This is a genomic window from Polynucleobacter nymphae (assembly GCF_018882155.1).
Taxonomy (GTDB): Bacteria; Pseudomonadota; Gammaproteobacteria; order Burkholderiales; family Burkholderiaceae; genus Polynucleobacter; species Polynucleobacter nymphae.
Map to the genome: position 1 here is coordinate 861,576 of NZ_JACVPA010000001.1, position 114,608 is coordinate 976,183.

A 114,608-nucleotide genomic window follows, 5' to 3' on the forward strand; every position below is an offset into this window, starting at 1 on the left:
TAGCCGTAGAGACCTTACCTACAATCGCTCCACATATTGCCTCTGGCAAGGTTCGCCCAATTGCTGTGATGACAGCAAAGAGAATTCCTCAACTACCAAATGTGCCTACAGTTGCTGAACTCGGTTATCCAGGCTTTGAGGGCCCAGGTTGGGGTGGCATTCTTGCCCCTAAAGGCACCCCAAAAGAAATTATTGAAAAACTCAGTAAAGATATCCGCGTAATCTTAGCTAACCCAGAAGTTCAAAAGAAAGTGAATGACCGTGGGGCGATTGTTGACAGTCGGGATTTTAAACAATGGGGTGAATTTGTAAATGCAGAAGTGGCTAAATGGGCTGAAATAGTCAAAATAGCCGGCATACAAGGGCAATAAATTCAGGCCAAGTTAGCTACTTAACTTGGGGTTGGTGGAGGAGTATCGGAGCAATTCCGTATCTCCTCCAGTAGCCATGTACGAAAATCTTTCGCTTGTTGACTTTCATTTTTACCCAGAGGCGTTAATAGGTAATAGGTGAAACTTTCGCGATTTAAGAATTGAGGGAAAGGACAAACTAACTTTCCATTTCTCAATTCAGATTCCACTAAGAAATATTGCGCCATTGCAATCCCATGGCCTTCAATTGCAGCCGAGTAGCACAAGGCTGAACTTTCATAACTTAAGCATGAAAAATCTTCGAGCTTGACATTCATTCCAATGGAGTTAAACCAAAGATTCCAATCGTCAGGACGACTGATAGTATCCAATAACTTATATCGACTAAAGTCCTGCGGGCTCACAATTGAACTACCTGCTAGCAGGGATGGGCTACAAACTGGAAGAATAATATTAGAGACCAATCTTGTGACATTTGCATCACTCCAAGCGCCACCACCTAATCGAATTGCACAATCCAGATCTTCTTGATCAAAATTAACTGGGTCCATCGAAGTGGTTAACACCACCTCCATTTTCGGATGTAAGGCTAAAAAACTAGAAAGTCGGGGAATAAGCCAACGTATGGAGAATGTTGTATAGCATCGCACCTTTAATTGATTCTGATTACGCCCAGAAAATAAACGCTTGGTTGATGACTGAATTTCAGAAAGGGATTTGCTGATATCTTCGTAGTACTCGCGCCCTTTCTCAGTCAGAATTAAATCTCGATGTTTACGAGAAAATAGCTGAGTTCCTAGAAATGCCTCCAAGGCAGCCAGTTGTCTGCTTACTGCGCCAGGAGTGACATTGAGCTCATTAGCTGCCCTTGAAATACTCAAGTGACGAGCAACTACCTCAAAAACTCTCAAGTTATTTAAAGGGGGTAGTTGTTCTCGCTTATTGGGCTGCATACTATCTTAAGTTTATGATAAAAATTGTCTCAATTGAATATAAATTACTCTTATAAACAAAATGGCAAGTATAAAAATATTATTTCTAGATTTTGACGGCGTTCTTCACCCCCTCAATAGCAAGAGGGAAAACCTATTTTGTAATGTTCACCATCTAGAGAAATCATTAGAAGGTGCTTCCTGCAAAATTGTCATCACGTCTAATTGGCGACTGACTCACAGCATTGATGCGATGCGAGAACTATTACCTCAAAAAATTGGCAAACTGATTATTGGTGCTACGGATATTGCTACTGGAGTGAATCATCAGAGATTTGTGGAGATTCAGAATTACTTAAATGCGCATATCGGCCCGAGCCTAGTAGACTGGCGCGCCATTGATGATACGCCTCAAGATTTTCCAAGCGAATGTGAGAATTTGATTTATTGTGACCCCCATTCAGGCATGGGTAGCGCAGAACAAATTCAGATTACGCAATGGTTAAAAAGCTAATGGCGCCTCTTCACGAAGATCTAGCAGTTGCTGATCCATCCAAAGATGAACGTCATAACTCCTAACGTGCTGTCTTAAAGAAATCATCCGGTTTTTTCTCTCAGCATCGCTCATCGATATAGTTTGATTGAAGGCATCAATGGCATCATTCTCGTTTAATGGATCGTAGATTACTGCATCGCATAACTCTTTTGCTGCTCCTGCATGCTTAGATAGTATTAACACTCCATCATCATCATCCCGAGAGGCAATAAATTCCTTACAAATCAGATTTTGACCATCCGCTAAGCTAGATACCCAAAGACAATTTACCGAACGATACAAGTAAGTCAGTTTCTCTTTAGTCAGAGTATGACGCTCCGAAATAATTGGCTGCCAATCATTCGAGCCATATTGATGATTGATTCTAGCTATCAACTCCGTTATTTGTGATTCATACTCTCTAGACTTCAGTACTAATGGTCTTGTTTGCACATAAACTTGTATGAATTGAATATTTTTTATTAAAGCTGGATTTAAATTCAATATTTTTTCAATTGCATGAAGGCGCTCAATAATTCCTTTTGAGCAGTCCACCCTATCTACACTTAAGTAAACGTAATTACTTGCTTGTAATTGATACTGTTTAGCAATGGCAGCCCGACTTTCAGCCATAGATCCTGGCTGTGAATTCTTTAATGCCGGCCACTCTATTGAGGCTGGATAAACCCCGAGATTCGTTGCCCCCTCGATATCAAGACCCTCTGGCATAGCACTTATAAAATGATCTCTATCTTGGTTCGTCTGAAAGCCAGCATTATCAGCGCCTAATATTCCATTGATCAACTCTGTGCGCCATGGACAAGCTGTTAGTCTGCCATATGCTGGCCATGGAATATGCCAATAAAATAAAATCTTTGCATGAGGTAGTGCAGACCTCAGTAGCTTTGGCAATAGTGCTAATTGATAATCATTGATAAAAATAATTGGCTCGGCGATATCCTCAGCGCAACGAATGACTTCGCTGGCGAATAACTGATTTACTGCAACATAGGAATTGAAATCACCCTCTCGAAATAAGGGCTCTACATTCTGATCATGGCAAAGCGTCCATAAGCCCCCATTACAAAAGTCATCGTAATAAGATTTGTATGCCTGTGGAGAGATGCTGACTTTTCTTAGCACCACCCCTTCATCTTCATGAGTGGGTTGATTTGTGATGCCATTGCTTGCTGAAATCCATGTTGCCTTAAACCGCTTAGCCAAAGGCTTTATCAAAGAGACGACGCCCCCGACTAATCTGTCTGGGCCACTATTCGATACAAAAATGACTGTTTTCTGATTCACTATCCTGTGTATTGTGTCGGTTTTGTGTTGGCGGCATCCATATTTCAAACAATGTACGCTCCAACTCATAATGATTGAGTATTTCTCAACAATCGATGATTTTTACTCGCTTGACTAATTTATCAATCTACTCAAGAATAAGGGTTATTTTTATAAAAATCTATTAAAAACATGGACATAACCCCACACTACTGGAGCCAGGGCTCATCCCCTAAGCCATTAGGTAGTATGCATAAAAAGTCAAAGGAAATCATTTTTCCCCCATTTGCAGAAGACTCTCCGCTCGCCAATGATTACCTGAGCCAAGAATTAAATCCCATTGGTACTTTATACAGCTACACCGTAATTCATCCCAGCCTGAAATCAGGCATTCAACCCTATGCAATTGGATTTGTGGACCTACCCGATTTTCCAGTAAGAATTTTCGGGCGACTCATTCAAGATGGAGGCCCTGCTATTGGCAATCAATATTTAATGAAGCCAGACACTGAATTTGGTCATATTTTCGAAAAAATAAATCATCCATGAATAAAAATATGATCTATATCGAAGGCGTAGCAATGACGCGCTTCGATAAGCAGCCAAATACTTTAGCGCCTGAACTTGCGCAAGGCGCGATTCTCAATGCCCTTCGGGATGCCAATTTAACATTGAACGATATCGAAGCAATCTATTGCGCAAACGTATTTGGGGGAATGATTCTTGGTCAACTGATTGTGCGTGATCTCCAATTACAAGGAATTCCGATCTACAACATTGAAAATGCCTGTGCAAGTGGGGCTACGGCCGTCCATCTAGCAAAGCATGCTTTATTGGCACAGCAATATAAAACTATTTTAGTAGTTGGGATCGAGCAACTCACCCAACTTGGTGGCGGCACAATTCCATTGCAATTAAATGACCATAAGACCCGGGTTTATTCAAACTCTGGATTAGTATTACCTTCAATTTATGCCATGAGAGCCACGCGCTATCTGTATGAGAGGAATGAAGATCCCAGTCTCTTAGCGCAGGTAGCTGTAAAAAATAGATTTAATGGCTCTCTCAATCCCTATGCGCAACAAAGAATGCCTACGACGATTGAAGCAGTCTTATCTTCTCGTATGATTGCTGAACCTTTAACACTCATGCAATGCTGTCCCTCACAAGTTGATGGTGCAGCAGCCCTCATTCTCAGCACCGAACATAACAATGGTCGAAAGCCAGTGAAATTGTTAGCGTCAATCGTTCAGTCTGGCATGCAAGAAAAATATACTGACGATATTTTGGATGCAGAAATTACTGCTAGGGCTGCAAGAATGGCCTATGAACAAGCAGGTATTGGACCAAGCGATATTAATGTCATTGAATTACATGACGCCTTTACCATTGCTGAATTAATTTATTACGAAGCGCTAGGCATTGCAAAGCCGGGAGAAGGTCCGCAATTATTACGCTCTGGAGAAACTGAGATTAGTGGAAAAATTCCGGTGAACCCCAGCGGTGGCTTGCTAGCAAAGGGTCATCCTCTCGGCGCCACCGGAGTAGCGCAAATGGTAGAGCTGACATGGCAACTTGAAGGCCGTGCCAAGGAACGCCAGGTTAATAAGCCCAAAATTGCCCTTGCGCAATGTACAGGCGGTGGCATTGCTGGTGTTGATCACGCTGCATCCTCCGTCCATATTCTAGGAACTTAATATGCCTTTGCCAGAAAAAAGAATTGCCATTGTTACAGGAGCAGCACAAGGTATTGGCTTTGGGATTGCCAAGAAATTAGCTGCTAATGGTATTGATGTTGCATTAATTGATTATGACCAAGCAAAACTGAGCGCAGCCATTGAGCAACTGAAGGAATTTGGTAGTAAAGTGATTGGGATATCTGCGAATGTCAGCAAAATTAATGAAGTGCAGTCTGCGATTACACAAGTGATGGCTTGGGGCGGACAAATTGATTACCTCGTTAATAATGCCGGCATTATTCGGGATAAAAGATTGCTCAATATGACTGAGGCAGATTGGGATGATGTGATTGACGTGAACCTCAAATCCCAATTTCTGTTTTGTCAGGCTGCAATCAAAGAAATGCTGCCACGTAATTTTGGCAGAATTGTTAATATTTCATCGCGCGCATGGCTTGGTGGCTTTGGCCAATCAAATTATTCGGCTGCTAAAGGTGGTGTCATTAGCCTGACTAGAAGTCTTGCTATTGAATTCGCCGCCAAAGGGATTACTGTCAATGCAATTGCTCCAGGAATTATTCAAACGCCATTATTTGATGGTTTTGATGCAGCGATTCAGAGCAAATTAAAAGAATCTGTACCTGTGAAGCGTATCGGTACTCCTGATGATGTTGCCTATGCCGTGATGACCTTTTTAAATCCAGATGCTTCTTACCTCACTGGACAAGTGCTGTATGTATGTGGCGGAAGAAGCCTCTCTTCCCCAAGTGTATAAGGAAACTCCATGATCACTTATGAAGCCAGTAATTCAACTGCAATATTGACCATCAATAGGCCGCTGAAAAAAAATGCTTTAGACCTTGCAACCTTAAAAGATCTTCGCGATAAATTAATGACTGCTAGGGACGATGAACAAGTAAAAGTCATCATTCTTACTGGCGCAGGAAATGATTCATTTTGTGCTGGCGCTGATTTAAAAGGCGCAGCCTCTTCTACTGCAAGTTATGCGGAAGCCTTCTTTAAAGAACCCAATAAGGCGTCTGAACAGGGTCTCTACATTCGAATGATGGATCTGAATGATCTTCATATTCATAAACCATTGATTGCTGCTATTAATGGCTATTGCTTGGGTGGCGGGTTGGAGTTAGCACTGCAATGCGACCTCAGAGTAGCCTCAGACAATGCTACATTTGGCCTACCTGAAGCCAAAGTGGCATCTATTCCTGCCGTCTTAGGGTTACACCGCCTGCTTAAGGCAATCTCTTCTGCCCATGCGATGAAGATAGCTCTAACAGGTGAGTCGATTAAAGCCGCCAAAGCATTAGACATTGGCTTAATTTCAGACATGTTTAGCGCCCAGGATCTGATGCCAGAGACTTTAAAAATTGCGCAACAAATTGCATCTAACGGCCCGCTAGCAACTCAGGCAATTAAAAAATTATCCAAAGTCACGGGGCACCTGAGTGATATCGATGCGCAGCAAATGACGGAACTCTATTGGGGGGTATTGCGAGATACCGAAGATCGAATTGAAGGCCGTCAAGCGTTTACTGACAAACGCGCCCCTATCTATAAAGGGAAATAATTTAATGGCCAATACTTCTCGGATTAGTCCGGGCCCCCTGAATGGCAAAAAATTAATTGAAGTCAGTCATATGCTGATGGGGCCTTATTGCGGCATGCTACTTGCCGACTTGGGTATGGAAGTAATTAAAATTGAACCACCTGATGGCGATATCGCTAGAACGCTTGGCCCACACAATATTGATGGGCACAATGCGTATTTCGTCAGCCTCAATCGCAATAAAAAAAGTATCGTTTTAGACTTGACAACAGATGAAGGTCGTACAAAGTTTCATGAATTGGTTAGGCACGCCGATGGGCTCATTACCAATCTTCGGCCAGGAGCAATAAACTCACTCGGGCTAACCTACGAGCATTTAAAACATATCAATCCTCAGATTGCTTGTGTCGCAATGACGGGCTTCGGTTTAGATAGCATTGAGTCAGAGCGGCCAGCGTATGACTACATTATCCAAGCGCTGGTAGGAATTATGGATCTGACTGGCGAGCCAGATGGCTACCCCACTAAAGCAGGCTATTCAGCTGTTGATAATTCAGCAGGAATTATGGGTGCTCTTGGCTTACTCGCCCGCATCATCGAGGGCAAAGGCGGTCAAGTGGATATTGCGATGCATGATGTCATGCTATCTCAGTTAAATTATCTAGCAGGCGCATGGCTCAATGCACAAGAAAAACCAGTACGGCAATCAATGTCTGCTCATCCCTACATTGTCCCAGCTCAAGTATTTGAATCGGCAGATGGCTGGCTGACTCTCTTCATTACACATGATAATTTTTGGATTAAATTCTGCGAAATCATCAATCAGCCAGAATGGATCAAGGATGAGCGCTTCTGCACAATGAAAAAACGTGGCGAGCATCGAGGCTCTCTGATCCCGCTATTGAATGAAGTGATGAAAACCAAAACTTCCAAGGAGTGGGAAGAGCTCCTCATACCGCTTGGAATTGTGATTGCTGGCATTAAGAACCTAAGTGATGCAATCAGTTCTCCGCTAACCGAAGATAGGGAGATGGTCATTAAACTCAAAGATGATGAAACTCATTTCCTCGCGATTGGTAACCCTATCAAAAATATCGGCTATCAAACCTCCTATAGCATCTCACCAAAACTAAACCAAGACCCAAACGCCCAATTTGAATCATGATCGAACAAGCCCCAGACCACCTCCTCCCTATTATCGAAAAAATTGAGACTTTTTATACTAAAGAAGTTGAGCCGCGAGAGCATCAACTTCGCCACAGACTCAGAAACAGTCTGGAATATATAGATCGAACTGGTAAATTACATCCAGAGATACAAGCAGCAAGACGAGAAATCATGCAAGCATCTGGAGAGGCGGGTTTATTTTCACTTCACCTGCCTCAATCGATTGGTGGTGGTGGGCTCTCAAGAACAGAAATGTTCTTCATCGAAGAAAAAGTATATTCCTATGGCATTGATTTAGCGCCAGGGATCTTATCGTGGACTGATGGATCAACCCCAAGGTTAATTTTTGTCGGAGAAGAATTGCATGATCAATTTGTAAAGCCGCTAATCCTAGGGCAAAAAACCAGTTGTCATGCTGTCACAGAGCCCGATGCTGGCTCTAATTTATTTGATATGAAAACAAATGCTGTCCAAAAAGGGGATCAGTGGATCCTCAATGGTCACAAAGCCTACATCACCAACCCATTTGAAGCGGATATTGTGAACGTACTAGCCATTACTGACCCAGGTAATGGTAAAAAAAGTTTTAGCTACTTTCAATTTGAGTCTAAAGACTATTTAGGTAAGGGCTTCAAGCATGGTCGGCTCAATCGAACCATGTTTGATGATGGCTTAACGGGTGAGTTACATTTTGAAAATCTGGAGCTCCCGCAGAGCGCAATGATTGGAAATCGTGGTCAAGGCTTTGAGATAGCACTGACATCGATCAACTGGACCAGAACGCGCCGTGGCGGAATGTGCTCTGCTTGGTCAAAACTGCTCATTGATAAAACTCTCGATCGCCTTAAACACAGAAAAGTGGGCGGAAAGCCTCTAGGTCGCAACCAAGGTCTACAGTGGATGGTCTCGGATATGTATTTAGACTGGTATAGCGCCCGAGCTACCTCATTGGCATGCTTAAGAGATATCGAGAAGTTTGGTCCATGGTGGGACACCAATCGCCCTCAAGAACAAATTCGGCTTTTTGCATTAATGAAAATCGCCAATGATGAAGCCTTTTATCGGGTTGCTGATAAGGCATTACAACTGCATGGTGCCACCGGGATCATGAAAGATACTGTAGTAAATAAACTATTCCAAATTGCACGCAATCTTCGCATTCCAGGTGGTACTGATGAATCTCAACGAAATACGATTGCGGAAACATTGGGATTAAACGCAAATATGTAATGAAAAAAATATTACTGATTCTTCTGGATGGTATTGGCGATCGTATTTACAAGGAGTTGGGAAATTTAACTCCACTAGAGTATGCCAACACTCCAAATTTAGATCGTATTGCCAAACTAGGGGCATCGGCATCGGTCTACCCAATTAACCCTGGCATGGTTCCCCCGTCTGAATTGGCTCACTTTCATTTATTTGGCTACGAGAAAGATTTTTATCCGGGTAGAGCAGTATTTGAAAGCATGGGCTTTGGTATTACGCCACCCTCTAATGTTGCTGTAGCACACTTAGGCTTACGTCATGTAAGCCCATCAAATGAAGGACTCATGATCACCCCATGGTGGCCAGCATCGGAAGCCCAAGATGCCCAACAATTGGTGGAGTCAATCAGTCAATTTGAATCGTGTGGTATTCAGTTTGAAGTGAAATATATTGGTAACTCTGACTCTTTACTGATCATGCATGGTGGCTGTGAGGATATTACAGATTCCGATCCATTTATGCATACAGGGCGACCAGTACTCGAAATTCAAGCGCTTGATTCTAGTAAAAACCATAGCGGCGCTCAGAATACAGCTAAAGCATTAAATCATTATTTAAGATGGACTCATGAGGTACTCTCAAGGCACCCCATTAATTCCCAAAGGGTGCTGGATGGTAAGTTACCTCTGAATATGACTGTTACTAAGTGGCCTGGTAAGCATCAAGAACTCATGAGCTTCTATCAAAAAACAGGTTTAACTGCTTCTTTAATTGCATCAGCGCCAATGTATAAAGGCATGGCCAGCGTATTGCAAATGAATTACATCGAGGTTGCTGAAGGCGATCCTAGCTGCGAAATGATTGATAAGTTAGTAGCAGCTAAGCATGCCTTTGATCATGGCTGTGATTTTGTGCATCTTCATACTAAGGCCGCTGATGAAGCTGCGCATAGTCATTCCCCACTAAACAAGGCCCAAGTCATTGAGGCTATTGATGTTGGCATTTCTGCTCTTTGGGATTGGGAAAAGCTACAGGAAGACTTCCTGATAGCGGTTACCGCAGATCACTGCACTCCAAGTCATGGTCCAATGCTCCACTCAGGTGAATCTGTACCCCTTTCTTTAATGGGTGAAGGAGTTCGGGTGGATTCAGTAAATCATTTTTCTGAAAGATTATCTGTCGGTGGTTCGCTGGGTCAACTATGCAGCCGTGATCTAATGCCCATACTCTTAAACGCATCAAACCGGTCTCATTTTTTGGGCGGCAAGCCAAATGCTTATGAGAGTTTTGGAATTACCTCATTTAAGGCGCTGTAAAAATGCAGTCGCATAAACCATTCAAATATGCTGTTGCTCATGGCCGCTTTCAGCCTTTTCATAACGAGCATTTAGCCTATTTAAGATGGGCTCATAGTTATGGAACTCATTTATTTATTGGCATTACCAACTTCGACCGCACTGCTATTCAAAAAGAGAGCACTAGCAACCATCGTCATACAGCATTTGCAAACCCTTTTACGTATTGGGAGCGCGCAGCAATGATTCAGGGTGCGCTATTAGAAGCTGGTGTTGATCCATCTCAATTTACTATCGTTGCCCTGCCGATCCATGCTCCAGAAAAATGGCCTGAGTTTGTGCCAACCTATCCCAATGAAAGCATTCATTTACTCCGCGTATTCTCCGAATGGGAGCAAGAAAAAGTTAGCCGCTTGCAGTCAGCAGGCTACAAAGTCATTACTGAAATAGGTTCACCAAAATTGATCAGCGCCTCCACCATCAGAGAAGCGATTCTGTTTGATAGAAATTATTCCGATCTCGTGCCACCAGCAGTAGCAGTGTGGCTAAAAAGAATGAATGCTAAATCAAGATTAGAAAGTTTGAATGCTTTAGAAAGCCAAGAGTAAGTATTAGAAAAAATTCCGAGGCTTACCTATTTTTGATAATCTTTAGAATATTTTTGAATTGGGGATGCTCTGAGGTTTTGAGCCACTCAAAGACGAGCATTTCAGCGCCTAGCATAGGCATTTTTTGCTGACGCATACGCTCCATAGCTAGCTGCTTATCTTCTACCCTTCTGCTACCGCAGGCCTCTGGTACTACTGCCACCTCATAGCCTAGCGCCTGCAATCCCAAGGCCGTTTGTATCAAGCAGACATGCGCCTCACAACCAGCCAGAACGACTTGAGTGATAGCAGGATTGATAGCCTTAATATCCTTTGCCAAGCCATCTGCAGCGCCATTAAAGGAATGCTTTACGAAGGTCTGATCACAAAACGCTTTAATACGCTCATCATTTGGCCCTAGCCCATCTGGATTTTGCTCAGTTCCTAGAATGGGGATTGCTAGAGCTTGCGCTACCTGAGCAAGAAAGAGCGCTGATGCAATCGCATTTTCACTCTCATGAATACTGGGCATCAAACGGGTTTGATAGTCAATCAGAATAAGGGCACTAGTGTCTTGGTTGATCATCATGAAGTCTTTATTTTTTAATGGGCAAGCGTAGTGCTAATTTATCTAGGTAGTGGGTGATTAATTCATCGGCGCCTTTACCAAACATCCGAATGCGGCCTGTATGGTTTAGTAATAGTACGCCAACAATATGCGCAAAAATAGCGGTTAACTCCGTATCTACATCTTTTTTACTACACCCTAACTTGATCAGCGCTGCCTCTTGGTGTTGCATCGCTGCTCTGAGGCGCGCATTTAACTCTGAGTCCCACTCGTTCGTGAGTCCTCTGGGCTTGAGTCCCTGGAAGAGATAAAACCCCAAATCCAAATCGCGCGGATTGTCTCGATAGAACTCATAAAAAGCTAAGGCACTTTTACGCAGCTCCTCAAGTGCGGTCTGCTGCTTCCGCTCAAGCGAAATATCCTCTGCAGCCAGATTTACGAAATCATTTAAACGCTCGAGCGATTCAGCCAGTAAAGCGCCATAGATTTCTTCTTTGCTCCCAAAGTAACTATAAATAGCACCAGCCGTATAACCCGCTCGTTTTGCAATTTCTCGCATGCTGACGGCCTCTAATCCCAACTCAATAAATACTGCTCTAGCAGCGCTCAAAATATGCTCACGCCGCGCATCAGCCAAAGCTTGTTGACGCACATCTCTTGGGGAGGCAATGGCCTGATTTATGGCTTGATTCATTGCTTAATTATACATATATCTTAATAATTGAACACTGTTCAATTTATGTGTATGATCGGGTAACTAACTGATTTAACTACCCATTAAGGCCCAATATGAGTCAAAGCACCTCCCAATTCATGACCAGCAAGGATTATCAAGAATCGCTGCGTAAATTAAAGCCGGTCGTCTATGTTGATGGACGCCTAGTTGAATCCGTAGCCGATGAAGCAATGTTGAGACCTGGAGTGCAAGCTTTGGGTGTGACTTATGACATGGTGCATGACCCTGCTTTAGCACCTCTCATGTTAGCAAGCTCTGATGGCAAAACCGTTCCAAGAATGTTGCATATCAATGAGTCCTCCGGTGATCTGCTGAATAAATTAGAAGCGGTGCGCGTCTTATGTCAAGAAACCGGTTGCGCGCAACGTTATCTAGCGCACGATGCCTTAAACGCGATTGGGCAAGTATCCGCTCGGATTGATGATGCCCATGGTAGCAATGATCATCGCGCTAAATTTGCAGAGTATCTTGCCCATGTACAGAAAAATGATTTGGCCTTAGGTATTGCAATGACCGATGCTAAAGGTGATCGCTCCCTTAAACCGCATGAACAAGCAAACCCAGATACCTACGTGCATATCGTTTCTCAAGATGCCAAAGGAGTAGTCATTTCTGGAACTAAAGCCATCGTTACTGGTGCGCCGTATATGCATGAGTTCTTAGTAATGCCAGGTCGCAATATGAGTAAGGAAGATGCCGCGTTTGCCATTTGTTGCGCTGTCCCAGTGGATGCTAAAGGTATTACTATCGTTGCCCGCCCTGCTGGGCGCCCAGGCGAAAAGGTTGAACATGGCAAGCCCCTCTTTTCTAGCAAGTATGGTCAATCAACTGGTGTAGTGATCTTTGATAAGGTATTTGTTCCTTGGGATCGCGTTTTCTACGCAGGTGAATGGGAGCACTCCAGTGTTTTAACGTATAGCTACGCTACTCATCACCGCCATAGTTGTATTGCTGCGAGAGCTGGCTTTGGTGACCTCTTGATTGGTGCTGGAGCATTGATGTGTGAAGCTAATGGCTTTGATCCAGAAACTAAATCCAATCTGCGTGACCCCATGGTTGATCTCATTAAGATCACTGAAGGATTTTATGCTTGTGGCGTTGCTGCCAGTGTGTATGGCACACAAGACCCTTACAGCAAATCTTTTATGCCTGAACCCGTGTTTTCAAATATCGGGAAACTCTTATTAGCTACCCAAATTTATGATATGCATCGTCTTGCTCATGAGGTATCAGGCGGGCTAATTGTGGCTCTGCCTGGACCAGACGAAGATCACAATCCAGCAACAGCTGCTACCTTAGCTGAAGTATTACGCGCTAATCCTGCAGTTCCTTACGATAAGCGTATTGAAGTCGCGCGCTTTATTGAAGATTTGACCGCCTCTTATCAAGGTGGCTGGTACTCCGTCATTAGCCTGCATGGCGGCGGCTCGCCAGCAGCCATGAGAAAAGAAATCTATCGTCAATATCCTATTGGCAACAAAGTAGAGTTGGTTGAAAGACTATTAGACCGTGGTGTTCTCACTAGCAATCAGGAGCGTGCTATTACCAAGAATAAGCAGCCGGGACGCTGCTGTGATCAAGGTTGTAGCGCTCCAGGTCAAGCAGTGATGGTGCCGCTACCTGAACCAGGCAGACGAACTTAATAGTTCAGTAGGCTTGATCGCTTTTTAATAAAATTTCTTGAGATCCATGCCAGCATACATGCTGGCTACTTGCTCAGCATAGCCATTGAACATCTGCGTTTTAATCTTTGGTGCAAAAGCCCCTTTAGCATCACCAATGCGACGCTCCATCGCTTGGCTCCAACGTGGATGATCCACCTGGGGATTTACATTGGAATAAAAACCATACTCGCGAGCGTCAAACTGGCTCCAGCTGGTTTTAGGCATTTCTTCAGTAAAGCGAATCTTCACAATAGACTTCGCACTCTTAAAGCCATACTTCCAGGGCACTACGATACGCACTGGAGCACCATTTTGTTTAGGCAAGACTTCACCATATAAACCAAAGGTGAGCAGAGTGAGTGGATTCATCGCCTCGTCCATTCGCAAGCCTTCGCGATAGGGCCATTCAATAATGTTACTTTTGATTCCTGGCATTTGTTTTTTATCTGCCAGAGAAATAAATTCTACGAACTTAGCAGAGCCTAGGGGCTCGACTTTATTAATTAATTTGGACAGAGAGTAACCATCCCAAGGAATTACCATTGACCAACCCTCAACACAGCGCATGCGATAGATACGCTCTTCTATCGGCGCTAGCTTTAATAAAGTATCAATATCTAAGCTCATCGGCTTTTTCACCAAACCTTCAATCGCAATAGTCCATGGGCGAGTTTGCAAGGTATGCGCATACTCAGCAGGATCTGCTTTATCGGTTCCAAACTCATAGAAGTTGTTATAGCTCGTGACATATTTATAGGGAGTGAGCTCATCTTTAGATGCATAAGCCTGATTGAGTACAGCGCTGAGCTTTTCTGGATTAGCGGCGAATGCCTGCCTTGAAAACCAAGGAACTAGTGCCATACCAAAGCTTCCTGCTGCGGCAGCCTTAATTAGATTGCGACGATTCTCAAAAACAGCTTGAGGAGTGATATCGCTCGGATGAATCGTCTTATCAATAAATGGCATGGGATACCCCCGATGAACGTAATGCGCTTATTTTGCTACTGATGTGAATTTATTGCTTGCCGATCTTCATGAACCCCCAAAGAAAAAGGCAAACCCGAAAGTTTGCCTTTTAATACCCAGCTTGATTAGCTCTAAGTGGCTCTGATTGATTAGACTCTAGCTGCCTTTAAAGCTGCATTGAAGGTGGCGCTAGGACGCATTACTGTCTTGCACTTCTCTGTATCAATCACAAAGTAGCCACCGATATCTGCTGGCTTGCCTTGCACTGCTTTGAACTCATCCACAATCTTCTGCTCGTTTGACTGTAGAGATTTAGCTAAAGGTGTGAAATACGCTTGCAATTCTTTATCTTCAGTTTGGGCGGCTAAAGCTTCTGCCCAATACATCGCCAAGTAGAACTGGCTACCACGGTTATCTAATTCACCGGTGCGTGGAGAAGGCGACTTATTGTTTAGCAATAATTTGCCAGTAGCCTCATCTAAGGTACGAGCCAAGATCTTCACTTTAGCATTGCCTGTCTTATCACCCACATCTTCCAGAGATACTGCCAAAGCTAAGTACTCACCCAGTGAATCCCAACGCAAGTGGTTTTCTTCCACCAACTGTTGTACGTGCTTCGGTGCAGAACCACCAGCACCAGTTTCAAAGAGGCCGCCGCCTGCCATCAAAGGCACGATGGACAACATCTTTGCACTAGTACCTAATTCCATAATTGGGAACAAGTCGGTGAGGTAATCACGCAAGATATTGCCAGTAACAGAGATGGTGTCTTTGCCACGAATCACACGCTCGAGTGTGTAACGCATTGCGCGAGTCTGGGACATGACCTGAATATCTACACCCTTAAGATCATGGTCTTTGAGGTAAGTATTGACCTTCTTAGTCAACTCAGCTTCGTGTGGACGATACTCGTCTAACCAAAATACTGCTGGAGTATTAGAGAGTCGCGCGCGGTTGACGGCCAACTTCACCCAGTCACGAATCGGAGCGTCTTTCAATTGACACATACGCCAGATATCGCCCTCTTCCACATGTTGCTCGAGCAATACAGTACCGTCATCAGCAACAATACGGGCTACGCCAGCTTCAGGAATTTCAAAAGTCTTGTCATGTGAACCATACTCTTCAGCTTGTTGAGCCATCAAACCCACGTTAGGTACGGTGCCCATGGTCGTGGGATCAAAGTTACCGTGCGTCTTACAGAAGTTGATCATTTCTTGATAGATACGCGCAAAGGTACTTTCTGGAATAACTGCTTTAGTGTCATGTAAGCGACCATCAGCTCCCCACATCTTGCCGCCAGCACGAATCATTGCTGGCATCGAAGCATCTACGATCACATCGCTTGGAGAATGTAAGTTCGTAATGCCTTTCGCAGAATCCACCATTGCTAATGCTGGGCGGTGTTCATGGCAAGCATGCACATCTTCAATAATTTCTTCGCGCTTTGACTCTGGCAGAGTCTTGATCTTTTCATATAGGCTACTCATGCCGTTATTGACATTGACGCCCAGCTCTTCAAACAGCTTGGCATGTTTCGCAAAAGCGTCTTTATAGAAAATCTTCACGGCGTGACCAAATACGATCGGATGAGAGATCTTCATCATGGTGGCCTTCACGTGCAAGGACCACATCATGCCAGTCTTGTAAGCATCTTCGATTTCTTTTTCGTAGAATTCGCACAATGCTTTTTTACTCATGAACATACTGTCGATGATTTCGCCAGCAATTAAAGAAACTTTGGGCTTAAGCACAATGGTCTTGCCGCTCTTGGTTACCAAGTCCATTTTCACATCGCATGCTTTAGTCATGGTCATGGACTTTTCGCCAGCGTAGAAATCACCGCCATGCATATGCGATACATGGGTACGGGAAGCTTGGCTCCACTCACCCATCGAGTGAGGATGTTGACGTGCAAACTGTTTCACTGCATTTGGTGCGCGACGATCAGAGTTGCCTTCACGTAAAACTGGATTGACTGCACTACCTAAGCATTTGGAATAACGAGTGCGAATGACTTTCTCTTCCTCACTCTTTGGATCATCTGGGAAATTGGGGATCTTATAGCCCTTCAATTGCAATTCTTTAATCGCTGCCAGTAATTGAGGTACGGAAGCGCTGATATTGGGCAACTTAATAATGTTGGTATCTGGCAATAAAGTCATCTTACCGAGCGCGGCCAAGTTATCAGGCACTTTTTGCTCAGCTGTCAGGCAATCTGAAAATTCAGCCAGGATGCGGGCAGCAATAGAAATGTCGCTCTTCACAATCTCAACGCCAACAGGTGCAGTAAAAGTACGAATAATCGGCAGAAATGCACAAGTTGCCAAGAGTGGCGCCTCATCTGTCAGGGTGTAAATAATCTTTGATTTCTCTGCAGCCATGAACGTTTCCTTAATATTGAAAAATTACAGGGCCAGGTTTTTACCCAGCCAGTCCCACATCCCCATTTTGCAAGCCGCTTTTAGCGCACCCATTGCCAATGAGGGGAGCCTTCCATTTTAAATCATTGGGCTTGGCAAAATTGGTAGATTTAGAGCCTAAATGCCTGAAAGGCGCACAATTTCAGGGAATCTAGTAAAACTGCTAAAGACGCTAGATTGCCCGTAAACTCTATCTAATGAGCAACAAGCACCCTTTACTCAATAAAAACCTCTTACTGCTCATTGTTTGCCAGGGTCTATTCCTGACTAATAACGTCACCTTTATTGCTATTAATGGTTTAGTTGGCTTTAGCCTTGCGCCTGTCGCCTGGATGGCTACATTGCCAGTGATGGGCTATGTTGTAGGGGGCGCCTTCTCCACCTCGATTGTTGCAAAATCCCAAAATTACTTTGGTCGGAAGATTTCTTTTCAGTTAGGGCTATTAGTAGCAGTGCTCTCGGCGCTCTTATGCGCTTACGCAGCGATCACTAAGAATTTCTGGCTCTTGGTAATGGGCACCTTCATTGCTGGCTACTATAGTGCTAACGGACAGCTCTACCGTTTTGCTGCTGCCGAACTGACTGAAGCTAGCCAACGAGATAAAGCAGTGTCATGGGTTTTAGCTGGGGGCATTCTCGGAGCAGTGATTGGACCCAACCTAGCCTCTTGGACGCGCGATCTTTTTGATACTGCATTTTTGGGCGCCTACCTGACTCTTTCAATAGCGGGACTGCTTGGGATCTTCGTCATGCAGTTGATTCACTTTCCAGAAGAATTCAAAACTCAGCACGCGCTATCAGACGGCAGGTCTCTAAAGACCATCCTACAGCAGCCCATCTTTATGGTGGCCGTCATTGGTGCCGCCCTTGGTTATGGTGTCATGAATTTGCTCATGGCAGCAACTCCACTGGCAATGCAAATCTGTGGATTGCCTTTCTCAGATACAGCCCTAGTATTGGAATGGCATGTGATTGGCATGTTTGCACCAGGATTTTTTACTGGGTCTCTGATTCAACGCTTTGGCACTCTGAAAATTATGGGGGTTGGTGTACTTCTTAACTTTATTTGTATCTTAATTGCATTAACCGGCACCGATCTTCATCAATTCCTCCTTGCACTATTTTTACTGGGGGTTGGTTGGAACTTTTTATTTACTGGGTCTACCTCCTTGGCGATGACTGCTTACAAACCCAATGAACGGGATAAGGCTCAGGCTGCAATTAACTTTTTTGTTTTTGCTACGATGGCATTTACTTCATTTGGATCTGGAGCTTTGATTACCTCACAAGGCTGGAGCTTCCTCAACCTAGGATCGCTCTTTCCTGTCGTGGTGACTGCAGCAGCTCTGTTATGGCTCGCTAGTCAAAACAAGAAACAGAAGACGCAGAAAAAACACCTGTCAGCTTAAGAAGTTTTTGCGAGCGGTAAATTAAATAAAAGGTTTTGGGGTTTGAGCTTGAGTTGCTTTTGCTCATTCATGGCGATCGCCATATAGACTGGCTTACCCGCCTGCGCTTTAGCTAGGGCTGCCTCATCAATAAAGTCTAGACGGAACAGGCAGATCACTTTCTCTAGCTCATCTGCTTCAACAGATTCCTTGTTATATAGCTTATTGAGTATCTCCGTTGCCACCGCATCTAAGCCTACATGCCATGACCACTTGGGGTCACTAATTTGTTGCATGGGTGTAATACGTACCTTAGCCCCCAGAAAATGCTCTACCCACTTTTCCAGGACGCGGCAAAAGTGATTAATTGGTTCATGTCCAAAGTTCAGCTGTACTGCGAAATCAAAATCCTCATTTCGAGCCCAGTACTCGGCAGCATTTTCTTCATACAAGACATCTAAGTCAGTTGACCTCATCGTCATAGATTTACCCTTCAGTAAGTCCATGATGTTCCCGGTATCACCTGCTTGGGCATTGCGGGCTACCACTTCTTCGTCCGCGCCCATGACAATCGCGTCTTCAAGCACAGTAATCTTTTGAGTTCTAAAGAATAATTCGCCCATACGCACTTCTAGAGGATGGGCTTGGTCGCCCAATATATGCCTTACAAAGATCTGGGCTAATTGGGCTACAAATAAAGGTGGCACATCCACTCCCTCACCCTTGAATAAGCTCATATAAAAACTCTCTAGGGAACTGGCTGCCAATAGCCGTGCGCGATAGCGCAACCAAACCCGGTAGTTTTCTTGTATATCCTCATCCGCCATAGTGGCAATTTCATGGTCGGTAATATCGGCACGGGGGTTTTGTAGCAAGCGCTGATGCAAGGATTGTTCGATGGCGCAGGACTCTGGAACCAAGCTCAGCTCAGGCCTGTACAAATAGGTTCGCAAAAAGTCATCTGTCACCAAGAGCTGATGATCTGGGCTTACTAAGAGGGTGTTATATGCGGAATTGGGCCAATAATTTGTCATGTCATGGAGCCAAATGAGGCTCACCATCAGAATCGATAAAGCTCAGAATATACTAGCCAGTCAATTTGTGTGAAATAGGAAAAATATCATGAGTGAACTTAAAAAAATCGATACCGTCGTAGGCGACGGCAAAGAAGCTGTAACTGGCAACCATGTTGACGTGCATTACACAGGCTGGCTCTATGATGAGAAAGCAACTGACCACAAAGGCCAGAAGTTTGATAGCTCATTAGACCGTGGCCAACTATTCAGCTTCCCATTGGGCGCTGGTCATGTGATTAAGGGTTGGGATGAAGGTGTTGCTGGTATGAAGATTGGCGGGAAACGCACACTCATCATTCCTTCTGACATGGGCTACGGTCCACGCGGTGCAGGTGGCGTGATCCCACCCAATGCCACTTTAGTTTTTGATGTGGAGTTGCATGGCGTCAATTGATCACCAAGTCATCTGCCCTATTTAGTTAGCGGAATGTAAAAAAGTCACCCTAGGGTGACTTTTTTCTATCTCATTGCTTCTACAAATTGAGGTGTTACTTATATTAAGAGCGGGCATCCTTGCCATTTAAGGTCAAACGATTAGTAGATCCGTTTTGGCAAAGGCTAATGAGACGATTTCTTTCAGCCATGACCTTGTCGGCATAGCCACCGTCATCTTCAGCATTAGCAGCGCCGACGTAGTACTTCAACCCATTGCGCAATGAACCTGCGGTAGCGATCAAGTACTTCAAAATATAGGCTCCCACCCGAATATTGACTTCAGGCTTCACTGCTTCGGTTGTGCCACCATACAAATCATATTTATCTTTATGCACTGAAGTCATGACTTGCATGAGACCTTCGGCACCAGCATGACTCTTAGTATTTGGGTTGAAGTTTGACTCAACCGAAATCACAGCCAACAACAGCACCGGATCAATATTGACTTCTTTGGCAATCAAAATAGTGTTCGATACATACTCTTCGATCTTGGCGCGATCAAGCTTATATTTCTTCTCAAAGAAATCGGCAACCGCACGTTGATTTTGAATCGAGCCCATCAAGTTGCTATCTAAGGCTTGAGGATCAATCCTAGAAGTCGGAATGCGATCAGCCAAATGAGAAATCGATTTGACCTGCATCTGGGCAACAGATGGCATCAACAAAGCCACTGTCTGCTGCTTGGCGCTGCTTAAGCCAGTTGAGAGGGGATTAGATTTGTTATAGATCACAGCAGCAATGCCAGAATCTGCCATCTGGGTAGTGCTGTCGTTTGCAGTCTTATATTCCTCGAGCATGCTAAAGCCATTGCTCCAAACAATATGACGGGCTTCATCTGGCACTAAGACGCGGGCTAAATCAAAAGCACCAGCATTGGTACCGTTACCAGAAAGCCAAAGACCCACCACCATGAACACAGCAACAACGAGTACGCCATTGATGACTCGGTAAACCGGAGCCATGGCATGCGCCAGTAGATCTTTAGCTACCAGGATTACTGGCTTGCGATCTTGCGCCCCACTCAAATTGTTCGTTAAACATTTACTCATCTATTTATTTGCGACACCCCTAAAACCCAGATACTGATTTATGTTGCATCGCAATACGTAAAAAACATGGGTCATCCTAAGAAGGTTCTTATATCAAGTCAAGAATAAAGAAAGTCATTTCGATAACTTTTTGATCTCGAAATACGGGATCTCCCGTATACGTCTTCTTATATTGATATTTATTCTATTAAAATCAAACACTTATAGAAGTTAGGGAACACTAATTTCATACTGTAAAAAAATCCTTAAATTATGACTTTTTTACGATTTAGCCTAAAAAATAGGCTCATAAAATCGTACATCTAGTGTTTTAGGATCAAATTATTTCTACCGGTAGTACCCCGTGCAGATTACCGCAAGGCATTATTTTCAAAGTCTTTCTTCATAGAAAAGAGGCGTTTACCCAAATCCAATCCCCTCTTTTGGCTAGATTCTGATTGGCTCCAGAGCTAGTGCGGATGAAAAGGGAAGAAAGATCTGGTGGCTCGTCCTACACTGAAATCCTATGAAAATCTTTCGCAAGTTTCTCGTCCTTGGCGCCCTTCTCAGCCTGCTCAGCCCCCTGAGCGCCTTTGCCTTATTTGAAGAATGCAAAGATCTGTTTCCAAAGCAGCAAATACCCAGCACCCAAGAAGTAGGGCGAGATCTCTGTTTTGATAGCTTTGCGATCTATTACTCACCTATCGATAAGAAACCTATCTATACAGTCGAGAAGCTGAGTAAAGAGCAGCTATCGGCTCCTCACCCTAAAAGAAGTAATCAGTTTTATGAGGAGGCTAGACTGCCTCTGGCAGAGCGCTCGCTGCTCTCAGACTATCGTGGTAGCGGCTATGACCGGGGTCACAATGCCCCAGCGGGAGATATGACTAATGAGCGGGCAATGGCCCAGTCCTTCTCATTGGCAAATATGATGCCTCAGGCCAGACAAAACAATCAGGGCATTTGGGCCAAGAATGTGGAGGAGCCGACCAGACTCTATGTCAAAAGAGTTGCTGGCGATATTTTTGTCTATACCGGATCGACTGGTAGTAGTGGCAGCATCGGCGGCAGTCGCGTGACCATTCCCAGTCATTTATATAAATTGGTATATGACCCAAATAAAAATATGGCATGGGCTTATTGGATTGAGAACACCAACGAAGCAACAATGAGTCCGCCTATCTCTTATCAAGACCTCGTTCAAAAAACAGGAATTGATTTTCAGTTACCGCTCAAATTAAAGCAATGACGATCTAGCTTTCAAGCCATGCGCCCGTTGAATCGGCGCCAATAGTCCACGCAAGCCATTGTGATCGAGCGTATGCATTAGCTCTAGCAACTGACCCAACTCTCCTTGAGGAAACCCCTCACGCGCAAACCAGGCTAAATAATTTCCTGGTAAGTCTGCCAAAGCACGCCCAGCATATTTGCCGAAGGGCATTTTCATTAAAACCAGTTTCTCGAGGGCTTCTGCATTCATTAAAGAGAAATCTTACAAGCAAAAATGAGAAGCCCTATAAATCTCGCCATTAATCAGGTCATGGTCATTTTTACAAATGAGAATGATTCTCATTTGATGATATATTGAAAATTATTCCTACTTAGATTTTTTCAACCACCAACCTGAGATGACTATGAAATTAACCATCAAAAGACTGATTGCCTTTAGCTTTATTCTCGCAACCGCCCTTCATTTCTCCTTTGCCCATGCAGGCGAAGGAGTATTTGGCTGGATCTACACACTAGACCTTCAACCCAAAGGTAAGCTCGAATTTGAACAACGTTTGCAATTGAACCAACAGCAGGCAGCTGGAACCTATGAAGCATGGACAGCGAGATCCGAGTTGGAATATGGCCTCACAAATGATCTGCAAATTGCTGGCTATATCAATTCGTATTACACCAACGCTAGTCAGAACTACACCAATCCTGAAGCATGTGGAGAAGAACCTACTTGCACAGGTGGTTATGCAGTACCTTCCTCACATGATCCTGCCACCCCTTATAGAAAGAGCGGTATTGAAGGTGGCTCACTCGAAGCCATTTATAGACTCACCAATCCAGTCACTTCACCTGTTGGCGTTGGTTTTTATCTAGAACCGACCTGGGGGAGAAATAAAGATGAACTCTCAGCAAGGCTTTTACTACAGTCCAACTTCATCGATGATCGTTTAATACTGGCCGGTAACGTCGTCGTAGCAAATGAACGCTTGAAGTTTATTGAGAATGGCGATGTGCCTGAATCGATGCTCGATTTTTTAGTGGGTGCTAGTTATCGCTTTGCTCCCAAGTGGTCTGCAGGAGTTGAAGCACGCTTTCATAATGATTACTCAGAACTCAATCTGCGCAACCAAGTGCAACGCGCTACCTTTATTGGCCCCAATATGCACTATGCCGCTAAAGACTGGTGGGTAACTGGTGCTTGGCGTTACCAACTGGCAGGGGGAAACTGCATGGGTGGTGGCGAAGCTGAATGCTCTGATGCTCGGGTATGGGATAGCCACACCGTCAATGAATTTATTGTCAAAGTTGGCTTTCCATTGAACTAGAGACAAAGAAATTGATGAACTGGAAACCCAACCCTGTTGCGATTGTTGGCCTAGCAATGGTAAGCGCACCTATCATTGCTCAGGCAAAAATTTATGTAAATGCAGAGCAAGTACAAAAAATATTCTTCCCCACTAAACAGCTTAGTCAAGCACCCCTCCTCATCAGTGAGGATTTACAAGAAAAGATGCGGGTAGCTTCTAGTATTCGGCACCCCTTTCAAGGGGATCGCATCTGGAAAACATCTGATGGTAGTTGGCTCATCATTGATGAGGTGGTCGGTAAGCACGAGATGATTACTTATGCTGTTGCGATTGCCCCCAACGGTAGTGTTTTAGGTATTGAGATTATGGAATATGTTGAATCGTATGGTTATGAAGTAGCAGAAGCCTGGTGGCGCGAACAATTTGTTGGCAAGACTGCAAAAGACCCCATCAAGCTTAATCAGGATATTCAGAATATTGGCGGCGCTACCCTGTCTTGCAAACACATTACTGATGGCGTGAAGCGAGTAGCCGTTTTATATGAGTTAGCCTTGAAAAAATAAATCATGCAGCGCTGCCAAGCCCTTTTAGGAACATATGTAGAGATCTCTTCTGATCAAGATGATAGCCAAGCGGTAGATAAAGCATTTGCTGCAGTAAAACAGGTTCAAGATTTAATGGGCTTTCATCATCCTTTTAGTGAACTGAGCCAAATCAACCGCTGGGCCCACCAAGTTTCGCTTGAGCTTCATCCCTGGACCGCACAAATTCTCAAACTTGCTCAAGAGATTCATCAGCAATCAAATGGTTTATTCAATTGCGGCATTGGCCACCGACTTGTAGCTGCTGGGCTCTTGCCGCGCCATATTGATTTATCTAGCCACAAACTCGGCGGCATCGAAGATATCCATTTTTTAGACTCACAGCTCATCACCTCTAGCAAGCCCATCTGTTTAGATCTTGGAGGTATTGCCAAGGGCTTTGCAGTCGACAAGGCAGTGGAGAGCTTGATCTCCAGTGGAGTCGAATCTGGGTGCGTAAATGCCGGAGGTGACTTGCGGGTCTTTGGTGATAAGCCAAAATCAATCCAAATCCGGAATCCAAGTCTACCGATGCAGTTAATCGACATTGGCTCATTACAAAATGGAGCCATCGCTACCAGTGGCTTGTACTTTACGAATAGAGATGAGCAGCAAAGCCATATGATCAATCCATTTGCGCAAGATGAATCTGAAGTGCATATCCATTTCTCTAGCTCTTATTCCGTTATAGCAAACGAATGTGTCTATGCAGATGCACTCACCAAGGTATTGGCTCTCTGTACAGCACATGATCACCCCTGCTTAAATTACTTCTCTGCAAAGGCCATCAGGATTACTGCATGAGTCGCCTAGGAAGAATGCCGAGCTGGCAAAGATTCTTTGTGATTGGTGGCATGCTTGCCTGCTCTATTAGCGGCACTCTATATCTCATTGGCCATGAATTTCAGATTCAACGAAGTACGTTTGGTAATCGTTATATATTGGCCGCTCACGGCATCTTTGCGATCTTAGCAACCCTAGCTCTAGGCTCAGTCCTGTCTTTTCATCTTAAGGCTGGAATTCAATCAAAAAAGAAATGGCTTAGTGGTTTTAGCCAGTTCAGTTTTTTGGCTACTCTAATAGCTACTGGAGCCTTGTTATATTACGGGCCTGCACAAATTCGAGATGGTGTTGTGACGACACATTGGGTGTCGGGGTTGATATTCTTTGCGATCTTTTTATTGCATGCAGTCAGAAAAAATACAGGTCTCAATCCTGTGAGCCCATCAAAAACCTATTTTTTTCTAAACCACCTTTGCAAGCTTGGCCAGAATAAGTTCACAACCAGGCCAGCAATCACTAGGCCAGCTGCTAAAATTTTCCACAAGGGTAGTGACTCGTTCAAGAAATAAGTAGATGCCCCCATCCCAAATATTGGCACTAATAATGGCGCTGGTGCTACTACTGCCGCTGGGTGTTTAGAGAGTAGCCAAGCCCAAGCAGCATAACCAAAGACGGTATTGCCCCAGGATTGCCAAAAGACACCGATCCAAGCCCACATTGATGCAGAGATTATTGAGGTACTCATCTGCTCCCAACCGCCCTCGAAAATCCAAGAAATCAGAAAGAGTGGTGGAAGTGAAAACGCGCTGGCCCACACTACATAAGAGAGCATATTAATAGAGCCCGCACGACGACTCACCGTGTTCCCCACTCCCCATGAAAGTCCTGCAAAAACTATCAAGGCCAATCCTATAAATGTCGTATCGGCATCCGTATGAAGTCCAATAATTGCGAGGCCAGCCATAGATACTGAGACAGCAACTGCTTGATAGAGCCTTAAACGCTCTTTTGCAAAAAACATTGCAAGGCCGATGGTGAAAAATACCTGCGTCTGTACGACTAATGAAGCTAACCCTGGAGAAATTCGTCCATCAAGCGCAAAAAACAAGATCCCAAATTGCCCAACCCCAATAGCCAAACCATATGCACAAAGATTACCCCAAGAAACCTTAGGCCTTGGTATAAAAAATGCCAAAGGCAAAAAGGCAAAGGTGAAGCGCAGCGCTGCAAATAGGAATGGCGGAAAGGCATCTAAAGAAAGTTTAATTACTACAAAGTTAGTGCCCCACACCGCGACAATTGCTAAGGCTAGTAAAAGATGGCTTAGGGGTAATTGATTGCTTTTATGGCTATTCACTAGTGAGCAACTCCGCAACACGCTCTGCAATCATCATTGTAGGAGCCGCGGTATTACCCGAAGTGATGGTGGGCATAGCAGAGGCGTCTACCACCCGTAGATGATGAATGCCCCTAACGCGTAATTGAGAGTCAAGCACTGCCATAGGATCATTAGCGCGCCCCATCTTGCAGGTGCCTACCGGATGAAAGATCGTAGTTCCAATATCACCCGCAGCCTTGACTAACTCTTCCTCAGTTTGATACTGCGCACCCGGTCTATATTCCTCTGGGGAGTATGGTTGAAGTGCGGGACTTTGCACAATCTGACGGGTGAGTCGCAATGACTCAGCTGCAATCTTGCGATCTTCTTCTGTCGCCAAATAATTTGGCGCAATGACTGGTGGCGCTTCAGGATTTACTGAATTGATATGCACACTGCCTCGCGATGTTGGCCGAATATTGCAAACACTGGCTGTAAAGGCATTAAAAGAATGTAAATCTTCACCAAACTTATCTAGCGATAAGGGTTGCACGTGGTATTCCACATTGGCACGCTTTTGTGTTGGCGAGCTATAAGCAAAAGCGCCCAACTGGGAAGGCGCCATCGACATCGGCCCAGAGCGCTTGAAGAGATATTCCAAGCCAATCATGATTTTACCAAACCAAGAATTGGCTTTGGTATTGAGCGTATTAATACCGTTGACTTTGTAAACCATACGCAGCTGCAAATGGTCTTGTAGATTTTCACCAACGCCCGGTAAATCCACAATGACTGGGATGCCTAATGAAGATAGATGGCTAGCTGCGCCAATACCGGAGCGCTCTAGTATTTGCACACTGCCAATCGAACCTGCACACAACAGCACTTCGCCACCCTGATCAATTGCGCACAGCGCCTCACTAACCATGCCATCCTTTGAGTACTCAAGGCCATAGCAATTTTTAGTGGTCGGATCAATTTTGAGCTTTGTGACTACTGCCTCAGTAATCACTGTGAGATTGCTACGCTTGGCAGCATCCTTTAAAAATGCCTTAGCAGTATTTAATCGAAATCCAGCGCGTTGGCTCACATCAAAGTAACCAACACCAAAGTTATCACCCCGGTTAAAGTCATCCGATGCCGGAATACCTGCCTCTACAGCGGCCTCTCTGAATCTATCCATAATGGGCCAGCGCAAGCGTTGCAGAGATACTGTCCACTCACCGCCTTTGCCATGCCATTGATTGGCGCCACCGTGATAATCCTCAAACTTTTTGTAGCGCTCTAGCGCGTTTTGCCAAGACCAAGCATCATCGCCAGTTGCTTCTACCCAAGAGTCGTAATCGCCTACTTGGCCACGCATGTAGATCATGCCGTTAATAGAGGAGCAGCCACCCAAGACCCTGCCACGAGGATAGAGTAATGAGCGGCCATTTAGGCCTTTTTCAGCAGCGGTCTTAAAACGCCAATCAGCTCTAGGGTTATCAATGCAGTACAGATAACCCACCGGAATATGAATCCAGATGTAGTGGTCACTCTTACCTGCCTCAATGAGTAATACCTTCTTGTTGGGATTCTCAGTCAAGCGCTTAGCCAACATACAGCCAGCACTGCCTGCCCCAATGATGATGTAGTCGTAGGTGTTTGCTTGAGTCATGTGTTTTACATCATATAGAGCGCTATTCGCTTTACTTCCTATTATTTACCAATACAAAAAATCAGGCATTTCTTGTCACTTTTGTTGATTTGATATAGAATCATATTTGATCTAATATTAGATCATGAGAACCACCTATAAAAAAGCTTTTGCCCAATTTGTAAAAAAGGCCTCCAAACCTTTGCAGTTAGCAATTGAAATCAGGGTCGCTGAAGTTTGCAATAACCCCAGGATAGGCCAACAAAAGCTGGGCGATCTCCAGGGGGTGTTTATTTATAAATTTCGCTTTAATAAGCAGGAGTATTTGATGGCATATCAATTTGATCATTTTGCAGGTGAATTAAAAATAACCTGGATTGAGTTTTGCCAAATCGGACCTCATGAAAATTTTTATACGCAATTAAAAAAATCCTTTCGACTCAAATGATAACTTCAAGCCACTTCAATACAGAAAGTGAGAGATATATATGACTCAATCAATGACTGCAGAGGCTCTGTTTGCTCAAGTGAAACAAATGCCCGCAAAAGAACGTATTAAATTTTTCTCTTTAATTGCAATAAATGCCTTCCAAGAGACTGACTACACACATGAACAAGTATTTGGACATCTAAGAAATGCGACCTTTTCAGCTGAGGAAGCAGCAGAATTTTTAGAGATCTCACTTCCCACCCTACGAAGACATGTTCAGACGGGTAGATTAAAACCCTCATCAATTATCGGAAGAAGTCAGCTATTCTCTAGCGCCGATCTAAGACTTTTAAAGCAGAAAATCAACAAAGAATAATTAAAGCTCAATACCCGTCTAAAATGAGACTATGCACATTAATGAGAAGAATCGCACTCCTAAAGTAGTTGAGGCCGATGAAGGCCCGAGCAAGTCTGAGCTCAAACGCCAGATGACTGAGCGCCAGAAATTGGCTGAAGTCTTGGCAGCCTTAAGTAGCGACGCCCTCAAAACCATCCCCATGGATGAGGCCATTAAAGTAGCGATTGCTGAAACCAATAAGATCAAAAGCTTTGAAGCGATTCGTCGCCATAAACAATACCTTGGCAAACTCATGCGCTTTTTGGATGCAGACGAACTAGATGCTATTCAAAAACGGTTAGATGCAATTCAGGGGGTTAGTAAAGCTGAGACTGCTAAGCTCCATTTTTTAGAGAGCTATCGTGACCGTCTGATAGCCAATGATGAAACCTTTTCTAAAATGATTGAGCAGTACCCTGATATGGATATTCAGAATATGCGTACCCTCATTCGCAATGCGCGCAAAGAAAAAGAGCAGAATAAGCCACCAAAAGCGTATCGCGAGATCTTTCGGGTCTTAAAGGATATGGGGCTCTAAACCCAATCTCTCGAATTAGATTTTCAGGCGCAGTGCTGGCATTTCAATCCAGCGATATAAATAGTTAGCAGCAATGATGCTACACCCCACTACCCCTAACATGAAGGCAATTGCCAATGCGCTACTTTTATGGGTATGCAGACTGCTTGCAACATAAAGTGTGTTCGCTAATAAGATCAACGCGAAGTGAGTCAAAAAAGCACAGTAGGAGCGCTGGCTTCCCCAAGCAATCGCATGAAGCGCTGCCTGAGATCCTGCTTTAGTAGGGTATGGTTTATCTCCCCAGTACAGTAATATCATTGCCACAAACCAGGCTAAGAAGTTTCTCAGCCAAATTTGCTCAAAAGATGAAATTGCGATGATGAGTCCAATGAGCAATAGCGCAATCTTGGCTAAGCGATTCACACTCTGATTATCAAAGTGCTTACCTAAGTAGGCTAATACACCTAAGCCATACGAGCCAATGAAATAAATAAAATAAGCCTCATAAAGTCCCGAGCGATTAAAGAATAAAAGTGAGCTCACTGCTAGAACGCTAATCACCCATATAGCAGCTTGATATCGCGGAAAAGAAATCAGCAAGATTGCCAAGACTGAGTAAAGCTGCCAATCAATCGCGATATACCAAGCGCCCGCTGAAATCGAATCGAGACCCAAGATACCCTGGATAAAAAAGAGATGGGCTAAAAATTGAGAAAGGGTTTCTGATTCACCTACAAATTCATCGCTCACCCAAAAGCGAGCGATATAGGCACAGGCAATCGTCAAGATCAAGGCGCTGGCATAGGGAGCAAAGAGGCGTAAATAACGATTGAGAATGACCTTCAATAATCGATGTACGCTAAATCTGTCATTGGCATAGCGACTTAAAGACTGAGCAGCCAGATAACCAGCCAACACCAAGAAGATTTGCACGGCATAACGACCATACTCGAAGAGCCAAGTCATGATGATGGGCAATGCCTGCCGCGCATCCTGTGCAATCTGTCCGTAACTGGATAAATGGTGAAGAATGATTAAGAGGGCCGCAAAGACCTTTAGAAAATCAATGAATAAAAAATGGGTTTTTGATTGCAATGAAGTTGTCTATTTAAAGGGTGGCTCATCAAACATTTGCTTAAATAACTTTAAGCGCAATGATTGAATGCTCTGATCAAAATCTTATTTTAATTGGGATAAGTACTGAGCGATAGCCTGAAGATCAGCATCATTCATACCGTACAAAGAGGCGGCCATAATCGTATCCCGCCCAGTTGCTTGATTATTTCGAAATTGGCGCATGGTATGCAATAAGTAATCCTCACGCTGCCCCGCCAGTCTAGGCATTTGCTCACGACCAACGTAATCGGGCAAATGGCATGTTCCACAGAGTGCCTGCTTAGAAAGAAGCTGGCCGCGCTCATAAAGAGCTTCATCACGCTGACCTGGTACAGGCTTTAGTACTTGAGCGGAATAAAACTTGGCCAGAGCAATAATTTGCGGATCACTCAGGCCATCTAATTGACCCCTCATGACAGGAATATTCCGCATGCCTTCACGAATCATAATGAGATTATTTTCGAGAAATACTTTAGGTTGACCTGCCAATGATGGCGAGCCTGCCATTGTCGAATTACCATCAGGTCCATGGCAGGCGCTGCAAACAGCCAATTTGGCACTCATATCCTGCGCATAAGAAAGCGGCGCAACCAGGAAGAAATAAATCCCCGAGATTAACGCCGCTATTTTTACCAATCTCACCAAAACGAATACTTATTTTTTGCTATAGCTAATTCTGTAGATTGCACCTAACTGCTCATCAGTCAGCAACATAGAGCCATCAGGAAGTTGTAGGAAGAATGTAGGACGACCCCAGAATGACTGATCAGCAGAGTTCATAAAGCCAGTAATGAAAGGAGTGATCTTGGCATTCTTACCATTCGCATCTGAAGTCACAGTGACAACGTCATAGCCTGATTTGGTATTCCGGTTCCAAGAACCCTTACGTGCGATAAAAGCTACATTTTTATATTCTGCTGGGAACATATTGCCGGTGTAGAACTTAATGCCCATCACTGCAGCATGTGCTCCCATTAAAGCGACTGGCTTAGTGACACCCTCACAAGCATTTGGTTTGATAATAGTGTCGTCAGGCATGTTGCCTTCGTGACAATAAGGGAAGCCAAAGTTTTCACCTTTTTTGGTGAGAATATTGAGCGTGTCATTTGGCTTGTCATCGCCCATCCAGTCGCGTCCATGATTGGTGAACCAGAGTTGCTTGGTAACGGGATGCCAATCAAAGCCTTGTGTATTTCTAACACCAGTTGCTAAGACTTCCATACCTGAGCCGTCTGCATTGTAGCTACGGATCTGTGCATATGCAGGCGATGGCAGTTCACAAATATTGCAAGGCGCTCCGAAAGGGACATACAGTTTGCCATCAGGTCCGAAGGCAAGATATTTCCAGTTATGGTGTTGCTCTGGTGGCAAATTGAATTTGGAAGTTAAATCCACCGGTGCCACATTGGGATTCTTACCGATACCATCGTAGCGCAAGACTTTATCAATCGCCATGACATAAAGCGAGCCGTTTTTATAAGCGACGCCAGAAGGTTGCACTAATTTATCAACCACTACGCGGCTAGTACGCTCTTTACCGTTATCGCTCACCTCATAAACGCGACCAATCGCACGGGTGCCGATATAAATTTTGCCGTTATCACCCATTGCCATTTCGCGGGCACCGGGGATACCAGCTGCATAGACTTCAATCTTAAAGCCAGGAGGTAACTTTAAGGTCTTCAGAGGAATTTCATTGGCTGGGGTGGCGGTCATCTTGCCAGCCAATGGAGCCAGCTTAGAGCTGGACATATCTGCGCCCATACCTTGTTTCCATGCTGGAGCTGGTGCTGGCTTAGGAGCCTCTGCAACAGGATTAGAGGTAGTAGAACATCCCTGCAAACCTATTAATGAGGATGCCAGTAAAACAGTAGCCAATGGGATGAGCTTATTCATCACCGGCCTATTAATTGCTTTCATTTAAAAATCTCCCATATTTTTAATATTTATTTAGACTTCGACACCTATTTGAGCACCATTTTACCTTTGGAGCCATCCTATTTTCCTAGGGTAATGCCCTATATGATCGACCCCTAGAAGGTCATTCGGGCCCCCACTGAAATTGCCTGTGGCATACCCGCTTGATAGGCAGATGCCTGTGAGGCAATATTAAAGGTGACATATTGGCGGTTAAACAAATTAACCACTGAAGCAAAAACTGAGGCTTGGGGTGTTACTTGGTAGTTCGCCTTTAGGCCTACTACCGCATATGCCGGTACCGGCAAAGAACCGGTTGCCATCCAAGAATTGCCGACATAACGCACTGTCGTTGTTAGGCTTGCTTGTGGCGTAGGGTAATAAGTTACGCCTGCATTGGCCATATTCATCGGCACACCGCCAACTTGGGTATTGATGGGATCAGTAGTTGCACTCCAGGTCAGTACGGTACGTGTATAGGAATAGCCACCATCTAAAGCCCAATGCGCACTGACATCATGGTGATACTGTAATTCAAGGCCGCGGCTTAATAGATTTTGTTGGTTAGTGTAGTAACTGACGTTGGTATAACCGCCCGTACTTGTAGTGCAACCCGAAATACCTGAAGCATTACATAGACTAGTAGCAAAAGCAGAATTCGCATTCGTGATTTTGTAGCTCGTAATGGCATTTTGAATATAGTTACTAAATCCAGTTAGTTGTGCAAAACCATTCTTCCAGCGATAGTCAGTACCTAACTCATAACCTGTCATGGTTTCTGGCGTTAAATTCGCATTTGATATGGAGTAACCCGTTGTGCTATTGCCATAACTACGCAAGGTATTGTTCATGCTGGGCGCATGAAAAGCCTGATAGGCAGCAGTTCTCAGATCCCAATTACTAGTGGCTTTATAGAGTAAACCCAGTGATGGACTAAATTGATTCTTGCTTTGATTGGGGATATTTTGATAAGTCGGATTAGCCCCGTTGGCACCGGCGTTATAAAGCGTTGGCGTTTGGCTATTCCAGACATCGACTCTTGCTCCTAGCGTTGCTTCTAGTGGAATAGCACTTGCGCTTGATTTGATTTGGCCAAGTAAGCCATAAAAGTTTTGCTGCCCTTTTGCATAATTCACACTTGTCACCGCGCCACTGCCAGTGGTGCTCAGATTGTTACTTAAGTTTGATGCCGAGATATTGCGCGCATCTACCCCAAGGATGTATTGATCAATCCCAGCAACTTTGAGGTCATGCGTATATTGGGTAGAAGCTCCAAGGGTTGTATAAGGATCCGTGTAATTAGCATTGATATAAGTACCGGCACTATTTGCAGTCTGCTTATAAAAATTCGTTGCCTGATAGTAGGCATTGACCTGCACCTTTTTATTGGTATCAAGCTTGGTAGTAGAGCCACCTGCCAAATCTGTCGTTTGTATAAAATTTCTTGCAATCGCAAAGTTATTGCTGAGGTCAGCCATGGTGCTGTGGCCCATTCTCAAGAAAGCATTGGTATCTTGCGTAGGCTTGAAATAATTTTGCAGACGAATGTTGGAATTTTGCGTCGCATTGGTGGTCATCCCCTTAGTGTTATTTACTGGTGCTGGCGAAATCGAGGCGTAGTTCTGAAAACCCTCGCTCGCAAAGTAATCTGCAGAAAAGCGCATTTGCATCGCATCAGAAACTATCAGATCTTTTGATGCAGCGACATTGCCAGTGCCAAAAGCGCCATAACTTGCAGAGACATCTTGGGAGCTATTCTTGGGCGTCTTAGTATTGATATTAATCACGCCACCCATGCCGTAGTTACCCCACAGACTAGAGACACCACCCCTTACAAACTCCACCGATTCAATTGAGGACATCGGAACCAGATTCCATTGCACGGTTCCGTAAAACGCATCATTGGCTGGCAATCCATCAATCAGTACCAAGGTGCGGCCATAGCCAAGACCGCGCACATTAATACTTTGCCCAGTAGGATCTTTTTGGTAATACGGCACATCATTTAAAAATACGCCTGGCACATTCTTAAGTACCTGATCAATCGTTTGATCGGGCGAAGACTCCAATACCTCTTTTGTCAGAATAGTAGTGTTGAGCGGAATTTGATTAAGCGGTGTCTCTGAACGGGTGGCATTGATCACTACATCACCAAGTTTTTGATCGTAATTGGGTGGTGGTGCAATTTGCGCAAAGGCCACCATTGGCAAGATCCATCCAAGGAATGCGATGCAATGACTTAATCTAAAACCCATGCCTATAGTTACCAATGGTCGCCAATAAAAACTACTTTGTTTTTTTCTTACCCATTAAAGAAGCCAGCAAAGGGTTTGCCTCTGCCAGCTCTTTTTTAGATTTAGCCTTATCTGCTGCAGTTAACTTAGGGGTCTTGGCTGCATTTTTCATCCGCTGCGCAGTGACCAAAGCTAAGTTTTTATACAGGTCGGTTTTTTTCATGCTCATCAAAAATACTTTCTACGCTACTTATCTATTGAGTTACTTTGTTCGTTATTTAGTCAGCGAGCGGGCTGCAAGGCCTAAGAACAGCAAAGACCAGCCTTGTAAGAGTAATTCAATTGCGATCAACAAACCGGGCAACCACAAGCTTGAGGCTGGGTAGCTATTCATAATGAGGACCCCCATCAAGATCGATAGCGCCGATGAAAGTACTAACCAGATCCATTCACTGAAATGGCGATGCTGAAATGCGGAAATTAAACGCAATACCCCGGTGACAAAAAAGATTGCTGCTAACCACAACGTAATTGCCTCAAGCGCAGGAATCGGAAAAGACCAAGTAAAGATCGCAGTAGCGATATAAAGAACAGCAAGCAGCAGTTGCACGCCCACACTCTTCCAGCCCTGTGATTTGAGAGCATGTAAGCCCTGCAAGACCCCACCAGCAAACAAAAAGATACCTAGAACATTAATGGATATAAAGGAGAATAAGGTCTGACCGGCAATACCAATCATCCCGAGCACAACAAACAAAATACCCAGGCCAATGAGAGCCCCAGGAATCTTGGCAGCGGCGCCAAGTACCTTGCTACGCATTTCATTGATTTGTGCAGCATTAAGTTCAGTCATTTGGATGCTTTCTGTTATGAGTTCGGTGCTGCCATTCAAAATTGAAATGATCATGCTTGAGATGATCACCACTACTTACAAAGCATTATCAATAGAGTCAATGAAATCTCGTACCGCACGATTAAATGCAGCTGGCTGCTCAATATTAGAAAGATGAGCCGCATCTTCTAATACCACCATCTTAGACCCATCAATCAAACGATTGAGCACAATGCCCTGCTCTACTGTACAAGCTGGGTCATAGCGCCCTGAAAGCACTAAAGTAGGAGTTTTGATCTTGAGTAACATCGTGCTTTGTGCCATGTCTCGCACTGCGCTACCACAAGCCATGTAACCATCCACATTAGTTCCTAAAATCATCTGACGGACTTTTTCAATCTCTGCTGGTGCACGCTCAATAAAAGGTGCTGTAAACCAACGCTTGATCGTGCCATCTACTAAACCGGCGATACCTTGCGTCTTTGCGATTTCAAAACGCTCTTTCCACAAACTACGAGGCGGCATTTCAGAAGCAGTATTACAAAGGGATAAAGAGTAAATTCGCTCAGGGTAGCGCGCGCCTAATTGCTGACCAATCATGCCGCCAATCGACAGCCCCATAAAATGCACCTTCTCAATTCCCAGTGCATCTAATAATCCAATCGCATCATCAGCTAATTGCGCTATGCTATAAGGGCCAGGGCTAACTTCAGAACCCCCATGCCCACGCTTGTCATAGCGTAGTACCCGGTAACGGTCTGCTAAGGCAGGTACGTTCCAATCCCACATACTGCCGTTGGCCATCAAGCTATTCGCAACCAAAAGAACCCGGCCCTCTTTGGGGCCATCAAATCGATAGGCCACATCAAAGCCATTGACCTGGATTGTCTGTTTATCTTGCATTTGTGTCATTTATCTCGAACTCCCAATAATCTTTATTTATCTATTCCAAAGAGCATGTTAGATTATCCGATGAAACAAGCAGAAACTATAAAAATACTCAGGAGATCAGATGCTCACCTCATCTAAACAGGCAAAACCTGCTTTCAATAGTCTTATTCTTGGCAAGCTCATTCTTGCCCTCAGTTTTTACTTTGGGATCAGTCTGGCTCAAGCCCAGAACTACCCCAATCGGACAGTCAAAATGGTAGTCCCTTTAACCACTGGTTCAGGCGCTGATATTGCCGGTCGCGTGGTTGCCAAAAGCCTGACAGAGTCTTGGAAGCAACCGGTCATTATTGAAAACCGTCCGGGTGCTGGCGGACTCATTGGCACTGGAGTGGTTGTGAACTCTGAGCCAGATGGTTACACCTGGTTAGTTCAGTCTGCATCTTATGCAGCCAATCCGGCGATTTACAAAAAACTGCCTTATGACCCACTCAAGAGTTTGATTGATGTTGCCATTTTGGGGCAAACACCGTACGTCATGATCACTGCAGCCGATGGCCCATACCAAACCATTCGCGATCTAGTCATCGCTGCTAAATCCAAACCTGGGGAAATTACTTTTGCTTCTGCAGGTGTTGGTAGCTCTACCCATTTGGCCGCTGAATACTTTAATCAAGTGATGGGCATCAAACTCATTCATGTACCTTATAAAGGCTCACCTGAAGCCATTTCTGACACCATGTCTGGTCGCACTGCTTTTTATATGGCACCACTAGATACTGCGATTGGTCAACTCAAAGGTGGCAAGGTCAGAGCCCTTGGGGTCACTAGCAAAACCCGCAATGCGGCAGTACCCGAGATTGCTAGCGTGGCAGAGCAAGGCTATCCCAACTTTGAAATTGGTTTGTGGTTTGGTGTTTGGGCGCCAGCAGGTACTGCACCTGCGATTGTGAAAAAGATTAATCAAGATATTAATCAAGCGATGCAAGACCCTGAAGTCAAAACTGCTTATGAAACCAAAGGTATTAAAGCAACCCCAATGAACCCTGCTGAATTTGCTAAATTTGTCCGCGATGAAATGGCTAAGTATCAAAAGATTGCTAAAGAGGCCAATATCGAACCGCAATAAAAAGTAGCTCTAGTGAAGCAAGATCTATCAGCACTACTGTGCCAAGCCCCTGATCCAGAAATTCGATCGCCAAAGATCATATTTCCTGCTGGGGCAGTAGATTGTCATGCGCACGTCTGTGGCCCTGCTCGTGTCTTTCCTTATGCGCAAGAGCGCATTTATACCCCACCCGATGCTACTGTAGAGAACTATCAAGCTCTATTACAGATGCTGGGTATCGATCGCGCAGTGCTAGTTCAGCCCAGCGTATATGGCACAGACAATCGAGCAATGCTTACTGCACTCAAAGCCTATCCAAAACAATTTCGTGGTGTTGCAGTTATTCCGAATGAGCCAGCTGATGTGAGTGATCGCTCTTTAGAAGAACTACATTTGGCTGGAGTACGTGGGATACGTTGCAATATGGTTGATGTCGCTGACAAGTCGGCGGGATTACCGATTCAAACTCTTAGAGCATTAGCAGAGCGCATCAAACCTTTTGGCTGGCATTTGGAATTACTCATGCATGTCAACGAGTATCCAGATTTGGCTGCTGTGTTTAAAAACTTTCCAGTGGATTTAGTATTTGGGCATTTTGGCTACTCCCATGCAAAACACGGCATTGCTGACAAAGGCTTTGAAGGATTGCTAGAACTCATGCGCAATGGACAAGCTTGGGTCAAGATGACGGGGCCCTACCGTATTTGCGATGGCAATCTGCCCTATGCCGACATGCGTCCATTTAATGATGCTGTGATTGAAGCAAACTCAAAGAGGTTAATTTGGGGTAGCGACTGGCCCCATGTGATGGTGAAAAAACAGATGCCTCATGATGCAGACCTGTGTGAGCTCTTCGGCAGCTGGGTAACTGATTCCTCCCTGAGAAAGACCATCTTGGTCGATAACCCCTGTATCCTGTATGACTTTCCGGCATTTAGTAAAGTCGGCACTTAAGTAAGATACGAAATACCAGCAAGAAAGAAATGAAATCCCATGGATAACACCCTTACCGTCATTCTTGGCATTGTTGCCATGCTCCTACCACTTGTAGTGGGACGCCTCGTCTGGAAACGCTTTGATCAATATTTTGGTCGTAATGATGAAGCCTATATGGATAGCCTTGGATACTTCCTCAAGAAAATTGGTATTACGATCCTAGTCGCTTTTGTGCTGCTATGGATTGGTATCACCTTAGTCTTTAACGGCAGCGCAGTTTCATAAGTACTGCGAAGCAAAAAAATATCCAATCAGATGAACGATCAACTCAAAACTATTTTCCTTAAAGCAAAACTGAACTTTGCTGTACTAGCAGCCATTCTTTTGATTGCTGTTGTTGGTAAGGTGATCAATCCCCAATTTACCAATACGGTTTTTCTGACCGCAGACCAATTGGTCTCTGATTTATATATTGTCTTTATTGCAATTACTTTGGGCGCCTTTATTCCCAACTTTAAGTTAGTTGCTTTTGGCTCAATTGCTGCCTTTGTTGGGGCAGCAATCCTGATTCAACTGGGCATCTTTACTTACTTAACAATCGATTATGTCTTTGCAATCTTGATTGTGATTCTTGGTTTTGCATCGATTGCCAATCTCTATAGGCACTATCGAGAGTTTCGGTTTTAATCAGACCAAAGCAAGTCGCCAACAGTAGATCAATGGCATGAAATCTCTTCTAAAACAATGCAGCCCTTATTTCCTGATTGGCCTAGTACTAACGGTACTGTTTTACGGTACTGGATATAACCGCAACTGGTCTTTTTGGGCCGACCAAGAATTAACACTCGGCTATAACGGACTTTTAATTAATTCTGGGCTTAATCAAGAATATATTGATCATCCAGGGTTTTTCTCAATTCATCTCATCGCCCTGCTTCTGAAGGTAGGAAGCCTTCTGGGCTTAAGCGATATTAATAATATTATGCAGTTCAATCAAGCGCCATCGATGTTTGATGCAATGCGTTATCTAGTGATTTCTGCGAGACATGCTGCATTACTTACTACCTTTGCATTAATCTCTGGCGTCTACTATGTGAGTAAGCAAATTTTTAAGAGTGCGGGCATTGCACTACTGGTAGCATTTTTGGCGTTTGTCAGCAATGGCGTCTTTTACCATTTCACCGCCACGCGGACAGAGCCAATCGCCTTTCTATTCTTGATGCTAGCCTTGTATTACTTTGTTGCCAGCTATCAAAATAGCTCTTTCAAGAAATATCTTGTACTTCAGCTCTGCCTCATTTGCTTTTTCTGTGCAGCGCTCAATAAAGCACAAATCATTGTTCTAGCACCCTTTTACTTCTGTTGGGCGACTTACTTTATCCCCACTACCAATTTAATTGCGAAAGAGACTTCTAGGAATATTACCTTCGCGTTTTTAGCAGCACTCTCCTATGCCATCTTGCTCTACTTTTATTTTATTCAGTCGACGGGCATTGGCTTCCTATTTAATGTGGCCTTAGTGAGCTTTTTTAATCTCCTGATTGCAGGTATAGCGCTTAAGATCCAGCGCAAGAATGCCTTCATAGCAGTCGCTATTTTTAATGCCTGCTATCTGCTTGCTTTTTTAGTTGTGGAATTAATAAGCACCCAAATCAATCTGGGAATCTCTATTTTTGGCAATATTGCTGACCCCATGAGAATGCTAGGATTTTTAAAGGCTGATCCCTCTCAGATAATGCATCCTGAAAATCATTTTTCAGCAAGCGCATCTATTTTAGAGAGAGTTTCTAGCTTACTAGGGTTTGCTGCCAGTCCGCTAATAGAGACTTTTGGGAGGATTTCATCTTCTACCCTCCTCATTACATTTATTGTTATGACACTAATATATCAATGCAAGAGTATTGCGAAGAAAGAATGGTGGTTTGGATGCTTTAGTCTCGCTAGCTTCTATATTGTCAGTTTAGTGAATAAATTTCGTTATTTAGATGCACCGCAGTACCGCATCTTTTCTGAATTTTTCCTATTCACGTTTGCACTCTTGCTGATCTATAAAATGCCGCAACGGTTACAAAAGAGAACTCTAGGTATTTTAATATTCTTGACTCTACTGGCAAATCTAGTGCCCTATACCCATTACTACAATTGGTTAATACGCAAAGGGTCTCACCCCTTCTGCCAATCTGGGCTCATTCCTGTTCACCAGCGAATGGATGCTAAAAGAATTGATCTGGAATGTATCCAGCCTTCTGCAGAGCATTAACTGGTATCTAGATAAATTTAATGCGGCGGGCAGCAAACGCTACCATCTTCAGCAGCAGCCAGCCGTGACTCCAGCGAGAGATGTTGGTCTCACCATAACGTCTTGCACGATACCGAATGGGCACCTCAACAATCTTTAAATTTAATCGTGCTGCGCCAAAGAGTAAGTCAAAATCACCAAAGGGATCAAAGTCACCAAAATATTTGCGATTATGAGCAATACGTTCGTAGTCGGCTTTCCAGAGCACCTTCGTGCCGCACAAGGTATCCCGAATAGGTTGGCCAATCAACCAACTAAATGCCCATGAGAAAAACTTATTACCTAATAAATTGAGGAAACGCATCGCTTCGTCTTGCATGGGGTATACCAAACGTACGCCATTGACAAACTCACCTAGGCCGCTAGCAATAATGGTATAGCAGCGTGTTAAATCTTCGGGTGGAACAGTGATGTCGGCATCTAGAATCATTAAGATATCACCAGTAGCGGCATCAAATCCATTACGTACTGCATTGCCTTTACCTTTACCGGTTTGCTTAAGTAATTTGCAATTGCAATCCGGGCGCTTAGCTATTTCACTAGCGATCATGTCGTAAGTATCGTCAGTGGAGTTGCCTTCCACAAAAATGATCTCTGTCCCAGAACCCATCTGGGGAACGCGCTCAAAGAGTTCGGCAATATGGCCAGACTCATTGCGGGCAGCAATGATGACTGAGACGCTAGGGTTTTTCTTTTCTTGTAATCCTACGGGCCTAGCAATCATGAAATTAGTAATTGCCAATAACTCAAATGGCCAAATTTTGGCGAGGTAGCGATTACAAAAATTCGAGATGAGTGGAATATTGATCGGTGTAATAATTTCGCGCCACTGCCGCAAGTTCTCATACTGAGAAATCTCCAGCAGATTATTCATATCATGGCGGGTAAGCCAGTTCTGCGGCAAATTTGGGGTAGCCAAACCTAAAGCACGTGCAGCACGTAAAGGTAAACTCCAGGCATGACTAAAAAAGTTCAATACGATCCGCGTGTCTGCATGACAATATGGACGAATGCCATCTAACATCGTTTGCACATCCCATAGATCGTTCACCAGATCTGAGATCACAATGTAATCAAAGATCTGATCACCCAGATCAAGCTGATGGGCATCGGCATGGATAAATTGCAAATGGGAATAATGCTTACGCGCCTTAATTAGTGCTTGCTCACTGAAATCTACTCCCACCCCCAAAGAGGGCTTGAGGGCATGGAGTAAGGCACCATTACGACAGCCAAGCTCTAAAACCTTGCAATCACTTGGTATGATATTTTGGTAAATATGCGCTAACTTCTTTTGGTAGTAAGCGCCCCAAGAATGCGAAGCTGAGCCATTTGCCTGATCCCAAAATTGCTCTCGCGTCTGCTGATACTCTGAAAACTCTAATTCGTAGGGATTGGTGTCTGGGCTTATATTCATAACAAGAATATAACCTAGCTTAAGGCTTGCAAGCCTAAATCATGCTCTATAAAGTACTGTGGTTTGTATTCTATTTACTTCTCTAGTGCTCCATAAATCACCGCATTGAGCTGCTCACGATGAACTTTCCGAATTTCTCCTGGCGCTACACCCATCATGACGACTACCATTTGTTCCTTTGGATCAGCCCAAAAAATAGTGCCATAAGCGCCATTCCAAGTGAAGTCGCCAACATTACCGTTGATGGTTGAAAGACCGCGCTCCATACGCACCGCCACACCTAAGCCAAAGCCGTAACCAACGCGACCTGGCTCAGTGGCACCCACATTATTTTTAATGTCTTTGTTTAAGTGATTTGAAGTCATAAAAGCGACTGTCTGCGGACCTAATACTCTTTTACCTTCGAGACTTCCACCATTGAGCAACATTTGACCAAAACGAATGTAGTCTCCTGCTGTTGAATAGGCGCACGAGCCACCGCAATCAAACTTCACTTTTTGTGTATGAATATCTACCTTCTGGGGCTTTCCCGTAAGCGGGTCTATTGGCAATGGTTGTGCCAAGCGTGGCCGATCTTTTTCCGCAAGCTCAAAGGTAGTGTTGGGCATTCCTACCTTATTCCAAATGCGTTCTTGCATTACTGCACCCAAAGGTTTGCCGGCGATCTTCTCCTCAATCACACCTAGAACATCTAAACCAAAACCATAGTCCCATGTGGTGCCAGGCTCATAGAGCAAAGGTGCGGCTGCTAACTTGTCAATAAACTCTTGCGCGTTGTATTGAACTGCTGCCGGAGCTGAGCCTGCTGGATAAAATTTATGGACAGGGGTCGTACCACGACCACCATAGGTAAGTCCGTTGGTATGACGCATGAGATCTTGAATCGTGATGGGATTTTTTGCTGGCACCAGATTTAACTTGCCGTCTGAATCCATCTGCCCAACTTTCATATCCTTAAACTGCGGAAGCCAATTGGAGATTGGTGCATTTAGAGGTAATTTACCTTCCTCGTAAAAAGTGAGACCACTTACAGTTGCCATCACCTTAGTCATTGATGCCAAATTAAAAATGGCATCTATTGTCATGGGTTTGTTATTGGCCTTATCGAGATAGCCATATGGCTTGTAAATGACCAACTTGCCATTTTTAGACACCGCCAATACTGCGCCAGCCATATTATTGCTAGTGATTTGATCTGCAAAGAAAGCGTCAATTCTTTTAAGGCCATCTTGGGTGAAGCCTTGACCAGGAGGGTTACTCAGAGGCAAAGGTGCTTTTGATGTATCGGCCGCAAACAGAGGGGAGCTTAGGAGCAAGCAAGCCCCTAGGGCGATAGATAGGTCAATCAGCGCTAATTTCTTCATTTTCTCTCCAAATTTTTCTATTTTTTCTATGAGGCTCGTCTTGGTGCGGGCCCTTTAAAGCTATTGAAGCAGACTTTTGCAGTCTAAATACACTTTCTATCCTATATAGCCAAAGGTTATATAGAGCCGACTTTTAAGTAGTTTGATGAATATTGAATGGCCCTGACAATCGTGGGCTATGTATAAATATGACCACATTGACCAAACCCTAGTAGATCAACGGGTTGCCCAATTTAGGGATCAGGTTGCAAGGCGCCTAAATGGCACCTTAGCCGAAGAAGAGTTTCGTCCACTGCGCCTGCAAAATGGTCTTTATCACCAGCGCCATGCTTATATGCTGCGTGTTGCCATACCCTATGGTCTATTAAGCTCTCAGCAACTCAGAACCCTAGCCGTCATTTCCGAAAAATATGACCGTGGCTATGGTCACTTCACAACCCGTCAAAATATTCAGTTCAACTGGGTTACCTTAGAAGATACACCTGATATTTTGGCTGACCTTGCCAAAGTAGAAATGCATGCGATTCAAACTTCAGGTAACTGTATCCGCAATATTACGAGCGATGCTTTTGCTGGAGTGGCTGACGATGAATATGTTGATCCCCGCCCCGTTTGTGAATTGCTCCGCCAATGGTCAACACTGCATCCTGAATTTGCCCATCTGCCACGCAAGTTTAAGTTCGCCATCAATGGCGCCAAAGAAGATCGTACGGTATTACTCTGTCATGACGTCGGTATTGAGCTTAAGAAGAGTGCCAATATCAACAACGGTGAACTGACGGATGGACTCACTGCGGACATCTACGCAGGTGGTGGCATGGGCCGCACTCCCATCTTAGGATCACTGATTAAAACTGGTTTGCCATGGCAACTGCTACCCAGTTACCTTACTGCCCTGCTGCGTGTCTATAACCGCTTTGGCAGAAGAGACAATCTCTATAAAGCCCGTATCAAGATTTTGGTCAAAGCATTGGGCCCGGAAGAATTTGCCCGCCAAGTTGAAAGTGAATGGCAACATATTCAAAATGGGGATGATAATTTCACCCAAGCTGAATGGAGTCGGGTTGCCAAACACTTCACTAAGCCTGCATATCAAAGTTTAGAAAAACTCTCCACTGAGCAAGTGCTAGAGCTTGCTTCAAATACAGATACAGCGGCATTTCAACGCTGGCTTGAGCGCAATGTCAAAGATCATCAAGTGCCGGGCTATGCCAGCGTGATTTTGTCGCTCAAACCGCATGGCACAGTAGCGCCTGGTGATGCCACCACTGCGCAGATGAATGCCATCGCCAATTTAGCAGATCAATACTCTTTTGGTGAACTGCGCGTTACCCACGAACAAAATTTAGTACTAGCCGATGTGGAGCAAAGAAAACTATTTGAGCTATGGCAAGCGGCTAAGCAACAGTATGTGGCGCTGCCTAATATAGGCTTGCTGACTGACATCATTGCTTGCCCAGGTGGTGATTTTTGCTCACTAGCCAATGCTAAATCTCTGCCAATAGCCAAAGCCATTCAGGAACGCTTTGATGACTTAGATTATTTATTTGATCTAGGGGATATCAGCGTCAATATCTCAGGCTGTATTAACTCTTGCGGCCATCACCATGTGGGTAATATTGGTGTACTCGGTGTCGATAAAGATGGTGAAGAGTGGTATCAAATCACTTTAGGTGGCGAGCAAGGCAATGCCGCTGCGATTGGCAAAGTCATTGGCCCTTCTTTTTATGCTGATGAAATCCCCGACGTCATCAGCAAAATTATCAATACCTACACTAAGCATCGTAGTGCAGATGAATCCTTTATTGAGGCTTATCGCAGATTAGGTGTAACACCTTTCAAAGAAGCTGCCTATCAAGATAAAAAAGAAAAGGCAGAAGTCATGGGGAGTGCTGCATGACCATCAATACGATTGCAAGCCATGAGCAAATCTTGCACTTCCCAAGCGAGGGACAACCCCATCTATCAAGCAATGAGTGGCTTATCTGGAATGGTAGCCAAGATGAAGCTGGGAATGTTACCCTCCCCGATTTAGAGAATAGTCAATTTAAAAAAGTACTGGTGCCCTTTACTTGGTGGCGTAGTCAACTTGATGCACATCACAATGAAGCTGACATAGAAGCCGACATAGAAGCCAAAGCCAAGTTAGGCCAAATGGGTGTTTGGTTTGCGGCGGATGACGATATTCTCAAATATGCGGATCTGATTGAAGAAGGAAAGCATTATTGGCTATTAGTAGCTGCGCACTTCCCGATTTTTAGAGATGGTAGAAGCTTTAGTACTGCAGCGCTACTGAGAGATCGTTTCCAATGGGATGCCGAAATTCGGGCGATTGGTGATGTGCTGATCGATCAACTCTTACAAGGAGCAAGAGTCGGCTTTGATAGCTTTGCATTGCGCCCAGATCAAAAGGTTGATGTTGCCCTAAAACAATTTGATTTATTTACAGTAAGCACTCAAAACAGTTGGCGCGGCCAAAGAACTTTGCTGCAAAGCGCGCAATCGGAAGCACACTTAGTTAATGCATAGCCGATACATAACTAATACACAGTCATGACAAGCCATTCTTCTCCCGGAAAAGTCTATTTAGTTGGCGCTGGCCCTGGCGCTGCTGATCTCATTACTGTTCGTGGTGCTAAGCTCTTAGCCAAAGCAGATATTGTGTTTCATGATGCGCTGGTGGAGCCAGAGATGCTCGATCTGTGCCCACAAGCAATCAAAGTGCCAGTTGGTAAGCGCTGCGGCAAGCTCTCCTCTGCACAGCACTTTATTAATAAGCGCTTGGTTGATGCAGCTAAGCAATACAAAACCATCGTCCGGCTCAAGGGTGGTGACCCTATGCTCTTTGGTAGAGCTGATGAAGAAATCCAGTCCTTATCTAAAGCAGGGGTTGAAGTAGAAGTTGTTCCAGGAATCACTGCAGCATTAGCTGGTGCAGCGAGCATTGGCCAATCACTGACATTGCGTGGGGTCTCACGTAGCGTGGCTTTTATTACGCTAGCGCAAGCAACAGAAAAGAGAGGCGAAGGGCAACCTATTAGTAACCCCAGTGCAGATACCTTGGTGTACTACATGGGGCGTAAAGATACCGCCAAGATTGCACATCAATTAATAGATGAACAACGCGATCATCATGCTAATACTCCTGTACATATTTTAGAAGCAGTGAGCACCAAGCGAGAACGTCAGTGGTCTAGTACTTTAGGCGAACTCGCTTTAGGTAAAGCAGACTCCTGGTTTGATAGCAGCTCACCAGCGCTGATTATGATTGGTGAGGCGTTAAGAGAAAAAATAGTGGAAAATCATTTGCTCATCGACAGAGGTGATGATGCTGAATATCAGAAACGCTTTGGATAAATTTTAAGAGCTAGCTTTAGCTTGACGTTGCTTAATGAGTTCTGCGGCAGGTATGCGCTGCACTTTACCATCCAACATTATCACAATTGCTGTATTTGTCTGAATGGCCAAGTCGATAGCTGCTTGACCGGCTCTTTGCATAGCATAGTAAGAACCTGCAATATCAGGGTCCGCTGAATCTCGTATGTCTTTAATTTTTGCGCTCATACCTTAACTCCAATCGCTTTGCTCTGGAGGAGTTTTATCTCCATAAAATCCTACAAACATAATGATCTTCTTTATTGGTTGCATACGCGTCATTTTAAGCAGTCACCTGTAAAAGCTTTTCATATTCCGGAAAAATAAGACTACTTATGGGGACATAGCCCGACACCCAAAATCAACAATCGCCTGTAAAACCGCTTGGTCCTCACCAACAGCGCTCGTCGCGCTTAAAGTAATCTGCGGAAACTTTGTTTGGCACTCTTTCAGTAGGACCGGAAAATCATTTCTTAAGTGGCCACCCTGACCAAAAAATATGGGTACTACGGTAATTTGGGTGGCTCCCTGAAGGCTTAAACTCCTCACAGCCTCTTCCAAGCTAGGCTGCATCATTTCTAAGAAGGCGAGCTCTACTGGGATCCCAGCATGCTGGGCACGCCATAAGGAGACCAGCGTATCAAAAGGCTCGCGCCACCGAATATCGCGGGCCCCGTGGCCAAACAGGATAATTGCTTTCATATATGTCAGATCTTGTAGATAATTTTCTAAACTGTCGTAAGCTTAACCTTAATTACTATTCCTACCAAGCGGCGCCCTTATGACCACTCTCCTGAGTCAAACCTGGTTCATCATTTTGATGAGCATTACCTTAATTGGTGGAGTTCTAGCTGCTGTGCATCATGCAGAAGTCATTGCCCATAAAACGGGTGAGCCCTATGGCTCCTTGGTGCTTGCCATCTGCGTCACGGTTATTGAGGTTTCACTCATCATCTCGATGATGCTCACAGGGCATGAGGGCTCACAATTTATTGCTAGAGATGCGGTGTTTGCTACCGTGATGATTGTCATGAACGGTGTGATTGGTCTGTGCATTTTTATTGGCGGCCTTAAGCATCATGAAATGACTTTTCGCAATGAGGGTACTAACTCAGCGCTCGCAGTCCTCACTGCCCTAGCCACCTTCATTTTGATCATGCCGATTGTGACTGTGAGTACACCAGGGCCAGACTTTACTAAAAGCCAACTTGCATTTGCTGGTACAGCTTGTTTTGCTTTGTATATTGCTTTTCTCTTTTTTCAAACGGTGAGCCATCGCGACTATTACTTACCTAAAGCTGAAGATCAGAAAACCGATGTGAATTTTCATGCAGATAAACCCAGTAACCTCAAAACTGCAGTAAGCGGAGTACTGCTCGTTCTGTCCCTGATCGTCGTCGTTGGGCTAGCAGAATTACTCAGCCCTGCGATTGAGGCAGGTGTTGAAGCTGTGGGCGCTCCTAAGACGATTGTGGGCATTGCCATTGCCCTACTCGTACTACTGCCAGAAGGATTTGCCGCAGTCCGGGCAGCTAGAGCCAATCGCTTGCAAAGTAGCTTGAACTTAGCTCTAGGATCGGCATTAGCCAGTATTGGGCTATCCATTCCAGCGATTGCGGCCATTGCCATCTTCTTTGATTTACCGCTCAGCCTAGGCATTAGCAACCTCAATATGACATTGATGTATTTGTCATTCTTTATTGGGGCCTTAACACTTGCTATTGGTAGAACCACCCTATTGCAAGGGGTAGTGCATCTGATTATTTTCTTTGAGTATCTATTTTTAAGTTTAGTACCTTAGCAAGACTTAAGCTTAATTCTGCGGGCAGGCCTTAGATAAAAAATGCACTAGACGAATTAAAACAGGATCCCAAGATAAAGGGTCTACCGTCGAGGACTCTTTGCTAGGCTTGGGCTCTGGAATAGCATTAGAGAGGACCTGCGCAACTGAATTTTTCTGAGTGGGCTTGCACAATAAACTGACAGCGCCCTGAAATAAAACAAATCCCAGTAGGACAACTGCAATGACAGCAATGAGTATTTGGCGATTCATCAAAACGTCCTAAGCATCCCTACATTGCAGGGATTTTTTTCAAATCAATCTGAATAGTTGCCCCATATTGCGCGTTTAGGCCAATCACTGAGCGCAGCGGTATATGCTCTTTTTCTGAAAACCAGACTTCAAAGGTAGCGGTGTCATCTTTTGAGGTGGTCTTGTAATATCGAACAGCCTTGACCTTAGCGCCATCAAACGGAAACTCCCAAGGCTCGCCACGCACTAAGGTATAGGTCTTGAGAGACCGTCCATCGGTTACTGGCAGCGTAATTGATTTAGCAGGCAAGTCACGGCCAATAAATTGATAGCCTACTGTGAGCATGTCATACAAGCGGCCAGTAAAAGGGGCATTGCCAACGGGAGGGGTGCGTGAAGACACTTTATAAAAATTCAATAGATTCTTTTCTACCTTGGCAATCAGTAATTCGGTATTGCCGCGCTTCTCTTGATAGGTGTTAGTTACAAAACCCTCTTTGGTAATGGTCCCAACAGAATCGCGTAATAACTTTTGATCCGCCAGTACTGTAGAGAGCACAGAGCCTAAAGTGCCCGTCGAGTTGATATGGTATTGGTCTTTGCGTAGATCCACTTTATCCACCACTGTAGCTACTTGCATCGAGCCCTTGACTAAACTTAATACTTGCTCATAAGGGCTTGGCGCTTCGCCAGATTGTTTTAAGTAGGCTGCGCGTTTGGTGGGATCAGCAGTGATTTTCAGATCGTATTCAAACTGAATGGTTTGGGCGCTAGCCCCAAAAGCAGACAAGGCAAAGATGATGAGGGCAGCAATCTGCCTAGCATCAGGTGACAATGGAATATTTTTCATCGTCCTATTTTATAAGCAATCACCCCTTCAGCGTGGCTGAAATTTACTCCCCCCTTTTTTTGATGTTAGATTTTTGAACACTATTGCCGCCCATCACCCCCCTTCGCATCAAAGATTCAAAGCTACAAAACGCTCAGAGTGCTAGGGTTATTACTATCAAATCGGGAGAAGCCAGAAATATTCTCGAAAAATGGGGGGGGGGGGAGAAAAGCCTACTCAATGAATGCTAATTAAATCTATAATCAATCCATGCTCGGATTAATCACCGCCTTTCTCGTCTCGTTTGCGATTACGCTACTGATTATTCGCACCAAGCATTTACATAAGCAATTTTCTGGCGACTCTGATTTTTCAGGGCCCCAAAAGTTTCATCAAACTTCAGTCCCCAGAATTGGCGGCATTAGCATTGCTGGTGGCCTGTTTGCGGCAATTCTGATCAAGGCCATGGATATCGGTCTTGAAAATCCAGCAGTAGCCCTCTTATTGTGCGCCATCCCTACTTTTGCCATTGGACTGACTGAGGACCTGACTAAAAAAATTGGGGTTAGGCAGCGCCTGCTTTTCACTACTATCTCTGCACTGTGCGCAATCTACCTTCTCGGCTTGCAAATTACCAAACTCGATATTGTGATAATCGATTTTTTATTTACCCTACCCTTGTTTGGGGTTTTGTTGACGGTAGTTGCCATCACAGGCTTGGCCAATGCGTACAACATCATCGATGGCTTTAATGGCTTATCAAGCATGGTTGGAATCATCACCTTATTAGCACTGAGCTATATTGCTTTTATAGTAGGTGACACTGCGATCATTTTTCTTGCCCTAGTGATGGCTGGCGCAATCTTCGGATTTTTTATTTGGAACTACCCCCAAGGCCTGATTTTTTTAGGCGATGGTGGCGCTTATCTGATTGGCTTTTGGATTGCCGCTTTGAGCATCTGGCTTTGCGCTAGGCACCCTGAAGTGTCCCCCTGGTTTGCCCTCTTAATCAATGGCTACCCCATCATGGAGACCCTCTTTACGATCTATCGCAGAAAAATTCATCAAGGCAAAAGTCCAGGTCTACCCGATGGCATTCACTTTCACACCTTAATCTATCGCCGTATCTTGCTCGCCAAACATGACAATAGCGCCCTTGCGGCAAATGCCAGAACGGCGCCCTACCTTTGGATTTTAGCCGCGCTGTGCATTATTCCAGCAGTGCTGTGGTGGCAATCGACCCCGATTCTAATGGGAGCCTGCGCGCTCTTTATGGTTTCGTATGTGTGGCTCTACACCCAGATTGTGCAATTTAAGATGCCTAAATGGTTTGTGTAGGTTGATAGGTATCAACTGCTAGCGCGATACATAACAATACCTCACCAAATAATTTGATAATAGATATTGTTAAGGGCAATAATTAAAGACATTTTCGAGTCATTTTATAGAGATAGCAAGCCGAAGCAACAGACAAAATTAATGTTGAGGATAAATAGTTGCCACCACGAATAAATAATTCTATAAGGCTCGATAGTGCAATGAAGTATGTAAAAAGTATCTTGTAATCTTGCTCACCATTAAGCTTAGATATTTTAGACCAAATGAATATTAGCCAGAAAATATATAGACATACCAACAAAATACCCAATACACCAAATTCACTAGCAATTCTTGAAAATAAAAATGAGCCATCTTTTCTACCTAAATCACTAAAACCATAGCTATCAAGCATCAAACCAACCTCTGTTTGACTATTTGTTCCCATCTGACGATAGCCCAAACCAAATCCGGATGTATCTTGAAGCGCCTTAAATATTTCATGCCAGCCCTGCAAATAAGTCAAAGAAGAGATATTTGTACTACCTGCTGAAAGATCAAGACGGGAGAAAAAATAGTTCTCACCTACCAACTCCCCAAATATAAGAATTGAAAGAACAGCAATTAAGATAATTAGTAAAAATTTTTTCATATGGCCTCTCAAAACCAAAGCAATCAAGAAAAGAGTGCATAAAATTAATGTAAGACTGGGGAAATATAAGGCTTGTAGAATAAAATTGGAGATTAATAGAATCTTGAATTTAATATTTAACTTAATTATTACTGGTATGGAGATCGAAAGCACACAAAGAGCATAATAAGAAGGCTCCGCAAATGGAAATACAGGATTATTGAAATCACCAAAGCCAAAATATATTTTTGAATTTGGAATCAAAATTGACAGCCATCCAAAAATAATGAATATTATTAAAGTTAATTTGAAGCCTTCAAATAGATATTTTTCCGAGATATCTGAAAATAATTTTTGAATAAACACACCTAATGCTATAGCCACAGGAACAGAAATTATGATGTTGTATAGATCTTGAACATCTCCATTATTAAACAGAAAATTGCTTAATGTTTGTAATAGTACTAAAAAATATAGAGTAAATACTAGTATCGATAAATTAATATTTATTCTGGATATATAATTTTTACTTAATAATAATAATATAATTATTAAAGGTATTAGCAAGCCTATTGACGATCCTACGCCATTAGTTATGTTTGAAATAATGGATACTACAGAAAAAAAAATAATGAGAAATATTGATATGCTGACACTCTTTGCATATAAAAAATTCTTATTTCTATTTACCGTTTTCATTTGTATAAAAAATTTTTTAAAAATATCCTGTTAGTCGCTTCATTCATAATAATTTAAGAAAACCCTCAGATTTTCCGGTGGCGAAGGCAAAGACGGGAAAATACTCCAAACTAAGCCAGATTTAGGATATATGACAACCCAAATAGTTATAAATATACAAATAAAGTATATTTTAATGCTCCGGTTATTAACATACCATTCTTCAAGCCTCCCTTTATATGGGGCTATAACTGAATTATAGATGTGAATTGGATCTTTTTCGTCAGCTAATATATCTTCCTCCCCTCGAAAAATTATTGAACCAATACCAGATAAACCAGGCTGCACCTTTACAATACAATTTTGAATAGATTTACTGTACGCATTAAAATTTTTAATCGTCAAAGGCCTGGGGCCGATGATGCTCATATTTCCTAAAAAAATATTCAATAATTGTGGCAGTTCATTTATCTTTGATTTACGTAAAAATTTTCCAAGCGGCAAGACACGGGGGTCATTTTTAACGGTGATGCTACCGTTGTTCATATTGAGGCTATTTTTTAACATAGTAGCAAACTTAACCAGGCTGAAAGGAGCCCCGCCCTTGCCGACCCTCTCCTGAAAATAAAATACCTCGCCCTCTCCAGTCATTTTAAGAAAAATAATGACTGGAATTAGTAGGGGCGATAAAGTTAGTAGTGCAATGCCTGAGAATATGATGTCAAAAAAACGTTGCATAATCACATTCTTTGATCTAGATATTTACCGGTTTCTTTGTGAGAGAAGTTGGGGATCATTTCATTAAATAATTCAACTATCTCCCCCTTGCTCCAAGTTGACCTAGCTTTTATTGCCCTTACTGTACTCAGAAAATACTCTAACTTTGCCTGATTAAACGTTGGGTCATTTTTAATGATCCCGATATTTTCATATCTATCTAAATTTAATATTTCTGTCGAAGTATAAAATTCTTCAAAGTCTTTTTCACCAGTAGTATTGCTCTCAAAAAAGAAACAAGGCCACTTCTTATGTGAAATTAATTCATCAGCGCGCTGTCGCGCCTCCTCTTCGCTGGCACACTCATATGCCTCATACCCTTGCTCAGAGAGATAACGAACCGCAATGTCAGAAAAAGTCGCAAGGTGAAGATCTTCACTTAACTTAGGGAAAAATATATCTCGATTGTCCCCAAGCAAGCATGACATTAAGCACAACTCCCCCGACTCTTGCGGGGTTACAAAATAGCGACGCACATCGTATGGCGCGGAAATTGGCTGCCGTTTAGAGATCCGCTGACTAAAACCATGGGTTAATGATCCATCAGAAAATACAACGTTTGCAAATCGTGCTGTAGATACGGGAATGTCAAGACTGGCTCGCATTAAGAACATTTCCATGATGCGCTTACTTGCGCCCATCATATTAACCGGATTGGCAGCCTTATCCGTTGAAACACAAAAATACTTTTTAGCTCCATTAGCTTTAGCCATCTCAAAGGTGCGTATTGTATTTAAAATATTTACCTCGAGTAGCCTCATTAGAGTAAAAGGATCTTTTTCACTCCTCACATGCTTAAGCGCTGATAAGTTTAAAAAATAGTCATACTTGTAGCCAGAATTTAATAGGGCCTCGAATTCAGTTGACCCACAATCAATTGTGAAAGTTTTAAAATCTCCCTTTATATATCCCAGAGTGCTCCTGAGATCACGAACCAATTCGACCATATTATTTTCATTAATGTCGACTACATGCAGGACTTTAGGGTGTCTTTTAAATATCTCACGTACAACAGCTTGACCAATCGAGCCAGCGCCCCCGATAACCAAGAACCGTCCACCAGAAACTCTCTCAGAAATAGACTCCGCATACCTAGCAACATCTTTGCCAAATAGCTGACAATCTCTTCCAATTAAATTTAATATATTATTCAATTTAATAATTCCATAACATAATTAATTCTTAATAATATTTTTCTAATAGAAAAATATGCCTTATAAATTTAATAAACCAACAAAAATATTAATAAAATTCAACTATTTTTTATCATTGAAATAAATAAATAATTACATCTGGATAATAATTGACGAAATTATGGGATAAATTATTCCTTTTCATTATTAATTAAATTCTTTCCGCGCCCAATTTTCAGCACTTTCGAAATAATATTTCTAAATAAATTATCCCCGAGCCCAACGATCTTCTTAATTTTTTCTTCTGGCCTTCCAGTAAAAGAAGTTACATGGAAATAGCTAGAAGCATCAGGGGATATTGGTGAAAAATAGTAATTTGAAACACAGCATCGCGGAGTATCTGCTTCTACCTTGCTAACAGAGTGCCAGCTAGCTCTATTTGTCTCCATAACAACCAATCGATTAGTTTTTGCGACGATTGTTTTTGGAGTAGTCCTATTTTCATCCCAGAGCTCCAGATTCCCTCCATTTTTAATTACCCACTCAGGTGAAACATAATACAAAAGATTTAATCTTCTATACTTGCTTCTTATTCCATCATGGCTATTATCTAAATGGGGATTAAGAAAGTCATCCCGAAACATCATTGATAAACCACCAGCATAAAGCAAGGGATCCGGCTCTATACAATCCCACTCCACAGCACCTGCAATTCTATCTACAATTTTTTTATCGTGGAATGCATAGGTAATATTAGATAGAATCTTGCTGTAAGCATTCAAGTTGGATGATGTTCTTTTTTTCTCACGAAATGATTCGCGAGAAAAAAATCCATCGCCATCTCTAGGAAAAGCAGAATATATAGACTCACATGCATCAAGAGGCAAAAGATTATCAATAAAAAAATGCCGTGTTTTAGTTCCCACAGGATTAACCCATTGCTGCCTTATTGATAAATTTGAATCTTCAATTTTTTGTAATATTAATTTTACAAAATCTTCTTTGCTAATGGTCAAAATACTTCCCCTCATGCCAGATGGTCCGCTGTTTATGGAATTAATGCTCAAATTGATAACTCAAACTATAGGTATTCATACAGCACTTTTGACTCTGTATTATCTAATCAAGCCTCATTCACAACAAGGAAAATAATTTTTAATAATAGTGAGTGATTTTCAATTGCTTAATGTTCGATTTGCAAGCGCTCTTAAACCTTGCTCTAAGGTAACTTTTGGCCTCCAGCCAGTAGCATTTTCTATTTTTTTGGATGAGTACCAAGCAGAATGAATTAATCGATCTAAAACTTCAGAATTAAATGGTAATTGTTTTTTAAAAAATATTTGCATGTAGTCAAAAATTAAAGCAAAAAAAACTAAAGATATTTTGGGCACTTGGACTGAAGTCGCTGACATTGAAAGCGCAGAACGTAAGCCATCATAAAGCTGCCTACCCGACGGTGCCGCAGGTCCAGTAACGATATAAATATCATTTGCAATCATTTGAGTTTTTTTCATTGCAATTACGATTATGTCCAATAAATCCTCAATGTATATCATCGACCTATGGTTTCCTGTATCAGGAATTGGAGGAAAACACCTTTTTTTTACCAATCTTGCCATACGCTCTAAATTGCCTTTACCCCCACCGTAGACCATTGTTAATCGTAAAATTACGTATTCCAATTTATACAAATCTGCATATTTTTCAATTAATTGTTCCGCAGCTAGTTTTGACTGACCATATTTTGATGCTGGGAGACAATCCCAACTCTCATCTACACAGATTTCCCCTGATTCGCTCATTGCCTTAACTGATGATAAAAAAATAAACTTCTTAACTCCAGATTCTGCAGCGGCCTCTAGCAATACTTCCGTCCCACATACATTTACTGCCCAAGCTTCATTTAATATTTCATTCGGGGGCAATTTAAAGGCATGTGCATACCCGGCACAATGAACAATACAATCAACCCCTTTTAATAACTCAATAAGGCGAAGCTTGTTAGATAATTCACATATATGGATATTGGGGTTAGTAGTTTTACTTCTTGATATTCCCAACCAAGAAAGGCCTTCGCTATTCAACCTATTGACAAGCTCACCCCCCACGAATCCGGATGCCCCCGTTATAAAATATCTCATCGATTAGCCAATTAATTTTTTACCTTAGGTAGTCTTCCCGTATACCTGAGTACATACCTCACCATGCTTGTCATGTGCCAAATCATAAATTTAAGATTCTTGTGGCTTTTTCTTTGTGCAAAATGCGTTACATTTATCTCGGGATTTACAACAACTTTGAACCCCTCTTTCCAGAGTCTAGTACAAATATCAACATCTTCGTAGTAAAGAAAATATGATTCATCAAACCCTTTGATTTTACGGAAATATTTCGATTTAAATACGATAAACATACCACCAACCCATTCAGGGAAAAGTGAAGTAGCCGCACTATCAATTCGGTACTCCCCCCTTCTATTGAGAAATAGTTTATATATCAAAGAAGTAATCGTAGGGAAATATCTAACGCTATCCTCAACATAACCGCTAGGACTTATTATTAAGGGAGCAGCAGCTGCAGACCCAGTAAGCTTTAAAACACTAATTAAACCTGGAAATGGGTTCTCATCGAAAAAAATATCTGGGTTAACTATGCAGAAAAACTCATCAGTATTTAAAGAAAAGGCAAGATTGTGGTTTTGCCCAAACCCCTTGGGAGTAGTGTTAGTAATGATTTGCAGTCGATCAGAATCTGCTAGGCTAAGAAATTCTGGAATATTTTTAATAAGAATTATTTTATGAACTTCTTTACAATTCAATAATAGAGGTATTAGAAGCTCTACCATGGATCCATGTCCATGAGAAATTATTGAAACAGTGACTAAATTATTCATAAAATGTAATTTAATAATAACTATTCAATAAAAGTATTTAAAAATTTAAAAAGAATTTAATTAACTTGCTTAATAATTCTAGCTGGCACACCTGCAGCAAGAGAAAAACTAGGAACATCTGATGTAACTACAGCCCCTGCTGCTATAACACTAGAAGAGCCAATTTTCACACCTTTAAGTATTACAACATTTTCACCAATCCAGACATTATCTTCAATGGTAACTGGTGCATAGACTAGCCTTCGGGATGCTGGGGAAATAAGTAAATCCTCTAAATTCATACTTCCATGATCGTGGTCAGAAATAAATACACCACTTGCAATTAAAACATTATTCCCAATTTTAATCTGGTTAAATGCGCCTATATGACATTTATCGTTTATCTGAACATTATTACCAAATATCAATGATGGAGTATTGTCGGACTTATCACCTGCTTCAATCCTACAATATTGACCCGTAGTAAAATCTTTGCCAAATAAAATGTTTCGATAACCCCTAATTCTTGTTGGCTGTCTTATAAGCCTAGCCTTATTAAAAAATATAAATGTGATAAATAAAGACCAAGTTAGTCTTATTAAATCAGGAATTGAATATCTACTAGATAACGCGAGAGGGATATTAATATTGGATTTTTTCATCAATAGGGGTGTATACGTAATATTTTTAAAAGCTGCGCTAATACCCTATTTACAATGGGGTATTTAGTAATTTTTATCATTAATTGATGCTTTAAGCTTAAATACTTAGTGACATCATTACGACTTGAGCTAACTTTGTAAAATGATGCACTTACAATTTCATAACATTTTAAGTATTCATTAAAATCTGAAACTCTATACGCCGCATGAACTAAGAATGCAGCAAGCATTTTTACTCCATGAGCAAGAAAAATTGTTTTTGTGCGTTCCAAGGCATGATCACCTATTAAATCAATTTCTTCAGCCTTTAATATACTCAAAGCCTCCAGAAAGGAAATTGAATTCATACTCCTAGTTACACTATCTTTCCTAATTAAAGCATGATAATAAATTTTATTAATGAAAATACATTTTTTTGAAAATTTTGAAACTAGTTTTGAATAATAGATATCTTCGTAGGCCCTGGTTTCAGGAAATCCTATTTTATACTTATCTAAAAATGACTTTCTATACACCTTATTCCACGGAATTGAATAAATATTTTTATCCAATAAGGCGTCCTCTAAAATATTTAACCCGCGAAGAATATCAAAATTAAATTTATTAAATTTTTTATTAATCTTTCCAGTTGGGGCAACAAATTCAAAGCCAAAATTTACAAAATCAGCATCTGATTCATCCATTGCTAAAATCACATCTTCGGCTAATTTAGGATCCAACCAATCATCAGCATCTACATAGCAAATAAGCCTACCTTTCGCAAGCCTAGTTCCAACATTTCTTGCTGCCCCTTGACCTCTATTATTTTGATGAATGATAGTTAATCGAGAAATTAATGATTTATAGCTTTCACAACACCTTAGGGTGCCATCTGTAGATCCATCATCAATAACAATTATTTCCCAATCATTGCTACTCTGATTAATAATACTTTTAATGCATTTATCCAAATAATCTTGCACGTTATAAGCGGGAACTATAAATGTAATAGAAGGATTATTTTTATTTAACATTATTCATTCAAAAAATAATAGATAATATTGGCTATTTTAATAATTTTGAATACAAATATTCGATTTTTTTGGTAGTAAATTTTATATCATATTCATTAAATATTTTTTCTGAAATATCTTTATTTTTTGGAAATGGGATCATTGAATATATTTTATCGGCCCAATAATCTGAACCATATTCAAGAGGCAAGTGCTCAAGTAGAGGGGTTAACCTAATTTCATTTGGGACCCTATCTGAGACAAGGCACCTTACGTTAGCGAGTTGTGCCTCTAGGGCAACTATACCAAAACCTTCTTGAAGCGAAGGGAGGATAACAATATCCGCCAAGTTAATAATATTATTTACATCATTTCTTGACCCTAGAAAATAACATGAGTGGCCGATATTTGAATTAATTACTTTAGATTTATAATACTCAAATAGCAGACCATCACCAACAAGTATAAAATTGAAATCTTTTGATTTACTATATAACTTGCTAAATACTTCAAAAGCAAATTCATGATTTTTTTCAGGCGAAAATCTTGCCACCATTATAATGTTATATTTATTATGTAATCCCAATGACTTTTTTAATTCTAAAACATTTACAATGTTTGGCTTTATACAGAATTCACTTATTGAAATTCCATTATTAATAATCTCAACTTTGTTATCAGAATAAAATTTATTTCCCAGGAATGATTTAGCTGATTTGACACTGCATGCAATAAAATGAGTTCCAAATTTAGCAGTTAACAACTCTAATAATTTAATAAAATATTTTAAAATCCCCTCCTTCTCTGGGATATTAAAATGATTATGTACAATTCTTACTTTATAACCACAAATATAAGAAATTAATAGCGCTGGTACTGAATATATACCTTGATGGATATGTATAATATCATATTTTTTATTTTTTAATATTTTAACAAAATTAAATATATATAATAAAGGTGAAACCGTAAGTCTTTCAATTTTATAAATTTTGCAACCCATTTCTTGAAGCTCTTGAGCAACCAATCCTTTAATCTCTTGCGCAGCAAAAGAGAATTCAAATTTATTATTATTTATATTTTTACAATGATTGAGTAATAAATTTTCAATTCCACCTGATCCCAAGCATGGGACGACATGTAGAACTTTAATTTTACTTTTCATTAATTACTTTTTAATTTAATATAAATATATTTTAAAATATATTTAATTAATCCATAGGACTTATATTTAAAGAGAATAGAATTTGTTTCCAAAAATCCTAATTTTGTAGATGATATCCCACCTAAAACAAAATTTGATATAATTTTTTCAATGTAGAAAAATTTGTATTGGTTATTTAATATTCGAAATATCAAATCATAATCAGCCGCTGACTTGTATTTAATATCATAATTTATGTAATTATAAACATCTTTAGATATGAAACATGAGGAGTGAGATATCATTTCTTTTTTTATATTCATGATTGTAGCCCCATTAACTCCAATTATATTTGAATCTTGATCCCACAACCTTACTAATCCATAATATACATCTGATTTTTCTTGAGTAGAAATTGAGTGTACATGTTCAAGAATATCACTTTCTAGCCAATCACCGCTATTAATAAATATTATATACTTTCCACGAGATAAATTGATGGCCTTATTCATTGCATAATAAATTCCATTATCTGGTTCACTTATTATCAAATTGATATTTTTATTATAGTTTCTTATGATTTCTACAGTGCCATCACTACTGCCTCCATCAATTACTATATATTCAAAGTTAGTAAAACTTTGGGAAACAATACTTTTTAGCGTCCTTTCAATACCTTCTCTATTATTTTTAACAATTGTCACAACCGTACAAAAGTAATTAGTAGTAATCTTATTTTTCTCATCCATATATCTAATATTTAAAGTTCAAGTATTTCGCTATATGCATTTATATAAGATTTACCAACAAAGCTCCCTCTACACTCATTTAAGTATTCATTTTGGGTGAATTTTTGAGATGTGTCTTTTCTAATAAGATAAAGTAGACTATTTTGAATTTTCTTTACAGAGTCGCAATCCACTAAAGTAGCCCCACTGAATAATTTTTGCCTAGCATATTCTCCATTACCCAATAGGAGAGGTTTATGCATAACAGCAGCCTCTAAAGCAGATATTGGCTGTGTTTCATCTTTACTTGGCAATGCAAAGGCAATGGCTTTTTTATAGGCCATGTATAAGTCGTTTGAAGCTGGCTCTAAACCATTTATCCACACAATATTACTACTTGATTCAACTAATTTTTTAACCTTATTTAAGTATGCCTCTTCCCCTGGAAGTCCTTTTCCTACTATTAATAAAGGTATATTTGCATTGATACAAGCTTGCGTTAGATTGAGCTGATTTTTTCTATTACATATGTTCCCCGTTGTAATGATGTAATCTTTTAGATGCACTTGATTATGTTCGCTATTATTTACATCACAGTTGTAAAAAATATCATCCACGATATTGGGAATTACAAATATTTTATTAAGTGGGTAGCCATATACATTCGATAAAAATAATTTCTGCTCGATATTAACAACAGATATACCATCTATGTTTTCTAATAATTGTAAATTTACTTTTTCACTACCTATTTTCGCTGACAGCTTAATTCGCCAATTATTATAAAAATTTGGATATCTCGTTAGAGCACTTAAAAATACTTTTTTACCAGTTTTTTTTGCCCAATATGCTGAATTTATATGCTGGCATGATAGCCCCCATAAATGCAGTACTTCATAATTATCATCTTGCCTCCAGAAATCAAGCGGTTTAATATCTAAACCCTGCTTTGCAACTGCATTCATTGCATTTAGCATCTGTAGTTCAAAGCCTCCAAATGTAAGCCCATGTGGCTGCAATGGTACCACTCTGACTCTCATCTCATTAAATTCCATTTGTTTCAACTCTTTTTTAGATGGGGTTGCAATAAAAAATTGTAGATTTTTTTAAGTGTTACCTCCAAAAAAATCCCTGGTTATTCATTTCAAACTAAGCGTCTTGAATAATTTTTTCCAGAATTTAGAGCTTCTTCAATAGTACTAAAACTGAGTTTCCGACTACCCCTTGCGGACTATTATCACGCTGCAATTGATGTAAAAGAGTTTTAACTGTTGAGATTGGCCTCACAATCAACCTAAAAATTAACCTCAATTTTCTATTAAATGCGCTGCCAGTAATATGTGGCATTGAATGTTTTAATTGCATCGTAGAGGCAACTCTTTGAATTAACCCATTACAAGGCTCAATTACAAACTCTGCCTTTGCTCCTAAAAAGGTTGCCAGAGCATTTAATGCCTTCAAATTCCAGCGAGTGAGGTGATGCGGCGGCCTGTTCAAAGGGTCCCACCAGTCCTCCTCAAAAAACATTGGGGACAAAGGAATTGATATTGCCAATAAACCACCCGACTTGACATGCGCCCATAAACTAGCAATTGACTCGCGCGGATCTTCCAAGTGCTCCAACACATGAAATAAGGTAATTACATCAAATTTACTTCCGTTACCTAGCGTACCTAAAAGATTAATTGGCAAGCACTCAGCTGTCAGGCCCTTGCTTCTGCACTCCAATACGCTACCCAAATTAGAATCAATTCCGACGCCACTTATCCCATGCTTCGTTAGTTTTTCTAAAAAAATCCCTGAGCCACAACCAACATCAAGAACTACTTTATTTTTTTCCTTGATTAACTCAATTAAAGCCCCCCACTCCCACCTTTCTGGAGGGTAATAATAATGACTATTACATATCCAGCTATAAAATTCGTCGCTCCCAGCTTTCATTGGATTTGAAAATATTAATTCGCATTCAGAACATTTTAATAGAGAATAATCCAACACCTTTGGCCTAGGTAATCTAAGATCATCAAATAAATTTATAATTGAATCGAGCACTTTAGATCCAGGGATTACCTCAAAGCCCAGGGAATTGGATTTACACACCGGACATTGGCTCATAATTTTTTGCCGAGACATCTAAAATAATTTACAAGCGCCATGATTTTGTTAGTAGATGAGCTGCTGTTTTCAAGTAATTTTCTTTGATTCTCCTGCCATGCCTTATTAGCATGGCGCTTATCGGCCTCACTAACAAAATGCCCATCATCAAATCTCACATTGGCACGATTAGTATTGAGTATCTTTTTAATAGCGTCTGCATGCCATAATCTAATAAGATCAATATTTCGTTTTTGTATATTTGCTATATGTGGATGAGGATTTATGCGTGTGCCCCCCCACTTTGGATCCGAATAAAATCTTAAGGCAAAAACTCCATTGGTGTATCCTGCAGCCATGCATCTAATTGCGTAATCTGTATCATCATGCGCATATGGAGCAAGTCTGGATTCAAGAAAGCCTACATTACGAATAAGCTCAAATGGAATGCATACAGGACTTTTAATTGGTATATCCCTGGAAACAAAACAGTCAGGTAACAGAACAGTTGCCTCTGGAAGTCCATGCCCATATGCATTTTCAACATAGTCGCAAAGCGGAATATAAGTTTCGGTTTCCAAAATATTTGATTCTAAATTAGCACCCAATCTCAAGGACAGGTACCCTAATTTAATTTGTGACTCTTCGTATAACCGCTGTATTTTTTCTTCCAAATTAAAATCTGCTAATACCACGTCATCCTGCAACACTATATTGAAACCATAACCTTCATGACTTGCAGCTTTCAATCCTGCATTAATACTTAGCAACTCATGCACATCGCTTTCATACACCTTAGTTATTGGAAGACCTCGAAATTTTTCCATGTACGAATCAATCAATGCTTCCGTTTGATCTGTGCACCCATCCAGAACTGCATAAACTCGGCTATCACCTCTACAACACATGAGCACACTTGAAATAACTTCTATTATCAAATCTTCTTTATTGTGAATGGTAATAATGTAATTAAATCTTGCTTTCAATTTATTCATCTAGTCTTAAAATTTACTATTTTTAATGCAATACAGAAAAACCCACTCAATAATTTAAAGTATACATAGGGTTAATTATTTAATCCACGAAACAAAGTGTCTGAATGCTTCAAGGTTTAATTTTGGTAGGAAGCCTTTCTCTACCATTAAATCTAATGCGGATATAAAAGCATCATTTGGCTTTTGATATGGAAGTTTCATAAGTAGTTTAGACCACTCATCTCCATGTTTATAAAGATCTAACTCCTGCTCAAAATCTTTAAATAAATTATGGAAATTACGTTTTTGATAAACGACGGGGCTCGAGTAAGCGAGAGTTCGTCCCGACTTCCACAAACACGCAAGACTCATATAGCCTCTTAATATATCCGTTACCCGATCAGACTTTCCGATTGGCAAAAACATTAATGGGAAAGCTTCGGGAAGCCATAGCGTAGCCTGTGAATTAAATGGGCAAAATGTATTTTCTTTTAACCTAAATAGTCTATCTCGAGCAAAATAGACGGGGGAGGAATGCGTCATTCTATAAATTGCATCCACATCAGGATCCTCATCAGCTAGATACTGCATTACCCCCCACGGAAAAGCGATAGAATTTAAAGGTCGCTCCTCTTCAGTAGACTCCTGAATATACTGAAGCGGATACCCTCGTGGCCAACAATCTAAGGCACCAAACTCCTTATAAATATTTGCCCATCCCGACCCAGATGATATTATTTGCCCCCTTTCGCGTGAGCTCGTCAAATCAAGCTCAACCTGCTCGCATGCATTGGCATAGGGAATATTGTCATCATCACTTTCAAAAATTGCTTCTGCACCATTCTTAAATGCATATAGATAACCAACCATTTTTCTTATATAGGTATTTTCCGGAAGAAAGCTGCAGAATTCTGGAAATAGATCTTTTTGATCCTCAAGCGATAGATATTTAATGTTTTCCCAGTTACCATTTGTCGGGGATTTCCTATCGCCTACTACAATCGTAGTCCACCCACTCCATTTTGAAAATTCCTCAACTGCAATTGTTGGATGATTTATTGATGTAATTACTATAAATTTCTTGTTTTTCATATTAATTTGTTAAGGTTAGACTTATTTTTTGGGAAGGCCATTAAGTAGGCCGGGATTACATAAAATATAGAATATCCTATTACAGTCCCCCATATTGCACCTGATGCGCTCTGCCAATGCCACACCAAAAATATCTTCAATCCTATTGCCACGATTGAAGCCAGTGTATAAATTGATATTTGTCTTTTCAGAAAACTTCCATTGTTCAAATAAACTGATAGGGAACCACCTATATTCATTAATATAGAATATAGTGCAAATCCAACCATCAAACTTACACTGGTTTCAACGGGATGGCCAACCCAAATTTTGATGATTTGGCTTCCGAAAAATAAGATAGTTGCTCCGGCTAAAGCACCAATTAAAAATGATACCCATATTATTTTTTTTAATGCACGCTGAGCCCAATCATAATCTCCTCTTGCAATAGCTTCACCAAAAATTGGCCACATTGGCGATATGAATAATTGAGAAACCCCTAATATCATTGCAAGTTTTTGAACTATTGCAAATGTTGAAACATCGCTCAATCCTAATATTTTTGCAATAACTATATTGTCAGAAGCATTTCCAACAAGTGCAAGAAATTGCATTATCAAGAATAAACCGCCAACTCGTCCAATATTAGTTAAGGCAGATGATCCAATAACATTAAATTTCGGCAAATAATCTCGGCGTTCCAAAAAAAAATAAATGCCGAAATTTATTAAAGTTGCAACTGCTGGCCCTCCAGCTACTGCTAGTATTAGAAATGGAACTCCAGCCTCAAAATATACAGCAACCCCCAAAAAAAATATTGCAAATAGCTGCCCCAATAGGCTCCATAAATTTGATTTCCAACTTTCCTGCAAGCCAATCTGAACCTTATGCACTATTGACAAAGGCATTGAGATTAAAAAAATTGTTACATATATGGCGATGGACGGGGCAACCTCTCTTACTACCTCTGGTTTGGTTGCATGAACTACATCTGCCCACTCAACAAAATAAAAGCTACTTAGAAATATTGCCTCTATGATTACTGCCAACCCAGTAAGCAAAAATAGAGTGCTGGAAATGGCTCGATGAATTCTTTGATGATCTCGCTTTCCAAACGACTCGCTCACAATATTTACAAGGCTATTGCTCATACCCAAATCAACGAAACTCAACAAAGTAATTACAGAGGTAATCGTCATCCACAAACCAAATCTCTCGGACCCTAAATAACCGCTAACCCAACGAATCGAGGCTACAACAATGATCAAGGAAGCCAACTTTGTAAATCCAGAAGTAAGGACTGCCCAACTTAAAAGTCGCAGCCTTTCATTATTTACTCCCTCTAAACTATTGGTATCATAAGCATTTAATCTAAGATGCTTAATGAACGAAAATAATTTATTAAGCATTAAAGAAATAATTGGATAGATTTTTTTTGCTCTAACTCTATTTATATGCATAGATTTAATTCAGCTACTCCGATCCCAACGCCACTGTATAGCCATGCTTACTCAAGAGTGCATGCTGCATAGCCTGATCGAGGTCATTAGCTACCATTTCCACAATCATTTGATCAAGTGTAATCTCCGGAACCCAGCCGAGTTTTTCTTTGGCCTTGGTAGGGTCGCCCAGGAGGGTTTCTACTTCTGTAGGACGATAGTAACGCGAATCAATCTGGATAATCACATCACCAACTTTAAGAGCCGGAGCCTTGTCACCTTCAATAGCAGCAACAATAGCCTTTTCATTTTCCGCAACACCTTCAAACCTGAGGGTGATACCAAGCTGCTTAGCACTGCGGATAATAAATTCACGAACGGTGAACTGCACACCTGTGGCAATAACGAAGTCTTCTGGTTTATCTTGTTGAAGCATCAACCATTGCATGCGCACGTAGTCTTTGGCATGACCCCAGTCACGTAGGGCGTCGATGTTACCCATAAATAAACACTTCTCAAGTCCTTGGGCAATATTCGCCAAACCACGAGTAACTTTTCTTGTAACAAAGGTTTCCCCACGACGCTTAGACTCGTGGTTAAAGAGGATGCCATTGCATGCGTACATCCCATAGGCCTCCCGATAGTTCACGGTAATCCAATAGGCATATAACTTAGCCACTGCATATGGGCTTCTTGGATAAAACGGGGTCGTTTCTTTTTGAGGAATCTCTTGAACTAAACCATAAAGCTCAGAAGTCGATGCTTGATAAAAACGAGTTTTCTTCTCAAGACCTAAAATTCGGATGGCCTCTAACATGCGGAGTGGTCCCATTGCGTCCACATCAGCCGTGTATTCAGGAGATTCAAAAGAAACAGCAACGTGAGACTGAGCGCCTAAGTTATAAATTTCATCAGGTTGGCATTCTTGAATAATACGGACCAAGTTGCTTGTATCCGTTAAATCACCATAGTGAAGAATTAAATCAGGGTGATTAACATGAGGGTCTTGATAAAGATGATCAATCCGCTCAGTATTAAAAGAGGATGCGCGGCGCTTAATACCGTGAACGATGTACCCTTTTTCCAAAAGGAATTCGGCAAGGTAAGAACCATCTTGACCGGTGATGCCAGTAATCAGGGCGACTTTTTGAGTATTAGTCATAGCGAATTTCAGAATGATTAATTTTCTGATTCCCCTTTAACGTGCCCTTGTAGCTCTTGAAATTTCCAAGAACTTTCACACATCTCAATTAAATTTCGCTTCGCAACCCAGTGTAATTGTTCCTTGGCTAACCCAGTCTGCGCAAAGTAAATCGGCAAATCTCCCGCGCGCCTTGGGGCAAATTGCAGTGGAATTACCTTACCCGTTATATTCTCAAAAGCCTTTACAATTTCTAGAACACCCGAAGACTTACCCGTACCTAAATTCACAACATTAGATCCGGCGTTTACATTCTGAAAATGCAATGCCGCCATATGACCCTCAGCCAAGTCCATCACATGGATGTAGTCGCGTTCCCCAGTACCATCTAGCGTTTCATAATCGTCGCCAAATATATTTAAATGAGGAAGCTCGCCAGAAGCTACCTTTACAACATAAGGCATCAAATTATTTGGTATACCGTTGGGCTCCTCGCCAATGAGACCGGATTCATGAGCGCCCACTGGATTGAAATATCTCAAGCTAGTTATCCTCCACTTAGAATCAGAGGCAGCTAAATCCCGCAGAATTTCTTCTACCTGTAGTTTCGATTGTCCGTATGGATTCATGGGCTTTGTTGGGTGGTCTTCATCGTATGGTAAATATTGAGGCTCGCCATACACCGTGGCACTTGAACTAAACACCAATGTTTTAACATCTACCTCTTGCATCGCCTGCAAAAGACTTATTGAACCCTGAACATTATTAGCGTAGTACAAAACAGGGTTAGCAACAGATTCACTCACTGCCTTTAATCCCGCGAAGTGAATCACGGCATCGATTTTATATTCGCGTAAAACTTTTTCGACGACATCAGTCTCACGCACATCCGCCTCAATACAAGGAAGTGCTTTACCTAATATTTTCTCGAGCCGCTCTAGAACGCTGGGACTGCTATTGCAAAAGTTATCCAAAAGAACTACTTCGTGACCGGCCTGGGACAACACCACCGCAGTATGGCTGCCGATGTACCCTGTCCCACCGGTTAATAGAATATTCACTTAGATAACGTAATTTGATTTAATTGATTGTTTTTCAAAGCGTAAATAGGATCAAGCCCGCTAATGCCCGATCCCGCGCATCCCTACTCCAGCGATCTCGCGCTACTGCTTTTTCCTGGGATTTCACTGATTTCATTGATTTCACTGGGCGCTCCCGTTTTTTATTTTGATCCAAAGCTGTTGTCCTAGCAGCGCTAAGAGCATCAGGAAAAAGGCTGCCGCCAAACCACCTGCAGTGGTTTTGATCATGCCTTTTTTAGTGGCGACTGGAGCGGTGTTGGCTTCTAGTCCCTTGGTAAAGCGTACTTGAATACTAAGTAATTGGGCGCGCAATTGGTCTAATAGTGCTTGGCCATTGCTATCGCCTTTGGCCAACTTGGAGCGCAGAGCGCTCTCAATTGCTAAGAGCTGTTCATTTAGCGCTAAGCCATCAAAGGTTTGATCTTGCAGGGGGATGGCTTGGTCGATAAAGGTTTTGATGATGGCAATTTGCTCAAGGCGTTTACTCAGGCGAGCTAAGCTTTCCTTTGAGGCATTGATATCGTTATTGACCGCAATAATCTGGGTGCTAATCGGCATGTACTTGGCGCCCGAGTCTTTGGGGTCGACCACTTGGCCATTGACATTGACCCCGCCTGGAAAGCGCTTGTGCAAGTCTTCTAAACTCTTGGCACGCTCTTGCTGGTAGCCCATCTCAATTTGGGTGGTGGTGATCTTTTGCTGCAAGTTAGCTACCTCGCTAATGGTTTGGCTCTCGTAGCCGTTGAGCAAACTGTGCAGTTGTAAGTAGGCGCCGCCCGAGCGCAAAAATTGACTGGCATTGCGCACATTATCGATTGCTTTTTCTTTAGAAGAGCCGGCAGCCGTGATTGTCAGACTAAGGATGGTGGTTGATGCTGCGTCTAAATCTTTGCTGATGGCCCCCAAGTCTTTGGTGTCGGCTTTAGAGAGCGCGTAAGCGGGAGCAACATTTTTTTGCCACCACTGCTCTTGGGCCATGGTCTTATATACGGCAGCTTGATCTTGCGGGATTTTATTTTCTTCGACTACTTGGGCCGCTAAATTAGGCAGACTCTTTTGTAGATTTTTCCAAGAAATCAAGTCAACCGAATTAATATTGAATAAAACATACTCGGCCTGGTAGCTACCTAAGAAAAACCAGCCTGTTAAACCTAACACTGCGCCGACGATGCTGGCGGCAAGTAGTTTTTTCCAGGACTCTTGCACAAAATTAACGATATCTATTAGGGAGATTTCGCCCTCATTTTGGGATGTGCTGTTTTGATCGCTGTTGTTGTTTCGGTCGTTTTGTGTAGATTGCATGCCAGACCCATTGAATAAATGTTATACCGATTATAACGGTCCAGGAGCGCTTGCACAGCCTCAAAGTTGGCCTAGAAAGTCGCGAATCAGCTGCAAATCCGTTATTCAGAATCCGTTATTGCACTCATGGCTTAGGGTTTATCCGCCACCCTGAATCCTGAACATCACTTTGGGTTCGCGTTCTGGTGTTTTTCGCTAGAGCCGATGGTCTTGCTGATACCCATCGACATTGCGGTTGCAAGCGCTACCCAGAATAGGAGAACTTCCATATTGACCTTTTGGCTAATTTCGGTAGTGCACCAGATGAGCCCTAGGCCGAGCAAAGCCCACCAGGCAATATTGAGGTGCGCGTTTCTATTGAGGGCATCTTTTTCCGGCATCAAAGCGTGTATTTGTAATCTTGAGCAATTGCGCATTGCAAGCAACATTGCGCCCAGTATGAGGGCGACACCCACAATTCCAATTCCGAGGGTAAGGTCAAGCCAGCCGCTATGGGATTGATGCATTTTGGAGTCAGGGTAATCCATTTTCACCAGGCGTCCAAAGGAGCGGTGCAAAAGACCATAACCTTGGGGATAGCGTGGAATGAGTTCTACTCCATGAATAAACCAACTCACTCGTTCGTAGTTTGATACGTTGACTTGTCTACCTAGTTCATTATTTGGGTAACCCTGAGTACCATCGTATTTCCACTGTGGATACTTTTCTCCATCAAGCGCCACTTTTGCATCAGCAACAAAAGTCTCAAAGTGCGAGTCAGTCTTAACTTGATACATTAAGCTAGCAGCCAAAGCACAGATGAAAATGATTGCAATGATCTGCTTACTTGAGGATGCCTTCTTAAAATATTTCCACACCAACATGCCAGCTAAGATGGCTGTAATCAGTAGCACATAAATAAAGCCATTAAATATCTGCCACTTGGCAAAGACAAATAGCACACTGCCTACCACGCAGATATAAAAACCGTTCGCCCAGGACAATAAGCGTCCTTGATCTATTTGAACTTTGATTTGCCCCAGGGCAATGGCGAGAACCGGCAAACAAAAACAGACATAGTCAATTTTGGCAACATAGTATGGCGCTGAGCTAGTCCATAATTTCCAATAATCGGGGACTACAATGCCCCACGCAGGGCCTTGATTTGTGAGCACCCATTTGATGATGAAGATCAACTCCGGCGCGATGAGTCCAAGCCAAATCAACACCCATACGATCTGGCTCATTTTCGAATTTGCTTTTGGTGTGCTGCTATTCGCAACAGAATGGCTAACTAAACTCGCGAGGGAGATTCCAAAACCCAGGCCAAAAAGGATAGCGATTGCGCAATTTTTCCAGACTGAAGTGAATTCTCGATACTGCGCTGGGTAGTCGTTTGATAAGAAAAGAAGATGAAATACCAGCCACGCAAATAAGGCAATTAAGAGGTAAACAGGAAGTGCACATTTACTCAGAAAAGATTTGCGATAACGAAAGATTACAAAAAGGCTTAGTGCTGCTCCAATACCTAAGCAGGTATTACGAAGAAAGATCGTTTTAGGCAGCATCCACACTGCATACAAAATCGCAAAGCAAATGCTCTGTACAACTACCACCCAGGCGGGAATAGTAGGCTGCTGATTTTGATAGGCTTGGATAGTTTGACTCAAAAGAGGGTTAAGGAGCTATTTGGACTTTGAAAGTAATTCTAAGCATTGTAACGATACTCATTTGACCTGGTATACAGCACTTGCATGCCTATTCAACCGGTTGATAGCCTGGTACCAACTCCTTCAATAGGCCAATTAAAGCTTGGTTATTGTTAGACTTAATCGCACTAGTGATTTTCCCGATTTTTAATTCAAGCTCATCCCATGGCAAAAACTCTTCCTGGGCCTTGAAAATTCTGGGGTGTGGAGTTTTTTCAGGATTTCCCTCGATAAGCAATTCTTCATAGAGCTTTTCTCCTGGGCGCAAACCAATTTCTTGAATCTCAATGTCACCATCTGGATTTTGAGCATCCCTAACATCCAAGCCTGAGAGCTCGATCATTCTCTTAGCTAAATCAACAATTTTGATTGATTCACCCATGTCTAGTAAAAAAACTTCGCCTCCGGACGCCAAAGCTCCTGCTTGAATCACAAGCTGAGCAGCTTCTGGAATCATCATAAAGTAACGTGTGACCTTCATATCGGTGATAGTGACTGGGCCACCAGACTCAATCTGCTGACGAAACTTGGGCACAACTGAGCCCGAAGAATTCAAAACATTGCCAAATCTCACCATTGAAAAAATCGTCGAAGAATTTGTTTGCGCTAAACCCTGCAGAACCAGTTCGGCCACTCTTTTAGTGGCACCCATCACATTAGTCGGCCTAACTGCTTTATCAGTACTAACTAAAATCATCCGTGGTACTAAAAATTCCGCTGCAAGCTTAGCAATTGACAAAGTTCCAAAGATATTATTATGCGCGCCCACAATCGGGTTATCTTCTACTATTGGAACATGCTTATATGCGGCAGCATGGTAAATGACATCAGGACGATGCTGTAAAAATATTTGGCGCAACTGAGCCTCATGATTGACTGAGGCCAAAACTTGCTTAATAGGAATTTTTAAACCAGGAGAAACTTCATAAGCATTGAGCTCTTCTATTAGGCGGTACAAACCCTCTTCATTTTGATCTAAACAAATCAATAAAGAAGGTTGAGATTTAGCGATTTGTCGGCATAGCTCACTACCGATTGATCCAGCAGCCCCAGTCACTAGAATAACTTTGGAGCGTAAATGTTCATCCATTAGGTCGGCATTAGGCAAAACCATATCACGCCCCAGAAGATCTTCTATATCGAGCGGTTTTAGCTCCTCAACTGAAAACTTTCCAAACGCAATATCGGTAACACTGGGTAGAGTCAGTACTGCCACTTTGGCATCAGTAATGCTTTTTAAAATCTGATTTCTTCGCATGCGACTAGTCGAAGGCATCGCCAATAATACTTTCGCGACTCCTTTACTAATTACTAAATCATCCAAATCATTTGGGTTATATATCCTATTGCCATCAATAATCCCGCCATGCTGATTGGGGTCATCATCTAAAAACCCAACCACCCGCATCGTATAACTACGTGAAAGTGCAGCTGCTAATTGGCGCCCCGCCTCCCCTGCGCCATAAATTAACACCTTAGGAACCAATGCGATTTTCAACTGTGTTCGATAGGCATTACTAAGCCAATAACTGGCGATTGCTCTACTTGCGCCAATCATGATTAACAATACTGCCGGCTGAATAATTCCTATTGTTCTAGGAACCCCAGGCACTCCATAAAAGGTAAATAGCGCAATAAAAATGACTGCATAAAGTACCATTGCTTTTAGTAATGCAACTAAAGCTCTTGCGCCAGAATGTCTAAATATTTCTCGATAAAGACCGCTGATAATAAAAATGGGCAGACCAATGACTAGCGCCGCAAGCATTACCAATGATGGATCCCAGCCACCTATTCCAAAAATGGGGACCCATTCCCCTGTTCTGAGGTAAAAGGCTAGTAAAACACTAAGTACACTCAACGCAGTATCTAATGCCAAAACAATTATGCGCTTGATGAATCTAGGTAGACTCAACACGGGCATGATTAAAGTTTTGAACATATTATTTACTTTCTAATGCGCAACATTTTTACCAAAAAGAACTTGAATAAACGTCAAGGCAATAATCTTTAAATCCAAATCAAAGGAAATATTTTTTAAATATTTCTCGTCAAACTGCACTTTGACCTCATCGCTCAATTCATCGCGACCGCTAATTTGAGCCAAGCCCGTTAGGCCAGGCCTAAGCTGATCGATTCGAGCATCTTTTCTTAATGCAATGAGTTTAGTCTGATTAAACAAAGCTGGTCTCGGCCCAACAAAACTCATATCCCCAATCAAAATACTCCACAATTGAGGCAACTCATCTAAGCTAGTTTTCCTCAAAAATGGTCCAAACGGCGTCATGTGAGCATCTGGACTCTGTAGCAGATCGGTGGCTACTACTGGAGTATCTGGTTTCATGCTTCTAAATTTTGGCATTTGAAAAATTTTGCCATTAACGCCGCTGCGGTCAGACCAATAGAGTATCGGGAGACCGTCAAATACTGCAATGATGAAAGCAATAATCAATATTATGGGGGACAGTGCCATCAGCGCAATAGCGCTAAGAATTACATCAAAGACCCGCTTTAAATAAAGATATTTAAGCTTCATGCCATCTCCGCTGGCACAATTGCCTCATATAGATCAAGCCAACTGTTGGTAATTTTCTTTGCGCAAAATGAACGTTCTACTCTTTGATAGGCATACTCACCCATTTGTGAAACACGATTTGGATTAAGCATCATGCTTTTCATGGCCAATTCTAGCGCCTTAGAGTCACCCTTATTAACCAAAACCCCTGAGTGACCATCCTCAATTGCATCAATTACCCCATCGATACGATAAGCAATAGCCGGAGTTTTACATGCGGCTGCTTCAATAATGACAGTACCAAACCCCTCCCTGTAGCTGGGCAATACAAGTACATCTGCCTTTGCCATAAATACTTCGGGAGTAGTAGATGATCCCACCCAAAGCACGCCATTTAATTTGGGGAATTTGTACTCGATTTGAGCTCTTAAACCCTCTTCATCAGGCCCAACAATCCATAAACGCGCTTGTGGGTTTTCTTGACTCACCCCCATAAATGCCTCTATCAAATCAAATATACCCTTATCCCGCGCAATACGACCAACAAATAGGAAATTGAAATGATCTTGAGAATCGAGCTGCGAAAAATGAATACCAAATTTCTGATCTGCCTGCGGATGAAAGCGCGCTAAATTAACTCCAGAAATCGAAGCACCTCCAATAACAGTGATTGCATTTTTCTTAACTATTTCTTCCTCTTGCAAAAATTTACCCTGAGAAGCGCTATCACAAAATACTTGAGTAGAGAAAAACACAATCGCGCGATCCATATTTTTATAGAACCAACGCTTTAAGCCATATTCGTTCACCCACACTTGACCAGTAAATGTATGCAAACGATTGGGAACTGCACATAAATAAGCTGCGAGCATACCAAGCAATCCTGCTTTTGGCGTGAATGTATGAACACTTACAAATTTCTCCCTCTTAAAAATAAGCAATAAGCTTTTCAACGCTTTTAAATCAGAAAAGGGGGAAAGCTTACGTTCAATAGGAACATTGATAATTCGTACGCCACTACTTTCAAACTCAGGTAACAGCGGATAGAGAGACTGGTTTAAACACAAAGATACTTGATATCTTAAGGAAAGTGCCTTTAGATGCTGTAGTAAAAAGGCATTTGCCGTGAAAGGCGTAGTAACCATGAAGCAAATTTTTTTCACGCTAGTTACCTAATTCAATCTAGTAAATAGCTGTTACGCTTTAAAAGCATTACAAGCTCCAATTACCTCTAATACCTGCTCATCAGTCATAGTTGGTCCAATCGGCAGGCTCAGCACCTCAGAATGCAAACTCTCTGTAAATGGCAAGTTGAGATCCGAATAGCTTTTATAGGCATCTTGTTTATGGGGGGGTATGGGGTAGTGAATCAGCGTCTCAATGCCCATATCAGTCAAAAATTGTTGTAAGCGATCTCGATATTGAGTGCGAACTACAAATAGATGCCATACATGTTGACCTTCTAAAGGTGTATCTGGCAATAAGATCAATTCATTTTTTATGCCCTTTAAATAGGCCTTTGCTATTTCCTGTCTTCGCTTGATCTCTTCATCTAAATATTTGAGTTTTACCGAGAGCATCGCCGCCTGAATTTCATCTAAGCGACTGTTGACCCCTTGAATAATATTTTTATATTTTTCAAGTGAGCCATAATTTCGCAGTGCTTTAAGTACTTTAAACAACTCAGGATCATTCGTTGTGATGGCCCCAGCGTCTCCCAGTGCGCCTAGATTTTTCCCAGGGTAAAAGCTAAAGCCTGATGCATCACCCCAACTACCGGCTTTTTGATTATTCAGTTTTGCGCCATGTGCCTGCGCAGAATCCTCTAACACAAGGAGGCGATGTTTTTTAGCAAACTCAAGGATTGAGGACATCTCCACTAAACGCCCGTAGAGATGAACTGGGAGAATAGCTTTTGTACGAGGAGTAACGTATTTCTCTAAATTTTCAGATGAGATATTGAAGGTTTTTTCACTAGGCTCAACCAATACTGGCTTTAAATTGTTCTCAGTAATAGCCAAAATACTAGCTATATAGGTGTTAGCGGGAACCAATACTTCATCACCATCAGATAGTCTTCCCAACTCCTTCCAGGCCCTTAGGGTTAAGACCAGGGCATCAAGGCCATTGGCAACACCTACGCAGTATTTAACCCCACAATACTGTGCAAATTCAGCCTCAAATTTGGCCAGGTAGTTCCCGCCAATATACCAGCCAGAGTGAATCACATCACTAGCAGCCTCAATTAATTGAGATTCGTACTTAGAATTGATCTCTTTTAAATCAAGAAATGGAATCTTCAAGACCGATCCTTTGCTGCCTGAAGAAAATCTGCATATTCCCTAAAATAATCTTGCTCATCATAGTATTCCGATGCTAAGACCATGCAGACTCCCCCAGAGGAAAAGTTATCGAGATCGCGCCACATCATAGGCGGAATATACAAACCAGAATAAGAGCGATTAAGGTGAAATGTTTTTTTCTCACAACCATCATCAAGAGTGACGTCAAAACTTCCTGACATTGCAATCATTAGTTGATGAAGTTTTTTATGGCCATGGGCAGCTCTAGAAGACCCTCCGGGAACATCATAGAGATAATAAACACGCTTAATATCAAAAGGGATATGGCGGTCTGATTCAATAAAGGTTAGATTACCCCTTTGGTCTTGTATTTTGGGTAGCTGTATTATTTTGCAATCAAGAATTGACATAATTTTTCATTCATAAAACCAATTGATAAAATTCATGGGTATATCCACCTCCACCAAACCCGTTTTTATAGGTGTAGAGGCCGTCATTCAGTATTAAGCCATTGTTTTCATTATTAATACCAAAGTCAAACCATCTTTTGCCAGCAGCTGCTCCCAACAAAATGCAGTGCTCAATTACAGCATCCACAGCAGAGACCTCTCGCCCTGCAGCATTTGAGGCTATATATTGAGTATGGAGTGCCTGATGTGTTACGAATAAAATTACCCCCGCTACTATCGTTCCATTATGCTCCGCACAGATACACAAAATTTCTTCAGGAAATCGCTCGATCAAAACCTCAATCTCATGTAAAGAATGCACCGGTGAAGCTTCATGCTTTTCAGCAAGGTTATTGGTGAGTATTTCCCAAAAAGCCTTGAGGTACTGCACTCCCTGAACAATATTGACGTTTGACTTTTGGGCTTTTTTTAAAGCCCAGCGCCGCCCTTTTATTAACGGCAACCGATTTTCAAGATCAATGGTGCTACTCAAATCACAGCGAATTTTAGATGCCCCCAGCCTAAAAAGCGCATAGAGATCATCTTGCGCGGGGCTACGATGATAAAAGCTTGGTGTTGCTTTATAAATCAGACTTTTAAAACCTAATTTCGCATAAAAGTCTTGAATTAAACGCAGTGCCTCAATCATCAAATCACCCCTAAGAGCTCCTTGATGAAGGAGCCCTCCACAGGTAATTCCGGGATGACTCACTATTTGAGAAGGATCACCCGGATTTATGGCTGCAGGAAAAATTCCCAACCACTTTTCCCCCTCATAAATAATTAAGGATTGATCGATAAATCGGTCTTGATGATAAGAAAGAAATTTACGGGTATGCAACAAAGTACCTTGCAAGGTTTTCTCACAGAAATGATCCCAAGCCATCGAATCTTTTGGAGTAAATAATTGAATCTCGAGACTCATGTCTCCTCCAACTGGGCATAACCAAAACCTGCTTTCCCCATATCATTTCCGTTATAAAACATATAGGTCTTACCTTTTGTAGTAATTAAGGCTGGATAGCACAGATGCTTTGAATCCCACCCAGATTCAGAAAGACTAATGCCTAACTCGGAATCGATTCGCTTCCAGTGCACCCCATCCAAAGACTCAGCTAATCCAGCAAGATATTGTCTATCGGTGGTTCCGCGGGTGTAGTGCATAAAAAAATGATTATTCAATTGAAAAACTCGCGGCCTACCAATCCGATACTCTAGCCCCTCAACATCAACACATACATGTCCGTCGGTTTCAATATTGAAACCATCCTTACTGATCGCATGTCGGATTCGGTATTGTGGGTAAGGTACACCATTGATTAATTCCCATCCATTGCCACTGGCATACCAGATATGAAACTGATCCTCTATTTTTACAACGGAGTGGATTGCGCCGATAAACAAACTATCATTTGCCCGATCTAGAATAGGCACATTTGAATAGCGCTCAAAAGTATCACCGCCATCTTTACTAATAGCAAGTCCAGAAAAAGCTAAAAATTTCACTTTTGAAACTAACTGAAATCCAACGTAATACATTCGAATATCATCATTAACCCGAATCACATCACCCAAAATAACGCCGTTATCATCGAACATCCCATTAATACCGATATCTAAGGCCGGATGAGTAGAGACCCGCTTGATAATGTCAGGAGAACCCGAATCTACATCCACAAAACCAATTCTACTCACACCAGAAGCGTCCCTAAAGCCTGCATAGACACGAATTGTTTCTTCATCAAGCAACAAGGGGGTAGGCGTCAATGCACTATCTTTGGCCCACAGCAGCGTTGCATCTGGGCCATAAATAAACCCTTTTTTTACCCACTTCATTGACCGTCACCGATTTTAAAGAGTCGCAAGCTACTCACTTTTGAAATTTCTGTACTGGATTCTTGCAATACAGAGCCTGACGGAACGTCCTTTTGAATAAGTGCTCCTGCACCAATAAAGCAATCTTTTCCAATATTAATATTATTAATAACGGTACTATTTACGCCTAAAAATGAAGACTCACCGATATCACAAAAACCTGAGATAACGACATGGGAAGATAAGAAGCAATTATCTTGTATTGTTGAGTTATGACCAATATGATTGCCGCTCCACAAGACAACATTGTTGCCTATCTTTACAAATGGCTGAATAGTGTTATCTTCAAAAATAAAACTGTTTTCACCAATTTGAACGTTTCTCCATACAAATGCCTTTGAACTGATGTAGCTTGCTATTCGATAATTTTTATTTTTTAATTCATTGTATAAACGATGCCGAACTCGGTTGAGTTTAGTTGAGCTTGCGGCTGCAAAAGCCCAATAATGAGTAGGTGGAAATTTTAGCTCTAACTCATCAAGCGGAATAACAGGAAGTCCGGCAATAAATTTACTCGTAATAAATTGACGATCTACTGCAAAACCAACGACTTCATACTCAGAATCAACCGTAAAATATTCGCAAGCAATCTCGGCAGTTTCCCCTGCGCCAATGATGACTAACTTCTTCGTTTTATCCATAGAAAATTCTTTAAGGATCTGAAATGTAAATTGTGAACTACCCCCAATTTAGCATGGTTAAAGCTAACAGCTCAATAGCTACTGATTAATCAAGGTAATTTGGATTGTCTTCTAGGAATGCCTTTGAAATAGAGCCCATAAACCAGAATTTATCCCTATATTTGTAAGTCAATGAATCAGGCATAGGGCTGGGGAAATGAGCTCTTGAATCACTTTTGGCTGTTAGCTCAATCATTTCAATCGCACCCTGCTCTATTTGTTTTGAGCTGTTCTTAATTGATCTAACTCCTTTTAGAGCTTGCAACATTGATAGGTCATCATAAACCGTTGAGGTCAATTGCTCTCTCAGGGGAACAATTGCATTTCTAGAATTGCAGTAGTAAGAAACTGGCAGACATATATCATTGGAGGTCCCAAACAATGCATACATTACTGGCCAATTTGTTATCAACCTTGGAACATTAAAGTAAAACGGAAAGTCTGATGGTCCTGAAGCCGTACAAATTACAAAACGGGCGGTAGCTAAAAGATAAAGATCGATATAGCGCGGTCTAGAAGCATTACTAAAAGGCAAATCAATAACTCTTAGCATATCCTTGCGTAATGGAGTCATTGATACATCACCAATCCTAAAAACCCATCCACCATTAGATATGATTGCATCAATTGCGCCATAATAGGTATCAATATCTGCGTTTCTGATTGAGTTATCAGCCCCTTCGCGTACATGCATGACAACATACCAATCATGCTCTTCTACCCCAAAACTATGAAGAAATAACTCAAGCTCAGTTTTTTGAGTCGTAGTGAGTTTAAATGCTTTTGCACCAGTTGCCGACCATGATGCGAGATATTTTGCCCTCCCCCTTTCCTCTTGGTAACCAAAATATTTTTTAGTCACTAAAAATGGAAATGAATCCTGCACAAAATTAAGTAAGTCTGGGCGCTGCCCAGCGCTCTGATCCACAGAGATTGAGTCCTCAATCATATCTGGCAAGAGTTCCCGATAAAAATTCGACATTCTGTCATGGCTTGAATCGCAGACTACTATCTTCGGCCGATTGGCAGGAGAGCGGGTACGAATAATTTCAAAATCAAAAAAGATTTGGCTATGGCCAATAGATGCGGTTACATGGTCTCCAAAGATCACATCATAGCCAAGGATCCCCATAGATTTTAATTGGTCTCTACGAAAGTCTTCATATAAAGCATTGATTTCTAAGAGTGATTCCCATGACTTTGTAAAATAATAGCAGTAATGGAGCAATTTCCAGGGTGTAAACAAATATGGATACTTCGTAGTTGTATTCTGTAGAAAATTATATATTTTAGGTAGCTCTCCTCGTGCAAAGGCAATCTCAAAAAATGCGCGGGAGGCGACGATCAAGTGATTATCTAGCTTACTATCGTTTGAATTAATTAGCGCTGCAAGGCGGCTGGGATCAAATGCTAGCACGCATGCATAAATATAAAAAAAGTTTGAAGTAGTCAAATTAATTGGTCTTGCGATAGCTCCAAGTCCAAATAAAAATCCTGAAACAATCCGACGGAAAACGACACATAACCAGTGATCTGAACTTAATAGCGTTTTCGAGGCAATCTTAAGAAACTTAGCAGTGTTCATTTACACTTCCCAATTTTTTATAACCAGCGCCCCTAGATACTAAGCTACGCAGATACTTATTTCGTGTTCGCAATTTTTAACGGCAGCTTTGGAAGACGCGCCAAGATTCTCAATACTAACCATATGCACTCAGAGTACATCCTCGATTGAATCCAGGCCTTAGCCAGATTAGAATACGCCCACAAGTAATCCTTCCAGCATAAATTATTGGACCAGCTAGTTTGTGTTACGCGATAAGCGCCGAATTTTTCAGCGCAAATATAGCCAAGTCTTCCATCTCCAAGAACCCGGATAACCATATCGAAATCATGAAGAAAGCCAAGGGAATGATCAAACTTGGCATATGCCCTTTTTACTAACCAGCTACAACCTGCGGCGGGGATGCCATGTATGATGAAATTAGAATTACTTCGACAGAACTGGTCTTTGGGCGCGCCCATTTCACTGAAAATGACACCCCACTTATCTATGCAATCTACTGTATGGCCATGAAAAGAGAGGCCAAGTCGCAGGACATCATCCATCTGTCGTTTAATCTTTTCCGGATACATAATATCGTCACCAGAAAACAGGCAAACATAATCTCCTTTGCACTGCTCTAACAATAACTCAAAATGTCTGCTGCCTAGATTTTCATTTGATAATTTATAAAAACGGATTTTTTCAGGAAACTTATCTGCATATTCTTTAACTATGATTGGTGTCAAATCACGTGAACAGTCATCTGAGATAACAATTTCATAGTTTGCGTAAGTTTGACCAAGGATTGAATCAAGAGCTGCAGCAACATAAAGCTCTTGGTTGTAGACGGGCATAAATACAGATACTAGTGGCTGACTGTTCACTTGAACATCATTTATAGTGAAGGACTGATCTTGATCAATCACTACTAACCCTCGAATGTAAAAGGAGTGTATTTAAACATTATTGATTAGCCTAATGAGGGCGATAAGATGCAAAATCAGCACTCACATTTTTTCAAAAATGTGTCCATATCTGAAAAATCAAAACCTTTCAAATCACTTATTGTCTTATCCCACCAATTTGAAGAGAGTAATCTTAAGATAACGTCATCTGGGAATCGATATTTCAAAATCCTTCCGGGGTTGCCCACAATGATCGAGTAAGCCGGAACATCAGTAGTGACAACTGCGCCTGCGCCAATCACTGCGCCAGTCCCAATTTTTCGGCCAGGAAGTACTACCGCATTATCGCCAATCCAAATATCATGCCCCATTTCGACGTGGTATTGAGGGTTCTGATCCTGACCTTGAATATAAGCATCCTTATCTACAATTGTTTCGCCATAGATTGCCGAGGTATTTCTAAATGCAACTTCATGGCTAGTTACCAGCCGGTAATCATGATTGAGGCCACCGATTGAAACACGATTACCGAAGGTGCAATAGTTTCCAGTCTTTGCGCGTGACATAAAGGAGTGGCACCCAATCGCAACATAGCGTCCAACTAGAGATCTGGCAATTGTCGAATGGCTTCCAACCATATTGCCACCGGCAAGATAACTATTTGTAATCCGTCCAGCAAACTCTATCCGCATAAAAGGACTATCAACAAGATACGGCTCAAAATTTTGATTGGTTAGATTATCTATATATTTAAATTCAAGCAATTTTTTTCCTTTTTAAGATGAGAAAATCAAGTGTCTTGACCGTATTTTATATAGCCACCATCAAATACTATTGATTCTCCATTCATATATATTGCGGTATTGCTAATCATAAATCTGCCATAAGTAGCAATATCTTCAACAGTTGGAATTTTCCCCTGTACATGCTTTTTTGAGACGCTATCTAACTGCTTTAGTCTCTCAGCAGTATGTGCACCGTCACCCTTAAAAAATTCAGACAACAAAACGCAATTCCAAGTGCAGCCTAATTGAAGCACTTCGCTTGTTAAGACTGGAAGCAGGCTAGTTACCATTGATTTTGTAATACTATAAAAGCGTGGGGATTGGTTTTGGCCACTTAATGCTACTGTAGATGAAAAGGCAATCATTCTGACATTTAAGTCCTGCTTGTCGAGAGACATGAGCACATTATTGATTGCAAGTAATGGATAAACCTCAACTACAATCGCTTTCGATATCAAAGCGGAGGTGGAAAGATCTTTATCAGATACCGACGGACGAAATCGCTGGCAAAAGAAAATTGCCTTAGGCACTCCAAACTCCTGGATGCATTTCTGAAATACATCCTCGGTTTCTTCTGCCTTGGCTAAGTCTATATGCCTATCGCACGATGAATTGCGTCCAAAACTAATGATTGAATGATCTGATCCTAATTCCTTAGAAATGGCTTGTGTAAGTGGGCTACTTCCACCCACTATCCAGACTGATGAATTAGTTGAGCTCATCTGCTTTAGCGAAGATTGTTGAGTTCTCATTAAATGGTCCCGCCTTAATTTCATAGAAAATCGTAGAAGGGGCTAAAAATTTGACTAAATGAATAGAATTTGCTGGAATCAATAACAAAGAGCCCGCTTTAAGCTCTACCTTCTTTTCTGCATTTTCGGATAAATAAGAAACTGTCATCTCACCACGTATCAACATCATGAACTCATCGCATGGGTGAGAGTGCGCAGGAAATTCCATGGCATTATTTGCCTCAATCACCATTACATGTAAGGGTGATTGAGTATCAGGATGTAAACAAATACGGCGTAATCCATTAGAACCAAAAGGCATCTCTGTCAGCGCCTCCATTACATCATCCTCGCTAGATGGGGATGGCATATATCGGACAGATTTAGTCATACTCATTTCAAACTCTTGAAGTAGGTGGCGGCTCATATCCCTGCTTTAACAACACTTTTTCCCCATTCATAGGCAATAGAAAGGTTACTTTTGATTCATCCATGTCAGTCTGACGAACAATCCGATCCCAGAATCGCCAAGCTAGTACAACGCATAAAAATTCTTCTCCCGAACCAAGTGCGGATCGTGAAACGACAGGAATATCGCTAACTGGGGCCAATCTACCCTGTCTTAGGGAGTTATCATCAACAATAAATGCAACTCGACCTTCAAGGTCAAGTGAACGCATCAGTACTATAGAGGTTGCGGAAGCACCATATACACATATGGTCTTACCACTAGCCAAAGCCTCGCTAATATATCTATTGATTAGCGTACGTCTATTGTTAACAAAATCTTCTAGGTCTTTATATAACTTGGCTGAATAAAGACCAGATTTCTCTTCAAGATCGAGTAACTCTTTGACGGCTTGTGACTGAGCTACCTGCGGAGATGATGAGTCTTGGGCAATTTTTTTAGCCACAACTCGGATGCTCCCGCCTTTTGTATTGACTCTAACCACATCCTCTATCTCAAATCCGTTTTTATTCAGAAACTTGATCAGCGGCTTTAATGAGTGGTAACCAACATGCTCATGGTAAATGTAGTCAAAAACTCTTTGGTCAATAGTGTCTAATGCATAAGATACCTCAAAGACAAATAATCCAGTATCACTAAGTAACGTTTTCACGCCCTCTAGGATCTCAATCAAGTGGTCGCTATGTGAAAATACATTATTTGCAAAAATAACATCAGCGCAACCATGTTGCTTTAAAAGATGCTCAGCTAGTGTGCGCTCAAAAAAGCCTTGAACGCACGAAACACCATTCTGGTTAGATACCTTTGCACAGTACTCTGAAGCATCTACTCCTAGCACTTGGTGTCCAAAGCGAGCAATCTTGCTCAAAAATAAACCGTCATTACAACCCACATCTACACAAAATCTCTTATGTATCCCATCGCGCTCAAAATACTCCTGCATGAAATTGGAGTATTTTTCAAAGTGCTCGTTCAAATCAGGGGAAGAGGATGATAAATAGATATAGTCCCCAAAAAGAAGTTTTGGAGAAACAATATCTAATAACTGCAAATAGCCGCAATCCTCGCACTGATAAAGATCCATTGGAAAGTAAGAACCTTTGTACTGCGAATGGCCTTTATACCTAAAAGCATCAACTGGAGGGCACGCAGGCATCGGTAATCTCAGAACTAAAGCCTTAGAGTCACATAAACTACAGGATGTTCTATGATAAAAATCTGACAACACAGACCTCACATTTCAATGAATTGAATAAATACAGCATAGGTTTTTTCTACTAACATTGATCCAACTCAAGCGTTAATCAAAATAGATAAATGAATGATCACCGGTATACCCTGACATTTTAAACCACCAATCCCAGTCCTCTGGCGTATTAAATTGCTCGCAAGTAACCTGCCAATAGAGTAAGTTCGCTTTTTCAACTTCATTTCTATAAGATTCAACGCAGATATACTTTCGCTTACCGACCCGCTCAATTCCACGCAATGCTTTTTCTAGTTCTTGATTGTGTAGGTTATGAAATGTATTAATTGAAAAAACAAGATCAAATTCTTTATCCGCATAAGGCAAATTATCTGCAGATCCAAGATCAATAAGATCTTTTACATCTGGGTGTGCATGCTCAAGTGCATAAGTCGAGATATCTAAACCTCTAACTTTCAAACCAGGCAAGGCCTTCATCAGCTCCACCATCTGAAATCCTTTACCGCAACCAATATCTAATACCGAGTCGCCAGCTTTGAGGCCGTAGTATTCAATCATCTGGTTAGCAACTGGTGCCCAGCGACCAGGCATATATTTATAACCGCCATAGTTAATGCGCCGATCTCCATCCCAATAGTCATAAGCCCACTGCTTAGCAATCTGGGCAGCTTTTGCTTTTGGAAACTCTGGATCATTTACACGCGCTAAATAATCACGCTGTGTAGCCTTGTGAACAGAGGAAAGCAGATCAATGTATGCCAAAAGAAAATTCCTTATCAATATAGGCTTGCGCCTCTTCTAGTCGTTGCTTAACAAAGCCTTCACCCATAGCATCTTGAGCAACCGCCTTCATTTGAAGTAAGCGATCTGGTCGTAACACTGAAAGCATAATACATAACCACTTTAGCCTAAGAATTGGGCCCAGAACAGCGCTTCTAGCGCTTAATTGCTCCCCGCCATATGGAGCGACTGCTTGAAAAAAAAGCTTAGCAAGGCTAGGGGCAACTGGCATCCGCGGCTGTAGAGAAAAGTCAACTACAGCCTTTGCGGGGTCATCCCATCCTGCAAACTCAAAATCAAAAAACTTTACCCCACCAGCAGATCTTAATGCATTATGAAAGCCAAAATCACTTGGTGATACACAGCAATCTTCAAAATTAATAGCATCTTGAGTCTGGCCTTTATCAATCAGCGCTTTGGTTTGATCTGCAAGTACCTCAAACTCCTGAAAGATATTTTGTACCAATACATTAGCTTGTGATCTGAACTCTATGGGGAGATGCTCTATGCTCAATTGATTTAATCGTCCGAAGACATTTTCAAGATGCTCGGTCACTCTTAAAAATCCCTCTGCCGCCGACTGCTTTATATACTCTTTTGCAAGCAATTGATCAGCATTCAGTAAGCGAAAAAATCTGCCTGCATGCATAACATCTTGCTCGGATGGACTTTGGTTTACAGGATAGGGTTGGCCATCTATATATTCCAACACAACGCAGCGATACTGCTCATCTTCTGCCAGTAGCTTTGGAACATAGCTTGGAGCAACTTTCTGGGCATAACGTAAAAACTGTATCTCCGCCAACATGCGATCAGTAAGGCCTCTTGCTGAATACCCTTTAATCACAAAGCGCTTTGAGCTCTTAGCGCCAACACTGCAGCTAAAGACCTGATTATTAATTCCGCCATGAAGAGGGATCAGACTATCGACTGAAGCCTCAAGCTTCTGTGCCCAATGTAACGCAAAGTCTGGATAGACTATGCTTGCTTGATTAGGGCGGGTAGGCTCGTCCATTGGGAAATAGTGGTGTGGCGAGTGGAGATATTTTCATTAAAACTGTCAGGCGCAAATAAAATACCTCGGGTTGTAGAAGGAAATTGGTCGGCCTCTAAAACTTCGGGCAAATCATCGAGGAAGATCTCGCAACCCAATTCTTTAATCATTTGCACCTTCTGATCCCGAGTCTCAAGAAAAAATATTTGATCGTTTATAAATAAGCCAAGGCTTTGTACTGTCTCTTTCAACCAAGCTCTAGCAGCAGCATGAAGATCATGAGGATGGCCTGCGTAAGGCTTTTTACTGCGATGACTGACAATGAATAATTCATGGCCAAGAGCGTTTAGCTCAAGCATAGTCTCAATAGCACCTTCATAAGCTTGTGCATATCGCATCCCTGGTCCATAAAGCTCACCCTGAAAAGCGGTCCACTCTACTTCTCGGTCCTGCATTCTTAGATAGTCTCGCACTCCCAGCTTGGTTCGTGGCACTAAATCTGGAAGCTCAAACATTTCTTCTGCCAGCTTTGTAATTGCGCTGTCGTAACAAGCGATTGTGTTATCGAAATCTAAGCCAATGCGCATAAGCAGTTCAATTTACTGGCAGACTCGAAGAGCGGCACGCACAATACTGTCTGCGTCAATCTCGAAGTATTGGCGAGCATATTCTTGAGAGCCAACTACTGGCATAAATTGGTCCGAGGTTCCCAAGACCTCAACTCTTTTTTGTAGGCCGTTTCGAGCAATCAAACTTAATACCGATTCGCCAAAGCCACCCACCTTAGAATGCTCTTCTACGGTAACTAATGCATCAAAGCGATTAAGTAACCCATTGATTGCTGTCTCAGAGAAGGGTTTAACTGTGTGCATTAAAACAAGTTCAGCAGATACTCCTTGCTCGGCAAGAGTCTTGACAGCCAAGGCAGCCTCACTACTGATAGTACCTGTTGCCAAAATGCAGACTTGGCTTCCCGACTTTAGACACAGGCCATTACCAATTGCAGGCATAGCATTATCACCGGAGAGATCTGTCTCGCCCTTCTTACCAATGCGGATATAGGTTGGACTGCTACTTTCTATTGCCATACGAAGACAGGCACGCAAAGATTTTACATCCCAAGGTGCTAGCACTTGCAAATTAGGAATAGCCCGAAAGATCGCAAAGTCTTCCAAACTATGATGTGTTGGGCCAAGGCTTGCATACGAAAGTCCAGACCCTGTACCCACGATGATCACAGGCGAATTGTGATAGCCCACGTCAATTTTAATTTGCTCAAGGCAACGTATCGTCGTAAAAGGAGTAATCGTATAAACAATCGGTCGCAAACCGCTTAAGCCCATCCCTGCAGCAACGCCCATCATATTTTGCTCAGCTACTCCACAGTTCATGAATTGCTCAGGTCTTGCGGCGCGCAAGCGATCAAAAAGTCGATTGCCAATATCTCCGGATAGAAGTACAACTCTAGAGTCAGCCTGAGCTAACTGGGTTACTTCATCTGCAAAAGCATTTCTCATAGGCTTAACCGTGACTGATGGGCTTACGCCCATCGAGCTGAATCTGATCTGAGGAAATCCCTAATATCTCAGCTGATTGACGCACCTCGTCAGCTGAAGGAATGCGATAGTGCCAATTATTATCATCTTCCATAAAAGGTATTCCTTTACCCTTTACAGTGTGAGCAATGATGGCCTTTGGTCGATCATCCGTTGCTAAGGAATTGTAGGCAGACTCGATTTCTTGAAAAGAATTACCATCAACTTCCATGCAGGCCCACCCAAAAGCCTTCCACTTTTCAGCCAATGGTGCAAGACCTAACACCTCATCACTTCTTCCAGTTGCTTGCCACTTGTTGTAATCCACAAAAACTGTTAGGTTGCTCACTTTTTGGGCTGAAGCCATCAGTGCAGCCTCCCAAACTGATCCCTCATTACACTCACCATCACCAAGAACCGCAAAAACGCGATAGGGCTTATGCATAATTCGGCTAGCTAATGCCATTCCAAGCCCTATTGGAAGCCCATGACCTAGAGATCCAGTCGCAGCCTCAATACCAGCCAAATGATCAGGTGACGGAGGATGTTCGCCAAACACAGAGCCTCCTTGACCATAAGAGTCCAGCGCGTCTAAGCCATAAAAACCTTTTTGGGCAAGCACCTGAAATAAGACGGGAGCTGCATGGCCTTTACTTAGAATAAAACGATCGCGATCACTTGCCTTAGGATTCTGGGGATCAAGACGCAAAATATTCCAATACAACCAAACTAATAAGTCCGTACAGGATAAGCAAGATCCCAAGTGGGGCGTACCAGTGAGATGTGAATTTCGAATTGCTCGAAATCGAATGAGTCTAGCTATAGCCTCAAGCTGAGAAATAGAAAGGGTTTCGGACTTCATTTTTTGTGAATGTACTGTAGTGGTTGGGCCTTGAGTACCTCAAGGTTCTTCTGAACCCACTCAATCGTTTGTGCTAGGCCTTGCTCAAGGGAAATCTGATCTTTCCAGCCGAGATCTTGGTGGAGTTTTTCACTGCTAAGCCAATAAGCACTATCTTTACCTAGACGCTCCCCTACTACCGAAACATTTCCTTCAAAAGATACCTTTAGCATCTCACATAAAGCCTCCACCAAAGCTCTAATCGAAATAATCCGATCAGTTGAGATGTGATAAGTCTCGCCGACTGACGCTTTCTGAGCAATCTGCCAGGTAGCACGACTGACATCGTCGATATGAATAAAAGAGCGGGTTGATACACCTCCGCCATGCAACTCTAGAGGTTGTCCAGTTAGTAGGCAGAAAATAGTACGAGGAATAATGCGATAAAGCGGCTGTCCAGGTCCATAGACGTTAGCAGCCCGCGTACTTACTACAGGCAGCTGAAATGTCTCTCGATAAATCTTAAAAAGCATATCGCCTGCAGCCCGTGATACCGCATATGGAGTAGAGGGATTAAAAGGCGTCTCCTCATGAATCCAACCATCCGTAGAGCCATATACCTCTGGCGTCGTGATGTGGACATACCGCTCCAGAAAATCTAAATGCCGAAGACGCTCTGCTAAGCGGGCAACAGCCACAACATTAGTCTGCATCCAGTCATCAGGCTTATCCCAACTCTCGCCGACCATACTTTGAGCTGAGAAATTGACTACTACTTTAATCTTCTGATCTCGCATCAACTTCTCAAGACGATCTAGGTCATGATTTAAATCTAATTGAATAAAACGAAAGTTTTTCTGCTGTGACTCTGGAAGCCAACGATAGGGTAGAAAGACTGAGTGAGCCTCAGGCGAGCGGCTAGCCCCAATCACATCAAGCCCCTGCTCCAAAAGATAGCGGCAAAAGCTGGCTCCTGAAAAAGAGTTACTTCCCAGAACCAATACCGAACTCATAAGGCAGCCTCTAAATCAATCAGGCACCGCCCGGCAGTTCGGCCGTTCCGCATGCCTTCGATTAAGTCATTTACGGCAGAAAGGGGTGCGACCTCCGTAATTAATGGAGAAAGGCTTAGTTGTCGCTTGGCAAAAAGACCCATATACCGAGGAATATCAGTCGTTGGATCAGCTTCACCTCCCGTAGTGCCAGTGATGGTTTTACCAAAATGTAAATCCAAGGTGAAAAGACTTGTAGTCGACCCCTTGGACGGCACCCCTACCAAAACTACCCGCCCCTCGCCATGAACGAGGTTATAACCTTGAGCAATAATTTCAGGCTTGCCAGTATTGTCTAAAAAAACATCTGGCTTTTGATTATTAAGGAGCTCTTTGATCCTGGCAAAGGCATCGCAGGTCTTTGCGTTAATCACTGCAGTAGCGCCCATTAAGCGCGCTAACTCCAGTCTATTATCAAATAGATCTACAGCAATAATTTCAGTAGCGCCCGCAAGAACTGCACCTTGGATAAGATTGAGACCAATTCCGCCAGCGCCAAAGATGACAACTCGGTCACCCAGTCGAATCTTAGCTTTATTTTCTATAGTTCCGAGCCCAGTAGTTACTGCGCATCCATAGAGGGCAGCCGTCTTTAAATCCGCATCTTTAGGTATTACAGTAAGTCGATTCTCCGATATAACTGCATGCTGATTAAAACTCGTTACCCAACCAGCATTGACAGTTTTGCCATTCCAAGAATATTTGGGCGTCACTGATTCAATGCCGCGGCCGCGCCGCCAATGAATCACTACACGGTCATCAGGCTTGACAAAAGAAACTCCCGGACCAATGGCTAGAACAGTTCCGCTGGCCTCATGGCCCAATAGATGAGGCAACCATTTATCCGCCCCCTTTACCCCATCAATCTCGCCAATTTGACTGCCGCAAATGCCGCTATAGTGAAAGCGCACCAATACCTGACCTACTTCCAGAACATCAGGCAAATGAATTTCACCAATGACTAAGTCTCGCTTTTGCTCTACCAAGATGGCGGCAAGTGTTTTTGTTGGAAGATTACTCATTAGCGATTGTTTTTAATTGAATTTAGGTTGGCCACTGTAAGCAAAAACCGATAGGACTCTGTCACGCAACTCCATCTCCGAAACGGGAGTATTTCCCATTCTCTCAACTGCTAAGGATGCCATACAACTTGCCAGCGCTGCAGTCGACATGATTGATTGGCCGCTAGCCATCCCAGTCGCCATGACAGCCAGTAGCGAATCACCTGCCCCCATTACATCAACTGGATTTGCAGTCAAAGCTGGAAAATGCTCACGATTCAATGTTGATGAGCCATTTTGGCCATACACAATAAAACCTTCTGAGCCCAATTTCATAATCAAGTTTTTACAGTTTGTTTGACTAAATATCAGATTAGAAATTGCTTCCAGCCCAGAATCCTTATCTTGAAGAGCTATCCTTGCCTCTCGCTCATTAGGACAAATCAGACTGAAGTCTTTGAATCGAGTCACAGCGCCAACCTGACTGCTGCATTGCAAATCGCCAAAGAGCATAATTTGATGCTTTTCTGCTAGCCTTCTGACGCTCTCTAGTACCTCGGGAGTAACTACTCCATAAACAAAATCAGAAATGATGATTCCGTCAATGCTACCGTTGTTAGCCATTGTCTCTAACTTTTCTAGCAAACTTTGCTCAACCGCTTTATCAAGACGCTTTTCCTCTACACGACTTACTCGAAAGAGCTTTTGATTCTCCACTACATAACGTTTCTTTAATGTAGTGGGACGCTTCGCATCTCTGATTAAGACGGCGTTGACGCCATAATCTTGCAATTGACTAGAAACATAATCTCCTGCTTCATCATTTCCAATAACCGAAAAAAATGTACATTGAGCACCCAGAGTGCGAACATGTGCTGCCACAATCGCAGCGCCCCCTAAATAGTTACGACTTTCTAACTCTCTAACAACGATTACTGGGGCTTCAGCGCTCATACCCATTGCTTCACAGGCAACATAACGATCAACGATGGTGTCTCCCAAGACAACTAAATGGGCATTTTTGAGACTTGCGAGTGTCCCAAGCATGTCTTGCAGCTCCAATCCTTGGCGCTCTAAAGCGGCCAAGAATTCTGAACGTCTCTGCTGCTCAATTTGATGCTCCGAGTTTGATAAAAGTTCTGTACTCGAATAATGCGTTTCGCCAGAATGAAATTCAATTTCGCGACCCTGCTGAACCTGCTGACTAAGTGCCGCCCTAATATCAGGATCAGTTGTTGACTCATACTCAGTGCCAAGAACAATCGTTTTAGGTTTTAAAGTGGTCACAACACCGGTTAGCTCTTTTCCTTCAAGAAATATGATGTGATCAATTAGATTAAGTGCTGATAAAGCTTCAGAGCGCTCAAGCTGGGTAAATGGATAATCTAGTTGACCACTAGGTAAGTGGTCCCCAATTAATGCAACAACCAGCTTTTTCCCTTGAGCCTTTGCATAACGCAAATAGCGTAAATGGCCAAGGTGAACAACGCTGAAATGGCCATAAGCAAGAACATAATCATCAGAAGGCTTGAGTTCAGTCAATCCAACTATCTTTGTCATCAGATCTGATCCTTGTGCATATGAAGCCACTGCATCATCAGATGTCCCACAACCAACTGTAGATCTTCGCTAATTTGCATATCATCAATAGGGATATGAATCGCATGATGAGCAAGTGCTTTAGCTTGCCCGCCAGAAAAGCCTAGAACGGCAAAAGACTGAATTTGATTGTCGCGGCAATACTCAAGAGCCCTAAGAATATTGGGCGAATTTCCACTACCACTTAGAGCAATGGCGATGTCTCCAGGATTAGCTAAGACAGCCAACTGCTGGATGAAGATACTGTCATAACCCTCATCATTGGCTAAACAAGTCAAAACCGCAGAATTTGCAGGTAAAGCATGCACTTTGAGAGCTTTTCCTAACTGCTTAGAGATTCCATAAAGATAATCATTGGCAAGATGAATTGCATTACCGGCCGAGCCACCATTTCCAAAAATAAATACTTGGCGCTTTTCTCTCCAAGCCGTCATCAATGCAACAGCAAGGGCTTCGAGTTCTGCTTGAGGGAGCAAATCTAGGGCTGACTTTAGTCGTGATACATAACCATTAGAAAAGGTTGAAAAAACTGGAGGTGTCATTTTTAAGCTCTATTAAATACTGTTTTTTGCATCCAGGGCAAAGTATGAAAACGCTCTTCATCTTTGAGTCGACCCTCACGATAAGCTTGGCAAATCTCATCGATCGCATTTTCAACTGTCTTGCGCGGGCGGAATCCTGTAGCAAGGAGTTTGTCTGAATTGACTCTATATGATCTAGGGTCATTTGAAGGAAGCACGGTAATTTTGGCGCTCGCTTTTTCGCAGGCCATCTCAGCAATTCTTCGAATGCTTAAATTCTCAAAGCCGGCATTGTAGACACCAGTAACATCTGGTCTATCTAAAAGAAAAAGGTAAAGATCCGTAATGTCATCAATGTGAATGTTAGGCCGCGTCTGATCCCCACCCAAAACGGTAATTTCTCCCCTAGTCAGGGCCTGCATGGTTAACATGTTGACTGATACATCAAAACGCATGCGAGGGGAGATGCCGCAAACGGTAGCAGGACGGACGACTTGAACCACCATTTGATTTGAGTAGCTCAAGACCACTCGCTCAGCCACCATCTTGGTCTTGTTGTACTCCGATAAGGGTACTAGGGTGAGATCCTCAGTAACCTGCGCCTCATCTTTAAGACCATAGACGCTTCCTGAGGACGCATAGATAAAGTGCTTAATGCCCAATCGCGCTGCACGATCAATGAGTTGCATCGTGGCTAAAGCACTAATTTCCCACGTTAATTTTGGATCGAGATCTCCAGCGGGGTCATTTGCAACTGAAGATAAATGAATAATTGCATCAACTCCCTCCAAAGGAATTTCAGCGATATTTCGAACATCCCCTTGGATTACCTTAAGTTTACTGTGCGTCAGAAGATCATTTCCAAACCACATAATATCGAAAGCAATTACAGAATGTCCTGCATTCAATAGCTTTGGAACCAGTACGTTTCCTTTATAGCCACAAGCACCTGTTACTAGAATATTCATTATTTATTTTATCTTTGAATTAAATGCGCTTTTCAATTGTTGATGAATGGGGTGATTTGTAAACATTTTTTCCCAGTCATCAGCTTCAATCACATCCCTCTTTGGTATTTTCATATCTTGACTCTTTTGTGCTTCATATAGAGACTCAATAGTTCCAATATCTATGTGTACTTGGTCATTATGCCAAGTTGCAATACGACCAAGGAATCTTGGCAACACTTCAGTACTGAAATCTTGGGCTTCAGGGTGCTCTTTTATCCATTTTAAGGCTTCAGGCGCAAGTAGATAAACAGCTCCGTTAGCCCGATTTCCTGGTGGATTAGCCACTTTTTCATAAAAGGCAGTGACTACCCCCAGCTCATCAGTCTCCACAATCCCACAGGCGCTGGGGTTATGAGTATCAAAGGTCATCATTGTTATGAGACAGTGCTTTGGACGTTCAGTCTCGTGATACCGTAAAAAGGCAGCAAAGTCACACTGACAATAGTTATCAGCATGTACAAGCAATAGCGTTGAATTGGCAAAATAAGAATAATTTGCTCGTATTGTTCCAGCTGTACCCATTAATTTTGACTCAAGAACAAAATCTACCCAACCCCTAAAACATGGGCGCATCAGAAAAGCTTCGACTTTAGTGGCTAGATGATGGAGATTAACCAGCACCTTACTTGCACCAAGCTCTTTAGCCGATTCAAGCCAATACTGCAGCAGTGGTGAGCCATCTACCGGCATCAAACATTTTGGCCATTCATTTGTATGGGGTTGCAAGCGCATTCCATAGCCAGCAGCAAGTAATAAAGCAGCAATTGGTGGGGTTCCATTATTTTCCAGGGCCCCAGTTGAAAAAGTCGTCATTCCAAAACTTTCGTCATCTTTTGAAACTCTTCACTTGTCGCCTTCAGTTGCTCATATCCCCCTTGAGCAACTACCTTTCCCTTCTCTAGCAAGTAGATCTGGTCGCATTCCTGGACAGTGCTAAGACGATGAGCGATCAAAATAATAGTAATGTCATGTCTTAATTTATTAATCGCCTCCATCACGGCTAGCTCTGTCAAATTATCAAGCGCACTAGTTGCCTCATCCAAAATCAGCACCTGTGGATTATGATAAAGAGCGCGTGCAATGCCAATGCGCTGTCGCTGCCCTCCAGATAGGCGAACGCCACGCTCACCAACTTTTGTTTCATAACCTGCAGGTAATTCATTACTCACAAAATCATCAAGATTTGCAATCTTGGCTGCACGAACAACTGCCTCTCGATTAATATCACTTTCGCTGACACCAAATGCAATATTTGATAGCACAGTATCGTCGGCAAGATAAATTTGCTGAGGCACATAGCCAACCGTCTTTTGCCATTGCCGTATATTTGTTGAATCAATGATTTGGCCATCCACACAAAGGGTGCCTTGCTGAGCCTCAAGTAGCCCAAGAATCAGGTCAACTGTAGTAGTTTTTCCACAACCAGTTGCACCCACTAATCCAATTACCTGATGAGCGGGAATAACCATGCTAAGCCCGTCTATCGTTAGTCGAGAAGCATTGGGATACGTATAGCGGATATTATTTAGAGCAATGGATTCCTTAAATAGGATTGGAGTATTAGGAGTGTTACTCGCAGCAACAAACTTGAGTTCGGATAGCTCGGCATGTAATGCATTAATTGCCGGCCCCGTAATGCGCAATTGTGAGAGTGAGCCGTAAATCTGCTGCAAAGCAGGTACAAGCCTATAGCCAGCAAAAGCATAAAGCGAAATCACTGGTAACGCATCTGAAAAACTTGTTCCTTGCATCATTAAATAAAGAACCATTAACATCATCCCGCCAAAGGCAACAGCTTCAAGTGCAAATCGTGGCAGCGAGACAATTGCCAGCGCGGCTGACTGATACTTGGCATAAAGTTCAGCAGACTTTGAGAAACTTCTAACATAGCTAGCCTCTAGACCTCCTATCTTAACTTCTTTTGCGGCACTAAAAGCTTCATTAACTGCAGTAAAGCGCTTCGCATTTGCCTCTAAACTATTCTGCCCCAGGCGGTTCAATGTTCCACTCATTAGTTTAAAAATAATGCTGTAAGCGCCACTAAGGACAAGGCCTATGGCAAACGCCAATACTGGATCAACTATTAGCAGCAATAGTAAGAGTGCGAAAGCTACCGCGCTTTGAGCAACTAGAATGGTGAATGGGATCATGGCCTTATCAATCACCGTACTCACTTCAGAGAGAATATTCTTACCCAAATCAGTGCTATTGCGAGTCAGAAACCAGGCATACGGCTGATGGAGATATCCCTCCACCAAACGCTTGCCAATACTATATTCGCGCATGAGATTAAAGCGTAATTGGCAATAAGTAGTCACTGCCTTGAAAACTAGGGATAGCAATAAAAGCATAAACATGAATAGCCCCAAGATCAGCAAAAAATCACGCTGGCTTGGTCGGCCTAGTGCATTGTTAAGCATTGCCAATAGTCTATTGGTTTCAATTACGCCAGGATTAGTAATCACTGCCATCAGTGGCATGATTGACGCCACTCCAACTGCATCCAGTAGAGCCATGATTAGAATCATGCATAAAAGTAATTGAGCGCGCACTCTCTCTTTCAGCGTTAAAAGTGCGAAGAGATTAAGTATGGTTTTCATTCTTGCTCGTCAATGATTCATAAAGAATCGATGGATAAATACTTTTTTAATCATATTTAACTAAATTATGGGTTGCCGACTCGCCTTGAGCATCACTTAAACCAAGGCTAGCAACTAACACTACAAGCCAAACATAAGTGTCTACAAAGTTTTTTTGGGACACTTCTGTCGTGAGAAACAATAGAACCACGCTTAGTAAAGACCATACTCCAAATATGCCCCAGGGACTACCAAGAGAAGACACCCGAAGCATAGCCAGGATCGAGGCAACTAGCAAAATAGCTGCGCCAGGAATACCTAAGCCCAGAACAAGATCCATCCAGCCGCTATGACTTTGGATCAATGGCGCATTTGGATAGCTTTCACGTGCAATATGTCCAAATGAGCTATGCACCAAACCATAGCCTAATGGATACTGCTTTACAAAAGTCACTGCAGTTGATAGATAAAAAATTCTATCAAAATTTGTCAGTGAGACTGTCTGCCCATTCTCATTAAGCGGGTAGTTAAAGGTAGTTTTGATCCAAACATCTTCTGGCTGCATTTGCATTGCTACTTTTGAATCAGCAATAAGAGTCTTCCAAGAATTATTTATTTGAAGATTATTAAAAACAGCGAAAAGTATCACAAATCCTAAGATGGCAATGAGAAAATAACCTTTAAAAGATAATTTTTTTTCTCTGCTGCTAAATAAAGAAATAAAAAATATTAAAGTCAGCAGGAATGCATAAAGGAAACCATTTTTGATATTTTCTAAATAGAAAATACCTAGTACGCTCATGATTGCCATAATACAGATGAACGAAAATATCCAATTGATGTCTTTACTTTTGAGTAATTTTGCTAAACAACCAAAGGCAATTGCTAAAGCAGGCAGGCAATAAAGTACATAGCTAATTTTAGGAATATAAAAAGAGTTAACTGCCTGTGTATACAAGACCATAGCCTCTGGGATAGAAAATCCAAAATATCCCGAAGACAGCTTTATTAAATATTTAAGGTAATAGATCAACACTGGGCCACAAATTCCGGCAAAGATGAATACCCAATAACTTTTTTTACTATTAATAAGTGATAAACCTAATCCCAAAGTAAATAGAGATCCCAAAAATGCACGCTTCCATAAACTCTGATATTCATCCCACTGGAGACTGTGATTTTTCCCAATGAATAGGAGGTGTAGCGTCACCCATATGAATAGCGATCCAATAATCACCAGTGGAATCGAACGCTTTGTCATCAGGGCATCGCGATCTTTAATGACAACATATACGCCAATGATGGCGCCAATAATTAAGGCAGCATTACGGAAAATCAAGACATTGGGCAGCATAGTAATAGTCCAGAGAATTGCAAAAATGGCACACTGCATTTTAATAAGCCACTCTGGAATCAATAATTTTTGCGGGTCGTAATGATTAAACATATCTCTATTCATGCTAGCCCTATCATTTCAAAAGTGATAGGTAATGGAGTGCGTAACCAAATAACGCAATCTCAGCATCCCGAAAGCAGAGATTATTGGTATGAAAACTAAATCTCAAGACGCTCTTCCTAGCAAAGTATCTGAATGAGTCTTTAAGAAATCAGCATAAGCCAACTTTAAGCCCGCCTCTAGATCTACTTTCGCTTGCCAGCCTAAACGATTGATGCGCGATGAGTTTATCCATTTTCTTGGAGAGCCATCTGGCTTAGAGATATCAAAGCCAATCCTGCCGGCATAGCCAGTGGCATTTGCTACCGCATTGGCTAACTCTGCAATTGTGACGTCAGCACCAAAGCCGACATTGATGTGACTTTGCATTGGCTCGGTATGCTGGTCATAAATATCTTTAGAGAGCCCCATTACAAAGACTGAAGCAGCAGCCATGTCGTCTACATATAAAAACTCGCGCTTAGGAGTGCCTGTTCCCCAAATCAATACCTCTGGAGCATTACTCACTTTCGCTTCATGAAAACGTCTGATAAGTGCAGGAATGACATGGCTATTTTCTGGATGATAGTTATCACCGGGACCATAGAGATTGGTTGGCATCACTGAGCGGTAATCAATGCCATGGCTTTGCCCGTACTGACGGTTGTAACTTTCACACAACTTGATACCCGCAATTTTGGCAATTGCGTAAGGCTCATTAGTTGACTCTAAAGTTCCGGTGAGTAGTGCATTCTCGGCCATCGGTTGAGGAGCAAGCTTAGGATAAATACAGCTTGAGCCTAAAAAGAGGAGTCTTTTTACCCCAGTCTCAAACGCTTGATGAATAACATTAGCCTCCATCATGAGGTTTTGATATATGAACTCTGCAGGAAAAGTATTGTTGGCATAAATGCCTCCTACTTTTGCAGCCGCCAAATACACCTGATCAGGTTTTTCTTGCTCAAAAAATGCTTTTACTTGCGCTTGATTTGTTAGGTCCAACTGAGCATGCGTTCTGGTCACAATGTTTGTAAACCCCTTAGCCTGCAAGTTTCTGACAATGGCAGAACCCGCCATGCCGCGATGGCCCGCTACATAAATCTTTTGGTTTAACTCTGTGCTCATAGAAATCAATATTTTTTAGGATTTAATTTTCTTTGCCAACCGATACAGAGTAACCATGCTTTTGCAATAGTGCATGTTGCTTAGCTTGGTCTAAATCACAGGCCACCATCTCTACAATCATTTGATCTAAAGTAATTTCTGGAACCCAGCCGAGTTTCTCTTTGGCTTTTGTAGCGTCTCCCAAGAGGGTTTCTACTTCGGTGGGACGGTAGTAACGTGGATCGATTTGCATAATCACATCACTCACTTTCAAAGCTGGGGCTTTATCGCCATCAATTGCAGCAACAATGGCTTTTTCATTTTCAGCGCTACCTTCAAACTTCAAGGTAATACCTAATTGCTTGGCACTGCGGGTAATAAATTCACGAACAGTGAACTGCACGCCGGTAGCAATCACAAAGTCTTCCGGTTTTTCTTGTTGCATCATGAGCCATTGCATGCGTACATAGTCTTTAGCATGACCCCAGTCCCTCAAGGCATCGATATTACCCATGTAAAGACATTTCTCCAGTCCTTGGGCAATATTCGCTAAACCGCGAGTCACTTTACGGGTGACAAAGGTTTCGCCACGGCGCTTAGATTCGTGATTAAAGAGAATGCCGTTACAAGCGTAAATCCCATACGCTTCACGATAGTTCACCGTGATCCAATAAGCGTACAGCTTAGCTACCGCATAAGGGCTCCTCGGATAGAACGGTGTAGTCTCTTTTTGCGGGATTTCTTGTACTAAGCCATAGAGCTCAGAAGTAGAAGCTTGGTAGAAGCGGGTTTTCTTTTCCAAGCCCAGAATACGAATGGCCTCTAACATGCGCAGTGGTCCCATCGCATCAACATCTGCTGTGTATTCAGGAGACTCAAATGACACCGCCACGTGTGACTGCGCGCCTAGGTTATAAATTTCATCGGGCTGGCATTCTTGAATAATGCGTACCAAATTGCTAGTGTCAGTTAAATCGCCATAGTGAAGAATGAGATCGCGATGGTTCACATGGGGGTCTTGATAAAGATGATCAATGCGATCGGTATTAAACGAAGAGGCGCGGCGCTTAATACCATGAACGATGTAGCCTTTTTCTAACAGGAACTCGGCCAGATAAGAGCCATCTTGGCCAGTGATGCCGGTAATAAGGGCTACTTTTTGGGTATTCTTTTTAGTGTTTGTCATATAAGTGATATTTTGTTTTAACTTCTACCGTAAGTATCTTCAAAGCGGATGATGTCATCTTCGCCCAAATAACTGCCTGACTGCACTTCAATAATCTCTAAGGGCTCAGTACCACGATTGGCTAAACGGTGAGTTTGCCCCTGAGGGATATAGGTACTTTGATTTTCTTTTAAGGTAATCACTTGATCACCGTTAGTAATTTCTGCGACACCCTTAACCACAATCCAGTGCTCAGCGCGGTGATGGTGCATCTGCAGTGACAGGGTCGCACCCGGCTTTACCTGAATCCGTTTGACTTTGAAGCGCTCACCTTCATCTACGCTGTCATACCAACCCCAAGGTCTGGCAACCTTGCGATGTAAATTCTTTTCTTCGCGCCCTTGCGCTTCTAATTGAGTCACAATATTTTTCACATCTTGACTATTGCTGCGATCAGCAACTAAAACTGCATCCGCAGTTTCTACGATGATTAAATTCTCAATGCCAACCGCACTCACCAAACGACTAGTTGCATGCACTAAAGAATTCTTAGAATTGGTCAGCAAGGCATCGCCACTAATCACATTACCATCTGAATCTTGTTTGCCCACTTGCCATACGGCATCCCAAGCGCCTAGATCATTCCAGCCAGCATCGAGCTCAACCATCTTGATTGGATAAGCAGATCCTGGACACTTTTCAATCACTGCATAGTCAATGGATTCACTAGGGATGGATTTAAATTCTTCTTTACCTGGGCGTACAAAGTGGGCACCATCGGCGCTATCTTCTGACTTGCTTTGCCAAGCATTATGAGAAGCATCAAAAATATCAGGACGAAATTCTTTAAGGGCAGCAAGCCAAGTGCTGGCTCTTAAAACAAACATGCCGCTATTCCAAAGATAGTTGCCACTGGCTAAGTACTCTTGGGCCTTCTTAAGGTCGGGCTTTTCAACAAAACGCTCGACGATGTAAGCATTGTTTTGATCTTTACTAGCAGAGCGTGCAATATAGCCATAACCTGTTTCAGGAGCGCTGGGAGTAATTCCTAAAATACAAATCGCCTTCTCAGTAGCCTCAACACTCGCAATGCAATCTTGCAAGGCTTTTGTGAATGCAGCTTGATTTTGAATGGTTTGATCTGCTGGAGTAATGATCAAGATAGGGTCTTGAGCGTCAGCAGATAATTTTTCCGAACAAAATGCAGCCATGCTCAGTGCAGGGGCAGTATTGCGACCTACAGGCTCAAGTAATAAAGTGGCATGGACGGACTTCAGTTCGCGCAACTGATCTAAGACCAAAAAGCGATGATCCTCATTCGTCACAACCAAGGTATTGCCTAATGTGATTTTGGAATTGGCGACTGAGTTAATTCTGCTAACTGCCTGCTGAAATAGACTGTGAGATGAGCCATCACCGGAGAGCACCAAAAATTGCTTTGGAAAGCCCGAGCGGGATAAAGGCCAAAGCCTGGTACCGGAGCCGCCACAAAGAATGACTGGAATCACTAAAGCCATAACAGGTTCAAAGCAATGAATATGCTTTTTAGTAAGAAAACCTGATTTTATAGGGTTTATTGCCACACTTTAGCAAAGAGCTGGAATTTATTAAAATCCCTTTTGTAGTAGTACAGGCGCACAATGGCGCTAACTTACAATCAAAAAGCATACCCATTTTCAAGGAGTCCTCTCAATGAGCAATATCCCCAAAATTAAGCTACGCAATTCATTAACTGAATGCGGTCAGTCCATCCGCAAGGAAAATGCTGGTAAGTACCAAAATTACACCATTAAGGACTGTATTGTCTCTATAGCAGCCAGCAAAATCAAATAAGGCGAGCCCCTACGGGCCTAGATTGAAGGCTTATTGGGGTATGGCTTGCCAGTCAAATTGCTATAGGCTGCCCCTGCTAATATCAACAAGATTGAATCAACCATGACTGGGAAAAAGGCATAGCGGTAGCGGCCAATTTCTCCTAAAACGACGATTAAGGCCACAGCCGCAGCTGGTGGATGCAGGCAACGCAGAATAAACATTCCCAAAATGGAGAGCGCGGCGGCCAGCGGCAAAGCTAGCAATGGCTCACCGACCAGGTGAAAGCAGCTAATCCCGACTAAAGCAGATATGGTATTACCAGCAATCACAGCCCAAGGTTGGGCCATGGGGCTGCCTGGCAATGCAAATACTAGTAAAGCGCTTGCCCCCAAGGAAGCCATCAACCATTCATTGATACCACCCCACTCGCCTAAGTATTTAGCGAGAGCGAACACCAACATAAGACCTAAGAATGCCCCAATCACTGAGCGCAAGCGCTCCGACCAACTTACTGGTGGCTGGTCTCCCCCTAAATAAAAAGCGTAATGCTTTTTGAGGTATCTATATGAATGCTTCATTCAAATCTTACGATGGCTTTCCATCTATTGAAAATAAAAAAGACTGCCAGCTTACGCCAAACAGTCTTTTCATTAGCCAAGAACAAAGTACCTGGCTCTATAGCAAAAAGATACTTAAGCTTTCTTGGCCCAAGCGCTGCAATGGGCCTTACCAGATACTTGCTTACCAGCAAACAAAGCACAGCCACCTGCGGCAGAATCTGCTTTGCCTTGGTAGAGAGCGCAATTAGCACAATTCTTGCCAGCGACCTTAGAGACTGCAACATACTGCAAGGCCTTGGCTTGTGGATCAGTTTCAGCAACCATTGCTTGAGCTTGAACTTTACCGTTCAATGCCAAGGTGCAAGCACCAGCAGCAGACAAAATCATAAATTGGCGGCGACTATTTTTCATGGGTTCTCCAAAAAATAAAACAGTAAATATTGTGCAATCGATCTAAAAACCTTGTGCACTCTTGAAATCTAAGGTGATCATAGTGGAGAAGGTTTTATCTTGCCGCTGGCAGTGTAACTCTATGATTTATATAGATTAATAGTTGAGAATTGTTCTCAAGAAAAACTGCACGTCGCTAAAGCTGCGAAATGATTATTTCCAACCCTTAAGTTCCATGCAAGAGATACGTCGTTTGAGGTAAACGCCATCAGGAGTCTCTGGATAAGATTGAGCACAATCCTTTAAATCTATTTTGTATGTCGCAGGATTATTTTTAGCAGGATTGGGATGTGTGGTTGGAAAGCTGCCACACGCGACAAGGCCTAAGGCAAAAGTCATCGCAAGACAGTTACCAACCTTCTTGCGCATCAGACTAGCGCTTCTCTAACAATGATAAAAACTCACGGCGCAAATTGGGATCTTTTAAGAATGCGCCACGCATGACGCTATTGACCATCTTAGAGTCGCGATCTTTTACACCACGCCATTGCATGCAGAAATGATCAGCATCCATCACGATGGCTACACCAGTTGGTTTCATTTTTTTCTCAAACATATCAGCTAACTCCACTACAGCTTCTTCCTGAATCTGTGGTCTACACATCACCCACTCAGTGAGCCTAGAGTATTTAGATAAACCAATCAGTGCTGACTCTTTGCTAGGCAAGACACCAATCCAAATGCGGCCCATGATTGGGCAGAGGTGATGAGAGCAAGCGCTACGAACTGTAATGGGCCCAATAATCATGAGCTCATTTAAATGACTCACATTCGGAAACTTGGTCATGGCAGGCTGCACTACATAGCGGCCATTAAACACTTCTTGCACATACATCTTGGCGACGCGTCGGCAGGTATCTTGGGTGTTGTGATCACTTTTTGTATCAATCACCAAACTCTCGAGCACTTCTTGCATCTTCTGAGCAACCTCATCAACTAAACCTTCTAAATCGCCTGGTTCAATAAACTCTGCAATATTATCGTTTGCATGAAAGCGTACTTTTTTTGCCTCAATACGGCGGCGAATGATGACTGATAGAGGTGTACCCGCATTCTCTTTTTTTGAGGCTACTTTTTTGATTGCCGCTTTTTTGGCGGTGGTTTTAGTACTAGGTACTTTTTTTGTTGGCATAGGATGTAATATGTCTCAGTGTTGTAGTAGTCATGGTGAAATTCAAATCTGGCAGAAGATCGCTATCACGCAAATCAGCCCAATTGACCAAACAATTGTTCGGGTTGTTGGCCAATCGGCAAGGTAGCAAATTAAAAAAGCGATGCGCGCTGCCACAAAACCGAGCGCTAATAAATCAATTCTGGTTTGGGGTGCATTGTTGATGCTAGCGATGATGACTGCTGCAAAAAAGAGTGGTAAGGATTCAAAAAGATTGGCTTGCGCAGCATTGGCTCTTGCTCTAAAGCCGGTTTGCTTGGCCAGCCATTGTCTTGGCATGCTGTTGTCGTAATTCTCAAAGCCTTTTTTAGCAATGCCCGCAGCAACATAAGGAAACAGGCCCATAAAAAGAAGGCAGGCGTAGGCAATCGTCATGATCTTTATTTGGCTTTCTGTAGGTCTTTTTTAGAGCCAATACGGCTCTCAGTGCCATTGATTAAATTGCGAATATTGCTACGGTGACGCCAAACCAGAAGTAGACAAACTGCGAGAAGCGCAATACCCATAGGCTGAAAGCCAAACAAAAATACAAAATAGAGCGGACCAAAAATCGCCGCTGCTATCGCTGCTAAGGAGGAATAGCGTAAAAATACAGCCACGATGATCCAGGTGCTTAGCGTAGCCATCCCTAAGATGACATTTACGCCAAATAAAATTCCGCAGGCTGTTGCCACTCCCTTGCCGCCTTTAAAGCCATGAAAGATCGGAAAGAGGTGTCCCAAAAATACCGCGAGCACAACGCCGCATAAGACCCAAGAACTTAGTGTCGAAGTTAAAGACTCATCGCCTAACAACACTCTTGCTAGCATGACCGCAAAGTAACCCTTAAGTGCATCGCCAATAAAGGTCAGTGCTGCAGCTAATTTGTTACCAGTGCGCAAAACATTAGTTGCGCCAGGATTACCAGAGCCATAAGTATGAGGGTCGGGTAAACGCATGCATTTACTCACCACCACTGCAAAAGAGATAGAGCCAATCAAATAGGCAAACGGAATGAGCAAGATGTCGGGATCAAAAGTCATAGCGCTATCTTAAACACTTATTTCTTTTCTTATGAGCCACGTGGGTGATGTTGCTGATGAATTGATTTAAGACGCTCCCTAGCCACGTGGGTATAGATCTGGGTAGTAGAGATGTCCGCGTGCCCTAAGAGTAGCTGCACTACCCTTAAATCCGCGCCATGATTGAGTAAATGGGTTGCAAAAGCATGACGCAGAGTATGGGGGGATAAGGCAACTGGGATATTGGCTAAGGTGGCATAACGCTTGATCAAGGCCCAAAACGCCTGGCGAGTTAAACCGGTACCAGTATGGCGTCCAACAAAAACAGCATCGGTTGTTTTTCCTTCAAGTAGCGGAGTTCTCGCATCTGCCAGGTACCTTCTGAGCCACTGCCCTGCCTCACCACCAAATGGCACGAGGCGCTCTTTGCCACCTTTGCCATTGACCACGCGCACGATACCCTCATTTAATCCCAGCGCTACGGTTTTAAGAGAAACGATTTCAGAAACGCGCAGGCCACTGGCATACATCAGCTCTAACATCGTGCGATCACGCAGTCCCAGTGGCGTTTCAATATCAGGAGCATTGAGTAAAGCTGTTACTTGATCTTCACTGAGTGTTTTTGGAAAACGCAGTGCTTGCTTGGCAGCACGCAGACCAATACAGGGATCATTCTTCACTAAATTGATGCGCAAGGCATGCCGATAAAAACGTTTAAAGACAGTTAAGCGGCGATTGGCAGTTGTTGCCTTGTCAGCACGATGATGGGCAATATAAGCCGTCAGATCTTTTTCTGTCACAGCATATAAATCTAATTGATGATTCTTGAAGAGCCACTGGGCTAGTAGCAACAAGTCTCTTCGGTATGCGGACAGACTATTTTGCGCTAGGCCATCTTCTAGCCAGCAAGTATCGCAAAAACGCTCGATGGCTTCTTGGCTCATCACAGAGATTGGGGGTACATTCTTTGTCATAAAACTTTAGATTTAATGGGTATCCGTAAATTATTGTTGATTTGGATATCTCCAGAGCATCTATCTTTGTCAGTCTATCGGCTTAATACTGCTCGATAAGCCGCTTCAACAGCGCGAAGAATGGTTGCATGCAAAGTGCCTAGCTTGGGTGTATTGCCATGAGGGCTTCTGGCGGGCACTTTGAAGTAGCGCTCAGACCACGGCAGATCCACAATCACCTTGAAATCAAACTTTGTATCGTAAGCTAATCCAGCGAGCGCATAAGCGGCTGGATTCTTAGTCTTAGTTATTACCACCTCGCCAGCTTTTAGTCTGGTCAGATTCTGGGATGTACCGTATACCACGCTGACCTGATTGCCATCCTCCCGACGCTCAACACTCAGGACTATGGCTGGCCTAGGTTTGGGTCCTGGCTCACTATTGGGAACTTCTGGAAACAAGCACCAAACGATATCGCCAGGTGCGGGCAGCATCCAAGTCTGACTCATGTAAATAATGCGTCGCGTGCAAGCAGTTTGCCTTTTGGTAAGCGCTTTGCTACATCCTTCCGTAAGGTCAAAACTTGTTTTGCTGTCAGCGGACCATCATCAGGAGCATAAGACGGTAAAACATCAGTAGCAAATTTTGACAAGGCCATATGGATAACCTGTGTTTCATTTACATCGAGTTCTTTAGCAATTGCTTTAACCGTTGTTCGAGTCACGCCAAATTGGGTGTCTTTAGAACGGAATTTGACCAACAGATTTTCGTTTGAAGCTCTCATCATGGCACCTCGTTTATATATATAAAGTATATACTATTTTTGGTGCAAGCGCAACCTTTACGCCCTTAATTAAACAAATCAAGCTCTATGTGAATTTTCCAATTACACCATCTTGAGGCTTAATAGTCGCAGTATGGGGTCTTAGATTTGGTAATGCTGCCCTAAATACTTTATTTAAATCAAAATAGTCAGAGGCATCATGGATTTCCCAAAACCTTCTCTCATCAAGCTCTGATTGAAATATAGGAATGGGTTTAAGTGTTTTCATTGCGCCCAAAGCCTCTTCTTAGTCACGAAAATTATTAAAGCCCAATGGCGCTTCAGTGACTTCTTTTTTCAGTAAAGCCATGGTTTCTTGTAAATCATCACGCTTGCCACCAGTCACGCGCACTGCATCACCCTGAATACTCGCTTGCACTTTGATCTTGCTGTCTTTAATAATACGCACCACTTTTTTAGAAAGATCTTGAGTAATGCCCTTTTGAATCTTCATGGTTTGCTTACGCTTATCACTGCCAATAGTCTCTTTTTTATCATCTTTGAGGTAACGCACATCCACATTACGCTTAGCCATCTTGCCAAAGAGTACATCACGCACTTGGCCTAATTTAAAGTCATCATCACCGTACAAAATCAGCGTTTCATCTTTTTGCTCTACGCGGCTATCAGAGCCCTTAAAGTCAAAACGATTACTGATTTCTTTATTGGATTGTTCGATGGCATTTTTCAGCTCCACCATATCGGGTTCACAAACTACGTCAAATGAGGGCATTTCAAACTCCTTCTCTAATTTTGGGGTGATCTTCTATTCGTGGTCTCATTGCTATTCTGGCAATTATCTGCGGATTTAGCAGACATTCGAATAAGATTGTGGCATGAACTCCACCCCCAATGCGCCTGCACCGGCAAAATTGATGCCCCATTTGGGTCTAAAGGGCCGCAATACCTTTGGTCTGGATGCGGTAGCAGATCTTGCTTATGAAATCACCGCCCCAGAGCAAATTGCGGCGGTGATGAACCAGATTACGGAGCAAAATCTGCCTTGGCGAGTATTGGGTGGTGGCAGTAATGTGATTTTGCCCAAAGTATTGCCTGGCGTAACCTTACTCATGAATATCACCGAGCAAGAGATTATTTCTTCTGAGCAAAACGCAACGGTGATTTCGGTTGGAGGAGGAGTTAACTGGCATGAATTTGTTGTCTGGACTTTAGAAAATAATTTGCCAGGCCTAGAAAACCTAGCACTCATTCCTGGCACAGTTGGCGCCGCGCCCATTCAGAATATCGGAGCATATGGTGTTGAGATAGCCGACTATATTGATAGCATTCATGCTTTTGATACTAAGACTAATACTTTTGTCACCCTTGCTAAAGAAGATTGTCAATTCGCCTATCGGGATAGCTACTTTAAGAAACATCCTCAGCGCTTTATCGTAACTAATGTCATCTTCAATATTCCCAAGGTCTGGCAAGCCAAGATTCATTATGCTGATTTAGCAAAGCAGTTTGAAGGCAATCCAAACCCGACTGCAGAAGAAATCTTTCTGGCAGTATGTAAAATTCGAACTCTCAAATTGCCTGACCCCAAGGTGATTGGTAATGCAGGTAGCTTTTTTCAGAACCCTATCATTCCCAATGAGCAATACGAAACACTACTCAAAAAATATGCTGGTTTAGTGTCTTATCCAGATGCCCCCGGTAAGCGCAAACTAGCTGCCGGCTGGATGATTGATCAATGTGGCTTTAAAGGTCAGCGCATGGGTGAGGTGGGTGTTTATGAAAACCAAGCACTCGTCTTAGTGAATCATGGCAATGGCACTGCGCAAGATATTTTAGGCCTTGCTAAATGTATTCAGGACAAAGTGCGTAAAGAGTTTGGCGTGAGCTTAGAGATTGAGCCTAATATTCTCTGAAGGAGATTTGGCATCAGCCAGAGAGGCCTTGCCGATGATCACCCAAGACCATGAGTCCAGCCGGGAATATTGATGTAATAGCGTAAAGCCTTACCATGCCCTACTGAAAACAACATCTTGCTTTCTACTAAATCTGATAAGTCCCTTGTAGCCGTAGCCTTCGAGCTTCCAGTGATTTTCATATACTTTTCCGCATTCAAACCACCCAAAAATCCACCGTCGCCATCATCCAATAACCTCTGAATGATTTTCTTTTTTCTCTCGTTTAACTGTGCATCGGAGTGCTGAGCCCAAAAGTGCGACTTCTCAATGGCGTTTTTCATCACTTCGCAAGAGGCTTCACAAGCAAGCTCACAAGCATGTGCAAACCAAATTACCCATTCGGAAATATCTAGATTTCCATGCTGCGCAGAATTCAATGCATCGTAATAACTTAAGCGATTAGCCATCATCTGCTCAGAAAGGCTATATAACTTTTCCCCAGACTGTGCATCTTGAGCCATGGCCATCTCTACGATTGCTCTTCCAAGCCTTCCATTGCCATCTTCAAATGGATGAATTGTTTCAAACCATAAATGGGCTATTGCTGCTCGTGTAAGACCATCCATTTGATTGCTAGAATTTTTTGAATTCGTAGCCACTTGAAGATTGGGCCGAGTTTTGTTAAACCAATCTAAAAATCTTTTGATATCAGCCTCTACCCTTGCTGAAGGAGGTGCTGTGAAATGCACAATCTCTTTGCCTTGTCTACCGCTAATAATTTGCATCGGATCTTCATGGTCCCGAAAGTCGCCTACCTTAATGCGTGATCTAGTATTTATTTTTCCAGGAAAAAGTGCTTGATGCCATTGAAAAAGTTTTTCTGTATTTAAGTCGATCTCACGACTCTCGAGTGCATCCTGCAATATATCTACCAGTCCATCAACTTTTTTATCTAAGGGCGCAATATCGTTCGCCAAGACAACTCCCAACTTGCGAAATACTGAAGACCTTACAGAATCCAGATTTAACTTTTCACCTTCAATGGCTGAAGTCGCAATAATTTCTTGAATGTATCTACTTTGAATTAACTCCTGCGCACCCTTGAGCCCAATCGCATTTGCCTGGCCAATCACTTCCCCTTGCTTTTTTCTGGCACGCAAAAGGGCATCCTGTACCCCAAGACCTTGCGCCTTGAAATTGGGCCAATCAGACTGCTGCCAGATGGCTTTAAAGGTAGCTTTTGGGATTAGTGGAGTACTCATGAGCCGTATTTTAGCATATACGGCTCAAATACTGAGCCGTATTTTAAAAATTACGGCTCACGCAATACCTCTGAGAACTGCACCTCTGCCTGGCCTTCCGCTAGGCGCACCTGAAAGCCTTGCTCGGTATTGAGCTCACTGGGTTTGCGCACTGCATGCAGTTGCTCTTGGTCCTCATGTTTACTTTTACTCAGAATCACTGCATAACCCCGCTCTAAGGTTCTTTGCGGATTCAGCATCTCAATTTGGGATTGGTAATGAGATTGATTGCGCTTCCAGTTTTCTATTCGTACTGACCATGCTTGATTTAAGCGTTGCTGCCAACTGCTAATTTGTTCACGCATGCGATCGGGATTTGGTAGTGCATGACTTAATCGTAAAGCTAATTGGTCTAGGGTTTGCGCTTCACGTTCTACGCGCTGATTAACACGCTGTAATAAAGCCTGCTTGATTGCATCTAACTCTTGTAGTAGCTGATCTTTACGTGGGGCTGCTAGCTCTGCCGCGCCCGTTGGGGTTGGCGCTCGCAGGTCTGCCACAAAATCAGCAATCGTGAAATCGGTCTCATGTCCTACACCGCTGACTACCGGAATATTTGAGTTGGCAATTGCGTAAGCGAGCTGCTCATCATTAAATGCCCACAGGTCTTCAATGCTGCCACCACCCCTTACTAACAAAATCACATCGACTGTATTTTCTTTTTCAGCCGCTTTAAGCGCAGCAATAATTCCGGCTGGTGCATCAGGCCCTTGCACTAAGGTTGGATAAATCACAATCGGAATATGTGGCGCGCGTCTTGCTAATGTCGAGAGAACATCTTTGAGAGCAGCTGCTTGAGGTGAAGTAATGATCCCAATCGATTTAGGATGCGTTGGAATCTCGCGTTTGCGCTCTTCATTAAACAATCCTTCTTTGGCTAACTTGGCTTTGAGTTTTAAGAAAGCTTCATATAAGCCACCCATACCTGCGCGCCGCAATGTCTGAATGGTCAGTTGGATATCGCCCCTGGGAACATACATTCCTAAATTGGCGCTCACCTCCACCAAATCACCCGATTGCGGCATAAAGCCCACTTGGCCATTGCGGCCCCGGAACATCACGCAGCGAATCTGACCCTCTTCGTCCTTTAATGAGAAATACCAATGCCCACTGTCATATGCTTTGAAGTTGGAAATCTCCCCGCTAACCCAAACGGTATCGAAACGGTCTTCCAAGGATTGAGCAATGGCGCGGTTCAGATCGCCAACAGTAAGAATTTCCCTTGATATTTCCGACATTTTTTCTCTTTACTCACAGGGCCATCTGGCTTAGACGGCAATAAATATCCACAGAAGCATATTCGCTCTAGGTCTAGTAGCTATAAGTAAGTAATTACTGACCCAAAGCGTCTCATAAATCCAACAGCTAAAAAATAAGTCATTGATTTATATCACTAATTTTTTTACTTCCGCATCGTGCTTTTAGGCCGATTCCTACCTGTTTTACCAGCAATCAAGGACTTAGAGAGTAGTTTCAAAAAAGTTTTGCACAGAGTTATCCACAGGCTAGCTTTCCGAAACGGGCTTCTTAATTCAGCTAAAGTACGAAGCTTATGTACTCAATCTTACTATCCGCTGGTTGGCCTATTTGGCCTTTATTAATTATTTCCATTATTGGCCTGGCGATCGTATTAGAGCGCAGCTGGTATCTCCGCCAAAGCCATATATTCCCAAAAAACTGCTTAGAAACTGCTTTTGGCCTTTGCAATCAATTGCTTAAAGATAATAAGCCCTCTGATAGCCAAATTAGCGCACTGGCTCAGCTATCTCCTGCCACCCCCTTGCTTGCCTGTGTTTTAAAAGAAAAGCTCAATGGCAGCAGTTCAGAAGCAGCCTTAGAAGAGCTCCAGGCGGCCGCACAGATGACTTGGTTTAAGTTGGACCGCTACTTAGGTATTCTGGCAACCATCGCTACCATCGCCCCCTTATTGGGTTTATTTGGCACCGTGGTTGGCATGATCGAAATCTTTGGTAGTCAAGGGGCCATCAGTGGCGCAGGCAGTCCACAACAATTAGCCCACGGCATTTCAGTGGCGCTGTACAACACTGCTTTTGGATTACTGATTGCGATTCCTGCACTCGCTGCATGGCGAGGATTAAAAGCGCTTGCCAATCAACGTCAGCGTGAGTGCGAAGAGTTCACACGCCAGTTATTTAAAAAACTATACCCAGCAGAGTCTTAATGAGCTGGTTAAGCCTGCAATCATCCTCTAAGAGAAGTTTTTCTCTCGGGACTACACCTGTTTCCGCTGAGCCAGAAATTAATCTCATTCCTTTTATTGATGTCTTGTTAGTGGTACTGATCTTTTTGATGATCTCCACCACCTTTACACGCTATCAAGAATTAGCTATCACTTTGCCAAGTGCTAATGGTAGTGAGAGTCAAACAGATAACAAACAAGTGCATATCGCTGTGAGTCGTGATGGCCGCTTTGCAATCAATGGCAAAGTAATGGATCGCACCCAGCTGAGCGGTGCCTTAATACAACTGAGTAATCAGAGCAGTAGTAATAAAGATGGTGTGAGCAACTTACAAGTCAATATTGATGCTGATGCGAGAGCGCCGCATCAAGCGGTCATGAGCGCTCTAGAAGCCGTGCGTGATGCCAATCTATCGAATGTTGTGTTTAGTAGCCAAACCAAAAAGTAAGCCTTTAGAAAAATACCTTCATCATGGCGCTATCTTTTTTTCAAAAAGCTCCCCAGTTTTGGGAAAGACGTGGCCCCACTGCTCTCTTACTTTGGCCGCTATCTTGGATTTATAGCTGGATCTTGCGGATTCGTAAACTCATGGGAGATCTAGGTCTTAGCAATCAGCAACCTGCGCCAGTGCCCATCATCATCGTGGGCAATATTCGGGTGGGTGGCACAGGCAAGACTCCCATTGTGATTGCCCTAGCGCAGCGCCTATCGCAACTCGGATGGAAGCCCGGCATCATCAGCAGAGGCTATGGATCAGTGCAAATATCACCCACTCAAGTGCGCAGTGATTCTGATCCAATACAAGTCGGTGATGAGCCCGTCTTGATTGCTAAGCGAACGTATGATCAATTTCCGATCTGGGTTTTTCCGAAGCGCCAACAAAGCATCAAGGCATTGCTTGCTCACTCGCCTGATGTCAATGTGATTATTAGTGATGATGGCTTGCAACACAGCGGACTATCCCGTTGGCCTGCGCGCGAAGGTGGGCGTGATATTGAGTTTGTGGTGCGTGATGGTCGTGGTGAAGGTAATGGCTTTCTCTTGCCAGCCGGGCCATTACGCGAATCAGCGGATCGTGGGCGTGATGCTACCTTATTTACCGAATCCGTAAATCATCAGAAAAGCGGTTTACTAGATGAATACTTTAAAGGTCGGCGCGCGTTCACTTTGCTTGGCACTTTAGGTGCTCCATATCAACTCATTGATTCTGGTAACACCCAAACCTTCGTAAAAATTAGTGAGGAGTTTTTACCAGCTCAAATTACTGCGATTGCTGCGCTTGGTAATCCTCAGCGCTTTTTTAATGCCCTACAAAAACAGGGTATTACAGCGAAACAGCTTGCGCTGCCAGATCATGCAAGCTACACCCCAGAATTTTTTAGCGGTATTAAAGCGCAATGCATTCTGATTACCGAGAAAGATGCTGTGAAATGCGCTGCCATTAGCGATGAGCGAATTTGGGTAGTGCCTATGAACCTCAATCTGCCTGATAACTTGTTAGACTGGCTGCAATCCATTTTGCAAAGGCCTGATCCCCATCGCTACAACTTATAAAGCGCTAAACTAAGCAATAACCTAAGCAAAAGAGTCGCGGTATTCAATTGCTTTTATTACTTTAGAAAATTATGGATAAACGTTTACTTGAAATTTTGGTGTGCCCTTTGTGCAAAAGTCCTTTGCATCTAGATACTGCTAAACACGAACTCATCTGTAAGGCTGATCGTCTGGCTTACCCCATTCGCGATGATGTACCAGTCATGCTAGTTGATGAAGCGCGCGCTCTGAGCGCTGATGAAACTCTTTAAATCCTTCATTCAATCTCTTTTGACATGAGCGCCAATCAAACTTTGGACTTCTTGGTAGTGATACCAGCAAGAATAGGGTCGAGTCGCTTGCCGCGCAAACCACTAGCCGATCTTGGTGGCAAGCCCATGGTGGTTCGGGTAGCAGAGCGCGCTCAGCAATCACTTGCCCAAAGCGTGGTGGTGGCAACTGATTCTGCTGAGATTGAGGCAGCGTGTCGTGAGCATCACATTGAGTGTTTACTAACGAGCGCTGATCATCCTACTGGCACTGATCGCTTAGCTGAAGTAGCGCAGTTACTCAAGCTGCCCAGCAATACTTTAGTTGTTAACGTACAAGGTGATGAGCCACTCATTCCTCCAGAGCTTATTAATCAAGTAGCACAAACTTTAGCGAACAATGCCCAATGCGCTATCGC

General features: G+C 42.5%; 123 protein-coding genes (2 of these 123 cut by a window edge). 37 read left to right on the plus strand and 86 right to left on the minus strand.

Going from position 1 to position 114,608, the window contains the following annotated elements; genetic code table 11:
• Positions 1 to 371 carry the end of a Bug family tripartite tricarboxylate transporter substrate binding protein gene (locus ICN29_RS04385; protein WP_216130080.1) on the plus strand. The gene continues 592 nt to the left of window position 1, outside the view, so 371 of the gene's 963 nt are visible here — the last part of the coding sequence; the start codon falls outside the window, past its left edge; it ends in the stop codon at positions 369 to 371.
• A 20-nt stretch (positions 372 to 391) separates the two neighbouring features.
• Here ICN29_RS04385 and gcvA read toward each other — a convergent pair whose 3' ends face one another.
• Positions 392 to 1,324, minus strand: coding sequence for a transcriptional regulator GcvA (gene gcvA / locus ICN29_RS04390; protein ID WP_216130082.1), 933 nt, complete (start codon positions 1,322 to 1,324; stop codon positions 392 to 394).
• A gap of 61 nt (positions 1,325 to 1,385) precedes the next feature.
• On the opposite strand from gcvA, the gene ICN29_RS04395 reads away from it, so the two are divergent.
• The gene (locus ICN29_RS04395; RefSeq protein ID WP_216130084.1) at positions 1,386 to 1,817 is read left to right on the plus strand and encodes an HAD domain-containing protein; all 432 of its coding nucleotides are present in this window, start codon (positions 1,386 to 1,388) and stop codon (positions 1,815 to 1,817) included.
• On the opposite strand, the gene ICN29_RS04400 is transcribed toward ICN29_RS04395, so the two are convergent.
• Positions 1,806 to 3,143, minus strand: coding sequence for an alpha,alpha-trehalose-phosphate synthase (UDP-forming) (locus tag ICN29_RS04400; RefSeq protein WP_216130086.1), 1,338 nt, complete (start codon positions 3,141 to 3,143; stop codon positions 1,806 to 1,808). The genes ICN29_RS04395 and ICN29_RS04400 overlap by 12 nt on opposite strands.
• A 171-nt stretch (positions 3,144 to 3,314) precedes the next feature.
• Here ICN29_RS04400 and ICN29_RS04405 point away from each other — a divergent pair, with 171 nt between their 5' ends.
• From ICN29_RS04405 to ICN29_RS04440, 8 genes are read left to right on the plus strand one after another with little or no spacing between them, the layout of a single operon-like run.
• Positions 3,315 to 3,671 carry an OB-fold domain-containing protein gene (locus ICN29_RS04405; RefSeq protein ID WP_216130088.1) on the plus strand — a complete coding sequence of 119 codons (357 nt, stop codon included), beginning with the start codon at positions 3,315 to 3,317 and terminating at the stop codon, positions 3,669 to 3,671.
• Positions 3,668 to 4,819, plus strand: coding sequence for a thiolase family protein (locus tag ICN29_RS04410; RefSeq protein ID WP_216130090.1), 1,152 nt, complete (start codon positions 3,668 to 3,670; stop codon positions 4,817 to 4,819). The genes ICN29_RS04405 and ICN29_RS04410 overlap by 4 nt, the downstream gene beginning before the upstream one ends.
• A 1-nt stretch (position 4,820) precedes the next feature.
• Positions 4,821 to 5,576, plus strand: a complete 756-nt coding sequence (locus ICN29_RS04415; RefSeq protein WP_216130092.1) for an SDR family NAD(P)-dependent oxidoreductase — start codon at positions 4,821 to 4,823, stop codon at positions 5,574 to 5,576.
• 9 nt (positions 5,577 to 5,585) lie between these two features.
• On the plus strand, positions 5,586 to 6,386 hold the full coding sequence (locus ICN29_RS04420) for an enoyl-CoA hydratase/isomerase family protein (RefSeq protein WP_216130094.1): 801 nt from the start codon (positions 5,586 to 5,588) through the stop codon (positions 6,384 to 6,386).
• A 4-nt stretch (positions 6,387 to 6,390) separates the two neighbouring features.
• Positions 6,391 to 7,530, plus strand: coding sequence for a CaiB/BaiF CoA transferase family protein (locus ICN29_RS04425; protein WP_216130096.1), 1,140 nt, complete (start codon positions 6,391 to 6,393; stop codon positions 7,528 to 7,530).
• Positions 7,527 to 8,762, plus strand: a complete 1,236-nt coding sequence (locus ICN29_RS04430; protein ID WP_216130098.1) for an acyl-CoA dehydrogenase family protein — start codon at positions 7,527 to 7,529, stop codon at positions 8,760 to 8,762. The genes ICN29_RS04425 and ICN29_RS04430 overlap by 4 nt, the downstream gene beginning before the upstream one ends.
• Positions 8,762 to 10,057, plus strand: coding sequence for a BPG-independent phosphoglycerate mutase family protein (locus ICN29_RS04435; protein WP_216130100.1), 1,296 nt, complete (start codon positions 8,762 to 8,764; stop codon positions 10,055 to 10,057). Before ICN29_RS04430 ends, ICN29_RS04435 begins: the two co-directional genes overlap by 1 nt.
• A 2-nt stretch (positions 10,058 to 10,059) precedes the next feature.
• Positions 10,060 to 10,644: a nucleotidyl transferase family protein gene (locus ICN29_RS04440; RefSeq protein ID WP_216130102.1), complete on the plus strand. Its 585-nt coding sequence runs from the start codon at positions 10,060 to 10,062 to the stop codon at positions 10,642 to 10,644.
• Positions 10,645 to 10,666: 22 nt separating this feature from the next.
• On the opposite strand, the gene ICN29_RS04445 is transcribed toward ICN29_RS04440, so the two are convergent.
• Entirely contained in the window at positions 10,667 to 11,212 is a 546-nt protein-coding gene (locus ICN29_RS04445) for an isochorismatase family protein (RefSeq protein ID WP_255538060.1), read from the minus strand.
• A 7-nt stretch (positions 11,213 to 11,219) separates the two neighbouring features.
• Positions 11,220 to 11,885, minus strand: coding sequence for a TetR/AcrR family transcriptional regulator (locus tag ICN29_RS04450; protein ID WP_216130104.1), 666 nt, complete (start codon positions 11,883 to 11,885; stop codon positions 11,220 to 11,222).
• A gap of 95 nt (positions 11,886 to 11,980) precedes the next feature.
• Here ICN29_RS04450 and ICN29_RS04455 point away from each other — a divergent pair, with 95 nt between their 5' ends.
• Entirely contained in the window at positions 11,981 to 13,570 is a 1,590-nt protein-coding gene (locus tag ICN29_RS04455; protein ID WP_216130106.1) for a 4-hydroxyphenylacetate 3-hydroxylase family protein, read from the plus strand.
• 24 nt (positions 13,571 to 13,594) lie between these two features.
• Here the strand turns inward: ICN29_RS04455 and msrP are convergent, their stop codons facing one another.
• Together msrP and ICN29_RS04465 are read right to left on the minus strand one after the other, a co-directional pair.
• Positions 13,595 to 14,557: a protein-methionine-sulfoxide reductase catalytic subunit MsrP gene (msrP, locus tag ICN29_RS04460; RefSeq protein ID WP_216130108.1), complete on the minus strand. Its 963-nt coding sequence runs from the start codon at positions 14,555 to 14,557 to the stop codon at positions 13,595 to 13,597.
• A gap of 149 nt (positions 14,558 to 14,706) precedes the next feature.
• On the minus strand, positions 14,707 to 16,941 hold the full coding sequence (locus tag ICN29_RS04465; RefSeq protein WP_216130110.1) for an NADP-dependent isocitrate dehydrogenase: 2,235 nt from the start codon (positions 16,939 to 16,941) through the stop codon (positions 14,707 to 14,709).
• 236 nt (positions 16,942 to 17,177) lie between these two features.
• Between ICN29_RS04465 and ICN29_RS04470 the strand changes: the two genes are divergently transcribed.
• Positions 17,178 to 18,389 (plus strand): MFS transporter, encoded by a 1,212-nt coding sequence (locus ICN29_RS04470; protein ID WP_216130112.1) that lies wholly within the window; start codon positions 17,178 to 17,180, stop codon positions 18,387 to 18,389.
• Here the strand turns inward: ICN29_RS04470 and ICN29_RS04475 are convergent.
• Complete coding sequence (locus tag ICN29_RS04475; protein ID WP_216130114.1) at positions 18,386 to 19,402, minus strand: DUF6352 family protein; 1,017 nt, start codon at positions 19,400 to 19,402, stop codon at positions 18,386 to 18,388. The genes ICN29_RS04470 and ICN29_RS04475 overlap by 4 nt on opposite strands.
• Before the next feature lie 88 nt (positions 19,403 to 19,490).
• Between ICN29_RS04475 and ICN29_RS04480 the strand changes: the two genes are divergently transcribed.
• A complete protein-coding gene (locus ICN29_RS04480) occupies positions 19,491 to 19,838 on the plus strand; it encodes an FKBP-type peptidyl-prolyl cis-trans isomerase (protein WP_216130116.1) in 348 nt (115 codons plus the stop codon).
• A 103-nt stretch (positions 19,839 to 19,941) separates the two neighbouring features.
• On the opposite strand, the gene ICN29_RS04485 is transcribed toward ICN29_RS04480, so the two are convergent.
• Positions 19,942 to 20,928, minus strand: a complete 987-nt coding sequence (locus tag ICN29_RS04485) for a transglycosylase SLT domain-containing protein (RefSeq protein WP_216130118.1) — start codon at positions 20,926 to 20,928, stop codon at positions 19,942 to 19,944.
• A 505-nt stretch (positions 20,929 to 21,433) separates the two neighbouring features.
• Here ICN29_RS04485 and ICN29_RS04490 point away from each other — a divergent pair.
• Complete coding sequence (locus ICN29_RS04490; RefSeq protein WP_255538061.1) at positions 21,434 to 22,156, plus strand: DNA/RNA non-specific endonuclease; 723 nt, start codon at positions 21,434 to 21,436, stop codon at positions 22,154 to 22,156.
• On the opposite strand, the gene ICN29_RS04495 is transcribed toward ICN29_RS04490, so the two are convergent.
• Positions 22,145 to 22,387, minus strand: coding sequence for a DUF3820 family protein (locus tag ICN29_RS04495; RefSeq protein WP_216130120.1), 243 nt, complete (start codon positions 22,385 to 22,387; stop codon positions 22,145 to 22,147). The two genes, ICN29_RS04490 and ICN29_RS04495, sit on opposite strands and share 12 nt — an antisense overlap.
• 148 nt (positions 22,388 to 22,535) lie before the next feature.
• Between ICN29_RS04495 and ICN29_RS04500 the strand changes: the two genes are divergently transcribed.
• The 3 genes from ICN29_RS04500 to ICN29_RS04510 are packed head-to-tail and all read left to right on the plus strand — an operon-like array spanning position 22,536 to position 24,823.
• A complete protein-coding gene (locus ICN29_RS04500) occupies positions 22,536 to 23,456 on the plus strand; it encodes a DUF6662 family protein (RefSeq protein ID WP_255538062.1) in 921 nt (306 codons plus the stop codon).
• Between the two features lie 14 nt (positions 23,457 to 23,470).
• The gene (locus ICN29_RS04505) at positions 23,471 to 24,001 is read left to right on the plus strand and encodes an FMN-binding protein (RefSeq protein WP_216130122.1); all 531 of its coding nucleotides are present in this window, start codon (positions 23,471 to 23,473) and stop codon (positions 23,999 to 24,001) included.
• Between the two features lie 3 nt (positions 24,002 to 24,004).
• Entirely contained in the window at positions 24,005 to 24,823 is an 819-nt protein-coding gene (locus tag ICN29_RS04510; protein ID WP_216130124.1) for an FAD:protein FMN transferase, read from the plus strand.
• Between the two features lie 430 nt (positions 24,824 to 25,253).
• Here ICN29_RS04510 and ICN29_RS04515 read toward each other — a convergent pair whose 3' ends face one another.
• Entirely contained in the window at positions 25,254 to 26,159 is a 906-nt protein-coding gene (locus ICN29_RS04515; RefSeq protein WP_216130126.1) for an EamA family transporter, read from the minus strand.
• Positions 26,152 to 27,777, minus strand: coding sequence for a GMC family oxidoreductase (locus ICN29_RS04520; protein WP_216130128.1), 1,626 nt, complete (start codon positions 27,775 to 27,777; stop codon positions 26,152 to 26,154). Before ICN29_RS04520 ends, ICN29_RS04515 begins: the two co-directional genes overlap by 8 nt.
• 124 nt (positions 27,778 to 27,901) lie before the next feature.
• Between ICN29_RS04520 and ICN29_RS04525 the strand changes: the two genes are divergently transcribed.
• From ICN29_RS04525 to yjgA, 3 genes are read left to right on the plus strand one after another with little or no spacing between them, the layout of a single operon-like run.
• A complete protein-coding gene (locus ICN29_RS04525) occupies positions 27,902 to 28,204 on the plus strand; it encodes a type II toxin-antitoxin system RelE/ParE family toxin (RefSeq protein ID WP_216130130.1) in 303 nt (100 codons plus the stop codon).
• Positions 28,205 to 28,244: 40 nt separating this feature from the next.
• Complete coding sequence (locus tag ICN29_RS04530) at positions 28,245 to 28,562, plus strand: helix-turn-helix domain-containing protein (RefSeq protein WP_216130132.1); 318 nt, start codon at positions 28,245 to 28,247, stop codon at positions 28,560 to 28,562.
• A 31-nt stretch (positions 28,563 to 28,593) separates the two neighbouring features.
• On the plus strand, positions 28,594 to 29,121 hold the full coding sequence (gene yjgA, locus ICN29_RS04535; protein ID WP_216130134.1) for a ribosome biogenesis factor YjgA: 528 nt from the start codon (positions 28,594 to 28,596) through the stop codon (positions 29,119 to 29,121).
• Between the two features lie 15 nt (positions 29,122 to 29,136).
• Here yjgA and ICN29_RS04540 read toward each other — a convergent pair whose 3' ends face one another.
• From ICN29_RS04540 to pcaD, 7 genes are all read right to left on the minus strand, one after another.
• Complete coding sequence (locus ICN29_RS04540; protein ID WP_216130136.1) at positions 29,137 to 30,198, minus strand: acyltransferase family protein; 1,062 nt, start codon at positions 30,196 to 30,198, stop codon at positions 29,137 to 29,139.
• Positions 30,199 to 30,282: 84 nt separating this feature from the next.
• Positions 30,283 to 30,783, minus strand: coding sequence for a c-type cytochrome (locus ICN29_RS04545; protein WP_216130138.1), 501 nt, complete (start codon positions 30,781 to 30,783; stop codon positions 30,283 to 30,285).
• 90 nt (positions 30,784 to 30,873) lie between these two features.
• Positions 30,874 to 32,139 (minus strand): PQQ-dependent sugar dehydrogenase, encoded by a 1,266-nt coding sequence (locus tag ICN29_RS04550; protein WP_255538063.1) that lies wholly within the window; start codon positions 32,137 to 32,139, stop codon positions 30,874 to 30,876.
• A 113-nt stretch (positions 32,140 to 32,252) separates the two neighbouring features.
• Complete coding sequence (locus ICN29_RS04555; protein WP_216130140.1) at positions 32,253 to 34,391, minus strand: TonB-dependent receptor; 2,139 nt, start codon at positions 34,389 to 34,391, stop codon at positions 32,253 to 32,255.
• A 31-nt stretch (positions 34,392 to 34,422) separates the two neighbouring features.
• On the minus strand, positions 34,423 to 34,599 hold the full coding sequence (locus ICN29_RS04560) for a hypothetical protein (protein ID WP_216130142.1): 177 nt from the start codon (positions 34,597 to 34,599) through the stop codon (positions 34,423 to 34,425).
• A gap of 45 nt (positions 34,600 to 34,644) precedes the next feature.
• A complete protein-coding gene (locus tag ICN29_RS04565; RefSeq protein ID WP_216130144.1) occupies positions 34,645 to 35,223 on the minus strand; it encodes an HdeD family acid-resistance protein in 579 nt (192 codons plus the stop codon).
• Between the two features lie 75 nt (positions 35,224 to 35,298).
• Entirely contained in the window at positions 35,299 to 36,114 is an 816-nt protein-coding gene (gene pcaD / locus ICN29_RS04570) for a 3-oxoadipate enol-lactonase (protein ID WP_216130146.1), read from the minus strand.
• 100 nt (positions 36,115 to 36,214) lie between these two features.
• Between pcaD and ICN29_RS04575 the strand changes: the two genes are divergently transcribed.
• Genes ICN29_RS04575 through ICN29_RS04595 form a run of 5 tightly spaced genes read left to right on the plus strand, consistent with a single transcriptional unit; the run spans position 36,215 to position 40,394 of the window.
• Entirely contained in the window at positions 36,215 to 37,219 is a 1,005-nt protein-coding gene (locus ICN29_RS04575) for a Bug family tripartite tricarboxylate transporter substrate binding protein (RefSeq protein WP_216130148.1), read from the plus strand.
• A 12-nt stretch (positions 37,220 to 37,231) separates the two neighbouring features.
• Positions 37,232 to 38,152, plus strand: a complete 921-nt coding sequence (locus ICN29_RS04580; protein WP_216130150.1) for an amidohydrolase family protein — start codon at positions 37,232 to 37,234, stop codon at positions 38,150 to 38,152.
• A gap of 39 nt (positions 38,153 to 38,191) precedes the next feature.
• A complete protein-coding gene (locus ICN29_RS04585; protein WP_216130152.1) occupies positions 38,192 to 38,419 on the plus strand; it encodes a hypothetical protein in 228 nt (75 codons plus the stop codon).
• A 30-nt stretch (positions 38,420 to 38,449) separates the two neighbouring features.
• Positions 38,450 to 38,821 carry a hypothetical protein gene (locus ICN29_RS04590; RefSeq protein WP_216130154.1) on the plus strand — a complete coding sequence of 124 codons (372 nt, stop codon included), beginning with the start codon at positions 38,450 to 38,452 and terminating at the stop codon, positions 38,819 to 38,821.
• A 37-nt stretch (positions 38,822 to 38,858) separates the two neighbouring features.
• On the plus strand, positions 38,859 to 40,394 hold the full coding sequence (locus ICN29_RS04595) for a glycosyltransferase family protein (protein WP_216130156.1): 1,536 nt from the start codon (positions 38,859 to 38,861) through the stop codon (positions 40,392 to 40,394).
• A gap of 7 nt (positions 40,395 to 40,401) precedes the next feature.
• Here the strand turns inward: ICN29_RS04595 and ICN29_RS04600 are convergent, their stop codons facing one another.
• Positions 40,402 to 41,850, minus strand: a complete 1,449-nt coding sequence (locus ICN29_RS04600; RefSeq protein WP_216130158.1) for a bifunctional class I SAM-dependent methyltransferase/glycosyltransferase family 2 protein — start codon at positions 41,848 to 41,850, stop codon at positions 40,402 to 40,404.
• Positions 41,851 to 41,924: 74 nt separating this feature from the next.
• Positions 41,925 to 43,214, minus strand: coding sequence for a serine hydrolase domain-containing protein (locus ICN29_RS04605; protein ID WP_216130160.1), 1,290 nt, complete (start codon positions 43,212 to 43,214; stop codon positions 41,925 to 41,927).
• 178 nt (positions 43,215 to 43,392) lie between these two features.
• Here ICN29_RS04605 and ICN29_RS04610 point away from each other — a divergent pair, with 178 nt between their 5' ends.
• Genes ICN29_RS04610 through cobA form a run of 3 tightly spaced genes read left to right on the plus strand, consistent with a single transcriptional unit; the run spans position 43,393 to position 46,571 of the window.
• Positions 43,393 to 45,114 carry a nitrite/sulfite reductase gene (locus ICN29_RS04610; protein ID WP_216130162.1) on the plus strand — a complete coding sequence of 574 codons (1,722 nt, stop codon included), beginning with the start codon at positions 43,393 to 43,395 and terminating at the stop codon, positions 45,112 to 45,114.
• Complete coding sequence (locus tag ICN29_RS04615; protein WP_216130164.1) at positions 45,111 to 45,743, plus strand: DUF934 domain-containing protein; 633 nt, start codon at positions 45,111 to 45,113, stop codon at positions 45,741 to 45,743. The genes ICN29_RS04610 and ICN29_RS04615 overlap by 4 nt, the downstream gene beginning before the upstream one ends.
• Before the next feature lie 24 nt (positions 45,744 to 45,767).
• A complete protein-coding gene (cobA, locus tag ICN29_RS04620) occupies positions 45,768 to 46,571 on the plus strand; it encodes a uroporphyrinogen-III C-methyltransferase (RefSeq protein ID WP_216130166.1) in 804 nt (267 codons plus the stop codon).
• 3 nt (positions 46,572 to 46,574) lie between these two features.
• Here cobA and ICN29_RS04625 read toward each other — a convergent pair whose 3' ends face one another.
• Complete coding sequence (locus ICN29_RS04625; RefSeq protein ID WP_216130168.1) at positions 46,575 to 46,778, minus strand: hypothetical protein; 204 nt, start codon at positions 46,776 to 46,778, stop codon at positions 46,575 to 46,577.
• Between the two features lie 144 nt (positions 46,779 to 46,922).
• Complete coding sequence (locus ICN29_RS04630) at positions 46,923 to 47,291, minus strand: sirohydrochlorin chelatase (RefSeq protein ID WP_216130170.1); 369 nt, start codon at positions 47,289 to 47,291, stop codon at positions 46,923 to 46,925.
• A 79-nt stretch (positions 47,292 to 47,370) separates the two neighbouring features.
• Between ICN29_RS04630 and ICN29_RS04635 the strand changes: the two genes are divergently transcribed.
• Entirely contained in the window at positions 47,371 to 48,390 is a 1,020-nt protein-coding gene (locus tag ICN29_RS04635; protein WP_216130172.1) for a calcium:cation antiporter, read from the plus strand.
• Positions 48,391 to 48,402: 12 nt separating this feature from the next.
• Here ICN29_RS04635 and ICN29_RS04640 read toward each other — a convergent pair whose 3' ends face one another.
• Together ICN29_RS04640 and ICN29_RS04645 are read right to left on the minus strand one after the other, a co-directional pair.
• Positions 48,403 to 48,642 (minus strand): hypothetical protein, encoded by a 240-nt coding sequence (locus ICN29_RS04640; protein ID WP_216130174.1) that lies wholly within the window; start codon positions 48,640 to 48,642, stop codon positions 48,403 to 48,405.
• A gap of 19 nt (positions 48,643 to 48,661) precedes the next feature.
• Complete coding sequence (locus tag ICN29_RS04645) at positions 48,662 to 49,471, minus strand: DUF3108 domain-containing protein (protein WP_216130176.1); 810 nt, start codon at positions 49,469 to 49,471, stop codon at positions 48,662 to 48,664.
• Positions 49,472 to 49,720: 249 nt separating this feature from the next.
• On the opposite strand from ICN29_RS04645, the gene ICN29_RS04650 reads away from it, so the two are divergent.
• On the plus strand, positions 49,721 to 50,788 hold the full coding sequence (locus tag ICN29_RS04650; RefSeq protein WP_216130178.1) for a glycosyltransferase family 4 protein: 1,068 nt from the start codon (positions 49,721 to 49,723) through the stop codon (positions 50,786 to 50,788).
• Between the two features lie 82 nt (positions 50,789 to 50,870).
• Here ICN29_RS04650 and ICN29_RS04655 read toward each other — a convergent pair whose 3' ends face one another.
• The 49 genes from ICN29_RS04655 to ICN29_RS04895 form a co-directional block, all read right to left on the minus strand.
• Positions 50,871 to 51,782 (minus strand): hypothetical protein, encoded by a 912-nt coding sequence (locus ICN29_RS04655; protein WP_216130180.1) that lies wholly within the window; start codon positions 51,780 to 51,782, stop codon positions 50,871 to 50,873.
• Positions 51,783 to 52,136: 354 nt separating this feature from the next.
• Positions 52,137 to 52,814, minus strand: coding sequence for a sugar transferase (locus ICN29_RS04660; protein ID WP_216130181.1), 678 nt, complete (start codon positions 52,812 to 52,814; stop codon positions 52,137 to 52,139).
• A 2-nt stretch (positions 52,815 to 52,816) separates the two neighbouring features.
• Entirely contained in the window at positions 52,817 to 54,007 is a 1,191-nt protein-coding gene (locus tag ICN29_RS04665; protein ID WP_216861471.1) for a UDP-N-acetylglucosamine 4,6-dehydratase, read from the minus strand.
• A 170-nt stretch (positions 54,008 to 54,177) separates the two neighbouring features.
• Complete coding sequence (locus ICN29_RS04670) at positions 54,178 to 55,002, minus strand: 2OG-Fe(II) oxygenase (protein ID WP_255538064.1); 825 nt, start codon at positions 55,000 to 55,002, stop codon at positions 54,178 to 54,180.
• Positions 55,003 to 55,161: 159 nt separating this feature from the next.
• Positions 55,162 to 56,127, minus strand: coding sequence for an NAD-dependent epimerase/dehydratase family protein (locus ICN29_RS04675; RefSeq protein WP_216130183.1), 966 nt, complete (start codon positions 56,125 to 56,127; stop codon positions 55,162 to 55,164).
• Between the two features lie 11 nt (positions 56,128 to 56,138).
• On the minus strand, positions 56,139 to 56,879 hold the full coding sequence (locus tag ICN29_RS04680) for a glycosyltransferase family 2 protein (RefSeq protein ID WP_216130185.1): 741 nt from the start codon (positions 56,877 to 56,879) through the stop codon (positions 56,139 to 56,141).
• Between the two features lie 56 nt (positions 56,880 to 56,935).
• Positions 56,936 to 57,520 carry a DapH/DapD/GlmU-related protein gene (locus tag ICN29_RS04685; RefSeq protein ID WP_216130187.1) on the minus strand — a complete coding sequence of 195 codons (585 nt, stop codon included), beginning with the start codon at positions 57,518 to 57,520 and terminating at the stop codon, positions 56,936 to 56,938.
• Positions 57,520 to 58,533, minus strand: coding sequence for a glycosyltransferase family 2 protein (locus ICN29_RS04690; RefSeq protein ID WP_216130189.1), 1,014 nt, complete (start codon positions 58,531 to 58,533; stop codon positions 57,520 to 57,522). The genes ICN29_RS04685 and ICN29_RS04690 overlap by 1 nt, the downstream gene beginning before the upstream one ends.
• 31 nt (positions 58,534 to 58,564) lie before the next feature.
• Complete coding sequence (locus tag ICN29_RS04695; protein WP_216130191.1) at positions 58,565 to 59,677, minus strand: glycosyltransferase; 1,113 nt, start codon at positions 59,675 to 59,677, stop codon at positions 58,565 to 58,567.
• Entirely contained in the window at positions 59,677 to 60,405 is a 729-nt protein-coding gene (locus ICN29_RS04700) for a glycosyltransferase family 2 protein (protein WP_216130192.1), read from the minus strand. The genes ICN29_RS04695 and ICN29_RS04700 overlap by 1 nt, the downstream gene beginning before the upstream one ends.
• 11 nt (positions 60,406 to 60,416) lie before the next feature.
• The gene (locus tag ICN29_RS04705; RefSeq protein WP_216130194.1) at positions 60,417 to 61,439 is read right to left on the minus strand and encodes a glycosyltransferase; all 1,023 of its coding nucleotides are present in this window, start codon (positions 61,437 to 61,439) and stop codon (positions 60,417 to 60,419) included.
• 124 nt (positions 61,440 to 61,563) lie between these two features.
• Positions 61,564 to 62,517, minus strand: a complete 954-nt coding sequence (locus tag ICN29_RS04710) for a class I SAM-dependent methyltransferase (protein ID WP_216130196.1) — start codon at positions 62,515 to 62,517, stop codon at positions 61,564 to 61,566.
• Positions 62,496 to 63,473 (minus strand): glycosyltransferase family 2 protein, encoded by a 978-nt coding sequence (locus ICN29_RS04715; protein ID WP_216130198.1) that lies wholly within the window; start codon positions 63,471 to 63,473, stop codon positions 62,496 to 62,498. Before ICN29_RS04715 ends, ICN29_RS04710 begins: the two co-directional genes overlap by 22 nt.
• Before the next feature lie 75 nt (positions 63,474 to 63,548).
• Positions 63,549 to 64,544, minus strand: coding sequence for a hypothetical protein (locus ICN29_RS04720; RefSeq protein WP_216130200.1), 996 nt, complete (start codon positions 64,542 to 64,544; stop codon positions 63,549 to 63,551).
• Positions 64,541 to 65,983: a lipopolysaccharide biosynthesis protein gene (locus ICN29_RS04725; protein WP_216130202.1), complete on the minus strand. Its 1,443-nt coding sequence runs from the start codon at positions 65,981 to 65,983 to the stop codon at positions 64,541 to 64,543. The genes ICN29_RS04720 and ICN29_RS04725 overlap by 4 nt, the downstream gene beginning before the upstream one ends.
• Before the next feature lie 13 nt (positions 65,984 to 65,996).
• Entirely contained in the window at positions 65,997 to 67,124 is a 1,128-nt protein-coding gene (gene gmd / locus ICN29_RS04730) for a GDP-mannose 4,6-dehydratase (RefSeq protein ID WP_216130204.1), read from the minus strand.
• A 17-nt stretch (positions 67,125 to 67,141) separates the two neighbouring features.
• Positions 67,142 to 68,164, minus strand: a complete 1,023-nt coding sequence (gene galE / locus ICN29_RS04735; RefSeq protein WP_216130205.1) for a UDP-glucose 4-epimerase GalE — start codon at positions 68,162 to 68,164, stop codon at positions 67,142 to 67,144.
• Between the two features lie 141 nt (positions 68,165 to 68,305).
• Complete coding sequence (locus tag ICN29_RS04740) at positions 68,306 to 69,487, minus strand: hypothetical protein (RefSeq protein ID WP_216130207.1); 1,182 nt, start codon at positions 69,485 to 69,487, stop codon at positions 68,306 to 68,308.
• Positions 69,488 to 69,651: 164 nt separating this feature from the next.
• Positions 69,652 to 71,136 (minus strand): hypothetical protein, encoded by a 1,485-nt coding sequence (locus tag ICN29_RS04745; protein ID WP_216130209.1) that lies wholly within the window; start codon positions 71,134 to 71,136, stop codon positions 69,652 to 69,654.
• A gap of 88 nt (positions 71,137 to 71,224) precedes the next feature.
• A complete protein-coding gene (locus ICN29_RS04750; RefSeq protein ID WP_255538065.1) occupies positions 71,225 to 72,943 on the minus strand; it encodes a polysaccharide biosynthesis protein in 1,719 nt (572 codons plus the stop codon).
• Positions 72,944 to 73,129: 186 nt separating this feature from the next.
• Positions 73,130 to 73,711, minus strand: coding sequence for a sugar transferase (locus ICN29_RS04755; protein ID WP_216130214.1), 582 nt, complete (start codon positions 73,709 to 73,711; stop codon positions 73,130 to 73,132).
• Complete coding sequence (locus tag ICN29_RS04760) at positions 73,708 to 74,835, minus strand: glycosyltransferase family 4 protein (RefSeq protein ID WP_255538137.1); 1,128 nt, start codon at positions 74,833 to 74,835, stop codon at positions 73,708 to 73,710. The genes ICN29_RS04755 and ICN29_RS04760 overlap by 4 nt, the downstream gene beginning before the upstream one ends.
• Positions 74,836 to 74,886: 51 nt before the next feature.
• Positions 74,887 to 75,993, minus strand: a complete 1,107-nt coding sequence (locus ICN29_RS04765; protein ID WP_216130218.1) for a DegT/DnrJ/EryC1/StrS family aminotransferase — start codon at positions 75,991 to 75,993, stop codon at positions 74,887 to 74,889.
• Positions 75,990 to 76,403 carry a sugar 3,4-ketoisomerase gene (locus ICN29_RS04770; RefSeq protein WP_216130220.1) on the minus strand — a complete coding sequence of 138 codons (414 nt, stop codon included), beginning with the start codon at positions 76,401 to 76,403 and terminating at the stop codon, positions 75,990 to 75,992. Before ICN29_RS04770 ends, ICN29_RS04765 begins: the two co-directional genes overlap by 4 nt.
• A gap of 10 nt (positions 76,404 to 76,413) precedes the next feature.
• On the minus strand, positions 76,414 to 77,283 hold the full coding sequence (locus ICN29_RS04775) for a GNAT family N-acetyltransferase (protein WP_216130222.1): 870 nt from the start codon (positions 77,281 to 77,283) through the stop codon (positions 76,414 to 76,416).
• Positions 77,284 to 77,363: 80 nt separating this feature from the next.
• Entirely contained in the window at positions 77,364 to 78,278 is a 915-nt protein-coding gene (locus ICN29_RS04780; protein WP_216130224.1) for a glycoside hydrolase family protein, read from the minus strand.
• Entirely contained in the window at positions 78,275 to 78,958 is a 684-nt protein-coding gene (locus tag ICN29_RS04785; protein WP_216130226.1) for an acetyltransferase, read from the minus strand. The genes ICN29_RS04780 and ICN29_RS04785 overlap by 4 nt, the downstream gene beginning before the upstream one ends.
• 85 nt (positions 78,959 to 79,043) lie before the next feature.
• Positions 79,044 to 80,582 carry a TIGR04372 family glycosyltransferase gene (locus ICN29_RS04790; RefSeq protein WP_216130228.1) on the minus strand — a complete coding sequence of 513 codons (1,539 nt, stop codon included), beginning with the start codon at positions 80,580 to 80,582 and terminating at the stop codon, positions 79,044 to 79,046.
• A gap of 56 nt (positions 80,583 to 80,638) precedes the next feature.
• Positions 80,639 to 81,469 carry a glycosyltransferase family 2 protein gene (locus ICN29_RS04795; protein ID WP_216130230.1) on the minus strand — a complete coding sequence of 277 codons (831 nt, stop codon included), beginning with the start codon at positions 81,467 to 81,469 and terminating at the stop codon, positions 80,639 to 80,641.
• 74 nt (positions 81,470 to 81,543) lie between these two features.
• Positions 81,544 to 82,140, minus strand: coding sequence for a CatB-related O-acetyltransferase (locus ICN29_RS04800; RefSeq protein ID WP_216130232.1), 597 nt, complete (start codon positions 82,138 to 82,140; stop codon positions 81,544 to 81,546).
• 98 nt (positions 82,141 to 82,238) lie between these two features.
• A complete protein-coding gene (locus ICN29_RS04805; RefSeq protein ID WP_216130234.1) occupies positions 82,239 to 82,985 on the minus strand; it encodes an SDR family oxidoreductase in 747 nt (248 codons plus the stop codon).
• Positions 82,942 to 83,391, minus strand: a complete 450-nt coding sequence (locus tag ICN29_RS04810; protein ID WP_216130236.1) for a WbuC family cupin fold metalloprotein — start codon at positions 83,389 to 83,391, stop codon at positions 82,942 to 82,944. Before ICN29_RS04810 ends, ICN29_RS04805 begins: the two co-directional genes overlap by 44 nt.
• On the minus strand, positions 83,363 to 84,670 hold the full coding sequence (locus ICN29_RS04815; protein ID WP_369411631.1) for a methyltransferase domain-containing protein: 1,308 nt from the start codon (positions 84,668 to 84,670) through the stop codon (positions 83,363 to 83,365). Before ICN29_RS04815 ends, ICN29_RS04810 begins: the two co-directional genes overlap by 29 nt.
• A 63-nt stretch (positions 84,671 to 84,733) precedes the next feature.
• Positions 84,734 to 85,402, minus strand: a complete 669-nt coding sequence (locus ICN29_RS04820) for a class I SAM-dependent methyltransferase (protein WP_216130240.1) — start codon at positions 85,400 to 85,402, stop codon at positions 84,734 to 84,736.
• Positions 85,389 to 86,435, minus strand: coding sequence for an aminoglycoside phosphotransferase family protein (locus tag ICN29_RS04825; RefSeq protein ID WP_216130242.1), 1,047 nt, complete (start codon positions 86,433 to 86,435; stop codon positions 85,389 to 85,391). The genes ICN29_RS04820 and ICN29_RS04825 overlap by 14 nt, the downstream gene beginning before the upstream one ends.
• Complete coding sequence (locus ICN29_RS04830; protein WP_216130244.1) at positions 86,399 to 87,001, minus strand: HAD family hydrolase; 603 nt, start codon at positions 86,999 to 87,001, stop codon at positions 86,399 to 86,401. Before ICN29_RS04830 ends, ICN29_RS04825 begins: the two co-directional genes overlap by 37 nt.
• A 12-nt stretch (positions 87,002 to 87,013) precedes the next feature.
• Positions 87,014 to 87,964 (minus strand): transketolase family protein, encoded by a 951-nt coding sequence (locus ICN29_RS04835; protein ID WP_255538066.1) that lies wholly within the window; start codon positions 87,962 to 87,964, stop codon positions 87,014 to 87,016.
• A complete protein-coding gene (locus tag ICN29_RS04840; protein WP_216130246.1) occupies positions 87,936 to 88,811 on the minus strand; it encodes a transketolase in 876 nt (291 codons plus the stop codon). Before ICN29_RS04840 ends, ICN29_RS04835 begins: the two co-directional genes overlap by 29 nt.
• On the minus strand, positions 88,808 to 89,803 hold the full coding sequence (locus ICN29_RS04845; protein WP_216130248.1) for a GDP-mannose 4,6-dehydratase: 996 nt from the start codon (positions 89,801 to 89,803) through the stop codon (positions 88,808 to 88,810). Before ICN29_RS04845 ends, ICN29_RS04840 begins: the two co-directional genes overlap by 4 nt.
• On the minus strand, positions 89,800 to 90,864 hold the full coding sequence (locus tag ICN29_RS04850) for a zinc-binding dehydrogenase (protein WP_216130250.1): 1,065 nt from the start codon (positions 90,862 to 90,864) through the stop codon (positions 89,800 to 89,802). The genes ICN29_RS04845 and ICN29_RS04850 overlap by 4 nt, the downstream gene beginning before the upstream one ends.
• A gap of 12 nt (positions 90,865 to 90,876) precedes the next feature.
• On the minus strand, positions 90,877 to 92,403 hold the full coding sequence (locus ICN29_RS04855) for a PfkB family carbohydrate kinase (protein WP_216130252.1): 1,527 nt from the start codon (positions 92,401 to 92,403) through the stop codon (positions 90,877 to 90,879).
• Entirely contained in the window at positions 92,403 to 92,984 is a 582-nt protein-coding gene (locus ICN29_RS04860) for an SIS domain-containing protein (RefSeq protein WP_216130254.1), read from the minus strand. The genes ICN29_RS04855 and ICN29_RS04860 overlap by 1 nt, the downstream gene beginning before the upstream one ends.
• Positions 92,985 to 92,986: 2 nt before the next feature.
• Positions 92,987 to 93,931 (minus strand): NAD-dependent epimerase/dehydratase family protein, encoded by a 945-nt coding sequence (locus tag ICN29_RS04865; protein WP_216130256.1) that lies wholly within the window; start codon positions 93,929 to 93,931, stop codon positions 92,987 to 92,989.
• 3 nt (positions 93,932 to 93,934) lie between these two features.
• Positions 93,935 to 94,786, minus strand: coding sequence for a nucleotidyltransferase family protein (locus ICN29_RS04870; RefSeq protein ID WP_216130258.1), 852 nt, complete (start codon positions 94,784 to 94,786; stop codon positions 93,935 to 93,937).
• The gene (locus tag ICN29_RS04875) at positions 94,783 to 96,489 is read right to left on the minus strand and encodes an ABC transporter ATP-binding protein (protein ID WP_216130260.1); all 1,707 of its coding nucleotides are present in this window, start codon (positions 96,487 to 96,489) and stop codon (positions 94,783 to 94,785) included. The genes ICN29_RS04870 and ICN29_RS04875 overlap by 4 nt, the downstream gene beginning before the upstream one ends.
• Positions 96,490 to 96,619: 130 nt before the next feature.
• Entirely contained in the window at positions 96,620 to 98,011 is a 1,392-nt protein-coding gene (locus tag ICN29_RS04880) for an O-antigen ligase family protein (protein WP_216130262.1), read from the minus strand.
• A 102-nt stretch (positions 98,012 to 98,113) separates the two neighbouring features.
• Positions 98,114 to 99,112: a GDP-L-fucose synthase gene (gene fcl, locus ICN29_RS04885; RefSeq protein ID WP_216130264.1), complete on the minus strand. Its 999-nt coding sequence runs from the start codon at positions 99,110 to 99,112 to the stop codon at positions 98,114 to 98,116.
• A 22-nt stretch (positions 99,113 to 99,134) separates the two neighbouring features.
• Complete coding sequence (gene gmd, locus ICN29_RS04890) at positions 99,135 to 100,277, minus strand: GDP-mannose 4,6-dehydratase (RefSeq protein WP_216130266.1); 1,143 nt, start codon at positions 100,275 to 100,277, stop codon at positions 99,135 to 99,137.
• Between the two features lie 17 nt (positions 100,278 to 100,294).
• The gene (locus ICN29_RS04895; protein WP_216130268.1) at positions 100,295 to 101,773 is read right to left on the minus strand and encodes a mannose-1-phosphate guanylyltransferase/mannose-6-phosphate isomerase; all 1,479 of its coding nucleotides are present in this window, start codon (positions 101,771 to 101,773) and stop codon (positions 100,295 to 100,297) included.
• A 175-nt stretch (positions 101,774 to 101,948) separates the two neighbouring features.
• Between ICN29_RS04895 and ICN29_RS04900 the strand changes: the two genes are divergently transcribed.
• The gene (locus ICN29_RS04900) at positions 101,949 to 102,089 is read left to right on the plus strand and encodes a hypothetical protein (protein WP_216130270.1); all 141 of its coding nucleotides are present in this window, start codon (positions 101,949 to 101,951) and stop codon (positions 102,087 to 102,089) included.
• 17 nt (positions 102,090 to 102,106) lie between these two features.
• On the opposite strand, the gene ICN29_RS04905 is transcribed toward ICN29_RS04900, so the two are convergent.
• From ICN29_RS04905 to ICN29_RS04955, 11 genes are all read right to left on the minus strand, one after another.
• Positions 102,107 to 102,649 carry an HPP family protein gene (locus tag ICN29_RS04905; protein WP_216130272.1) on the minus strand — a complete coding sequence of 181 codons (543 nt, stop codon included), beginning with the start codon at positions 102,647 to 102,649 and terminating at the stop codon, positions 102,107 to 102,109.
• 114 nt (positions 102,650 to 102,763) lie between these two features.
• Positions 102,764 to 103,042: a high-potential iron-sulfur protein gene (locus tag ICN29_RS04910; RefSeq protein WP_216130274.1), complete on the minus strand. Its 279-nt coding sequence runs from the start codon at positions 103,040 to 103,042 to the stop codon at positions 102,764 to 102,766.
• Positions 103,043 to 103,234: 192 nt separating this feature from the next.
• A complete protein-coding gene (locus tag ICN29_RS04915; RefSeq protein ID WP_216130276.1) occupies positions 103,235 to 103,450 on the minus strand; it encodes a hypothetical protein in 216 nt (71 codons plus the stop codon).
• 4 nt (positions 103,451 to 103,454) lie between these two features.
• Complete coding sequence (folE, locus tag ICN29_RS04920; RefSeq protein WP_216130278.1) at positions 103,455 to 104,213, minus strand: GTP cyclohydrolase I; 759 nt, start codon at positions 104,211 to 104,213, stop codon at positions 103,455 to 103,457.
• A 42-nt stretch (positions 104,214 to 104,255) separates the two neighbouring features.
• Positions 104,256 to 104,627, minus strand: a complete 372-nt coding sequence (locus tag ICN29_RS04925) for an MAPEG family protein (RefSeq protein ID WP_216130280.1) — start codon at positions 104,625 to 104,627, stop codon at positions 104,256 to 104,258.
• A gap of 5 nt (positions 104,628 to 104,632) precedes the next feature.
• Positions 104,633 to 105,274, minus strand: coding sequence for a glycerol-3-phosphate 1-O-acyltransferase PlsY (plsY, locus tag ICN29_RS04930; RefSeq protein WP_216130282.1), 642 nt, complete (start codon positions 105,272 to 105,274; stop codon positions 104,633 to 104,635).
• Between the two features lie 29 nt (positions 105,275 to 105,303).
• Positions 105,304 to 106,227 carry a site-specific tyrosine recombinase XerD gene (xerD, locus tag ICN29_RS04935; RefSeq protein ID WP_216130284.1) on the minus strand — a complete coding sequence of 308 codons (924 nt, stop codon included), beginning with the start codon at positions 106,225 to 106,227 and terminating at the stop codon, positions 105,304 to 105,306.
• Between the two features lie 74 nt (positions 106,228 to 106,301).
• On the minus strand, positions 106,302 to 106,715 hold the full coding sequence (locus ICN29_RS04940; protein WP_216130286.1) for a type II toxin-antitoxin system PemK/MazF family toxin: 414 nt from the start codon (positions 106,713 to 106,715) through the stop codon (positions 106,302 to 106,304).
• Positions 106,712 to 106,990: a hypothetical protein gene (locus ICN29_RS04945; protein ID WP_255538067.1), complete on the minus strand. Its 279-nt coding sequence runs from the start codon at positions 106,988 to 106,990 to the stop codon at positions 106,712 to 106,714. Before ICN29_RS04945 ends, ICN29_RS04940 begins: the two co-directional genes overlap by 4 nt.
• Before the next feature lie 85 nt (positions 106,991 to 107,075).
• Positions 107,076 to 107,258 (minus strand): CopG family antitoxin, encoded by a 183-nt coding sequence (locus ICN29_RS04950; protein ID WP_216130289.1) that lies wholly within the window; start codon positions 107,256 to 107,258, stop codon positions 107,076 to 107,078.
• An 18-nt stretch (positions 107,259 to 107,276) separates the two neighbouring features.
• Positions 107,277 to 107,762 carry a YajQ family cyclic di-GMP-binding protein gene (locus ICN29_RS04955; protein WP_216130292.1) on the minus strand — a complete coding sequence of 162 codons (486 nt, stop codon included), beginning with the start codon at positions 107,760 to 107,762 and terminating at the stop codon, positions 107,277 to 107,279.
• A 103-nt stretch (positions 107,763 to 107,865) separates the two neighbouring features.
• On the opposite strand from ICN29_RS04955, the gene murB reads away from it, so the two are divergent.
• Positions 107,866 to 108,903, plus strand: coding sequence for a UDP-N-acetylmuramate dehydrogenase (gene murB, locus ICN29_RS04960; protein WP_216130294.1), 1,038 nt, complete (start codon positions 107,866 to 107,868; stop codon positions 108,901 to 108,903).
• A 38-nt stretch (positions 108,904 to 108,941) separates the two neighbouring features.
• Here the strand turns inward: murB and ICN29_RS04965 are convergent, their stop codons facing one another.
• Together ICN29_RS04965 and xseA are read right to left on the minus strand one after the other, a co-directional pair.
• Positions 108,942 to 110,147, minus strand: coding sequence for a Fic family protein (locus ICN29_RS04965; protein ID WP_216130296.1), 1,206 nt, complete (start codon positions 110,145 to 110,147; stop codon positions 108,942 to 108,944).
• Between the two features lie 50 nt (positions 110,148 to 110,197).
• Positions 110,198 to 111,424, minus strand: a complete 1,227-nt coding sequence (gene xseA / locus ICN29_RS04970) for an exodeoxyribonuclease VII large subunit (protein WP_216130298.1) — start codon at positions 111,422 to 111,424, stop codon at positions 110,198 to 110,200.
• A 314-nt stretch (positions 111,425 to 111,738) separates the two neighbouring features.
• Between xseA and ICN29_RS04975 the strand changes: the two genes are divergently transcribed.
• From ICN29_RS04975 to kdsB, 5 genes are all read left to right on the plus strand, one after another.
• A complete protein-coding gene (locus ICN29_RS04975; RefSeq protein WP_216130300.1) occupies positions 111,739 to 112,368 on the plus strand; it encodes a MotA/TolQ/ExbB proton channel family protein in 630 nt (209 codons plus the stop codon).
• Positions 112,368 to 112,835 carry an ExbD/TolR family protein gene (locus tag ICN29_RS04980; RefSeq protein ID WP_216130302.1) on the plus strand — a complete coding sequence of 156 codons (468 nt, stop codon included), beginning with the start codon at positions 112,368 to 112,370 and terminating at the stop codon, positions 112,833 to 112,835. Before ICN29_RS04975 ends, ICN29_RS04980 begins: the two co-directional genes overlap by 1 nt.
• Positions 112,836 to 112,858: 23 nt before the next feature.
• The gene (gene lpxK / locus ICN29_RS04985; protein WP_216130304.1) at positions 112,859 to 113,941 is read left to right on the plus strand and encodes a tetraacyldisaccharide 4'-kinase; all 1,083 of its coding nucleotides are present in this window, start codon (positions 112,859 to 112,861) and stop codon (positions 113,939 to 113,941) included.
• Between the two features lie 71 nt (positions 113,942 to 114,012).
• A complete protein-coding gene (locus tag ICN29_RS04990; protein WP_216130306.1) occupies positions 114,013 to 114,192 on the plus strand; it encodes a Trm112 family protein in 180 nt (59 codons plus the stop codon).
• Between the two features lie 24 nt (positions 114,193 to 114,216).
• Positions 114,217 to 114,608, plus strand: the 5' portion of a protein-coding gene (kdsB, locus tag ICN29_RS04995; protein WP_216130308.1) for a 3-deoxy-manno-octulosonate cytidylyltransferase. The gene runs 370 nt beyond the window's last position; the window shows 392 of its 762 coding nt (coding positions 1–392); the start codon lies at positions 114,217 to 114,219; the stop codon falls past the right edge of the window.

What these genes read in the sequence shown, in the direction of transcription:
- gcvA (WP_216130082.1), bottom strand. Translation starts at nt 1,324, where the DNA reads ATGCAGCCCAATAAGCGAGAACAACTACCCCCTTTAAATAACTTGAGA.
- ICN29_RS04395 (WP_216130084.1), top strand. Translation starts at nt 1,386, where the DNA reads ATGGCAAGTATAAAAATATTATTTCTAGATTTTGACGGCGTTCTTCAC.
- ICN29_RS04405 (WP_216130088.1), top strand. Translation starts at nt 3,315, where the DNA reads ATGGACATAACCCCACACTACTGGAGCCAGGGCTCATCCCCTAAGCCA.
- ICN29_RS04410 (WP_216130090.1), top strand. Translation starts at nt 3,668, where the DNA reads ATGAATAAAAATATGATCTATATCGAAGGCGTAGCAATGACGCGCTTC.
- ICN29_RS04415 (WP_216130092.1), top strand. Translation starts at nt 4,821, where the DNA reads ATGCCTTTGCCAGAAAAAAGAATTGCCATTGTTACAGGAGCAGCACAA.
- ICN29_RS04420 (WP_216130094.1), top strand. Translation starts at nt 5,586, where the DNA reads ATGATCACTTATGAAGCCAGTAATTCAACTGCAATATTGACCATCAAT.
- ICN29_RS04425 (WP_216130096.1), top strand. Translation starts at nt 6,391, where the DNA reads ATGGCCAATACTTCTCGGATTAGTCCGGGCCCCCTGAATGGCAAAAAA.
- ICN29_RS04430 (WP_216130098.1), top strand. Translation starts at nt 7,527, where the DNA reads ATGATCGAACAAGCCCCAGACCACCTCCTCCCTATTATCGAAAAAATT.
- ICN29_RS04435 (WP_216130100.1), top strand. Translation starts at nt 8,762, where the DNA reads ATGAAAAAAATATTACTGATTCTTCTGGATGGTATTGGCGATCGTATT.
- ICN29_RS04440 (WP_216130102.1), top strand. Translation starts at nt 10,060, where the DNA reads ATGCAGTCGCATAAACCATTCAAATATGCTGTTGCTCATGGCCGCTTT.
- ICN29_RS04445 (WP_255538060.1), bottom strand. Translation starts at nt 11,212, where the DNA reads ATGATGATCAACCAAGACACTAGTGCCCTTATTCTGATTGACTATCAA.
- ICN29_RS04450 (WP_216130104.1), bottom strand. Translation starts at nt 11,885, where the DNA reads ATGAATCAAGCCATAAATCAGGCCATTGCCTCCCCAAGAGATGTGCGT.
- ICN29_RS04455 (WP_216130106.1), top strand. Translation starts at nt 11,981, where the DNA reads ATGAGTCAAAGCACCTCCCAATTCATGACCAGCAAGGATTATCAAGAA.
- msrP (WP_216130108.1), bottom strand. Translation starts at nt 14,557, where the DNA reads ATGCCATTTATTGATAAGACGATTCATCCGAGCGATATCACTCCTCAA.
- ICN29_RS04465 (WP_216130110.1), bottom strand. Translation starts at nt 16,941, where the DNA reads ATGGCTGCAGAGAAATCAAAGATTATTTACACCCTGACAGATGAGGCG.
- ICN29_RS04470 (WP_216130112.1), top strand. Translation starts at nt 17,178, where the DNA reads ATGAGCAACAAGCACCCTTTACTCAATAAAAACCTCTTACTGCTCATT.
- ICN29_RS04475 (WP_216130114.1), bottom strand. Translation starts at nt 19,402, where the DNA reads ATGACAAATTATTGGCCCAATTCCGCATATAACACCCTCTTAGTAAGC.
- ICN29_RS04480 (WP_216130116.1), top strand. Translation starts at nt 19,491, where the DNA reads ATGAGTGAACTTAAAAAAATCGATACCGTCGTAGGCGACGGCAAAGAA.
- ICN29_RS04485 (WP_216130118.1), bottom strand. Translation starts at nt 20,928, where the DNA reads ATGAGTAAATGTTTAACGAACAATTTGAGTGGGGCGCAAGATCGCAAG.
- ICN29_RS04490 (WP_255538061.1), top strand. Translation starts at nt 21,434, where the DNA reads ATGAAAATCTTTCGCAAGTTTCTCGTCCTTGGCGCCCTTCTCAGCCTG.
- ICN29_RS04495 (WP_216130120.1), bottom strand. Translation starts at nt 22,387, where the DNA reads ATGAATGCAGAAGCCCTCGAGAAACTGGTTTTAATGAAAATGCCCTTC.
- ICN29_RS04500 (WP_255538062.1), top strand. Translation starts at nt 22,536, where the DNA reads ATGACTATGAAATTAACCATCAAAAGACTGATTGCCTTTAGCTTTATT.
- ICN29_RS04505 (WP_216130122.1), top strand. Translation starts at nt 23,471, where the DNA reads ATGAACTGGAAACCCAACCCTGTTGCGATTGTTGGCCTAGCAATGGTA.
- ICN29_RS04510 (WP_216130124.1), top strand. Translation starts at nt 24,005, where the DNA reads ATGCAGCGCTGCCAAGCCCTTTTAGGAACATATGTAGAGATCTCTTCT.
- ICN29_RS04520 (WP_216130128.1), bottom strand. Translation starts at nt 27,777, where the DNA reads ATGACTCAAGCAAACACCTACGACTACATCATCATTGGGGCAGGCAGT.
- ICN29_RS04525 (WP_216130130.1), top strand. Translation starts at nt 27,902, where the DNA reads ATGAGAACCACCTATAAAAAAGCTTTTGCCCAATTTGTAAAAAAGGCC.
- ICN29_RS04530 (WP_216130132.1), top strand. Translation starts at nt 28,245, where the DNA reads ATGACTCAATCAATGACTGCAGAGGCTCTGTTTGCTCAAGTGAAACAA.
- yjgA (WP_216130134.1), top strand. Translation starts at nt 28,594, where the DNA reads ATGCACATTAATGAGAAGAATCGCACTCCTAAAGTAGTTGAGGCCGAT.
- ICN29_RS04545 (WP_216130138.1), bottom strand. Translation starts at nt 30,783, where the DNA reads ATGAGTGCCAAATTGGCTGTTTGCAGCGCCTGCCATGGACCTGATGGT.
- ICN29_RS04550 (WP_255538063.1), bottom strand. Translation starts at nt 32,139, where the DNA reads ATGAAAGCAATTAATAGGCCGGTGATGAATAAGCTCATCCCATTGGCT.
- ICN29_RS04555 (WP_216130140.1), bottom strand. Translation starts at nt 34,391, where the DNA reads ATGGGTTTTAGATTAAGTCATTGCATCGCATTCCTTGGATGGATCTTG.
- ICN29_RS04560 (WP_216130142.1), bottom strand. Translation starts at nt 34,599, where the DNA reads ATGAGCATGAAAAAAACCGACCTGTATAAAAACTTAGCTTTGGTCACT.
- ICN29_RS04565 (WP_216130144.1), bottom strand. Translation starts at nt 35,223, where the DNA reads ATGACTGAACTTAATGCTGCACAAATCAATGAAATGCGTAGCAAGGTA.
- pcaD (WP_216130146.1), bottom strand. Translation starts at nt 36,114, where the DNA reads ATGACACAAATGCAAGATAAACAGACAATCCAGGTCAATGGCTTTGAT.
- ICN29_RS04575 (WP_216130148.1), top strand. Translation starts at nt 36,215, where the DNA reads ATGCTCACCTCATCTAAACAGGCAAAACCTGCTTTCAATAGTCTTATT.
- ICN29_RS04585 (WP_216130152.1), top strand. Translation starts at nt 38,192, where the DNA reads ATGGATAACACCCTTACCGTCATTCTTGGCATTGTTGCCATGCTCCTA.
- ICN29_RS04590 (WP_216130154.1), top strand. Translation starts at nt 38,450, where the DNA reads ATGAACGATCAACTCAAAACTATTTTCCTTAAAGCAAAACTGAACTTT.
- ICN29_RS04595 (WP_216130156.1), top strand. Translation starts at nt 38,859, where the DNA reads ATGAAATCTCTTCTAAAACAATGCAGCCCTTATTTCCTGATTGGCCTA.
- ICN29_RS04600 (WP_216130158.1), bottom strand. Translation starts at nt 41,850, where the DNA reads ATGAATATAAGCCCAGACACCAATCCCTACGAATTAGAGTTTTCAGAG.
- ICN29_RS04605 (WP_216130160.1), bottom strand. Translation starts at nt 43,214, where the DNA reads ATGAAGAAATTAGCGCTGATTGACCTATCTATCGCCCTAGGGGCTTGC.
- ICN29_RS04610 (WP_216130162.1), top strand. Translation starts at nt 43,393, where the DNA reads ATGTATAAATATGACCACATTGACCAAACCCTAGTAGATCAACGGGTT.
- ICN29_RS04615 (WP_216130164.1), top strand. Translation starts at nt 45,111, where the DNA reads ATGACCATCAATACGATTGCAAGCCATGAGCAAATCTTGCACTTCCCA.
- cobA (WP_216130166.1), top strand. Translation starts at nt 45,768, where the DNA reads ATGACAAGCCATTCTTCTCCCGGAAAAGTCTATTTAGTTGGCGCTGGC.
- ICN29_RS04625 (WP_216130168.1), bottom strand. Translation starts at nt 46,778, where the DNA reads ATGAGCGCAAAAATTAAAGACATACGAGATTCAGCGGACCCTGATATT.
- ICN29_RS04630 (WP_216130170.1), bottom strand. Translation starts at nt 47,291, where the DNA reads ATGAAAGCAATTATCCTGTTTGGCCACGGGGCCCGCGATATTCGGTGG.
- ICN29_RS04635 (WP_216130172.1), top strand. Translation starts at nt 47,371, where the DNA reads ATGACCACTCTCCTGAGTCAAACCTGGTTCATCATTTTGATGAGCATT.
- ICN29_RS04640 (WP_216130174.1), bottom strand. Translation starts at nt 48,642, where the DNA reads ATGAATCGCCAAATACTCATTGCTGTCATTGCAGTTGTCCTACTGGGA.
- ICN29_RS04645 (WP_216130176.1), bottom strand. Translation starts at nt 49,471, where the DNA reads ATGAAAAATATTCCATTGTCACCTGATGCTAGGCAGATTGCTGCCCTC.
- ICN29_RS04650 (WP_216130178.1), top strand. Translation starts at nt 49,721, where the DNA reads ATGCTCGGATTAATCACCGCCTTTCTCGTCTCGTTTGCGATTACGCTA.
- ICN29_RS04660 (WP_216130181.1), bottom strand. Translation starts at nt 52,814, where the DNA reads ATGCAACGTTTTTTTGACATCATATTCTCAGGCATTGCACTACTAACT.
- ICN29_RS04675 (WP_216130183.1), bottom strand. Translation starts at nt 56,127, where the DNA reads ATGAGATATTTTATAACGGGGGCATCCGGATTCGTGGGGGGTGAGCTT.
- ICN29_RS04680 (WP_216130185.1), bottom strand. Translation starts at nt 56,879, where the DNA reads ATGAATAATTTAGTCACTGTTTCAATAATTTCTCATGGACATGGATCC.
- ICN29_RS04685 (WP_216130187.1), bottom strand. Translation starts at nt 57,520, where the DNA reads ATGAAAAAATCCAATATTAATATCCCTCTCGCGTTATCTAGTAGATAT.
- ICN29_RS04690 (WP_216130189.1), bottom strand. Translation starts at nt 58,533, where the DNA reads ATGTTAAATAAAAATAATCCTTCTATTACATTTATAGTTCCCGCTTAT.
- ICN29_RS04695 (WP_216130191.1), bottom strand. Translation starts at nt 59,677, where the DNA reads ATGAAAAGTAAAATTAAAGTTCTACATGTCGTCCCATGCTTGGGATCA.
- ICN29_RS04700 (WP_216130192.1), bottom strand. Translation starts at nt 60,405, where the DNA reads ATGGATGAGAAAAATAAGATTACTACTAATTACTTTTGTACGGTTGTG.
- ICN29_RS04705 (WP_216130194.1), bottom strand. Translation starts at nt 61,439, where the DNA reads ATGGAATTTAATGAGATGAGAGTCAGAGTGGTACCATTGCAGCCACAT.
- ICN29_RS04710 (WP_216130196.1), bottom strand. Translation starts at nt 62,517, where the DNA reads ATGTCTCGGCAAAAAATTATGAGCCAATGTCCGGTGTGTAAATCCAAT.
- ICN29_RS04715 (WP_216130198.1), bottom strand. Translation starts at nt 63,473, where the DNA reads ATGAATAAATTGAAAGCAAGATTTAATTACATTATTACCATTCACAAT.
- ICN29_RS04720 (WP_216130200.1), bottom strand. Translation starts at nt 64,544, where the DNA reads ATGAAAAACAAGAAATTTATAGTAATTACATCAATAAATCATCCAACA.
- ICN29_RS04725 (WP_216130202.1), bottom strand. Translation starts at nt 65,983, where the DNA reads ATGCATATAAATAGAGTTAGAGCAAAAAAAATCTATCCAATTATTTCT.
- gmd (WP_216130204.1), bottom strand. Translation starts at nt 67,124, where the DNA reads ATGACTAATACTCAAAAAGTCGCCCTGATTACTGGCATCACCGGTCAA.
- ICN29_RS04740 (WP_216130207.1), bottom strand. Translation starts at nt 69,487, where the DNA reads ATGCAATCTACACAAAACGACCGAAACAACAACAGCGATCAAAACAGC.
- ICN29_RS04750 (WP_255538065.1), bottom strand. Translation starts at nt 72,943, where the DNA reads ATGCTTGCGGCGCTAGTCATTGGTCTGCCCATTTTTATTATCAGCGGT.
- ICN29_RS04755 (WP_216130214.1), bottom strand. Translation starts at nt 73,711, where the DNA reads ATGAAGCTTAAATATCTTTATTTAAAGCGGGTCTTTGATGTAATTCTT.
- ICN29_RS04760 (WP_255538137.1), bottom strand. Translation starts at nt 74,835, where the DNA reads ATGGTTACTACGCCTTTCACGGCAAATGCCTTTTTACTACAGCATCTA.
- ICN29_RS04770 (WP_216130220.1), bottom strand. Translation starts at nt 76,403, where the DNA reads ATGTCAATTCTTGATTGCAAAATAATACAGCTACCCAAAATACAAGAC.
- ICN29_RS04780 (WP_216130224.1), bottom strand. Translation starts at nt 78,278, where the DNA reads ATGAAGTGGGTAAAAAAAGGGTTTATTTATGGCCCAGATGCAACGCTG.
- ICN29_RS04785 (WP_216130226.1), bottom strand. Translation starts at nt 78,958, where the DNA reads ATGGATAAAACGAAGAAGTTAGTCATCATTGGCGCAGGGGAAACTGCC.
- ICN29_RS04790 (WP_216130228.1), bottom strand. Translation starts at nt 80,582, where the DNA reads ATGAACACTGCTAAGTTTCTTAAGATTGCCTCGAAAACGCTATTAAGT.
- ICN29_RS04800 (WP_216130232.1), bottom strand. Translation starts at nt 82,140, where the DNA reads ATGCGGATAGAGTTTGCTGGACGGATTACAAATAGTTATCTTGCCGGT.
- ICN29_RS04805 (WP_216130234.1), bottom strand. Translation starts at nt 82,985, where the DNA reads ATGAGAACTCAACAATCTTCGCTAAAGCAGATGAGCTCAACTAATTCA.
- ICN29_RS04810 (WP_216130236.1), bottom strand. Translation starts at nt 83,391, where the DNA reads ATGAGCCGCCACCTACTTCAAGAGTTTGAAATGAGTATGACTAAATCT.
- ICN29_RS04825 (WP_216130242.1), bottom strand. Translation starts at nt 86,435, where the DNA reads ATGGACGAGCCTACCCGCCCTAATCAAGCAAGCATAGTCTATCCAGAC.
- ICN29_RS04830 (WP_216130244.1), bottom strand. Translation starts at nt 87,001, where the DNA reads ATGCGCATTGGCTTAGATTTCGATAACACAATCGCTTGTTACGACAGC.
- ICN29_RS04835 (WP_255538066.1), bottom strand. Translation starts at nt 87,964, where the DNA reads ATGGGCGTAAGCCCATCAGTCACGGTTAAGCCTATGAGAAATGCTTTT.
- ICN29_RS04840 (WP_216130246.1), bottom strand. Translation starts at nt 88,811, where the DNA reads ATGAAGTCCGAAACCCTTTCTATTTCTCAGCTTGAGGCTATAGCTAGA.
- ICN29_RS04845 (WP_216130248.1), bottom strand. Translation starts at nt 89,803, where the DNA reads ATGAGTTCGGTATTGGTTCTGGGAAGTAACTCTTTTTCAGGAGCCAGC.
- ICN29_RS04850 (WP_216130250.1), bottom strand. Translation starts at nt 90,864, where the DNA reads ATGAGTAATCTTCCAACAAAAACACTTGCCGCCATCTTGGTAGAGCAA.
- ICN29_RS04855 (WP_216130252.1), bottom strand. Translation starts at nt 92,403, where the DNA reads ATGACAAAGATAGTTGGATTGACTGAACTCAAGCCTTCTGATGATTAT.
- ICN29_RS04860 (WP_216130254.1), bottom strand. Translation starts at nt 92,984, where the DNA reads ATGACACCTCCAGTTTTTTCAACCTTTTCTAATGGTTATGTATCACGA.
- ICN29_RS04865 (WP_216130256.1), bottom strand. Translation starts at nt 93,931, where the DNA reads ATGAATATTCTAGTAACAGGTGCTTGTGGCTATAAAGGAAACGTACTG.
- ICN29_RS04870 (WP_216130258.1), bottom strand. Translation starts at nt 94,786, where the DNA reads ATGACGACTTTTTCAACTGGGGCCCTGGAAAATAATGGAACCCCACCA.
- ICN29_RS04875 (WP_216130260.1), bottom strand. Translation starts at nt 96,489, where the DNA reads ATGGCTCTACTGGATGCAGTTGGAGTGGCGTCAATCATGCCACTGATG.
- ICN29_RS04880 (WP_216130262.1), bottom strand. Translation starts at nt 98,011, where the DNA reads ATGAATAGAGATATGTTTAATCATTACGACCCGCAAAAATTATTGATT.
- fcl (WP_216130264.1), bottom strand. Translation starts at nt 99,112, where the DNA reads ATGAGCACAGAGTTAAACCAAAAGATTTATGTAGCGGGCCATCGCGGC.
- gmd (WP_216130266.1), bottom strand. Translation starts at nt 100,277, where the DNA reads ATGACAAACACTAAAAAGAATACCCAAAAAGTAGCCCTTATTACCGGC.
- ICN29_RS04895 (WP_216130268.1), bottom strand. Translation starts at nt 101,773, where the DNA reads ATGGCTTTAGTGATTCCAGTCATTCTTTGTGGCGGCTCCGGTACCAGG.
- ICN29_RS04900 (WP_216130270.1), top strand. Translation starts at nt 101,949, where the DNA reads ATGAGCAATATCCCCAAAATTAAGCTACGCAATTCATTAACTGAATGC.
- ICN29_RS04905 (WP_216130272.1), bottom strand. Translation starts at nt 102,649, where the DNA reads ATGAAGCATTCATATAGATACCTCAAAAAGCATTACGCTTTTTATTTA.
- ICN29_RS04910 (WP_216130274.1), bottom strand. Translation starts at nt 103,042, where the DNA reads ATGAAAAATAGTCGCCGCCAATTTATGATTTTGTCTGCTGCTGGTGCT.
- ICN29_RS04915 (WP_216130276.1), bottom strand. Translation starts at nt 103,450, where the DNA reads ATGCGCAAGAAGGTTGGTAACTGTCTTGCGATGACTTTTGCCTTAGGC.
- folE (WP_216130278.1), bottom strand. Translation starts at nt 104,213, where the DNA reads ATGCCAACAAAAAAAGTACCTAGTACTAAAACCACCGCCAAAAAAGCG.
- ICN29_RS04925 (WP_216130280.1), bottom strand. Translation starts at nt 104,627, where the DNA reads ATGACGATTGCCTACGCCTGCCTTCTTTTTATGGGCCTGTTTCCTTAT.
- plsY (WP_216130282.1), bottom strand. Translation starts at nt 105,274, where the DNA reads ATGACTTTTGATCCCGACATCTTGCTCATTCCGTTTGCCTATTTGATT.
- xerD (WP_216130284.1), bottom strand. Translation starts at nt 106,227, where the DNA reads ATGACAAAGAATGTACCCCCAATCTCTGTGATGAGCCAAGAAGCCATC.
- ICN29_RS04940 (WP_216130286.1), bottom strand. Translation starts at nt 106,715, where the DNA reads ATGAGTCAGACTTGGATGCTGCCCGCACCTGGCGATATCGTTTGGTGC.
- ICN29_RS04945 (WP_255538067.1), bottom strand. Translation starts at nt 106,990, where the DNA reads ATGAGAGCTTCAAACGAAAATCTGTTGGTCAAATTCCGTTCTAAAGAC.
- ICN29_RS04950 (WP_216130289.1), bottom strand. Translation starts at nt 107,258, where the DNA reads ATGAAAACACTTAAACCCATTCCTATATTTCAATCAGAGCTTGATGAG.
- ICN29_RS04955 (WP_216130292.1), bottom strand. Translation starts at nt 107,762, where the DNA reads ATGCCCTCATTTGACGTAGTTTGTGAACCCGATATGGTGGAGCTGAAA.
- murB (WP_216130294.1), top strand. Translation starts at nt 107,866, where the DNA reads ATGAACTCCACCCCCAATGCGCCTGCACCGGCAAAATTGATGCCCCAT.
- ICN29_RS04965 (WP_216130296.1), bottom strand. Translation starts at nt 110,147, where the DNA reads ATGAGTACTCCACTAATCCCAAAAGCTACCTTTAAAGCCATCTGGCAG.
- xseA (WP_216130298.1), bottom strand. Translation starts at nt 111,424, where the DNA reads ATGTCGGAAATATCAAGGGAAATTCTTACTGTTGGCGATCTGAACCGC.
- ICN29_RS04975 (WP_216130300.1), top strand. Translation starts at nt 111,739, where the DNA reads ATGTACTCAATCTTACTATCCGCTGGTTGGCCTATTTGGCCTTTATTA.
- ICN29_RS04980 (WP_216130302.1), top strand. Translation starts at nt 112,368, where the DNA reads ATGAGCTGGTTAAGCCTGCAATCATCCTCTAAGAGAAGTTTTTCTCTC.
- lpxK (WP_216130304.1), top strand. Translation starts at nt 112,859, where the DNA reads ATGGCGCTATCTTTTTTTCAAAAAGCTCCCCAGTTTTGGGAAAGACGT.
- ICN29_RS04990 (WP_216130306.1), top strand. Translation starts at nt 114,013, where the DNA reads ATGGATAAACGTTTACTTGAAATTTTGGTGTGCCCTTTGTGCAAAAGT.